Source organism: Flexibacter flexilis DSM 6793 (assembly GCF_900112255.1).
Lineage (GTDB): Bacteria > Bacteroidota > Bacteroidia > Cytophagales > Flexibacteraceae > Flexibacter > Flexibacter flexilis.
In genome coordinates, this window is the sequence record NZ_FOLE01000010.1 from 1 (window position 1) to 114,000 (window position 114,000).

Sequence of the window (114,000 nt, forward strand, 5' to 3'; positions counted from 1 at the left end):
GATAGTCCAAGTCCTGCTTTTTACGATTTGTATTTTATGAAAGTGGGCGGTATTGGCTTGCCGTATTTGCCCGAGACGGATAGTAGTTGGTTGGTAACGAGCAGTAAGCCAGTTTTGAGCAGTGGCGCGAAGGTTAGTATCTACCCGAACCCCGCGCGAGATAAAGTGATGATAGAGAGCAAGGCGGGTAGCGTCATAGAACTGATGAGTGTTACGGGTCAGTTGTTGCAACGTGAGGTATCGCAGAGTGAGCAAACAGAAATGTCTTTGACCTCGCTTCACACAGGCATTTATGTACTCAAAGTAGATGGGGTAAGTCATCCATTATCCGTGATTCATTAACCAAGCCAAATGGGGCAAGGGACGTTTAGTTTCTTGCCCCATTTATTCAATTAAAAGACTAAGATTATGCGAAGAAATCTACTATTGTTATTACTGCTGTTTTTAAGCAAAGTTGTTTATAGTCAATCGGTATTGTGGGAGAAGAAGTATGATATATATGATATGGATTATGCTGATGCGATAGTCCCGATGCCTCAATCCTCAAATTATTTGTTTACAGGTTCATTGTGCAAATTCGGCATAGACTGTAGTTATCGAGGCTTGTATGTAGGGAAGTTGTTGTCGAATGGGGATACGGCATGGGTCAAGAATTTGAATATAATCACCTCGGAAGCAGCCTCAATTACGCAGGATAGAGATGGTGTTCATTATTGGATAGTAGCGCAGGAAGGTGCATTTGATTACCAGCAGCATTTGTTGAAGTTGGATAGTAACGGGGTAGTATTGGCGCATTATACACACATGTATATGGTGGGGAATAATGGGAATGTTGTTTCCAATTGCAGGGGGAAGAGTATGAACAATGGGGACTTGTTAGTGGTGGGTCAGACGACGTTTAGCAGCACCCCTAACATGGCATGGGATGCGTATGTAGGTCGTTATAGGGGCAATGGGGATTTGGTATGGGCCAAGTCATTTAATTTGGGTTATTACACGGAGGGCTATTATGTGGAGGGTATGGCCAATGGCCATTATTGGGTATCAGGCAGTGTGAATAGTTCGATATGGGGTATGGAGTTGGATACGAGTGGGAATGTGGTACGGCAGCATATTTTTTATACGCGCCCGACGTATGCGAAGATATATGCAGGCTATGTCCAACAATTTGTCAATCAGCAATATATTGTAACGATGGGCAATATAGGCTCCCCAACCAAAAAATTTTATGTAGGTCTGTATGATAAAAACTATGTAAAAAAATGGGGACATGAGGAATTAGGTGGTATTCAATTGCCTCATATTACTTCAGATTCTTCGGTGGTGATAGCGGGAGCGCAGGTACCGCCCAATGGTACAGTATCCAAGGCCTTGTTGCGCAAAATATCTATAGATAGTAGTATAGTCTGGAATAATTATTATACGAGTGTATATAATAATACGGCAGTGGTATCCAATATCACCTTCACAGGCGACGGTGATGCTGTTTTTGCAGGTTATATAGATAGTCCCAGTCCTGCTTTTTACGATTTGTATTTTATGAAAGTGGGTGGTATCGGCTTGCCGTATTTGCCAGAGACGGATAGTAGTTGGTTGGTAACGAGTAGCAAGCCAATCATTGGTAATTCATCCAAAGTTAGTATCTACCCGAACCCAGCGCGAGAGGTGCTTAATATTTCCTTTGCCGACTATGTGAAGACGGGGAGTTTGGAGTTATGCAATAGTGTAGGCCAACGACTCAAATCTGTTACTTTGTCAGAAACGAATTTACTAATGCTATCGGTGGCAGACTTACCTGAAGGTATCTATCACTTGCGGCTAGTACAGGACGGCAAAGCTCCCCAATACCAACAAATTCGGCTTATAAAATAATAGTAAATGAATTGATATTCTTGTACATACGCACTGCTGTGCGTATCATTCATGATATTATAATTTACCCATAGAGACGCATTTTAATGCGTCTTTTTTTGATGTGGTAATAAAAAAGGAGCTATTTATTAGCTCCTTTCTCGTTTAATATACGGCTGCGTAATTGATTTCGAAGACGATGTCGGAGGCCAAACCCTCTGTTACTTTCACAGGAAACACTTTCCCATCTCCATCAAAAGAATTAGCATAATACTTTCCTTTTTCCTTCACAAACACGGAGTATTCACCTTCGGGCAGATGCACGGCAAAACAACCGCTTTTCTTTGTCCAAACCGACGCAACCAATTTGGTTTTCGGTTTTTCGTAGAAATTATCATCTGTTTTAGAAATAAGGTCATTCATTTTCGTAACCTTAAAAATAAACACTTCGCGGGCTACGCTTTCGGTCTTTCCTGTGGGTTTTTGGTCAATAGTGGGCATCATATTTCCCGACTTGAACACCACTTTACCCGTAACGCCTTGTTTCACCAACGGGCAGGGAAGCACGGTGCTTTTACTTGTTTTTTTAGTGGTCTTTTTGTTGGTTTGGGCGTTACTCCCCAACGCCAACAACAGTCCCACCATCACCCAAACCAACGAAATTTGAGAGCTACGTTTCATGTTTTTCTATTTTTTGAAAAGAGAATCTACAAATTCATATTTGTTAAATAACTGTAAATCATCTATTTTCTCCCCAACCCCAATGTATTTTACAGGTATTTTGAACTGGTCAGAAATGCCAATCACTACGCCACCTTTGGCCGTGCCGTCAAGTTTGGTAACCGCCAAAGCCGTTACGTCGGTGGCTTTGGTAAACTCCTGCGCCTGCATAATGGCATTTTGACCTGTGCTGCCATCAAGTACCAACAACACTTCGTGCGGTGCATCTGCAATCACTTTTTGCATCACGCGCTTAATTTTACTTAGCTCGTTCATCAAGTTTACTTTGTTGTGCAAACGGCCTGCCGTATCGATAATCACCACGTCGGCATTTAGTTCTACGGCTTGTTTCACGGCATCAAACGCCACCGAAGCGGGGTCGGTGTTCATGCCATGCGAAATTACAGGCACGCCTGTACGCTCGCCCCAAAGTTTAAGTTGGTCAACGGCTGCCGCGCGGAACGTATCAGCTGCGCCAAGCACCACTTTTTTGCCTGCTTTATGGAATTGCGAGGCCAGTTTGCCAATGGTAGTGGTTTTGCCCACGCCATTTACGCCTACCACCATCATTACATAAGGTTTCTTTTCGGGTAAAGAAAAGGTGTAGTTGGGTTGCGGTTCTGCGGCCAACAACTTCACGATTTCTTCTCTCAAAATTCTGTCCAGTTCGCTGGTATTCAAGTATTTGTTTTGTGCCACGCGCTCTTCTATGGACTGTATAATTTTCAATGTCGTCTCAATACCCACATCAGAACTAACCAAAACCCCTTCCAACTCGTCCAGCACTTCGGCATCTACAGTAGATTTGCCCATGATGGCCTTGCCCAACTTGGAAAAGAAACTTTCTTTGGTTTTTTCCAAACCTTTGTCCAAAGACTCTTTTTTGTCTTTGCTAAAAAAATCAAATAAACCCATAATTTTTACGGAAACGCCGCGATTTTATGTGTGTTCGCTTGGCGATTGCTTAAATGTTCAAACAAACCCCGTGCCGTTGCACGTAGGCCAACCAGTATTTTGTAAACTCCTTACAGAAGTGCAAATATTTGTTTTAAATTTTGTATTTCTAAAGCAAGAGTACAATTCACTGCGAAGTTAATTTAAAATCCACAAGAAGCAACACAAAAAAGTCCCTTTCTTGCAAAAGGGACTTTTCGGATTAGCCACTGAGGGCAAAATCTTTGATTACTTGTTAGAAGCCAAGAATTCTTGAACTTGGTCAGCAGGTACGATTTCCTCACGGAAAGTGTAAGCACCTGTTTTCGGTGACTTCACAGACTTGATAATTTTTGTGTAAGCCTTGCCTGCATCAGCTTTTTTCAGGGTTGCAACTACTTTCTTTGCCATGATTATTTAATCTCTTTGTGGATTGTATATTTCTTTAACACTGGGTTGTACTTTTTCAGTTCCAAACGCTCAGTAGTGTTTTTGCGGTTTTTTGTCGTGATATAGCGAGATGTACCCGACATACCGCTGTTTTTATGCTCAGTGCATTCGAGAATCACTTGGATTCGATTACCTTTTTTTGCCATCGCAACAGTCTTGTTTTAAAATTTTGGAGCGCAAATATAGCTTTTATCTCAAACGAATCAAATTTCTACGACAATTTATTGCAGAAATTTTTTGTTTTTTTTATGTTATGAAAGCCAATGCGCTGTTATTCAGTTTTTTATTAAATTAATTTTTTGTCTTTTTAGACCAAAGTTTTTTGTTTGGCAATGGTTTGCCCCACACCGTCCCACAAATGTTTGCGCATTTGCAATGATTTTTCGACGGCTTCTTGTGCCTGCGCCCAGTGTTCGGCTTTCTCGCCGCAAAGATTTTGGGTCATTTCCAACGACAAATGGCTGTGGTGGTCGCCATCTACCTCGATGTGGCGTTCCAGATAATATTGGAAAATGCTAATATTTACCTCGAAATTAACGCATAAATCCTTGATAATGTGGTGAAACATACTCGGAATCAAGTCTTCGCGCCCAAACGTAAACACAGCGGCTTGTACGTGTGCTTTGCCGCTTTGGATTACCTCAAACGTATAGCGCACAAAATCGCGGGCGTGTGTAGGCACTTGCGCCGTTTCAAAGGCTTGTTCTAAAGATTGTCCATTTTGCAATGCTGCCAAAAACTGCATAATCGGCTCGGTATCAGCACCACATTCTTGCATGGCTTCCAGATATAATTCAAAATGACTTTTGCGGTTTCCGTGTGCGTCCACGTCGGATTCTTCACCCGCCACGATTTCGTTAATCAAATAACGCACTTGCGCATCACCTTTCGGAAACCAAGGCACTGCCGTACAGGTCAGCGCATTTTGGAGGGTTTTGAGCAAAGACATAAAATCCCACACCGCAAAAATGTGATGCTGCATAAAGAGGCGCAACTCTTCGGGTGTCTGGATTTGGGCATAAACGGGGTGCGTAATGATTTGCTGGCGCAATGGCTCTATGTCGGTTTGGAGCTTGCCGATGGCTTCGTTATTCATGGGTAATATGCTGGTATTTAATATTTTATGATATAGTTTAAAGTCTTGCTTTAAGCCCTGCAAAGCTATCACAAAATCCGATAGAATGTATGTTTATTTTCCAAAACGATGGCCGCGCGTTGGTGTGGGAATCTATGCGAGATGCCACGCCTGTGGCGTTTTTCATATTACCAAACCGATTTACTACAAAAACACCAAGCCTAAAGGCTTTTTGTGATACGATTCTATAAATCCGTTAGGATTGAAGTATTGGTAGCGGAAATGCGATAATATTCCGTTTTTAAATGTTGTAGCTATGAAATCTTTGAAATTTGTTTTAATACAAAAATGTTAAGCCTAAAGGCTTTTTGTGATACGATTTTATAAAATCCGTTAGGATTGAAATATTGGTAGTGAAAATACGGCATTTTCTGTTTTTAACGCCGTAGGCGTGAAATCTGTAATTACCATATATTTAAAAACGATAGTGACTATTTAAAACGGCTTCGGAATCCTCGAAGCTTTTATTTTCCTTCTTTTTTTGTCTGTTACGGCTAAATAATTAAATTTTTATAATCTCGATTAAAGAAGTATTAAAATTGGGAAATCCTTTGTAAATATCTGACTATCAGATATTATACAGATATTTTCTTTTTTGTGTTTTGATTGTCAGGGAGTTAATTAGGTTTTTCGGGATTTTTACTAAAATTTGTGTGCAAAATGGAGGAAAGTGGTAAAAAGTGGTTTGATTTGTTACTTATGATTTCTAATTTTGTATTTGTGCTTTTTCGTATAGGTAAAATATTATAAGAGCGATAATGCTTTGTTTCTCAGGAGAATATGACTGCAAATTGGATGCAAAAGGCCGCTTGGTCTTGCCTGCACGCCTCAAAGCCAAGTTGCCAGAAGCACCCGCGCAAGTGTTGGTGGCTCTGCGTGGTTTTGAACCGTGTGTAGTGTTGTATCCGTTGCCCTCTTGGGAAAAAATAGCAGAAAAAGTATTGGCTCTCAACGAGTTTGAAGAAGAATATCGTTTGTTTCAGCGCAGTTTTTTGCGAGGCAGCACCGAAATAGAACTTGACGGACAATCTCGTTTACTTTTACCCAAAACATTGCTCAATTATGCTCAACTGGAAGCCGACATCGTGGCCGTCGGGGTGGGAAATAGAATAGAGCTTTGGAATTTGAAAAATTATGAGCAAAATCTGCTGCAAGACGCGAAGGTTTTTTCTCAAAAAGCACAAGAAATTTTAGGAAATGAAGCGGCTAAATCTCTATAAACAAGCCAATAGGGGAGAGGCACTTCAAGTAAGAGTTTAATTGTTACGAAAAATACGAAAATGAATACAGAAATGGCGTATCACGTGCCTGTGATGTTGGAGGAATGTATTAATGGACTGAATATCAGGCCAGACGGCGTGTACGTGGACGTTACTTTTGGCGGTGGCGGCCATTCGGCGGCTATCGTGGCCAAGCTCACGACGGGCAAACTTTATGCCTTCGACCAAGACGAAGATGCCCTCGAAAATACCAAAGGTTTTGATTCTAAGCGTTTTACGCTCATTGAGGCTAATTTTAGATACCTAAAGCGTTACTTGAAGCTGCACGGCGTTACCAAAATAGATGGTTTGTTGGCGGATTTGGGCATTTCCTCGCACCAAATAGACGCGCCCGAACGCGGTTTTTCTACCCGTTTTGATGGCAATTTGGATATGCGCATGAACCAAAACGACACACTGACGGCGGCCAAAATCATTAACACTTATTCGGAAGACAAACTGCACAAACTTTTCGGGATTTATGGCGAAGTGAAAAATGCCAAGACGTTGGCGGCTTTGGTCTATAAATCGCGCCTCAAGCAGCCTATCGAGACGATACAGCAGTTCAAACAAGTGATTTCGGCGGTTGCGCCACGCGGCAAAGAACATAAATATTATGCACAAGTGTTTCAGGCTCTGCGTATTGAGGTAAATCAGGAACTCGAAGCCCTACAAGAAATGCTTGAACAAGCCGCCGAGATTCTAAAGCCCGATGGCCGCTTGGTGGTGATGTCTTATCATTCGTTGGAAGATAGATTAGTGAAAAATTACATTGCAAAAGGTAAATTTTTCGGAGAAGTTGAAAAAGATTTGTTTGGCAACGAACAAAAACCCTTGCAAAGCGTAACCCGCAAGCCCATCGAGGCGACGGAAGAAGAGTTGGCGCGAAATAATCGCGCACGTAGCGCAAAACTTCGTATTGCCGAAAAAATAGGATAACACGATGAAAAATACCCCTAAAAATATGCCCGCTAATCAATCTAAAGCTTCGTCGAAACCGTCGGGTGGTGGCGGTGTCAAACGCGAAAAAAGCGAAGGCAACAAAAGTATTTTTGGTTTTATTGATGGGTTGCTTCAGTTAGACGAGATTTTTGCCAACGGCATTCCTCCCAAATATTTGCCGCGTATCTTGTTTTTGGCTGCGTTGGGCATTGTTTATATCGGAAACAGCCATTTTGCGAATAAAACCATTGTGCAACTCACCAAAGTAAAAGCCGAAACGGAGGATTTGCGCGTGGATTATACGTCCCTGAAAGCGGATTATATGTTGCGAAGCAAGCAATCGGAAGTAGCCAAAAGAGTGGCACCGATGGGCTTGGAGGAAAGTTCTGTTCCGCCTCAAAAAATAGAGTTAGAGGAATAGTAGTTTTTGATTAAGTATCTGAAAATGAGCATTAAAAAAGATATTACGATTCGTGCAAGGATTGCATTTTTGGCCGTATTGGTTTTGGCCGTAGGCATTGTATATCGAATTTTTCATGTGCAATGGATTACGGGCGACAAATGGCGGGAAATGGGTCGTGCGCACGTGTTGCGTAACCGCGAAGTGCCTGCTACGCGCGGAAATATTTATTCGGACAATGGTAGTTTGTTGGCTACTTCTTTGCCTTATTATCGCTTGGCTTTCGACCCGACAGCCTGCGACAAGCAGATTTTTAATGAAAAAATAGATTCTTTGTCTTTGGTGCTTTCGCAGTTTTTTAGAGATAAAAGTCCTGCCGAATATCGCCGCAAACTCGTAGATGCTCGCGCCCGAAAAGTACGTTATTTGTACCTGAACAGAGGCTTTAAACTTGATTATCAGCAAAAAAAGAAAATGATGAACTGGCCAATTTTCCGTTTGGGAAAAATAAAAGGCGGTGCGATTTTCGAGAAAGTATATAACCGCAAACGTCCGTTTGAGGAACTGGCCATGCGTACCATTGGCTACGTGAACGAAGACCATCAGGGCGCAGGGTTGGAATTTAGTTTTGATAAATTTTTGGCAGGCGTAAACGGACAAGCCTTGTACAGAAGATTGGCAGGCGGCCACTGGAAACCCGTAAACGATGGCAACGAAATTGAGCCACTCGACGGCAACGACATCAAAACCACGATTGACATTAATCTACAAGACGTTTCGGAGACGGCACTCAAAAAAGCCTTGCAATATCACCGCGCTGACTTTGGTTGCGTGGCATTGATGGAGGTGGAAACAGGACATTTGAAAGCGGTAGTCAATTTGGGTAGCGACGGAAAAGGCAATTATGTAGAAAAAGAAAATTATGCGGTGGCAGGGCGTTTTGACCCAGGATCTACGTTTAAATTGGCTTCCTACATGGCTCTTTTGGAGGAAAATAAGATACAGTCCACCGACACGATTCAGACAGGAAATGGCCGTTATCGTTTTTATGACCGCGACATGACCGACTCAAAACCAGGTGGTTATGGTGTTATTACGGTGCAAGATGCCTTTGAACGCTCTTCCAATGTGGCGGTTTCTAAACTGGTGGTGCGGCATTTTGGCGCAACGCCCCAACGTTTTTTGGAATATTTGAGCAAATTTGGTTTGGCCGAGCCGCTGGGTTTTCAGATGAAAGGCGAAGGAAAGCCGTACATCAAAAAAACGTCTGACCCGACATGGAGCGGTACTTCTTTGCCTTGGCTTTCAGTGGGTTACGAAATGTTGCTTTCCCCGTTGCATATCCTGACGTTTTATAATGCAGTGGCCAATAATGGCAAAATGATTCAGCCGATTATCGTAACGGAGGTGTCCAGAGCCGATGACGTGATAGAAACTTTTGAACCGATTGTCTTGCGCGATGAAATTTGTTCGGAAAAAACAATCGAAACGCTGCGCAGTATGTTGGAAGGTGTGGTAGAACGCGGCACGGCAAGCAATATTCGCAATGCGGATTATAAAATTGCAGGCAAAACGGGCACGGCGCAAAAACTCATAAACGGGCATTATACCCAAAATTACTATACTTCGTTTGCGGGTTATTTTCCTGCCCACAAACCAAAATATAGTTGTATTGTGGTGATTGACAATCCGCAAGGGTTCAATTATTCGGGTAGTGATGTGGCCGCGCCAGTGTTTAAGGAAATTGCCGACAAAGTGTATGCGCGTGATATGCAAATGCACAAAATTCGTCCGCTCGAAAAAGGCAAAGACGATGGCTCGTTCCCGCTCATTCAGGTTGGTAATTTCTCTGATTTGCATGAATTATGCGATAAAATGGGCATTTCCAATTACATGAACAAAACCATTGTCGAAGACGATAACAGCAAGGAATATTGGGTGCGCGCTGAGGCTTCTAACAAATCGGTGATGTGGCGTTTACGCAAAGTGGAGGATAATATAGTACCCGACACGCGCGGCATGACGCTTAAAGATGCCTTGTTTGTCTTAGAAAATAAAGGTTTGTTGGTGGAATTTACGGGGCGCGGACGAGTCTATACGCAATCTATTTCGCCAAATGCGCGAGTTTATCGCGGAAATACGATTTATTTACATTTAAAATAAAGTTAAGCTAACCTCGAATCTGTTAAATTTTTGATAGTGAAAACGTTACAAGAATTATTATATAAAGTTCAGCTTTTAGCCACCGACGGCCACACCGACAAACCCGTTTCGGGGATTGCTTTCGACTCTCGCAGCGTAACAGAAGGCAATGTGTTTGTGGCAACCGTCGGCACACAAGTAGATGGACATCAGTATATTAGCAAAGCCATTGAAAAAGGAGCTACGGCCATTGTCTGCCAAACACTTCCCGAAACCCGCACCGAAGGCATTACGTACGTGCAGGTGCGCGATTCGGAAAAGGCTTTGGGTTTGATGGCTTCGCGTTTTTATGATAATCCGTCTGCCAAAATGAAAGTAGTGGGCATTACGGGAACAAACGGCAAAACAACAACCGTAACATTACTTTACCGCCTGTTCAGGGCATTGGGTTATAATGTGGGTTTGCTTTCTACGGTTCAAAATGAAATTAATGGCGAAGTGATTCCGTCCACGCATACCACGCCCGACGCTGTGCAACTCAATGCACTGATGGCCGAAATGGTGCGTAGAGGTTGCACGTATTGTTTCATGGAAGCCAGTTCGCACGCTATTGTACAACATCGTATTGCGGGTATTCAATTTGCGGGAGCGGCTTTTAGTAACATTACGCACGACCATCTGGACTATCACCAAACTTTTGACAATTATATCAAAGCCAAAAAGCAACTTTTTGATGAGTTGCCCGTGCAGGCTTTCGCGTTGGTGAACATCGATGACAAACGCGGTCGCGTAATGGTTCAAAACACAAAGGCCAATATCAAAACCTATTCGTTACAAACAATGGCCGATTTTCGTGCGCGACTTATCAGCAATAGTTTGCACGGTTTGCATCTGGAAATCAACCAACAAGAAGTGTGGTTTCAGTTGATTGGCAATTTTAACGCTTACAATTTGTTGGCCGTGTATGGCGTGGCCGTTTCGTTGGGCGAAGACTCGGACGAGGTGTTGCGCGTGCTTTCGTCGTTGCCGTCGGCGGTGGGTCGTTTTGACCGCATCGTGTCGGCCAATGGCATTACGGCGATTGTAGATTATGCCCATACGCCCGATGCTTTGCAAAATGTACTGGAAACAATAGCCGAATTACGCACTGGAAATGAGAAAGTTATAACGATTGTGGGCTGTGGCGGCAACCGCGATAAAACCAAACGCCCCATTATGGCGGGTGTGGCTTGCCAGTTTAGCGACCACGTTATTTTGACTTCCGACAATCCGCGCGACGAAGAACCCGAAGATATTTTGGCGCAAATGCAGGCTGGCGTTACGCCTTCCAACTTCCGCAAAACCCAAACCATCATAGACCGCGAAGAGGCCATTCGCAAGGCTTGCGCGATGGCGGCACCGCACGATATTGTGTTGGTGGCGGGCAAAGGGCACGAAACGTATCAGGAAATTAAGGGCGTGAAATACCCATTTGACGACAAAAAAATAATAGAAGCGATTTTTTCAACACTATAAAACAAAAACAAGAAAACGTCATGTTATATCACTTATTTGGTTATTTGGACGAAAAATTCGACTTCTTCGGAGCGGGTGTTTTCAAATATATTTCGTTTCGGGCGGTGGCGGCCATTATCGTGTCTTTGCTCATTACGTCGGTGTACGGCAAACGCCTGATCAATTATTTGCGCTACAAGCAGGTAGGCGAGACGGTGCGCGATTTGGGTCTGGATGGCCAAGTTCAAAAACAAGGAACTCCCACGATGGGCGGCCTCATTATTTTGGCGGGTATTTTAGTGCCTACGTTGCTTTTTGCGCGTATCGAAAATATCTATATTATTTTGCTAATTGTATCTACTATTTGGCTGGGAATGATTGGTTTTTTGGACGATTATATCAAAGTTTTTAAGAAAAATAAAGAAGGTTTGCACGGCAGATTTAAAATTGTTGGGCAAGTTGGTTTGGGTTTAATTGTAGGTACTACTTTATATTTTCATAATGACGTACGTGTACGTGAATATACGTCTCAAAAAGTATCAGTTTCAGTAAAAGAAAATCAATCTTTTGCCCAAAAATTAGACCAAACAGCGGCCAAATCTTTTAAATATCAAGATAAAAAATCGTTGATTACAACGATTCCTTTCTTCAAAAATAATGAATTAGATTATAAAAAAATATTCAGCTTTTTGGGTGATTGGACGTGGGTTGGCTACGTGGTTTTGGTGATTTTTATTATCACTGCCGTTTCCAATGGCGCAAATATCACGGACGGTATAGACGGCCTTGCCGCAGGCGTTTCGGCTATTATTGGCCTTACGTTAGCGATTTTGGCTTACGTGTCAGGCAATATCGTATTCGCTGAGTATCTGGGGATTATGTACATTCCTAACTCTGGCGAAATGGTGATTTTCTGTGCGGCTTTTGTGGGCGCGTGTGTAGGCTTTTTGTGGTATAACTCGTATCCCGCACAAGTTTTTATGGGCGATACGGGCAGTTTGGCACTGGGTGGCGTAATTGCTGTCATTGCGTTGAGTATTCGCAAAGAATTGCTAATTCCGGTACTTTGTGGCGTATTTTTGGTAGAAAATTTATCAGTAATGATTCAAGTTTCTTATTTTAAATATACCAAAAAGAAATACGGTGAAGGACGCAGAATTTTTAAAATGTCGCCGTTGCATCATCATTACCAAAAACTTAATTATCACGAAGCAAAAATTGTTACAAGATTTTGGATTGTGGCGATAGTTTTAGCGGCCATTACGTTAGGAACATTAAAATTACGATAAAAAATAAATTTCGCTTTTTTTAAGTGAATTTGTTTAGTTAATTTTAACTAAAATAAAAGAAGAAAATGAGTAAAATTGTTGTATTAGGAGCAGCAGAAAGCGGCGTTGGAGCGGCACTTTTGGCCAAAGCCAAAGGTTTTGAAGTATTCGTATCCGATGCGGCGCACATTAGCGACCGCTACAAACAAGATTTGATAGATGCGCGTATTGCTTTCGAGGAAGGCGGCCACGATTTTGACGCGATTTTGTCGGCAGACGAAGTGGTGAAAAGTCCAGGTATTCCCGAAAAAGCTCCGATTATCAAGGCTTTACACGAAAAAAATATACCTGTCATTTCCGAATTGGAGTTTGGCGCACGCTTTACCAAAGCCAAATTTGTAGCCATTACGGGCAGCAATGGCAAAACGACAACCACTTTGCTCACGTATCATTTGTTGCGCATGGCTGGCCTGAATGTGGGCTTGGCTGGCAACGTGGGGCAGAGCTTGGCGCGTCAAGTAATCGAAGACAAATTTGAGTATTATGTGCTGGAAGTGAGCAGTTTCCAACTCGACGGCATGTATCAATTTAAGGCTGATATTGCGATTTTGACCAACATCACGCCCGACCACCTCGACCGCTACGAATACAAATTCCAAAATTATATCAATTCGAAGTTCAGGGTGTTGCAAAACATGGACAAGAGCGGCTACTTTATCACGTATCAGCAAGACGAAGTAGTACAAAATGAATTGGCTAACAGGACTTTACAAACGAATTTGTTGCCGATTTCGCTTGCCGAAAAGGTAGAAACAGGCGCATATTCCGACCACGACCAATTACATTTTATGTTGCCAAACGGTCAGCGTTTTTATGTGGCGCATACAAGCCTGACTATCAACGGAAAACACAATTATCTGAACGCGATGGGCGCGACTTTGGTGGCGGCTTTGTGGGGCGTTTCTCCCGAAAAAATAGAAGAAGGACTTAAAACTTTTCAAAATGCGCCGCACCGCTTGGAAGAAGTGGCCACTATTAACGGTGTGCGTTTTGTGAATGACTCTAAGGCCACGAACGTGGATTCGGTGAAATATGCCTTGGATAGTTTCAAACAACCTGTGGTGCTTATCGCGGGCGGTGTGGACAAAGGCAACGATTATTCTTTGATAGAAAATTTGGTCTTGGAAAAAGTGAAAGCGTTGGTGTGTATGGGCAAAGACAATGAGCCATTGCACAAGGCTTTTGACGGAAAAGTAACCAAAATCGTGGACACGTACAGCATCGCTGATGCCGTGCGGGAAGCAGCACATTTGGCCGAAAATGGCGATGTGGTTTTGCTTTCGCCTGCGTGTGCCAGCTTCGATTTGTTCCGCAACTACGAAGACAGAGGCGACCAATTTAAGTTGCAAGTCAAGCATTTAGACGACGAGTCGTTGCATTCGCTGTAAACAATGCGGCTTATTGGTGAGCCTGATTTTAATAAAAAGTATCTGAAAATTTACGACAATGTTTGTTGAGTATAAAAAAGTAAAAGCATGGACAGACCGACACGCGAAAGGCGACCCAATGATTTGGATGGTCGTGATATTGCTTTCGTTGTTGGGGATTTTGGTCGTATATAGTGCTATCAGTTCCTTGGCCTACAAGCGCATGATAAAAGGCAACGGAGGCGATAGCAGCACGGAGTATTATCTCGTAAAGCACTCATTATTAGTGACTGGCGGGCTTGTGCTGATGTGGTTTGCACACAAAATAGACTATCGTTATTATGCCAAACTTGCGCGTTTGGCTCTTATTGTTTCTGTGCCTTTGCTGATTTATACCTATTTTTTTGGTTCGAGTGCCAACAATGCGAGCCGTTGGATAGTTATCCCTGTCATTAATCAAGGATTCCAGCCTTCGGATTTGGCCAAATTGGCTTTGATTTCGAGTGTGGCGGGAATGCTTGCCAAACGCCAACATAACATTGACGACCTCAAAGACGGCGTAATTCCTGTACTGGGTTGGTGTGGTGTGATTTGTGGCTGCATTGCCCTGACCAACTTTTCGACGGCCATCATGTTGTTTATGACGTGTATGTTGTTGCTGTTCATTGGTCGCGTGCCAATGCGCTATTTGGCGGGTTTGGTGATTATCGGCATGTTGGTCGGGACGGTGGCATTTTTTGTGGGGCAACGTGGTCGCACGTTGGTGGCACGTATCGAACGCTATCTTGACCCAAGCGAAGTAGAGCCGCAAGCCGAACAAGGATTTATTGCCATTGCCAACGGCGGAACTTTTGGACTCGGGCCGGGCAATAGTATGCAGAAAGATTTTTTGCCCGAAGCTTTTTCGGATATGATTTACGCGGTCATTATCGAAGAATATGGTATGGTGGGCGGTGTTTTTGTTTTGGGGCTGTATCTGCTTTTGCTCTATCGGGGCATGGTGGCCGCCCAAAACAGCAAAAATGCGTTTGGGGGGCTGCTGTCGGCGGGCTTGAGTTTTAGTTTGGCTATTCAGGCCATGGTCAATATGGCCGTAGCCGTGGGGCTTTTCCCGATTACGGGACAGACTTTGCCGCTGTTGAGTATGGGCGGAACCTCGTTGCTCTTCACGGGACTTTCTTTTGGTATCATTTTAAGTGTAAGCAGGGGAGAAATTGACGAGAGTATTAATTTACCCGAAAAACCTCGCTTTGCTAATCAGAAAAAATAAAACAAAATGCGTGTAATTATTAGCGGCGGAGGCACAGGCGGACATATTTATCCCGCTATCGCTATCGCCAATGCTTTAAAGGCCAAAAATCCTGCTACCGAAATTCTTTTCGTGGGAGCGCAAGGCCGTATGGAAATGCAAAAAGTACCTGCCGCAGGTTACGAAATTATTGGGCTGGATATTGCGGGTTTTCAACGCGAACTCACGCTCAAAAACTTGTCTTTCCCGATAAAAGTCGTAAAGAGTTTGTGGGCGGCTCGCCAAATCGTGAAAGATTTTCGGCCAGATGTAGCCGTTGGCGTGGGCGGTTATGCCAGTGGGCCTTTGTTGTGGGCGGCTTCGGGTTTGGGTGTGCCTACGCTCATTCAGGAGCAAAACTCGTATGCAGGTGTTACTAACAAGTTACTTTCCTCGAAGGCTGCCAAAATTTGTGTGGCTTATGAGGGCATGGATAAATTTTTTCCGAAAAATAAAATCATGTTTACAGGCAATCCTGTGCGCAGCGACATTGTGAGCGTAACGGATAAAAATCCTGAAGCGTTGTCGTTTTTTGGATTAAATGCGTCTGCTCCAGTGCTTTTGGTGATTGGCGGTAGCTTGGGCGCACGCACGCTCAACGAAAGCATGGAACAAGGTTTGGCAAAATTACAAGCGGCGGGCTGTCAGGTGATTTGGCAAACAGGAAAGCATTTTTCCGAACGAGCAAAAGCTGCTGCGCAGGCCTACGAGTCGGTGAAAGTGTTTGATTTTATTAATAGAATGGACTTGGCGTATTCGGCGGCAGACGTAGTGGTTTCGCGTGCGGGTGCGTTGTCGGTGTCGGAGTTGTGCTTGGTGCGCAAACCCGCGATTTTGGTGCCTTCGCCTAACGTGGCAGAAGACCACCAGACCAAAAATGCGATGGCTTTGGTGTCCAGAAAGGCGGCTTTGATGGTAACTGATGCGGCGGCTCGTCAGGAGTTGGTGGGGAAGGTCTTGGATTTGTTACAAAACACTGCTTTGCAACAAGAATTAAAACAAAACATTGCTACACTTGGCCGACCAGATGCTGCAAGCCAAATTGCAGACGAAGTTATTAACATTTCCAAATAACAAATTTTTAGTTTATATTTTTTATAAATAACAGAACAAAATGTTGTCAGTAGAACTTAAAAACCTTCAGAATATATATTTTATCGGAATTGGGGGGATCGGCATGAGTGCTTTGGCACGCTGGTTTCAGCGTAATGGCTTTTTGGTTTCGGGTTACGACAAAACGCCAACGCCACTGACCGACCAGTTACAAAGCGAAGGAATTAAAGTGCATTTTGAAGACAATATTAAATTGATAGACCAAGCCATTTTGGGCAATCCGTTGCAAACTTTGGTGGTTTATACGCCAGCGATTCCCCCGACGCATACGGAACTGACTTATTTCAAGACCAATGCTTTTACGCTAATGAAGCGTTCGCAAGTGTTGGGCTTGATTACGAAAGGTAATTTTACGGTGGGCGTGGCTGGAACGCACGGCAAAACGACTACGTCGTCGATGGTGGCGCATATTTTGCAGTACGCCGAGCGTGGTTGTACAGCGTTTTTGGGTGGAATTACGCAGAACTACGGCACAAATTTATTATTGAGCGAAAAACCTGCCGAAGATTCGGTGGTAGTGGTGGAAGCCGATGAGTTTGACCGTTCGTTCTTGACGCTTTTCCCGACGATAGCCATTGTTACTTCTGCCGACCCAGACCATTTGGATATTTACGGCGACAAGCAGGCTTTGCAAAAATCGTTTGCCGATTATATTGGCCAAATCAAAAAGAATGGTTCTTTGATTATCAAAAAAGGACTTGAGTTGTCGTATCGCGTGCAAGATGGTGTGAAAATCAGTCATTTTGGACAGGAAGAAGGCGCAGAATATCGTGCTGTAAATTTGCGTGTGGAAAAACACAGATCAGTATTTGACCTTGTTGCGCCTGAAGGTGTACAGATAGATGGGATTCGTTTGCAAATGCCAGGGTTTCATAACATAGATAATGCGACGGCTGCGGCGGCTTCAGCTTTGCAGATGGGTGTGCCTGCGGAAGTGATAAAGGCGGCTTTGGAGTGTTATAAAGGGGTGAAACGCCGCTTTGAGTATGTGGTGGAAAATGATAAAGTAGTTTATATTGATGATTATGCACACCACCCGACAGAGATTGAAGCATTTATTCGGTCTGTAAAAACATTATATCAGGGTAAAAAACTTACAGTGATATTTCAGCCGCATTTATACACACGGACGCGCGATTTTGCGGAAGGTTTTGCACAGACATTGAGCATGGCCGACGAGCTTATCTTGTTGGATATTTATCCCGCGCGTGAATTACCGATAGAAGGGGTTAATTCTGATATGATTTTTGCTCAAATAAATTGTCCTAAAAAGGTGAGATGTACTCTTTCTGAAGTTTTAGGACTTTTGAAAGATTGGCCAATAGAAGTATTGGCAACTGTTGGGGCAGGGGACATAGATACTTTGGTAAAACCAATTGGAGACTTATTCACAAAGGAATGTTAGAGTTATCCACGAAAGGAAATTTTCCTTGTGCAAAAATAAAATTCCCCTTTATTGAAAATCATTGATAAAATTACACCATTTTTGTAAAAGAAATGAACATAGGATTTGCTCAATCTAAAGTTAAACCAAGTGTTAAGGCCTTCTTTCTTCTAGTTGTTTTTTTTGTGTTGGTTGGTTTTGCAGGGAAACGCCAAACAAGCCGAGTGTGCAGGAATATAGAAGTAAGGATTGCTAATCAGTTGGAAAATCATTTTGTTGGAGAAAACGATGTTTTGGCCTTATTGTCGGCAGGACAAAATGATATGCTAACAGGTAAACGCTATAGTGAGATAAATCTGAAACGTTTAGAAAAAGAGGTAAAAAAGAATAAATTTGTAAACAGTGTACAAATCTCACACGACTATGCAGGGAACATGCTGGTGGAAGTCTCTCAGGCAAAGCCAGTAGCAAGGGTGTTGCGCAGTAAAGGCCGCGATTCGTATTTGGGTAGTATGGGCGAAATATTGCCTGTATCTCCTCGTTATACGGCGCGTGTTTTGTTGTTGGAAGGAGCGGGGGCACGCCGACTCACTACTGTTAGTCTCAAAGAGGATGAGCAAGGAGGGAAGATTTTTGATTTGGTTAATTTTATTAACGACGACCCTTTTTGGCAAAAAATGATAGTGCATCTGTACATAGATGAGTATGGCGACATTGTGATGTATCCGCAAATGGGCAAACAAATCATTGATTTTGGAAAACCCGATGATATAGAATTGAAATTTAGTAAACTGAGTACATTTTATAAGCAAATCGTTCCTGCCAAAGGTTGGAATTATTATAGCAAAGTGATACTTAAGTATAACAACCAAATTATTTGTGAATAACTCTTATAACAAACAACCAGCCATGCTATGCAAAACGATAAAATTGTAGTCGGCCTTGATATTGGCACAACCAAAGTATGCGCGATCGTCGGCAAACTTAATACAAATGGCCAACTGGAAATTTTAGGTGTCGGCAAATCCGAATCTAAAGGAGTTGTAAATGGCAACGTTTTTAACATTGATAGAACCACTGATGCTATTATTGCAGCAGTGAAGGAGGCTGAGCAACAGTCTAATATCAATATTAAGGTGGTTAATGTGGGGATTGCGGGGCAACACGTCCGTAGTTTGCAACAACATGGTGTATATGTGCGTCCGCACAACGACGATGTTATTTCGGTTACTGATATAGAGAACCTGAACAGCAATATGTATCGGACTCTTGTACCTGCTGGCCGTAAAATTATTCACGTAATACCGCAAGATTATTTGGTGGACTCTTTTATGCGCGTTCCTGACCCTGTGGGCTCGAACGGAAGTAAAATAGAAGCTGATTTTCAGGTAGTAATGGCAGAAGTAGGGGCAATCAAAAACATAGAGTTGAGTGTAAAACGCGCTGGACTTATAATTGATGATAATGGTTTGATGTTAGAACCTATCGCCTCTTCAATGTCGGCACTGACAGAAGAAGAAAAAGAAACGGGTGTTGTTTTGGTGGACATCGGTGGAGGAACAACAGACGTTGCTGTTTTTTATAAAGATATTTTACGCCATGTGGCTGTTATTCCATTTGGTGGCAATGTGATTACTGCTGATATTAAGACGGGTTGCATGGTGCTTGAATCGCAAGCCGAATTGCTCAAAACCCGTTTTGGCCATGCGTTGGAAGTAGAAGTGCATGAAAATAGCATTATTTCTATTCCTGGTTCTCAAAACCGCCAACCGAAGGAGGTATCAATGCGTAATTTAGCAAGCATTATTGAAGCACGTGTTGTGGAAATTATAGAATTAGTTCATCGCGAAATAATTTATTCGGGTTATGAGCGTTCGTTAATTGGCGGTATTGTTATTACAGGCGGTGGGGCGCAACTCAAAAATATGGTACAGTTGGTGGAACTGGTAACAGGTTTGCCGACGCGTATCGGAGAACCAACCCATCAGATTTGGTTTAAAGATGTGCACAAGATTAAAGACCCCATGTATGCTACGGCTGTTGGGCTTACTTTGGCAGGTTTTCAATCCTTTGATTCGCGTGTGAACAACTATCAGGCTCGTTATGGCCAAGAAGTAAAAAATCAGAATGTACCAGCACCTGCCGATGAAACTGCCTCCAAATCAGAAAAAAAACCTTCATTCTGGGATAAATTAAAAGAAAAATCGCTTAAAATTATCCTAGATGACGATATTAATAAAACAGATAATACTGATTATTAATAAAAACGCTACACTATTATATCTGCCTCTCTAATTATTCAATCAAAAAAAATCAGATTGCGATTATGAAAGAAAAAGTACACAGCTTCGAATTACCCGACCGCCATAAATCAATTATTAAAGTTGTTGGCGTTGGTGGAGGTGGCAGCAATGCAGTTAATTTTATGTATGGACAAGGCATCAAAGACGTAGAGTTTGTTGTCTGTAATACAGATTCTCAGGCCTTGGAGAAAAGCCCAGTGCCTACACGTTTGCAAATTGGTAAAGCACTTACCGAAGGACTTGGTGCGGGAGCGAATCCAACCAAAGGGCGCGACGCTGCCGTGGAAAGCGAAGACGATATTCGTGCAACTATTGCTATAGATAATACCAAAATGGTTTTCATCACGGCTGGAATGGGTGGCGGTACAGGTACTGGTGCTGCACCTGTTATTGCTCGGGTGGCTAAAGAGCAGGGTTTGCTTACGGTTGGAATTGTAACCTCTCCGTTTGCTTTTGAAGGACCTCGCAAGCGTAAGCAAGCCGAAGTCGGAATTTCGGAAATGAAAGAATACTGTGATACGGTATTGGTCATTTTGAATGATAAAATTCGTGAAATGTTTGGCAATATGTCTATTAAAGAGGCTTATGCTCAGGCAGATATGGTATTGACGACGGCTGCACGCAGTATTGCCGAAGTGATTACGCGTCATGCCGAAGTAAACGTGGATTTTGAAGACGTGAAAACCGTTATGCAAAATTCGGGTACAGCTGTGTTGGGTTCGGCAGAAGTGTCGGGCGAAGATCGCGCTATTCGTGCGGCTCAACAGGCATTAGCTTCTCCTTTGCTGGATAACAGAGAAATTAGAGGAGCGCAAAAAATATTGCTTTCTATTATATCTGGCGATTCTCCATCGATGACGATGGACGAGTTTGCTGCTATTTCTGAATATATACAAGAGCAAGCAGGCGAAAACGCGGATATTATTTATGGTAACTCTATTGATCCTAGCCTTGGGGATAAGATCAGTGTTACTGTTATCGCGACAGGTTTTGAAGACGAGCATAGCAAAAAGGTAGAATTGGCAAAGGTGAAAGATTTGGATACGGGTCATATTGTGCTCCCAGTACATCGTACTCCGCCACCTACTCCGCCATCAGCAATGGAAGAAGGCAATAAAGTGCCTACGCCGTTGCCCGTAGCTCCTCTTGCTCAGGAGTTGCCAGTGTCAGAGCCTGTTCCTTTGGCTAATACCGTATTGCCGCCTGTGGTGGTAGAGGATAATTTGCCTAAAAATGAACCAGTTGCTCCCAAAAATGAGCCTGTGGTAAGACCAGAAACTCCAAGAGAAGTACTTCCCTTGGACGATAACATAAATATTCAGCCTGCCTCTCGTAACCCTTACGATCAGGGTCTTGTACAAAGTGAAAGAGAAAGAGAGTTGCAAAGACAACTTTTTGAACTGAAAGCTCAACAGAGAAGAAAAGAGGTACTTGGTAATGCGGGGCATGGTCAGGAAATGCCAAGAGCTTGGGACAATGAAATGAAACAGAGTTTGGATCAGCCTGCCTATATGCGCCAGGAACGTAAATTAAACAATGTTCCTAATTCAAATCAAAGTAATGTTTCGCGCTATACACTTGGTGAAAACAATGACTTGAGTAGCAATAACAAATACTTGAGTGATAACGTAGATTAGTTTAGTAAATTTTCTACATAAAAAAGCCTCTTTTACTTCATTGTAAAGGAGGCTTTTTTATGGTATTTGCTAGAATATTAAGAATTGTACGCGACGGTTTTTGTGGCGATTGACTTCGCTAGTGTTAGGAACAAGCGGCATACTTTCGCCGTAAGGCATAATGGAAACGTGATTGTCGTCGATGCCTACGTGTATGAGCATTGTTCGGATTTCGTTGATGCGTTTCATCGAAAGTCGGAGATTGGATTCTGCCGTTCCGACGTCATCAGTATGGCCTTCGATTAGAATATGGTAGCCTAATAAACCGTACTCCAAAGCTTCCTGAAATTGTAAACTAGCCCCTACATCTACATCTGCTTTGCCCGAATCAAAATGGACAGGAGCCAGTACTAATTTAGGTTTTGTTCCATTTGTTCTATAATTTTTTACTTTATCGGGCGTTAGCGTAGCATCTGGTGGGGGTAAATCTTTACGAATTTTGACAGGCGAGGGGCTTGGCTCTGTACTGATAATCATCGGAATCCCGTTTTCCATAATAGTTTTAGTACTGGCCACAGGCTGAGGAGGAGGAGGATTGGTGGCCAAACTTCTAGAGCCTCCAGGTGGGGTATAGCCTTTATTTTTCTTTTTTCTTTTCTGATTCGCACCATAAGCGGGCATCTTTTTGCAATGCTTTACGTTTTTTACGAATGGATGAAAGTGGTATATAAATGAAGAACCCCGAGTTTTCGCCCCATAGTCGTATAGCTGGCAGCCACTCATCAACAAGAGTAAGATTAATAATACATAATGCTTGTTTTTGGATGAGTAGTAATGGTCGTAGTTCATTGCAACAAATAAGATTAGGTAGATAAAGATAATAATTGTCGTTGGATATTATGCTTTTTGTGCAACAGCAGACCCAAAAATACCCTTTAGTTTTTATTAAATCAACTGTCATTCAGTGTTTTATGCCGATTCTGGATATTTTCGATTAAAACATGTGTAGTGTTTTTGATAAAAATTGACTTTTTTTAATAAAAAGCTCCGTCCTCAATAGAAGGCAGAGCTTTGCTCTTGTCATATGATAAATTATTCTGGTTGGTTCACGAGTTTAAGATTAAGGTCTTCAATTTTAAAAATAGGAACAAACTGATTATCAGTTCCGCCTCTATAATCGAATCCCGACAATAAAATTCCTTTCCTGTAAGATTCTGTGCGTAATTTGCTACGAAAGTCTTTGCCATAATCCGCAAATAATCCGCCAAAATACATCATCAAGTCATAACCCTGAAATGCACGTATAGAAGGCATGATTTTTATTTTTTCTATGTACTTTTTCTTGAAACGTTTAACTTCTTCGTTGTCATCGTCGATGTAAGTAGGATAGATAAAATGCGTATTTCGGCGTTGCCATTCCTCAAACGTAAAATCAGTGGATTGTAACCATGTATCATAGGTTATAATTGGAACTTTAAGGTGAAGTAGCCCCATTGCTCCCATTAACTGAATTTTAACCAAAGGTTCGTCGTTGGGTACAAAAATATGGCTTGTGGTACTGTCTATACCTGCCTGAAATAGGAACTTTACCAAATTAGCAGCGCTGTTTTTACCTACTTGTCGGTAAAGAGCTATGTTACGGCCTTCCGCTTCCATGAGTTTTTTGTATAAGTTGGCCATCATGGTATCTTTACTAGTTACCCCATAAATAATAGCTACTTTGTTGCCTTTCAGGTTTTTAGCAGAAAATTCCGCCACACGTTTGGTTTGTGTTTCGGCGGTAGCTTCGCTCATATAAGCCCATTGATTAGTAGAATCCCATTGGCGTTGGCTGGTAAGCGGATTGAGCAACATGATTTGTTTTTCTTGGGCAAAAGCGGCGATTTCGGCTGCTCCTTGCGGATAAATAGGACCCAATATCATGTCGGCTTTGCTCACCTCTGGCAAGGCCAAAAGGCTCTGGATTTTGCTTGCATTCTTTTCCGTATCGTAAGCCATCAGATTGATGTTAATGTTTCGGCTGCTAGCCAACTCATCTATGGCCATTTTTATCCCAATATAAAAATCCAAAATTGGCTGATTGCTTCGATTCGCTGCTTTGTAATTCGTATTTTGGTGAGCGAATGGCAATAATGCTGCAATATTAAATGTTTGATTATTAGTGTTTTCTTGCGCGACAGTGGTTTTAAATTCACTGAAATTGAAGCCGTGTTGTAGTTTGTCTAACAATAATTTGTCAGCATCGCGGCTTGAAGAAGAAAGCCGATTGGCCAGCATAAAGGCCAATGTCGCATCGGCGGCATATTTTTCTTGTAAAAAACGCAAGGTATCGGTCGGGGAGGGCGCGAGCAAACGCAATTTAGCATTGTTAAGGTCGGTTTTTAGCTCATCGGTATAAGCAAATTGCCAAAACTGCAAGGCTTTGCTCCATTGTTGGCGTTCGGCGGCAATTACACCCGCCAAATAATAGGCTTCGGTAATTTGTGGCCATTGCGGAAATTTCTGCAATAAATTTTCCACAGCTCCTTGCGCTTGCTTTAGTTCGTGTTGTTTGTAAAGCGTAAGAGAATACAAGTAGTTGGCTTGCGGAGCAAAGGTGTTGTTGGCCGAAATGGCAGTGAGTGGGCGCAGTGTTTCGAGTGTCTGGGCGTATGCTCCTTGCTCAAACAATGCCTGTGCTTGCTGCCAGCGTGTTTCTGGCGTAATTGAACTGGGGCTTTGTGCCAATAATACAACGGGGCTTGTAAGCCAACATATAAATAGCCAAAAGTATAGTTTATTCATTTCCTATCGGATAATAGATAAGTGAAAATAGTGTTATGCAAATGAGCCTGCAAAAATAGGCACAAATATCGTTGGTTTGCTGTATTTTTTTTAAGAAGGTTTTAAATAAATGGGGTATTTTTTAAATAAATTCAATAAATTACAGTATGTGTCTGATTGTCAGCAACAGAAAATAGTATTAGTAAAGTAAATGATTTGAATATCAGAATCTTATAATTTACTCACTAATTTTACTCACTAAAATAGTATTATTGTGTTTGTTCAATTATTTAAACAAACAATACTATGTTGATGATCTCTAAAAAAAATGACCATCTACACGTTTCATCGGTTGGAACAAAAAAACAAAAAAGGCGAAGCACCTATCTACGCGTACGTGATTCTGGACGGTGAAAAATCAGGTAATTTTGCCCTTGGGCTTGTCGCCAAACCCGAACTACTCGGCCAAATGCAATCACAAATCAATCTGGCCAAGCAAGCCATCACCGACATACACACATTTTTGTCTATGTCTCAAAAATCGGTTGCAGCCAACGACATTAAAGACGAATACATACGTCGCAAACGAGGCAACACAATCAAAATCGTAGAAGTAAACAAGCCTGCGGCCGCTTCGCAAACGCCGTCGGAGGACATTTGTTTTTTTGACGTGGCAAGAAGGATGGGAAAGCCGCATTTTTACATTCAATGGTTTGAAAAATACGCCAAGCAACACCCCGAGTTTTCTACTAAAATCTCGGAAATTAGGCCACTGATAGACAATTATTTGTCTGTATTTCAGCAAAAAAATACGGGCACGGCCAAAGTCTATTTTGGGCGAATCAAACAAGTAATTTTATTTGCAATCGACGAGGGATTAATCGTAAAAAATCCGTTACGCGGCATTGTGGTAAAGGCGAAAAAACGCGAAAAACTCACCTACCTAACACAAGAGGATTTGGAAAAAATCGAAAATTACGCCTTTGCCCCAAAAATCAAACCGTATGCAGAAATATTCTTGTTTGCTTGCCAAACTGGTTTGTCGCTCTCTGATTGTGCAACAATTACGCAGGCTAATGTTGTAGCCTATGGGGAACGCCTGTACATCGTGGCTCGTAGAAAAAAAAGCAGTAGCGTGATTCGCACGCATTTGTCAGCCAAAGCGCATGGGCTTTGGCAAAAATATCAATATAATTTCAGTCAGTATTTTGATGCTTTTGATGCAAAATTGTATAAAAAACAGCATAATCTTAGAATACAAGTTTTAATGAAAATAATTAGAGAAATTACAGGTGTAAAAAAAGTTACGTTTCACAAGGCACGCGCTACAAAAGCATTTGAGCTATTGAATCGGGGCGCAACCATAGACACGGTTTCGGCCACACTTGGCCACGCCAACACCGTAATTACACAGCAGTATTACGCTGAATTATCACTGCAAACGCTTGATAATGCACTGGATAAGTTGGATAATTAGCAAAAAAACCGCGAGAATTAGTACAGTTCTCGCGGTTTTTGTTTACCCTTGTAATCATACATTTTTTTTTGTGAAATTAGTTGCAAATTGCAGATAGACAGAAATCTAATGTATTTATTGGTAGGTTGTAATGATACAATAAAATGACTATATTTGTTTCAGTAATAACAGCAGATAAACGATGAAAACACAAGATAAAGGTGATAATTCCCAAAAACTCAAAAATAAAAAATTGAGTGTATTGGAGCTTGCGGAAAAACATATCCCAAAAGGTAGATATACGGGGTTAGGTGCTATGGTACTCAAGCCTTATGAAAGAGCTAAGACTGGAAAACGCAAATGAAATATCTTATTGATACAAATATTTTTATTTATATTTTTGAAAAAAAATATGATAAATTAAGCAGTAAACAGCGTAGCATTCTTAATAATGCAAAAAATGAATTCTACTTATCCGAAGCAAGCTACTTTGAAATAGCCATAAAGCGACGTATGGGTAAACCTGACTTTTCTCATATATCTGTTGCTCTCTTAGAAAGTGATAGGAAAGTATTAGGTATCAAACTTTTAAAACCAAAAACAGAACATTATTTGAATGTTGTTAATGTGGAAAAAGTTTTGACGAGTAATGGGAAGCCGCACGCCGACCCATTCGATTTACTCATTATCTCACAGGCTATAGTAGAGCAGTTCCCTGTTTTATCAACTGACAATTATTTTCCTGATTACAAGCAAATTAAGGCTATTAGCTAACCCAAATAAAAACCCCCTCCAGCTTTTGCGTTTGGAGGGGGTTGTTTTACTACAATTCAATTGCGCTGGCTTGAAATTATTCCAGTGTACCATAAAATATGGCTGATAAACCATCTTCTAATAAAATTGCAATGCAAGGGAATTGTACAACTTCATGATACTTAAAATCATCACCAACATTTAATAACTCAGATATAAAATGAGCTTTTGTGCCTTTGGGATAAACCTTAAATTGTTTTATATCATTAGACGATATTTGCTTTGCCTCATTTTGTATTCTGTATTTATCCTCATTTTGATTCAATCCCACTTGCAATGGAATAGATACAGTATAAAATCTTTTCGCCATATCAGATATTTTTATTTGAATTTCACGGCATCGCCTGTATCCGAACCGCCAGCGTTGAACTTGATAACAAGCCCTTCGGCGTTTGGATATTCTTTTTTTGCCTTTTTGAGCAACTTATCGCGACACTTTGTGTATTGCGCACTTCCAAGCGAAAATGAAGTTTTTACTGTGCCTAAATAATCTGTTGCAGCCGTTGGCTCACAATCTACGAATGTATAAACACCTTGAAATTGAGTAACACGTGCTTTAGATTTTTCGGCGTTCGGTACCGATTCTTTGAATTTAATAATAATGGCTTTGTCAGTACCACCGTTTACCAATTGAAACATAAGGCCGTCGGCTGTATAGTTTACTTTGCGTGCCTCACGAATAATGTAGTCGCGCACCGCCTGGTACTGTGCGCCAGAATTTTTGATGTCGCGGTCGTTGTGGCCTGTGGTGGCAATCTCCCCAACGGCCTCATATTCGGCCAATGGTTGCGAATCTGTGAAGATGAAGAAACCATTGATTTTGTTTGCGACGGCTTCCGCTTTAGGATTTTGCGCGTGTACTTGCCCAATGAAACCAACAGCCAATAGAATGGCTAATAAGACTTTTTTCATAATAAAAGAGTAAATTTTAAAGTTAAAACTGCTCAAATATAAAACAATTTTTATGCCAAAATTAAATTTCCCAAAATTTTTGAATATGTCTATGTATAGCGTTTTTTACAATTACAATCTTGGCGGCCTTGCAAAGACCCTATATATTCATTGACAAAAAACCAGCCTTTACCATTGCACTTTGGGCATGGTTTTTCTGATTGGCGTTGAGCAGCCAAAAACGCATTAAGTGTTTCGGGCGTTTCTTTGTCCAGAGCCTCGTCAAGTTGTTTCGCAAGTTGTTTCAAATCTATCATAACAAAGCTAAAACAGTAATTACAATTGTGGTAGCGACAGCACCCACACCCAATCCACGCCAAAAGCCTTTGTTTTGTGCTTTGCGTTCGGCCTTTTCCCGTTCGCGGCTTTCTTGCGCAACCTGTTCGGCTGTTTTGTAAGTGATATTCACCGCACCCGTATCGTTCACGGCAATAGCCGCAACCATGCCCGTAGGAATATTCTCGTAGCTGTCGGCTAAGACTGTGCCACGCGGTGTAATGGTTTCGATGTCGGCACGGCCAGCGCGTAAGTCAATGCGTGTAGTTCTCACAATTTTCTTTTTTTCTGCACGCTTTCGCAAAGCAGTATCAGGCAAGGCTTGTACGAGCACTTTGTTTGGCTTTTCGATTTTGGCCGTATCAAATGGTACGGCCTTGATTTTGTCCACCAAAGCCGTATCGGTGCGCACAGGTTGCGGGCGTGTGCTTATGATTGCCTTTGTAGGATATTTATCTCTTTCCCAAACAAATACGCAAAAAAGCAACACACCACAAATTATAAATACAATATCTTGTTTGTTTAGCTTCATTACTTATTGATGGTTTTTTTCTTAAATTCAGCAAGAAACTTTTTGAAAAGCGGAGCAATTTTTTTCATTTCTGCCTCATTCAAATACACACTTGATGGATATGCGATCTTGCTTTTTACCAACAAAAAATTTTCAATTTCTTGTTTTTTCAACTCCCAAAAAACAAATACTTCAAAAGCACGCGCCCAAATTTCTGCTCGGCGCAAATAGTAGTCGCTTGTACTATTGTTCTTTTTCAAAAACACAAGCAATCGCTCATAATACTTAGAATGAACCTCATTAGGCTTTGACCAGATTATTTTTTCGAGAATGTCGTCGGCCAATGTTCGCATTTTACCGCTTACTTCAAGCCTATCTTTTCTCGTGCTAATTCCACCTGTGATGCTATACTCCTTTATGTTTTTTTCTAAAAACTTCCCCGCAAAAAAATCTAAAAAGTGCCCGTATTCGTGCGCTAACGAACCAATACCACCCGACTGAATCATTTTATCAAACTTTGAGCCGTCGGCATCTCTGTGATACCTTGCAAGATTGATTAGCTCATTGGTAGGCTCGTAGTGCGCGTTAGCCTTTGGAATACCCCGCGCACCAAACGTAACAGTCAGGTTATTGCCAATACCAATGTTGTTGTTGAATTTCAGCACTTTGTTCAAGTCCTCTAAGGCAATATGCAACGCGGCCAAATAGTTTTGACGGTCTTCGAGCGTTACCCAATTACCCCAACCAAACTGTTTAATGCCAAATGATTTTTGTAATGAATCGGGCGAAACGATTTCAAGTTTTCCAAGCTCTTTTTCATTTAGGCGCGGTTCACGCAGCTTGTGCCAATAATGAGCATAATCAGTGGCACGCCAGTGGGTGTCCGCGCGGCTGCCCGCCACGATGTCAGCACTTATCCGAGCAGCCGAAAAGCCGTCCATTGTATTTTTTTTCTTTAACAGTTCTTTTGCTTCCTTATAGCGATTTTTTGCAAAAAAATCAGGGTGGGCAATTTTGCCCTCACGTGTTTTTAACCGCGCGGAAGTTGGTCTAAATTTCAGTGTTTTCATCTTTCTTTTCCTCCAGATTACGTTTTCCGAACAAACCCGCGACGCCCGAAAATGCCAAAGCTGCCATGTACTGCTCAAATGTAATTTTGTTTTTTAGGAATATGTAGGTTGAAAATAAGGCAAATAGCACCCCAAATAACGTACTTCCTTTTTGCGAAAAAACATTTGATAACGCAATCCTGTACGGCTGTTTAAGATACCATTCAGCCAGCTTTCCATTGAGAATTAGCGGAACGAAAAACGAAATCAAACACGTTACAAGTGCAGTCAATGACGAGTCTATCAGATTGACATTAAGTAAGATGCTTCGTATAGATACGATTATGCCAAAAAGAGACGAAAGTCCAGATTCAAAATTATAGTTCTGATGATTCATAATAAAAAGTTTAGCCAGCACCAGTGTTAGTAGTGCTGGCACTGGTTACATTAAATTGTCAGGCTGCGCAACAGATGCTGTTGGAAGGCCCGTTGTCCAATCAAGCCAAGTGTTATACTGAGCTTCCGTAAGTGTGATTAGTTCGGATCTATCTTGCTCATCAAACATTGTTTTGTCTTCATTCCACAATACCGTCATATCAACATAATATATTTTTGGCGTGGTGTTATATTTTTCACACACTGGCGCATATCCGAACTGGTATGGACAACCTACACGATTAGCAAAAATCAATTCTTTTGCACAGGCATCGGCATAAGCAGCCGATTCACTCGTATAATTTACCGAATCAAATACGAATAATTTTTTATCTGAATTTGTAGTCATTTTATAAAAATTTAGTTATTAATTCATTTTCTATCGAAATCTTGCGGTCGTTCATTCCGCCATTCATTAGCACAACGTAAGCAATGTACCCATTGAATGTTAAATTTAGGTTAGCCAGCATGTTACCTATACAGTTTATAAATGCTTTTGGCATAATGTCTGCATTAATTCTAATCACCTCAATGCCATTAATTCTTATCGCTGTGTTAGTAATTGTAATGACGCACTTGTTAGTGCCTATTACTTCATTTGCCGCAGAGGTTAAGCTCACACCATTCTTATCGACCATACCTACTGTCGCTGTAATTATTGGTGCGTCGGAAAAAAATCCTCCGAGTTCCATTCCAGCCATATAGCTCACAAGCTGGGAGCCAAAACTATGTTGCTGAATCACAAACATTGCGGTAAAGTCGCCGATCACTGAATTCCATGTGGCGGAAGTCAAATAACTAATTGACGCACTAATCGCAGTTCCAGAGCCAATACATTTGTGCGTAGGCCAATGTGAGGTGATTAGTTTGGGTCGATAGGCAAAAGAGCTTTGCGTAAAAACATTGCCAACCCTATCCGTATAGCTTGCGATTCGGCTACCGTCTGTGCCAACAATGTCATCTGGGACAACCCAAACAACAGGCGACTGGCTGGCAATCAACTCATCAAGCGATATAGCACCACCAAGCAAGCTATTATAATATCTTCTCATGCTAATACGTCCAGTAGCCAATATCTTCATCGTCAATCAAACAACCAAGCACTTTCACTTTTCCCGCAGCAATGGCAATGGTTTTGTTACCCGACAAATCTTCATCGGTTGCGGGTAGCAATACATTTCGCGAAATGCTATCATTATTTTTTATGATAACCGTCATAGTTTTTCCGTTATAACGCTCATTGATAGCAAGTTGAATATTGCCAGTGCTTGTATTGTTAATAGTTATCTTTTGCGAAAGATAGGCTATGTTTGTTGTGCCATTGGATGCCACTCCAGACACAAATCCTGTTGGAATTACGGCTTGCCAATGCGTGTTTTCAATGCCTCCGAACAGGGCGTAATATTGCATATGGTCAGCAACATAACACAGCGTAGCAGCTTCTTTTCGGCAATCCTCAGGAATTGCATCGCGTTCTTCGATTGTAGCTACAAACCAAGCCCCGCCCCGCACGCGGTCGCTGTCCACGCCTACTTTTTTAGGGTTGCCCTTGATTTGCAATTCGCTCAATAAATATGTTCCGCCGTCAATTTCGTTTGCCATTATTCTTCGTCTTTGATTGGTTTGCAACGATTAAATATATCCCATTCGCCGTGTTGCCCGTATCGGTTTTTATTGCCAACAGTTGAGGCAACGCCGTTGTCCATTGTGATATGGCAATCCAGCTCGTGCGGCCATTCCTGAGAGCCTCGAAAATTACCTTGCTTAGTCGCTTGTGAAATAATCACAAAACTTGTTTCGGGGTATTTTCTTTTAATTTCGCGCCAATAATCTATTTTTAATCCTATATTGTCTTTGCTATCTATAAAGATACATTTGTAATTATTTGGATTAATGGCCGCTAAAGACACAGCAAAATCTAAGTTTGGAGATTTTATTTTTAAATCATTGATTTTTTGCGCTAACGTCCCTGTATCAAATTCCTCTGATGTAACATATACTGTTTTGCCATAATTTGCGGCGAGGAAATCAGCCAATGGCAACATATATGTTGTTTTGCCGCAACCCTGCTTGCCGTGCGCTAAAATCGAAAATGCACGCTTTGTGGGCTTACCAATCACAGAAGCATACTTCTCAGGCAATGTAATTGTTTCGTGGTTCACGCTCTTTGCCTCCGCCAATGACATCACTTCTTTTTCAGGCTTTTTTTCCTTAACACGCACGCCTTCCATTGTGCTATTTTTGAGCTTTTGCAAGGCTTTTTTTACATTGTCAGAAAGCTCAATTTCGATGAACGCGCTGCTTTCTTTTTGCAATTTTTGCGAAATTTTTCTAAGAACTTCGTGCGGACTTTTGGCGAGCATATTAGCTACTTCCTTATATTTTTTATAAGGCATAGTAGTTTTATTCAAGGCTAATATATCATCGATTTGCATATTTTTTCAGTTTATTACTGACGTATTGGCGGCCTGTTTTGGCAGCTTTTTTTACAACTTTCTTTCCTGCAATGTAGCCTTTTTTTGCTACCTTTTCGCCAATTTCATAGCTTTTTTTTGCTGCTTTTTTCGCCAATTTAACCAGCCTTTCATCGAACAAATCAGTGAACTTCGTGGCGCGGTGAGAGGCTTTTTTTGTCAATTTACGTTTGCGTTTTGGCTTTTTCTTCAAACCGAACAAAGCCTGTTGGGTAGATTCTGAAATGTGAATATTTCGCTCAATTTGTTCGCGCTCTTTTTCCAGCCGTTTTGCGTAATCAAGTCGTAATTTTCGCTCCGCATCCGTAACAATTTTTTTAGTATTAGATTTCGCAGCCAACTGCTCACGCAACTCTTGCAATTCTTTGTCAATTTGCGCAATTCGTTGCATTTCGTCCGAAAATTTACCATCTGATAAGCTAACAGATTTTCCGCAACCATTTTGCCCACATTCGGGAAATAGTTTACCACCGCGTGCCAGTCGCGCACGGACAAGTGCTAAAAACTCATCTTTATTCGTGTCGCGGTTCGAAGTATCGCCGTATAAATAATAAAAGCATTCATCTTCTTGGGCATTGGTCATTTGGGGCTTTTCTCGGCGAAGCAACCCAACCCATTGGGCTTTCGTTTCGAGATATGGGTACTGGTTCACAGACTCACCACTCAAAGCCATGATAAACAAGCCTTTTGGGTTTAAAAATGAATAGGCTTCAAGTTTGGCGTGTTTGCCTTTGAAAGCGCGTTCAATTTCTGCTTTACTTGCTTTCTCAATACCAAGTTTCCCCGAACCATCGCGCATAAGTATGTAAGCATCAATATCTTCTACGATACTTTCCTGATTCGCGCTTCGGTTTGCATCAACACGCGCAAACTGTATGGCTTGTGCCTCTGTGCCGTTGAAGTAGCGTGCAGGAATTACTTTTTCGCCGCGTCGCTTCATTCCCTCCAAGCGGCTATGTCCAGAAATTACATAGGTTTTAGCAGCTTTAGAATCTTTCCAAACTACAATTGGGTCAAACCGATTTGGGTCATAATTTTCAGCCACGCTTCGCGCCGAAAGTTCGGAAAACGCATCTTTTCGATTTTGAAATCGCTCTGTATCTGTACGAATTTCTTTAACTGGCAAAAATGCAGCCGCACAATTCAAATCATTGTACTCAATTTTGGCATCAGAACCAGCCTTTGCAACCGTGATTTTTTTCACCAAATTGACTGTGCTTTGAGGCTTTCCGTAGCTTCTAAATTTTGGTTCTTTTGGCTTTGGTGTTGGTGCGTTTTTTGGCGTTAGAGCTACTTTTTTTTTTGAAACAGTAGCCACTACTTTTTTAGTTTTTTCAGGCTTTGCGGATTTAGTTTTTTTCTTCACAAATTCCGAAACATAACTTTTAGCAGATAATTTTCCCGAAGACAATTTAGCAATTTGATTTTTGACAAAATTTTTAGCTAAATCGTACTTTTTAGGGCGCGAAACCCACGTTTGGTCACACACAAGCCAAGTAAACACATGGTTAAAGTCTTTCTTTAAGTCGCCTGTTATCTTCGACTTATGAAATTCTTTACTAATTTTTAATTTGAAAGTTTTCCCATCGTCGGTAAACGTTACATTTTCTGGATAAACCTTATTAACAATTTTGGCGATTTCGGCAAAAGCGGCATTGTCAGCACGTTTACTCGCACGCACTTTGGCCAATTTTGAAGCACCAGCTTTAATATTGGCTTTATTGTTTTCGGTTTTTTGCTCCAACTTGCGCAATAGTTCTCGCATTGGTTGAATCATATTGGCAGGCGTGGCAGGGCTTTTAATGCCAAGCTTTAAGGCTTCTATTTCAGATTGTAAGCTCATTTTGATTGAATTATTTCAGGTTGTGGTTGTCCTTTTTTTGCCAATACTTTAGAAACATCAATAAGTTTGTCGCCATCTTGTCTTCGAAGGTTCAGATACATACCATCATCAACAGATTGTACAATAAGAATATACTGATTATCATTACTATTCATACTGGTGCTGTTGCCCCACTCAATAGTTGCGCCTTTCTGATTATTTAATTCTCCATTTGGCATCCTTTGAACCAGAGAAAAGCCAAATAATTTACGATTTGTATCCCAAGCCCAATTGACAAAGAAATTATCCGAAACATACATTCCCCCAGATGAATTACTTGTAATTTCATCGTATTGGTTGCTATTTTTAGCAGCAGCAGAAGCAGTCAATGCAGCCGCAATACCCAATAATACAATTCCACCTATTAGTATTTTTTTCATAGTATTACCTTATTTTAGTACCCGTTCCATCAAAATCTCCAGTATCAGAATTAAAATAAAAATGCCGATTACCCACACTGATACGTGTGTACTGCGCTGAAAAAGAAACAGAAAAATTCCCTACAATTGGGTCATCTTTAATTTCAATTTCGGTAATTTTTCTAAATTTACTTTTTCCTCTTTTTGCCATTGAATGTCTTAGTTACAAATGCGTTAATCTCTTTTCGCTTCCAATAGGCGAGGCCGCCAATGGCCGCAATAGCAATCGTAATAGCTATTGCGGCTGCGGCTTTTTTCCGTCGGGGGAATAGACAAAATCATTGAGTCGGTTGAGCCAACCATCCAAAAACCCAGCTTTTGAAGCCGAAGCCTGCGCAATGGCGCGAAAATGTTCTTCACGCGCTTTGTGAAGTACGACAAACGTATTAGCAGAATCTTTGGCGTTGAGCGCGGCCAAAGTTTTTTGGCCAATAACGCCGTCAGCCGTCAGCCCTAATGCTTGTTGTGCTTTGCGGACGGCCGTAACAGGTCCAGAACCCCACGCCCAATCTGCCAATAGTTCGGCCACTGACTGATTCTTGATTTGGTCGCCTTTCACTTTGTCCCAATAATTTTTTTTGAAAATATTGGCAGCCGTTTCTTGCGATATAGCTTTGATTTCGGCAACTGTTGGGCAACGCCCAAAGTATTGCTTGTAGCCTATAGCAGAAACGCCCATGTTCGTACCAATTAGCTTGCCATCGCAATAATTAGCAGTGTCGTTTGGTAGGTTTTGAAAACCGCCTTCCCATTTCAGGGTTTTTTGAAAAGCAAGAACATGATTAGCCATCGATAATATCCCAGAAAATTACGTTAGCTAATTCAGTGGAGGTCTTGATACCATTGTCAGCCACAGCCAAAACAGTGCCTGTATTGTCATCTACTGATAACAATTTTCCGATTGCAGTATTGGAGGGCAGCAATTCCGAAGCATTGTGGGCTTCGTTCCAAACGTAAGCTGTTCGGTCAAGCACTACCATTTTTTCGGGCAAACCTGACATACCCACGTAAGCGGCTTGCGCACCACTTGGTCGGGGCGAAGAGCCGAATGCAGCTTGTAGTAAATCTTCACGGTCTATCGAATTGATTGCCCCCGAAAATACCCAACCCGTGCGGTTGTCGGATAAGCGAATTTTTGCCCAACGAGTAGAAGAATCCCCTGGCTTAATGTCGGTGGATATACCTAACAAATTGCCAATTTTTTGGCCTGTGGAAAAGCTGGCCAACGTAGTAGATTCAGCGTATGGCTTCATTTTGACAGATGTAGCGGTTTTGGCAACAGCGTACTTGTTTGCAAAAAAGAAGTTGTCCACTTCGTCCACGTATCGGGAATCAGCCATATTGCTGGTGCTTGCAGTAGTCGAAGCAGGCAAGGCCGCTTGTGTTTGCGGCGCAACTGCTCCAGCCAATATCCGTGTAAAATCAGCTTGTGCCACTGTATTGCCCATGCCCAATAATTTCAAGGCGTTATAAGTACCATCGCCGAAAACACCGTCAGCACCACCACTTGCACTAATGAGTGCGGCGGGCGAGCCACCAAGTGCCAATATTGCTTTTTGCATCTCTTTCACTTTCAGGTTTTTGTCGCCATACTTAACTGGCCAAGTGCCTGCGGGCAAGCTACTGCCACCCGATGAACTACCCGAAGTGCTCGGTTTAGTGGGATTGCTTGTAGTGGTAGGTGTGGCAGGAGCAGCAGTATTGCCATTGACACCAGACTTTACCGCTTTATACAGTAAAATCCCACCACCGCCAACGACAGCAAGGTAAGCCGCAATTCCAAGACCTCTTGAAATCCATACTTCTGGAGTTGCTCTATTATTATTCTTAGCCATAGCTATTTTATTTCTTTTGGTTCAAAATCATAATCCATTGGTCGTAATACTCATTTCCCCAAATACTGCTTAGTTCGTCACGTGCCACTTCATTCAGGTTTTGGCCTTTGGTAAGGCGTGAAAATGCGGCCATTACTTCCTTATAAGTTTTAGCATCAGGGATTTCACGAGCGACCTGCAAAACGCCTTCCTCGTCTGTACCATCTGGTACATAGTCTTGCCCAGACGGTTGAAATGCTATCATCAGGCGAGCAGCGTAATTGGCTGGCGTAGCGTATTCCGATGTTTGATTTTCAGTGTTTTCTTGCCGAATTTCCGCCACCGTGTTACGAGTAAGTCTGTACACGCCATAGCCTGCACCTGTAAAAACGAGGCCTAAAGCCGTCCACCCAGCAGCTACTTTTAAAGCAGCAAACGGGTCTTCGCGGCCTGTACGATTTTTTTTATCTTTGGCCATACTGCTATTTTATTTAGCGGCCATCTGTACAGCCGTCTTTGTTACTGCGCTTGTTTCGTACTTGGACAGCAGTTTTTTGATGCCGTCACTGCCCAAATCGTCGTGAAGTGCTTGCAATTGTTTTTGCAATTTCATCGCTTCAACTGTTGGGAGATTCGTCTGTATCGTGATTGGTGTTTTCATCTTTTTGACTGTTTATCATTGAGTTGTAAAATACATCTATGGTTTCAGCACCACGCGGCGTAGAAGCCCAAACATTGATTACTTGTAAGACTTTTTCGCGCGTCAATTCTTCGGGATACATGATACACAGACATTCGCCTAAGTCTATATATTTTTGTTGTTCGGGAGTTATAGCAGGAGCAGCAGGGAGCGCACCCATTGTTTGCGGTTTCATAAACCCATCAAGCATGTTGGATATTTTTGGCGTAAGATTTTCCACCAACTTTCCACCCGCATCAGAAAGCATTCCAGCCATTATTTTCCGAGACGAAACTGATTCTTTTTCAGCTTCATAGTCAGCGACTTGCTCTTCCAGTTCTTCAATTTCCTTATTTAGCTCTTTGATTTTGGCCAAATGCTCTAATTGTTGTGATTCAAAGCGTTTTACCGAATCTTCCAAAGCAGCTACACGCTGTTTCTCTTGAAAAGCGCGAATGCCTGCCTGTATTTGCTCTTGAATGTATTGCGGACTTACTTGTGCAACTGTCTGAATACCAGACATTGTACTTCCAGCAGTATTTATTTTTTCAAACAAGGCTGTTTTAGCAGCCGCACCAATACTTTCTTCACCAATAGCAGCTTCTATTTCTTCAAATTCTTTGTCAGTTATCCGAAATGAGTATGTACCTTTATTTTCCTTTTGCATATCTGTTTACAATTGTTTACATTTACAGTGTTTTTGTAAACATCTTGGTTTACAGCAAATTACAATGATTTTACCGATTCTATAATCAGTCGCACGGCCCGAACTGTTGCGACTGATTCCCCGTTGTTTACAATTGTTAGCGAACCTGTGTGTTCGCATTGCTGCACATTCGTAGAATCTACGGTTTTATAAACACCAGAACTTGACGTAACAATTACATTTTCAGGAACTTGTGTCAAGAAAAAATAATCATTGCTACCTTCCACGACAAAAGATTCTCCAGCCGCAACCTGCACGCAAACAAACTGATAATTGAATTTATCGGCTTTTTTGCGTTTGATGATTTCGGGTGCTGCACCATTAAAAATATAGGATAAATCGTCTATCATTGTTCTTCGGTCAAATGGTGATACAGTACAATGTCAAGCTGATAAGCGCACGCGCCAAAATTGCCGTTGTCTGTGTAGTCAATCGAATAGCTTTTCCCTGGAAAAAAGACCGATTCGGGCAATGCCACGACAAATTCGTCCATCAAATCGTCGGGCGTGCCGTTTAGTTGATGTTCAGAAAAATTGGTGTTCGGGTTGAGTTTGCTTTCCGCAAAAGCATCTGGATACAAGTCCGTCATTCTGACATCTTGCTGATACACAACGCCAAAGCCTATTTCTATCACTGAAAGTTTTCCGACTATCATAGTTGAGACACGTTTACGGCAATGTTGCCAAGATTAGGATTCAACGACTTGTAGAGGTTATAATCTTGTGCATAACCCGTCAAAGCATCGGTAACAGTTTCAGTACCAACTAACAAAAATCCACCAGTTAGGCCGTTGTACACAAATTGAGGCGTTCCGAACGAAGCAGGTTGTGCATAATAACAATGCTGACCAGCACCCGCAGAAAACAAGACTTTATTTTTAAACGACTCAACACGCTGATTTGCAAGTGTTAAAATAAAACTTTCGCCTGACTCACCATCTGGCGCAACACCATAGTAGATGCGATTCACTTGCATTATTTCACCCAAACCACGCGCAACAACAGCCATTTGTTCAACTTTATCTACATTACGCGGAACTTGATAAACGGTGTTACTGTGCTGACCAGATTTGTTCACAACTATACTAACTACTCGAACTTTTGTCATGACCTGTTGCGGAGAACTTTAAAAACAAAATACAATTCTGTGGCTTCGTAAGTCACTAAAGCATTAGCTTTATCGGTGTACTCAATATCAATTGATGACATTGAAGTAATTGTATATATTTCTGGTGAACCTGCTTTTGAACCAAAAATTGTTTTATGACGTGCATCTGGCGCAACCGTAGGGGAAGCCACTAATAATGATGCAGGATATTCGCGAGGTAAAAATTCTTTCCCTCCAATTTTTAGACTAACACTGCCGCGTGCGTATGGTTGTGTTGCATTTTTCGCAGCTAAAGCCACGCTGTACACACCACTAACATCAGAAGGTAGCGTATTAGAAATACGCACTGTGTCGTTTTCTAACGTGGTCAATGGAATAACGTATTCTTCAAGATTTAGCATAGTATATAGTAATTCAAGTGCTTACTCGTTTGAAAAAAAAGGCTGTTTTTTTGTGATAAAACAGCCTTTTCTTGTTTTATCTATTCTATGCTTTTTTATCCTAAGAAAAGGATACCCAAATCAACACGGCCAACCAAATGGGCAGGAATTGACGATGAAACGATGCGCAACGTAACGCCAAGGTCAGTGCCTGCTTTGGCAAGCATTGGGCTTGTGAAATAGTGCGTACCAGCAGGATTTGGCGAATTTGGAACTGTGTGGAACAAACGAGCTGACAAATCCTTGACAGCTTTAGAATCACCTGCTGTCAAATCAACTAAACCATTCAACACAGAAGCATCGGCCACATTATAATCACCAATGGCCACATTATCAGCAGCTTGTTCGGCTGTGAGCAAGCTCATTGAATAAATAATACATGGCTCTGTTGAAGAAATTTTATTTCCTTGAACGTTGGTAATACCTGGGCGAATAATGTCGCCGCTCTCAAAGAAGTTGATTGTAGCATTTTGAATAGCTGCACCAGATGGGTTGATTTGTTTGGCCGAAAACAATTTGTTATCACGCACTTTTTTCAAACCAGCAGCCACTTCTTTTAAGAGAGTGTACAAAGTAGTATCAACAATTTGCGAAGGGTCGCAATGAACCGTGAAGTTTGCCGTGCCCTCAATTGGTCTGATGTCAAATTCTCCAGAAATGGCCGAACCCCCAATTGTTTCAAGGGCTAATTGCTTTAATTGACTTGGATTATACATTTTTTGATGATGATTTAAAATACAAATTAGTAATGATTTAATTACACAATATTAGGTTTTGAGATTACCCAATATTTTTGAATTTTCTCTTGGGACTACCCATTGTTACTGGCATACCACCCATTGTTGTTGGAAGTTTACCCATTGTTACAGGCATGCCATTCATTGGCTTACTGTCGTAATTGTTGGCGGCCAACCATTGTTGCGCCTGTTCGGGCGTGGTTGGAATGGTCGTCGGAACTACGGTCGGGGTGCTTGGCAGATACGTGTTGTACGGTAATCGGCCCAAGCCATTCACGGAAGCCGCCGCAGCCGCACGAGCCGCCGCACCTGAACCAATCCCCAATTTTTCTGCTGCACTTGGGGCATATTTGTCAATGAATACACTTTGACCTGCTCCGCTGGTAAGCTGTTTCAAATTGGCTTTGGCTTCTTCTTTGAACGAACCATCGGTAACGGGCTTGTCGTTAGCTCCTGCGGCCATCACGCCGCTACCAATAGCACCTACGCCAGCAGTGGCAAGCATTGGCTCATTGAAATACCACGCAGCAACCGACGCAACTAAACCCAGCCCCAAAGCATAGCGGCCAACGGCTGCGCCAACAAGCACGCCCGCAGCTCCTGCGCCAACATGATAAGCGGTATCTGTAGCTTTCATGCGCTTAGTGGCTGTACCGCCACTTTTTCCTTTTTTGTTATCTTTTGGCATTGTTATAATTGATTAAATTCTTAATTTTTTACTTTTTTGAGAGGTTGGTTTTTTGTTTTTTGCAGACTTTTTTTTGCTGCCAGCCGCACGGCTTAAAGCAGAAGTCCAGTCTTCACCATCTTTGCGAATGGATTTCGCTTTTTTGGCAATTTTACCAATATCGGCTTGCCCCAAACCATTCATTGTGCCGCTTGACTTTCGTTGTGACTTACCTTTGTCTTTGCTGCTGCTGATAATAGCCACTGTAATTGCGGCTAACGCAGCCCCACCGACTACATACAGAACTGTATTTCCTGTTTTTTCAACATCTCCAGCGTTATTTGTTTTGCCGTCAGAGCCTGCGGGTGGCAAGGCTTGCGGTGTTGTCGCAGGCAATGTACTTGCTGCTGGTGCAGTGCTTGCAGGTGGTGCTTGAGCCGTTTGCGTTGCTTGTGCAGTGCTTGCAGGTTGCGCCGTTGGTACTGCTGTACTTGCCACCGTTGAAGCAACGTTAGCAACAGCACTTTGAGCCGCACAAATGGATAGTTGTGTATTGTAAAAAGACATTGCCGCACTGTCTATGTCAGCATTTCCCGTCGGAATTGGTTTTTGTGGCGGAACGCATTGCCCAGATGCAGATAGGGGCTTTTTGAATGTAGTCAGCATTGTGCAGGCAGTGCCAATAAGACCAGATGCCGCAGCAATGACAACGGTTGCCGAAACAGGTTCGCCCATTGTTTGGCTGCCAGCAATCGGATTGCCGTTTTTGTCTGTAATTGCGGGCAATGCGCCTGGCGCATGAATCCCCATAGCCTGTAATGGTAGAATGTAGCGTCTTTCATCAACACCCAAATTTCCTCCTGTGTGTAAATATGGCTTTGCCAAGTAACCGTATTCATACAAAAACTGATTACGGCGTGCCTCATCCCAACCTGGTTTCAACCCAACAGATTCTATGTACTTGAATGGCACTTTATTGCCATTAATGTCTTTGGTATAATACACTGAGTTCCAAGCAGGAGTAGCAGCATCAGTGTACGAGCCATATATGTGAACTAACAGGTTTTCATATACTTTTCCCCAATCATACGCAGGGTTAGCTTTCCATTGTCCATTGACTTGGACAATTGGCTGGAAACCTGCTTCTTTGCCCGCACCCCAAATTTTGTCGTCGAGCGCACCGCACAGTAACGCTAATTCCGCAGGCGTAAGAATTATTGCCTTATCCAAGGCATATTCTTGTTCGTCCTCAAACTCATTGTTATTCAGCGTGCTTGCATCCATTGGAACAACATACGAACCGCCCCAACCTTTATTACCTTTGCCGTTTAGAATAGCCTTTTTCAAATTGTGGCGTTTGCCGCCCATTTGCCAGAATTTTTCTTCGAGAAAATCCAAAGCATTTTTGGCTTTGTCCCAAGAATCAGCAGACAAGCCTTTCGACATTGCTTGTTCTTTGGTCAAATACCCCCATTTGGCGCGTTCGGCAAAATTGAATAAATCAACCTTCATCGCGGCAAGAACACCGTTGCGGACAGTGATTGTAGCAGGGTTTGTGTAGCGATTCACCAAGCGAATCACTTTTCCAGCACCGTCCGTAAATTCTTTGATGGTAAATTTAATGCCGTCTCGAACTTCGTCGCGCACGTTGCGGAAAAGCTGACCAGCAGCCGTATTACCAATTTGATTCACGACTTGCGTTACACCGCTCCCGACTGCATTGGCAGCATTGCTAATGCCACTACCTACTGCATTGGCAGCATCACTAATCCAACCATTCATTTGCTGAGGTTGATTGCAACCACAATCAGGATTGCCTGGACAACCAAGTGTATTTGTATTAGGCAAACCGCCAAGCTCTTGTAATTCTGCCATATAGGTATCGTCTATATCGTAATAATCATATTCTTTGTTAAACTCATGACAAACAGGGTCGATTATTATCGTTTTCCTGCCGTCAGGAACTACCACGTAGATGTGTTGGTAGTCATTCTTTTTGTCAATTTGTACGGCATTCAAATTATTTGAACGACGTATGTAGTGAGGTATTCTCAGATTTGTTAATACACTGGAAATGAAGGTAGTGTAGCAATCACAATCAACACCCGTTATTCTGTCGCGCCACATTGCGTAAGGCCGCCGCACCTGCTCAACTCCTTTTTTATCTTCCTGATACTGAACGTAATGGAATAAAAAAGTCCATATATTTTGACAAGTTTCGTATAGGTTTTTTCCTTGCAAAACAGGCGCAATGCGCTCGGTTTGGTATAGTGTCCGATAGATTATATCTTTCATATAATCTACTGTTTTGCTGGTGGTTAAGCCCTCTTTTACATGAGTAATTACCACATCTTCGGCAGGGCCAAAAAATTGGTCGAACCGCTCACCGCCAGCCGCTAATACACGTTTGCCTACCCTCATAGCCGTTACACTTTTACGGAGAGTTCCTCGTATTGCGTAGGAACTTCCACCGCAACACCGCCTACAATTGCCCGAAAACTTGTCGCAATGACAAGCACAGTTCCGCTTTTTATCGCGTTCCAAATTGCTGTTCCAGATGCTAGTAGTGTTGTCAATGGCATTTTTATTTCAAACGTCGGAAAGTCGTTTGGAGACTGGATTTGCGCAGAAGCTGGTATAGTAATTAGTGTCGGATTAGCGTTGGACGTGCCAAGTTCTGCACCATCTTTTTTTGCAGTCAGCACGCGCACAAATGGATAGGAAATTTGAATGGATTTAAGGGTGGGATTTTTGATAATAACATTGGTCTTAATCGTAAGCCCGCCGAATAAAGTGCCTGAAAACGAACTTGACGTTTCCACTACAATTTCATTACCCAAATTAAGGTAGCCGCCAGCTTTAACGGCCAAAAAGCCAAGCCCTAATATACTACCAATCCATAACCACGTTTTTTTCATTTCCGACCGCTTAATTACTATTTAATTGAGGGTGGAAAGTTGAGAATAAAAAAAATATACCGTCAGGCATTTGCCGCAAAAACAGGCATTTGCGGAATTTTAATTAAAAACAATAAAAAACCTGTAAACGCAGGTTGTTTACAGGTTTTTTGTTGTTCAAATCATGTTTTTTTCTCGCAAAATCGTGACACATTGGTTGTAATCCAACAAATGATAATTGCAAAAATCAGACAAAAATACTGGCGGTTTCGCCTTCGGGTTCATCAATTCTGAATTAGATTGATTAAGTTTTTTGATTCGTGCATAAATCAATTGTTCGCGTACTTCTCGTATCTTTTGGCCTGCTTTTTCATTTTTACAATTTAATAATTGACAGACAATTTTTAAAGTCACGGGAATATTTTCCATAATTATAATGATAATGATAATGATTCAAGATAATCCATCAGTTGTTTGACAATTGGATGTAATGACCCGTTATTTAAGTCAGTAACATAAGCAATTATCTCGTCTTTAGCCTCAATTACCTCTGGCTTTTTCATATTAGAAAGAACAGTATTCCTTAATGCAGAAATCTGTTTTTCGGCTTCCAATCGCAAAACTTGATGGTGGGAAAACATAGCGATATAGGCCAAATTTCCACACGAAGTAGCGTTTAATTTCTGTAAAATTTCCAAATCGGTTAAATCAATATCATCAATAAGAGTGCCAAGCCTAATCCCGCCATCAATAAGAATGCCAAAATTCATCCCGTCATCAATAAGGCTTTTCGTTGCAACATCAACGTATTGAGCCGCTATTTCCAATGGAAAAAATAAGACCATAGGCCCTAACTCTTGGAGATAATATAAGGGGAATTTTAATCCAAACTCATTAAAGTTTTCAAAAGGTTCTAAAAAACCATTTTTTTTGTCGTAAAAGCGATAAAATTTTGCTTTTTGGTCTTCCGACATTTCAGATAATCGTAACATACACTTTTGTTTTAAATTGAATGTTTTCTAAGCCTATGAAATAAGAGTGAACGGAGTCATTTCAACCGTAACAGTATCCTTACACGATTCTACGCAGTGACCACTGTGAGCGTCTTTTTTCACTCTTAAAATAAATTCCAATATCAGTGAGATATTTGTTATTTTAACGTTATGTTACCACCGACAATCGTTGCAGGTGGACGGCTGACCTAATTCACGTCCCTCAAACGTAAAATAAAAATCATCTTCTGACCTTCCCCAAAACTTTTTAAGTTCTTGGCTTAGTTGCAAAGCCCTTAAATAATTATCTGGGTAAAATTCTGCTACTGCTGCAAAGTCTTTAGGATTCATATTTTTGCAAGGCAAACAGTTATTGTGGCTAAATATTCTTTTGCCATTTTCGTCTTTTATATCGTAAATTTTGGGATACCAACCTATGTGTTTTTTTACAATATCAAAGCACCATTCATCTGTAAAGCTACCAATAGTGTAATGTTTTTCAGGAGTAAACATATCAACCTGCATTACTTTTTGTTGCCTTTCGCCACGCCTTTTTAATTCGTGTTTGACATACCCAACTAAATCGTATTTTATACCATTTTCAAAACAGTAAACAGCCATTGGTATTATTTTCAAATTCTTACTGCAAGGGCTATTTATTGGGTGTGGTATAAGGTTTTGCTCTTTAAAGTATCGAAGTATTGAATTGCTTGTAATCTTCACTTTTACATTATCAAAATGCTTTCTTGCATACCTAATACCATCAGCAACAAATTGAAAAGTATCTGGTGAGTGTTCGGCAAAATGTGCATAAAATAAATGTAATTCAGCAGGTTTTGCTTTGGATTCAATTAAATCACAAAGCACAGCCATTGAGTTAATCCCACCAGAAAGACCAACCATTATTTTTTGACCAAAGTACGGCACACAACAAGGAGTTTGATGCAAGGTATTGCTGACAAAAATGCTATCAACTTTCTTCATTTTTACAAAATATTATCAATCATAATCCCTTGAACGGGAAAAATTTCTATCAATCCAAATTCCTAATTTATCAGGGCATGGGATACAAACGCACCATCGAAAATATGGTAATAAACCAATTACACCTATACCCCAGTGCGTACTTGCTACTATTGCAATTTCAAATTCCAAACTATCAATTGTCCACACAGTGAAAAATAACCAGCGAAAACAAAAATTACTGGTACTTTGTTCGTCTGCTTTTATGTACTCAAACACAGGCACTAATGAAAAAATATCCATACTGTACCATTTTTGTTTTTTGTTAATTCCTAATAAGTATTTACTCATGTCTCTATTAGTTTTAATTTTTCAGAAAATTGCTGTAATTCTTTGCAAAAATTGTTTACTTCGTCAATAGGGATAGTAATAGATGACTCACTTCCTGTATTGCCGAATATTTGAACTACAGTTACTCCTAATGATGTTTTTCTATCACTTTTATACATAGTAGCCCTGTCAAATATGCCTCCTTTTTTTAACTCAAAAGTGATGTCACTTCTATATTCTGTTGGTGCTTGAAATGAATGTGTTAATTCCATAATTATTTTAAAATAAATTCCAACCCTTATTCCATTTTTCCCAATAATCTTGGTACGTGGACATTGCCGCATAATATTCTTCAACAGAAATGCAATTACCTAATTCGGTAATTAAAGAAAATTCCCCGTGCTTTTCAATATACGTTCCTGGTGCAAAGGATTTATGACGAATATTCAAACCCAATTCAAAGTATTGATAAGCCTGGTCCATTGTCATATTTTCCACTACGCGCCCCGTACTTATCCACCATTTATGTTGCTTATCAAGACTTTCAATGATTAATACTCGTGCATACAGATGACTTGTTACAACACCTACAAAACTCCCTTCTATTAAATATTTTGGTTGAAAAACGACCGTTTTTCCAATTGGGATTTCGTCGGTATGCGTATGTTTGCTATAAAATTGATGTGGATAAAATTTCATAATTATCTTATAATAAAATCAGAACCGTTATCATCCATTTCGTAAGGGATATTTAAGTTTTTTAAAACCCCGTCAATATCCATATTACATAAGCAACAATCAAAAAATGGAGAATCATTATCTACATCTTCGTCAATCTTAAAACCAAAATGCTCAAAAAATTGACGTTGTGTTTCTATTTCAATTTCACCATTGTTTGCAACAATTGTTACGCACATAGCTAATTAAATTTGTTAAAATTCTTATAAAAAAACTCGGCATCATTTTTATTAAATGGAGCTTTTTTTGTGGCATTTATATCTTTTTTAATATTATAATTGTCCACAATCATAACAATAAATACGATTACACAAAATATAATAAGTGGCATATAAATTACGATTTAATGTAGGGTTTAATTTTCGTCTTCATATTCATAACTAATTATTGGGTTTATGCGTTGTAATTCATCCAAAATTTCTTCGGCGGTAAACTCTTCTCCAAATTCATTAATCATTGGTAAAATTGAGTTTCGGGGAGACAAGCAAGATTGCTCTATCCACTTACCTGTATTGCATCGCCAATAGCTTTCAAACGAATTTAAAGAAATGTTGCTTTTATGCGGATTATTCGGGTTATTGGCTTGGTCTCCAATGACTCTATCCCAAAATCCTTCTTTACAATAAAATCGGGTAAAAACAACCCAACCTTCTTGCAATTTCTCTGTTTTTATAGCCATACATTAAGAGTTTAATAGATGATACTCCGAATACTTTATTTTTTTGCAATAGACCACAATTTCAATGCAATCAGGGCAATTTACTTTTTCGTTTGTGGTTTGACTTGCCTCATATCCTAACAAATTATCTCCAGCCAAATCTTGGCCGCACAAGGCATAATCTTTTTGTCCAAATCCTAAAAAATGAACAAGTTGTTTACCGTCTTGTGTTATTTTTTCGCGTGTTGCCATACGTTATTCATTCAATAAGTGTACAAGGCTTTAATTACGTTTTCGTCAAGGTCGTTCATGCTAATCTTTTACCTCTGACATACACGTTGTTTTTTACAATTTTTAAACACATAAATTTACATTATTTTTTCTGTTTATACCTATATTTTACGATTTTTTTTAATAAAAAAAAACCGCGTGTGAGTGCGGTTTTTTGGGGTGTTGGATATATTTTCGAGAGTTAAAAATTATCACTTCTGTAGTTGTAATATTCGCTTCTTTTTCCACAAACATCGCACGAATAAACACCTTCGCTATCGCAAGTAAAATTGCAACTGTGAGCATCAATAGCATAATCCTCGTTCTCCATTACAGGAATTTTATATAAAATTTCCTCAGACCAGCCAATAATTTGACCTTGAAACGGTTTATCAAACCATGCCAAAAAATCGTCAAGCGAAAGCCCGTCATTATTGGCCAATGTTTCAATGGAATATCCTGTAATTATTTCCCCGTTTTGCGAAACAATAAACTCTTTATGGTCGCCTCGTATTACTAATTCTATATCATAGATTTGAGTGATAGTAATATCTGGAGCAATGGTAATCTGCTTACTCCGATATGGTTTCCCTGACCAAACATGCGGGCTAAATTTGTCGCCTTCGCGCCATCGTTGTCCCTTGCGAATAGTAGTATTTTTAACATCGCAAATTGTGGTATCTAAATCTACAACGTAATCAGTAGTTGTTCCCAGCGCATCACTCCAATCACCTGTTTTTTTTTCGGTAAATGGCATTGTAAATTTTTTCAACAAAAAAAGTTGGTTGTCCTGCTTTTGGGTGGTTTGCAGGATATTGTCTTGAAAATGAAATTACTCTACTCATAATTTTTTCGGGGGTTTAGCCCGCACTTTTGCACGGGCTTGGGGGTTTAATTAATTTTGTCAAGAGTTGTGTACTTTCAATATTTCAACAGCTTTTTCCTTTGCTACCAAAAGAGCTTCGGCAATACAATACCATTTTGCAGCAGCGTTTAAATCATTCTCTTTATGTTGAAACGTACTGCCGAAATTGTTTGCCTTTACAATTTCGGCATCTAAGTAATCAAGGAATAAATTAACATTGCCCAATCTTTGCTCAATTTCAGCCATCAGAATATTTCTTGACCATTTAGCCCCTTTTTCATAAGCTAACCCACATTGGATTTCCATCAGAGTATCGGGGTAGCACATATTGGGAAATGTGGTCATTTTTTGAGCCTGTACTTTTATGGCTTCGTCAGACAATTTGTCTAAAGATTGATTGATTGAAGGGCTGTAACTTGCAAGAAATTCGTCTATGTCTGAGTCTTTATGCGAAATATAGCCTTGTTGCTTATGCCACTCCATGTAAGCATGAAGCATTTTACGTTGTTCTTCCATGAGCATATTGGATTGATTGAAATATTCTGTAAGCAACTTGTGGCACTATGGCATTACCAAGTCCTTTAAGTTGATGTCTGTGTAGCCCGTCGGGTATCCCATCATGATTTCTACAAAGGCTGGGTTTAACGGGCCAGGTTCTCCAATGATTACGCCATAACAATTCAGATTGATTGTCTCGCGTTTCAGTTGTGAGGGTGAACCTTGGTTGTAAGAATCGTTCACCGTGGGCGTTGGTAGTATTGCCCTCGACAAAATCACTTCTAAATTGCGATGTTTGTCGTTCTTGCGCCGTTCTGAAATGGCTGCCGTCATTTGCGCCCGCGGCGTGGGCAACGAACCATATTCGCTTACGCTCGTGGGGTGCGCCTGCCCCCGAAGCTGGAATTTCCAATATGAGGGTGTGATAGCCGAGACTTTCCAAGTCAGCAAGTATTTGTTTGATGACCAATCCGTTTTCAGCAGTAAGGATTCCAGAAACGTTTTCTGCCACGACGTATAACGGTTTGATTTCATCGATAACTCGTAACATTTCTGGCCACAAGTGGCGGTCGTCGTTTCGGGCATTTCGTTTTCCCGCGACTGAAAAAGGTTGGCAGGGGAAGCCTCCAGATAATACCGTGATTTTGTTTTCATAAATTTTTGCGTCAAAATCAAAAATGTTAAAATGCTTTCGGGTATTGGGGTAGCGAAGACTTAATAAGTCTTGGCAATAAGTATCGATTTCGCACTGAAATACATTGTGCCAACCCATCATTGCGGCCGGGTAATCAAATCCGCCAATGCCTGAGAATAGTGAGCCGTGTGTAATCATGCTAATCTGAGTTGTGCAAAATGCTGTTTGTACCACTTAATCGAGTCGTTCAAAAAGGTCAAATCCTTTTTGATACCAAGCCACCGCAATCCCATTTCTCTGGCGGCAATTGCCGATGCACCGCTGCCACTGTTCGGGTCAATTACCCGTTCCCCTGGTTTTGCAAAATCGTTGAAAACCAATTTGTAAAGCTGGACGGGTTTTTGATGTGGGTGAATTTTTGGGTAATTCTCGTGTCGGACGCAGCCATTCCAAAGCACTTCATATTTGATGAGCGGATACTTCGTAATGCTGGTGTAAGCCAATTCGCCCGCCGAACCGTGTTGGGTTTTTGGGTTAATGCCTTTGTCCCAAAAAATCAAATTGTTGGTAGGTGGCAGCAAGTCGCAATAATAATTCCAGCCCCAAAATATTTGATTAGTGGAAATGCGCGTAGCCAAATCAATATATTCCGAATCAGGCCGCGAATCATTAAACTTATGATTCAATTTATTGTGCTTGTGATGCTTGTCCTTTTTCCAATTTTGGCCAATGCCATAGGGCGGGTCGCAACACGCCAAATCGAATACCTTTTCTCCAAACTGAGACATTACTTTTTTGTTGTCGCCCAACACAAATGAAACGTATTTATCTTCAAACAAAATATCCATATCATTTGTGAGTTTTTAGCGTTTTATTCGACAAAATGTAAACTGATGTGTCAGTGCTTTGTATCACAAGTTTTGTGGAATTTTTGCCAAATTTTAGCTGTTTTGCAACTATTTTATTGACCGTATCCAGTGCGCAAGTAATGCCATCGTTTACGCCTTTTTTGTAGGCTTGTTGTGAAAGTTGTTCTGACCGAAAAACAAAACCAATAAGCAGTGATAATAAAGCTATCACAATCAATAATAGGGTAGAAGTTTTTGGTAAAATTAACATTGGAATAAAGATTTATTGCCGTAAGGCGATTGTAAATTATTTTCAAAATTATCATCAAGTACCCATTCGATAATTTCTTGAAATGCAATGGTTTTAGCCCATTCAGGCGAAAATTCAGATGAATATTTTCGATACAAACAATGATAATAATTTTGCGCAGCATAATGCTCTTGTTCAAAAAAATCATCGTCATCTATTTCTTTTTTAGCAAAAAATTCAGCTAAAAATTGAATTTTATTTTCTTGTGTCATAAATCAAAAAGGGGGTTTATCATTTTCAAATGAACTGATAGAATTAGAATTATCAGGGATTTTTGGCAAGGCTTCGGGCGGGCGTTCTGACGGCCACGCCGTCGCTGTCTCAAATGGTTTCGGCCACGCTGCAAAAACGTCGTCGCTCAAATCACTGAATTTTGAGTGTTTACCCGAAAATCGGGTGTTCACGGTGTCCAAATCGCCGTTACGATGCTTGGCAATAATCACTTCGGCTGTGCCTATGGTGCTGGTGCCGTTTTCGTCCACTGTTATTCCGTAGTATTCGGGGCGATACAAGAAAACTACCATGTCGGCATCTTGCTCAATCGAACCCGATTCACGCAAATCCGAAAGCATAGGGCGTTTTTCGGTGCGGCTCTCCACGGCGCGGCTCAACTGCGAAAGGGCAATGACGGGCACGTCCAAGTCTTTGGCCAACATTTTCAAGCCCCGACTGATTGACCCTATATCTTGCTCTCTGTTGGATTGACGGCCTTTGCTCTCTGGGACAGATACAAGTTGCATATAATCAATTATGATTTCGTGCAAGCCGTAAGTCTCTTTGATTCGTCGCGCTTTAGCCGCAATTTGCAATACGGTTAGACCTGCTGAATCGTCGATGTATATCGGCAATTCAGAAATGCGGCCAGCTTCACGATAGACTTTTGCCCATTCGGGTTCGGTCAATTCGCCTTTGCGAAAACAAGCTGAATCAAGCTCCAACTCGTTAGCATAAATCCTTGAAACCAGTTGAAGTGCTGACATTTCCAATGAAAACAAAGCAATTTTTTTGCCCATCTTGGCTGCGTTGATAGCCATGGTTACAATCATGGCCGTTTTGCCCATGCCTGGGCGAGCCGCCAAAACAATCAAATCGGTATTCTGCCAACCCGACGTAATGCGATCGAGTGAGGTCAGGCCTGAGGGTACACCTGTGAGGCCGTCGGGGATCTGTGATTTGGATTTCAGGTCTTCTATGAAAAGATTAGAAAGCGTAACCATTGTTTGTACTTTTTTCGCCAAAAAGCCATTGAGCACTTCAAACAATTGCTTTTCTGCGCGGTCAAGCTGCACGAATACATCTTCTGTCTCGTCAAATGCCGCGTCTTTCATACTATCAGCCACCCGAATCATGTTGCGGCGTAAGGATTTTTCCGCCAAAATGCGGGCATGCGCTTCAATGTTCGCAGCCGAATGCACATTGCTCGTACAAGCAAGTATGTATGACAACCCACCAGCCTCATTAAACAAGCCAAGTGCTTTTAACTTTTCGCTAACAGTCAGTATGTCAATCTTTTGCCTATCAACAGCCAGCGCAAAAATGGCCGCAAAAATCGCACGGTTACGCTTGTCGTGAAAGCAATCATCGTTCAGAAAGTCGGCCACGACCAGCCACGCATCAGATTCGACGAGCAGCGCACCAATTACGGCGGCTTCGAGGTCTTGCGCTTCGGGATAGCGAGGAGCAGGTTCATTTTTTTTGGCCATCAGAACTTAATTTTCTTTTCGTTTTTCTGGATAAAAGTCATGTACCAGTGGTTGGCCTGTTCGCTTGTAAATCCTGATTTTTGGGCATCTTCCACGTACTTTAATATTTCGGGAAGGGTGCGGAAAGGCTGGTCGTATCGGTCTAAGCTAATGAGCTTGGCTGCGGGGCCTGTTGGGAGAGGCACAGCCGAAGCCGTGCCAATAGGTCTTGTTGTCGCGGTCGGGAGCAAAAACACGCCAGAACTTGCATCTACGGCCACCGTTTCGGGTGGCTTATACGCAGAATCTACGATTTCCTGCCAACACGCATAAGGTGTGCGGCCAGCTTCATCTACATACTTCACTTGCTTGTCATACGCGGCCGTATATTCTACACGCAATGGTTTCATTATGAACAACAATGTATCTTTAGACTTATCTGCTGGGTCGGGTGTTAGATAAAATTCAATAGAATGCAAGTTAGCTGGAGAATACCTTTGGCCGTAGGCGAATAATCGCCTAAAAATGTCTCGCATCAACTCGTTTTTATCGGCTTTTTCTTGGCCGCCCTTTGGCTTTGAATAGCCAGTTTCTTCTTTCAGAACATTATTTCGCCAAACTTTATATATCCACATATATGTTCCGCGCTCAAATTTTCCACGATAGGTTATAAAACTGCTCATAAGCCATTGATTGTAATGTAGTTCGACAATTCACAATAGGCGGCTTCTCGCTTGGCCGCCGTGGCCGCAAAGGCCGTGGCTGTATCGGTATCCCGCATGATTTCGTATTGCGCCTGACCGTAGCGTGCTGCCACGATTTCAGAAGCATACATTTCTGATTCATCAGCTTTGCTCGAGAACGTACGCAAAAGCTTTACGACCTTCTGGCGCGAGTCAATACTTGAAGTGATGTTGCAGCGTTCGGTGTCAAACTCAATCGTGATTGTTTGGCGTTTGGCGGGGTCTATGGGCAGCAAAAACGTAGAAGGAATGAATTTTTCGCGGGCACAATCTTTCTGTTTACGACCTGTAAACAGGCCTGTAAACATTTGTCTTATCGTTGAAAACATGATTTTTAGGGGGATAAGGCGTACTTGTGTACGCCTTGTGAATGATTAAATGTTGAGATTGATAGGGGATTGGGCATCTACTTTCTCCTTTTTATAAGGAAGAAGCCCATTCTTTTCTTGATACCAAGAAGCAATTTCAAATGCAATGGAATCAATGTCGGTTTGACAAATTTGCTTTTTGTCCAATACCCTTTCACTGCAATTATTATATTGTTCGTCGTAAAACACTGTGATATCCAAATCAAAAGTATCTTTTCTAACAGTAAATTTTATGTCAGTGAACATGATTGTAATACGAGGGTCGCATTCACGTATTGCCAATTCAATCAATTGATTAAGCCCAAAAATGTCTGTGTTGAGCGGCGGGGCAGTTGTTTTCTTAGCCATTGTGCACCTCCTCCGCAGGCATTTCTTCCGTTGATTCGGTCAGTGCGATAAATCCTTCGTAATTGGATAAGGTGATACTTGCAATTTTTGCAGTTGAATCTTTAAATTCTTCCGCATAATCGTAGGCTTCGGCAAACGTGTCGGAAAAAAACACTTCTTGCGTATAAGACTTACGCACTTTTGAACCGTCCAGTGTCATGTTTTCATACAAATACTTGATAATATAAGCGTGCTTACCTATGCCCGAAACCGAAAAATACTTGACGGGTTTAGCCGACTTCACGGAGAAATTGTGCACCAGCTTTTTTTGGACCTGCTCCTGAAAATGAAAAACTACGGCCGCTTCCGAATCGGTTACAGAAATTGCCTCTACGAGCATTGTCTTGCTGAATTTTGTGTTCGCTCTATAAAAATAGACGACGCTATAATATTTTTTCATGGTGAGATGTGTGTTAAAAATTAATGTCTGTGACAATAAAATCTTCATTACAATCTGGACAAGTAACTTGTTTGTCGCAATTTTCTGCGCGGTGGTCATCGCCAAGTATTTCACTAACTTGTGGCAATATATCCACGTAACTATCGCATATTGGGCAATTGCACATAACCTCTACAGAGGTATTTGCTGTTGTTGATTTCATGGTGAGAATTGAAGAAAAATTGTGTGATTGTGAATGTGTTGCAGCCAACGGGCGTTGGGCGGTCAAAAAACTTGTTTCGCGCTTTTTGTACAAGAACATAGTACATAGAACATCAGTACAGAAACATATTGAACATTTGAACATTTTTGATTGATTTGAGATAAAGCCTAAAGGCCGTTTACAGTACAGTACCGTTTTCAAAAAAAAATCAAGAAAAGACGTAGTTCTCCCCCCAGTGCTAAGAATCGTATTTTTTTGCGATTTTAGACCGTATTAATTTGCCTTAACATTGCGCACTGCTTCGGCACTGGGTGATATGTTACTTTAATCTGTCAATTGATAAAGACCTGTGTAGCCTCTCCAAATGACGTTGTTCATGCACTATTCTCCGTTGTTGTGCAGGACTTGCGTCTTGCATCTGTTCGTACTTTTCGGCAATTTTTTCGGCGATTAAAGCCATTAAGCCGTAATGAGCTTGGTTTAGCCTAATTTCCAACTCGAATAGCATAACCTTTGCCTCTCATAATTGCAAGAAAATCAAATAACTTTCGATTTTCTTGCTCGGTAACGAAAAAAGTCTTACCTTGGCTTCTCATAAGAATTATTACCCTCTGAGCCGAATACGTTCCAGCGTATAGGCTCTTTTTTTTTGTAAATAATCGGCCAAAAAGAACGTTTCGCGGCATGGCCACAAGTGCCGCATTGCATACGTTGTTAGCATTGCCGACAACGTATAAGGTCTGTTAAAACCAAAATTAATCTATGAATAAAATCTGCTCACTATGGCAGTGTGCCAGCTCTTGGCGGAAAGTAATCGTCGTCGTCTTTTGGCCTGAGATACTCCAAACCAATAAACACAACTACAATTATTCCCACTACAATTAAAATCCCCATTGTCTAATAACGATTTAGTAAAATATTTGTGGTTAGGTGGGACTTGAACCCACGACAAGGCATCTTAATTATTCCTAAAAAAATGCGCCGTCCACCGTGCTAACCTCCAGCCTATAATGCGGCCAACCATTGAAAGTATTTCTACCTTACCTCTGTTGCGGGGACAGGACTCGAACCTGTGACCTCTGGGTTATGAGCCCAACAAGCTACCAACTGCTCTACCCCGCAATAATTGTGGGTCTTTCCCCACCGTCAGGCTTTTCTACAACACACATACGTCCGAATGATAAGTGCAATTGCCAGCTACACTTATACTGATATTCGGCTCTCTCCAAATATGGGCCGTAAATTGGGATTGAACCAATGCCCCCATACCTTTCCCGCGTACTTTGGCATAACCCAGCCATTTAAGCAAGTCAGAGGAAGCCACACCAGCACTACGGCCTATCACAAACTAAAGAACTTATTGCGGACTTTTCCGCCTTGTATTAGCCAACACGACAACGCGCTGACCAATAAATACAAACAACACACACTAAAAAAAAACCACTAAATACACTTTAACCAAACAATTCAGGTACTTATACTTCAACTACTTTTTTCAAAGCCTTTACTAATTTCTTCGTTTGTGCCACGCTCATTTTTTTGTGACCAATTATAAAAATGGCATAATCTCTACTCAGTTTTGTTTCTTTACAAAAAGCGTCAATCACAGCAGTTTTGTCTGAGCGTCGTTTTATGCGATTGTACCGCTCAAACACACTGTTATTATCAATGGCACGATTTTCGCTACTCATAATTCAATTGTATTTCACTTGTTTTTTAATTAGCTTTGACCGTGTTTTTACCGTGTCATTTAACTTGTACAAATATCAAGTATAAAAAAGTAAAAAACAAGTAATCACTTTAAAAAAAAGCAAAAAAATATGAATAAAAAAACTATTGGTTTGATAATCAAGGATTTGAGAACTAAAAATAAGATGAAGCAAAAGGATGTTGCGCAAGCAATCGGCGTTACATCTGCTGCAATATCTGATTACGAGGTAGGTAAATCCAATCCGAGTGATGAAAAAATAGAGCTGTTGGCCACACTTTTTAAAGTGCCAATAGATTTTTTTTATGAAAAACAAAAAACAAGTAAACTAAACTTGAATCAAGTGCCTGAAATGGGAGACTGGAAGGAGGAGATAAAAGAGGAAATCAGGGCTATGCGTGAGAAAATGCAAGATGAAATTGATTTTTACCGAAACGAGTTGAGCTATTTTAAAGACGCATTGAAAGAAGCACATGAGCAACTTCGTGCCAAAGACCGATTCATTGAAAACTTGTTTGAAAAGTCGGGAAAGCCTAAAGTAAGTAAAGAGCCTCGTAGAGAGTATTTTTTGGATTTGGGTGCGCAAGTTGCTGTTGCTCAAAGAGCCTAAAAAAATTTACTCACTAACTTTACTTACTATATTTTGCACAAGCTGCAAAATGAGGCTGATAATCAGTGTATTGTATTTGTTGTGAATTTTTTAAATAAATTCTGTTTGTTTTGGTTAAATGAATGCAAGCCCGCAAATTTGGCCAATATTTTTACCTGAAATTTATCCAAAACTATGATAGTACGCATCGTTCGTATGACTTTCCGCCCCGAAGAGGTGGCTTCTTTCCTGAATATTTTTGAGGAATCAAAACGTTATATTCGCTCTTTTGAGGGCTGCCGACATCTGGAATTGCACCGCGACCCGCAAAATGATGCCGTTTTTTATACATACAGCCACTGGGATTCGGAAAATGATTTGAATACTTACCGCGATTCTGAGCTTTTTGGCCGCACTTGGAAGGCTACCAAAGTCCTTTTTGCAGACAAACCGATGGCGTTTTCGCTTTCGCACCAACAAACCGTAGAACCGTTATCTTAATTCATTTTTTATGAGAGAATTTGATGCTCCTGCTACTTACTGGACTTGGCTCAGGCCACTGATTTTTTTCTGTGTAACCTTGATTACTACCACATTAGCGGGGGCAGAATCGGTGTCTGGACGTTTTTTTGACCTCGAACAGGGCATCGACTGGGCGCATTTCCAAATGGGGTTTGAATATTCCATTCCGTTTTTGGCTATCCTGACGGCGCACGAGTTCGGGCATTATTTCTTTGCCAAACACTATAAAGCCGACGTAACATTGCCGTTTTATATTCCTTTGTGGTTTGGTTCGGGTTCGTTTTCTATCGGCACGATGGGCGCGTTTATTCGCATTCGGTCGGCTTTGCGTTCGCGTCAAGAGTATTTTGATGTGGGCATTGCTGGACCCTTGGCGGGTTTTGTGGTGGCGTTGGGCGTTATTGCCTATGGCTTTTTGTATTTGCCGCCGCCCGAATATATTTTTACCATTCATCCCGAATACAAACAGTTTGGTTTGGATTATGCCAGTGTCGTGTATCAAAATATGCCTGAAGGTCAGTTGCTTTTGGGTGATAATCTTATTTTTTGGTTTTTTAAAACGTATGTTGCCGATCCCAGCCGCCTGCCCAATCCTTACGAAATGTTGCATTATCCGTACTTGTTGGCGGGGTATATTGCTTTGTTTTTTACGGCCATGAACCTCATTCCGATTGGCCAACTCGATGGCGGACATATTTTGTACGGGCTGATTGGTCGCCACAAGCATTTCCAAATTGCGCGTGTGCTGTTTGTGTTGTTTGTTTTTTATGCGGGGCTGAACGTGCCACGTATTTTGTTTTATAGCTTTCAGGAAGATTCTTGGTGGATGCAATTGGTGGCAGAAGTGGCGTATTTGGGCTATTTGATTATGGCTTTTGAAAAAATGTTTGGTGAAGAAATTCGGCCAACGGTTTATTTGGGCTTGGCCGTTATGGCTTTGCAAGTGGCTGTAACACAATTTTTTCCGTATATTGAAGGTTATGCGGGTTGGTTGTTGTTTGGCTTGTTGATTGGTCGCATGATTGGCGTGGCGCATCCGCCAGCTCCCGACGAGAGCCCACTGGATTTCAAACGCAAGGTTTTGGGGTGGATTACGCTCATTATCTTTGTGTTATGCTTTAGTCCCAAGCCTTTTATTTTGTAGAGAAGTAAGAGTGTGTTGGTTTTGAAATATTTTGCTTCCTAATGTGGAAAATAAATATTTGTTGCCCTTTTTATGAAAATGAAAATATTGCCTTTGGGTATTTTTTATACTTTTGAACCAACAAATTTCAATTCAGAGAAGCTGTGAAAATTCTTATCAAATCTGCACTTATTGCCGATAAGCTATCGCCGCATTATGGCGAACATCGGTGCGTACTCATCGAAAACGGAACAATTGTTTCCATTACCGAACAAGCCGTAGCCGCTGACAAAGTAATAGATGGCTCAGAGGCTGTACTTTCTGTGGGTTGGTGCGATATGCGCAGCCGTAGCGGCGAACCTGGACACGAGAGCCGTGAAGACATTGCTAGCCTTTGTGCGGCAGCGGCTATTGGTGGTTTTACGGATGTGGCCGTGTTACCAGACACCCAACCCGTCGTACAGCACAAAGAGCAAATCAGTTATTTAAAGTATCTTTCTGCTGCCCACCTGACTCAATTACACCCGATTGCAGCCATTACGCAGGATTGCAAAGGTGAAAAATTAACTGAAATGTATGATCTGCATCAGGCGGGAGCCGTGGCATTTTCGGACGCAAGGTCGGTGAGCAGTTCGGACATTGTCCTGAAAACATTGCAGTATTTGCAAAAAATTGATGGGCTATTAGTCAACAAACCAGAAGACCGCAATTTGTCGCGCTTCACGAATATGCACGAAGGCACGTACAGCACGATGCTTGGCCTGAAAGGTGTACCTGTTTTATCCGAAACATTGCACATCGCCCGCGATTTGCATTTGCTTGAATATACAGGCGGAAAGCTGCATTTCTCTCTGATTTCTAGTGCAGAAAGTGTAAAACTCATTCGCGAAGCCAAGCAAAAAGGTTTGTCCGTAACTTGCGATGTGGCCGCGCACCAACTAGCTTTTACGGATGCTGATTTGACCGATTTTAATACCAATCTGAAAGTAAATCCTCCGTTCCGCACGGCGCAAGACGTAGCCGCATTGGTAGAAGGTCTGGCTGATGGTACGATAGACGTAGTGGTTTCTGATCACACGCCATTAGACCCAGAAAGCAAAGAACTAGAATTTGATATGGCCGAATTTGGCATTTCGAGCATGGAAACGACGGCAGCGACGCTGTTGAGCTACGGGCACTTGACCATAGAACAATTTATTGATAAAATCGCCATCAATCCGCGTGCGCTATTGGGGTTACCGCAAGTACACATCGCTAAAGGTTGGCCTGCTTGTCTTACACTTTTTGCTCCAGATCAAGAATGGACATTTAGTTTGGATAAAAGTGTGAGCAAATCCCGTAACAATCCTTTCGACCAAAAAGTATTGAAAGGGAAAGTGTTAGCTACCTTCAATAAAGGTCAATTTGTGATACAAGGCTAAGGCTTTTAATATTTTACATAAACAAAAAACAGACTGACCAAATTAGACCAGTCTGTTTTTTGTTATTTATACCTGTTTATAATTATTTCATTGCTTCTTCCAAAGCGTCAATAGAAGCAACATTCAGTGCTAATACATGAGACAGAATGTCTATGGTATAACCGCCGCTGCCGTGTGAGCGTTGCGCTTCTTGCGGCGGCTGGCTTTGGCCTGCATGCTGGCTTTTGTAAGATTCTTCCGCTATTTTTTTATGTGGCATACGGAAGCTTTTGAGCATATTACACACACCCAATAGCATTTTAGCAGAATTTTTGGCACACAAATACTCTTGCGAATCTCTATTGTCTTTGGTTGTTTCTAATGCACTAATTGTTTTTTGAAGCAAAGATGGTTTTCCTTCAAACCTATCATATAATTCTCGTACAAATGGCTGATTAAAAGCAAGATATGCTTTTTTGAATTCTACATACTTTGAGTCTGTTATTTCTGAGCTCCACAACAAATGGTCGAATAAAAACATAGGCATTTCCACGGCACCTGGCCCGTAATAAGAATCACCTTTCCAAATAATTGGGTCGTAGTATAAGCGTAATTCTTGGGCAAAATAATGAGGAGAAACATAGCGTTTGGCTTGCACAATCCCACTAATAACACCCGTAAAGGCTTCTGAAGCAGCTTGTCCAATTTCAGCAAATTGAGCATCTAAGGGGTCTGACTCATGCATTTCTTCCAAATGGTGGATACTTTCAATAAGCGGGCGCATGGCCATTTGTACGCTTTGAATGAGGGCTATTTCGTCAGGTGTGCCTGTATAGGTACGCAATCTGTCGCCCGAAGGATTCCAAATAGTATAATGAAAAAGTGTATCACGTGGGGGCATGTTTGTTTTTTCGCCCAAAATCCCTAATACGGGTTCTAATTCTGGGACTTTCTCCACGGGCTCTACGCCATGCCGTTTAAGCGACCCCAAAAACAAGCCAATATCCCGCATACAAGCTAACATTTCGGGAAAATCGAAAAAATTAACCAAATCGGGTGTAGGCAAGTATCGCCGCAAGAGGGCTACGATCCCTTCCACGTCTTTATTTTTGTTAAGCGTGGGCAACTCTTTGATGGCTTGATCTATCCCCAAAGGGTCTAAGGTACTTACATACCAACATTCTTGATGCCAGCATTCAGCTTGTCGCCAGCCGTATTCTACTATTTGAGTAGTAATTGTGCTTGTTTTTGGAGTCATGAAACGGATTAAGATTGAAATTAGCTTAATTGAGCAGCCAATTTAAACAATCTTCTTCATTTCCAAATGTTGTAATTGATAAAAATCCGACTTTCGCCTCATTATTTACTTTTTCTACGGTTGCCTTTGCAAATACGTCAGGAGAAACCAACGCTGCAACTTTCACCATACCAATGCTTTCTACTTCTGGAAACCATTCAAGTACCAAATAGTCTTGTACGTCTTTCGACAAAACTTTTAAATCGCGGTGATCACTCAAATGCACTTTGTAGCTTTTTTCTTTAATCAAATCTGTCATAAATGCACAACCCGCGCGTACTTCGTCAGGTTTTAAAAAGCCCATCCATTTAGCGTAGAGAACTCCATTTTCGCGTTCTACTATTTCGCAATAAGGCTGCTTGAATACGGTAACATCTGCCATAAAAAATGATTTTAAATTTTGTTCGCTAATTTTTGTGCAAGATAATACCCTCAAAAACCTTCTTACAAATCGTATTTGGTCTTATATTGCTCAAGTAAGATTATATATTATAAAGTGCTAATGCAATACCAAGATAATACTAATCTGCATTATACTTATTTAGTTTTCAGGGTTAAAGACAAAAGTTTCTCTTTCGTAAGAGACGTTTAGGCAGGTAATATTCTGTCTATTTATTCTTTAACTTCTTGTATTTTTGCGCTTTTCTGCTTAACATAACTGTTATAACATTCAATCTTATGCCTATTTATTCGATAAGCTAATATAATAATACCGCATTGTAGGCGATCTTCTACCACAAGAATTACAAAAATTGAGTACATTTGAGCTATAATTTATTCCCAAAATTTTAAAGCCTTTTTGTAACGCAATGCTTACTCATTTGCTCATCAAAAATTACGCGCTTATCAGAGAGTTGGAGCTTATGCCCAACCGCGAACTCAATGTCATTACGGGCGAAACAGGCGCAGGTAAATCCATTATGTTGGGAGCTATCGGCTTGCTGCTCGGCAACCGCGCCGACACCAAAGCCCTTTTTGACCAAACTGAAAAATGTATTATAGAAGGCACTTTCGAAGTAGCGGGCTACGATATGGCCGAACTTTTCGAAGAGGCCGAAATAGATTACGATGATACTTGCCTGATTCGCAGGGAAATATCACCGTCGGGCAAGTCGCGCACCTTTATCAATGACACCCCCGTAAACCTCGACGTGCTGCGCCGCGTGGGGGCGCAACTCATGGACATTCACTCCCAGCACGACACTTTGCAACTCGGTTCGGCGGCTTTCCAAATCGGAATTGTGGACAATTACGCCCAAAACAAAGCACACCGACAAGCTTACACCCAGACTTTTACGGCATGGAAACAAGCAGAAACACGTCTGAAATCGCTGCGCGACCAAGCCGCGCAAGCCCAAAAAGAATCTGATTACAATCAATTTTTGTTGGATGAACTACTGGCCGCCAAACTTGCGCCCAACGAGCAGACGGAGCTGGAGCAAGAACAAAATTTGCTGGAAAACGCCGAAGACATCAAGCTCAAATTACAGCAAGCCATCGCCTATCTCACTGAAGGTGAGGATGCTCCTGTAGTGCCGCGCCTAAAAATAGTGCAGCAGCTTCTGGACAAACTCGGCCATTTTTCGGAGAATTATCGCACACTCGCCCAACGCCTACAAGCCTGTTTTGCAGAAGCCCGCGACATTGCCGACGAAATAGAAGGCGAAGAACAAAGCATTGAGGTTGATAACGAACGTATCGCTTTCGTGCAGGAGCGTTTGGATTTGATTTATCATTTGCAGAAGAAACACGGCGCGAACAGCACCAAAGAACTGCTGGACATTCAGGCCGAATTAGAACAAAAAGTAGGGCTGCTGTTGAGCTTAGACGAAGATATTTCCGAAGCCGAAAAGCAAACACAAACACTTCAGAAACAAGCCATTAACATCGCTCAAACGCTCACCGAAACGCGCACAGCAGCCATAGAACCCATCGAAACAGAACTTAAAAATTTGTTTAGGGAAGTGGGAATGCCCAACGCGACTATCAAAATAAAATTGGAAGTGGCCGCCAGCCTCACGCCCAACGGCGCGGACATGGTTACGTTCTTGTTTTCAGCTAATAAAGGCGTTGCGCCACAGGAATTAAAAAATGTGGCGTCGGGCGGTGAATTTTCCCGTTTGATGCTGCTTATCAAATATATTTTGGCAGGAAAAACCGCACTACCAACCATTATTTTTGATGAAATTGATACGGGAATTTCGGGCGAAATTGCCATTAAAGTGGGCGGAATTATGCAGCAAATGGGCAAAAAACATCAGATAATTGCCATTACCCATTTGCCACAAATTGCGGCACGCGGCAAAGCACATTATTATGTGTATAAAGATAATTCGGGCGAAAAAACGGTAAGTAAAATCCGACAATTAAAACCAAGTGAACAAATCGTCGAAATTGCACAAATGATTAGCGGTGAGCCGCCTTCGCCAGCGAGTTTAGACCACGCGCGCGAACTATTGGAAATGAGTCATTGATTAAGTAACTAACTGTTTATCATGAAATTATAGCAAATAAAACTTTGGAAAATTTCTTTCGTTTCATTTTCAAGATTCCAGTTTTTGTCTTCCGTACCCACCCAAATCAGGCGCAAAGTTTTGGTATCAGCAGCCACAAAATATTCTCTATGAGCGTATTTTGTGGCTGTTTTTTTGTCCAAAATAATATACGAAATACTGTAAATGGTTTGGCCTGTGGTATTATAAACAATGCTATCTTGCGTTAGGTTTGTTAGCTGCAAATCTTTATCAGAAAGCAATTCATTTTTTAACTTTTTCATTTGCAAAGGTTTAGCGTACAAAATGCCCATGCAATGAAAAAATGGTTCGACAAATGTATTAGCTCGTAAAGCGGCTTTTCCTTTATTTTTTTGCAAATCTTTTTTCAAAAAAGCGCGATAATCGGCGGCAGTTGGCAAGTCTTTTAGTGTAAATTTATTGAATTGATAATCACCGTAAAAGTCCATTTTGAAGGCGGGTTTGTGGTGCTTATATTCGATTTTACCGCTCTCAGTTGGCTGTTGGGAGCTATTGGACAGCACGCCACACGATACTGACATTACAACCAAACATAACAATACAAATATTTTTTGCATAAAATAAAGATAAATTGTTTTTGGGCGAAAATATGAACAAATTTCGGATTAGTTGGGAAGAAAATCGAAGACTTTTTAGGTAAGCCCAACCTTATTTTTAGGATATAATTTTCAGTAAAATTTTGCCGTCGGCTATGGCTTCACAGCATTTTTTTGATACAAAAATAGAATTTTTGAAAGGCGTTGGGGCGCAGCGTGCGGCGTTGCTCAACACCGAATTAGGCGTGTTTACGTTCGGGGATTTGTTACAAAAATATCCGTTTCGGCACGAAGACCGCACGGTTTTTCATCAAATCGGGCGCATAAACGAGGAAATGCCCGCCGTACAACTCAAAGGTATTTTGCGCAATATCAGCAAGTTAGGCGAAGGAAAAAGTGCCCGACTGACCGCCACACTCCACGACCATACGGGCATGGTGGAACTGGTTTGGTTTAAGGGTATTAGTTGGATAGAAAAAATATTGCACGAGGAACAACAATACATCGTGTACGGGAAACCGTCGCTTTACGGGACAAAATTTAACATTCCGCACCCAGATATTGAGCCTTGGAACGAGCAACAAAACCGCCCCACGTACCTCCACCCTGTTTATAACACGACCGAAAAAATGAAAAAACGCGGCTTGGATAGCAAAATGCTTACGCGCATTATGCAAAATCTGCTCAAAGCCTGCTACCAACATATTCCCGAAACGTTGCCGCAATATGTCATGGAAAAACAACGGCTTTGCAGCAAGATGAAGGCCATGATTGCAATTCATTTTCCTAAAAATAATACAGAACTTGAACAGGCCAAAGCACGTCTAAAATTTGAGGAATTATTTTATATTCAACTCAAAATTTTAAAACAAAAAACCACACAAAAAACAGTAAGCCAAGGATTTGTGTTTGGGAAATTGGCTTCGTTGCATGAGTTTTACAAATCGCATTTGCCCTTTGATTTGACGGGTGCGCAAAAGCGCGTTATCCGCGAAATACACAAAGACATGACCAGCGGCAAGCAAATGAACCGACTGCTACAAGGCGACGTGGGAAGCGGCAAAACCATCGTGGCGTTTGTGTGTATGCTCATGGCCATCGACAACCAAACACAGGCTGGCCTGATGGCTCCGACCGAGATTTTGGCCGAGCAGCATTACAACGGTCTCAAACCTTTTGCCGATGCGCTGGGCTTGCCAATGGCCAAACTTACAGGCTCGACCAAGAAAAAAGAACGCACGCAAATATTAGAGCAATTGGCTGCGGGCGAACTAAAAATTTTGGTGGGAACGCACGCACTCATCGAAGACAGCGTACAATTTGAAACGTTGGGGCTGTGCGTGATAGACGAACAACACCGTTTTGGCGTGGCGCAACGTGCCAAACTTTGGCAAAAAAATACGCATACGCCACCGCATATTTTGGTAATGACGGCCACGCCGATTCCGCGCACGCTGGCCATGACCTTGTACGGGGATTTGGATGTGTCGGTGATTGATGAGTTGCCGCCTGGCCGCAAGCCCATCAAAACCGTGCATCGCTACGACACTGATCGCCTGCGCGTGTTTGGTTTTATGAAAGAAGAAATAGCCAAAGGCCACCAAGTTTATGTCGTTTATCCGTTGATTGATGAGTCAGAAAAGCTTGATTACAAAGATCTTACAGACGGATACGAAAGTATTGCGCGGGCATTTCCTGCACCCGACTACCAAGTAAGCATCGTGCATGGCCGCATGAAAGCACCCGAACGAGATTTTGAAATGCAGCGTTTTATCAATAAAGAAACGCAAATAATGGTGGCCACGACCGTGATTGAAGTGGGGGTAAACGTGCCGAACGCCTCGGTGATGGTGATAGAAAGTGCCGAACGCTTTGGGCTTTCGCAGTTGCACCAGTTGCGCGGACGCGTGGGGCGCGGCGCGGAGCAATCTTTTTGTATTTTGATGACGGGTTATAAGTTGAGTCAAGATAGCAAAATCCGTATCCGAACGATGGAGCAGACCAACAACGGTTTTGAGATTGCGGACGTGGATTTGCAGCTACGCGGGCCGGGCGATTTGATGGGAACGCAGCAAAGCGGCGTGCTGGATTTGCTTATTGCCGACCTCTCGAAAGATGCCATTGTGTTACAAAATGCGCGTGTGTGTGCCGAAGAGATTTTGGAGACAGATGCAGCACTGGAGCAGCCCGAACACGAATCTATTTTGCATCATATCAACTCTTTAAGTAAAAATACAACGCTGTGGAGCAGAATCAGTTGATATAAAATATATAGTAAAAAACTTTGATTTTTAGAAAAAAAATAGCAGTTTTACGATAGTATCAGGTTGCAAAATAAAAAACATGTGTTGTTTGCTTTTTTTAGTATTATTTACTGTAAAAAACAGATGATGCAAAATAAAACACAACAAAACAAACACAGTATAGACTACGAAAAATACTTTGCACGATGGTAAAAGAGCATACTGATCACCTAGAAAGGTGGCAAAAACAATTAACCCTTGTAGAGAATAAGGCCTTTATTTTTCCTCAGAAGGAGGAGGAGGCCATCATTTCGTTAGATGCGACAAACGTAACGAGCCACATAAATCCCAAATCATCTTTTGGGCGAGCATTCTATTGGTCTGATACCAATAATAATGAGGCGTTTCGTCATAACCCTTACAAATTTAAAAATACTGTTAGGCGAAAAAAACGGCTTCGTATTTTGTTGAATACAAAAGAAGTGCAAAATAATTTCAATTTTTCGAAAACCAAATATTCAGAAATAACCAATACGTACAAGAGCATTTTTGATAATACAGCGCAGGGGCAAATTATTATTAAACCCGATATGAGCATTGAAGCCATTAATGATATGGCTTTAGAAACAATCGATAAATATTTTAATTTAAAACTAAAAAAGAAGGATGATTTAGGTGCTTTTAGGCATCACAAGGGGTACAATATATTGGCTACATGGTTTGACGATGCACTGAATGGGAATATCACTCAGAAGGAATTACGCTTGGATTTGTCTCAATCTAAAAGAGTTTGGATTAAATTACGCGTTGCGCCTGTCTATAATCGGGTTAAGCAAATATGTGCGATTCATCTAATCGGCAGCGACATTACAACCCGTAAGGAATCGGAAAGGCGTTTGGAAGAAAATGAAGCGAAATTAAAGGCAATTTTTGAAAGTTCTTCGGACGCACTTATCATCGTAGGAGACGGATTGAAAATGATATTAGACTGCAATCAGCGAGCCACCAAAATGTTTGAAAAAAACATAAAAGGAATGTCTATTAGCGTTTTGTCGTCAGAATTTTGTTTGAAAAAAAACCAAAAAGAAATAGAAAAGGTACTGAATGAGTCGGATGTTTTTTTGCAGGAATTAGAATACGAAACAGCGTCAGGGCGAAAGTTTTGGGGAAGTACGGCGGTGAGTACCATCTCTATAGGCCACAACAAATTTAAACTGGTTCGTATTATAGATATTACGGAGCGCAAACAAATGGAAGCTGACTTGTTGGCGGCTAAAGAAAAAGCGTTGGCTTTGAGCCAAATTAAAGACCAGTTTTTGGCATCGGTAAGCCACGAGATCCGTACGCCGCTCAATGGTGTAGTTGGTGCCATCAATTTATTGGATAGTAATCATGCACTTAATCCAGAACAATATACCCGAACGGTCAAAACTTTACGCTTTTCAGCGCAACATTTGCTTACGCTGATCAATGATATATTAGATTTTAATAAGATAGAATCCAATAAAGTTACATTAGACACACACAATTTTAATTTTAATTCACTTGTAAGAGAAATTGCCCAAACATTTACATTTAGAGCACAAGAAAAAAACATTGTTTTATTTACGTCCTTTGATACGAATATTCCTAAAAATTTGCTAGGAGATAGCCTTCGTATTGTTCAGATAATCAGTAATTTACTGAATAATGCGATAAAATTCACGCCGCATGGAAATGTGCGTATTTGTACGCGAATGCAGGCTGAGACAAAAGAAAATGTTTGTATAAAAGTAGAAGTTGCCGATACGGGCATTGGGATTGCCTCTCAGAATTTAGACAAAATTTTTGATGTGTTTACGCAAGCCGAAAATAATACTTCGAGGCGGTTTGGTGGTACAGGGCTGGGGCTGGCTATCGTAAAAAGACTCTTAAATTTGATGGGGAGCGACATCTCTGTAACGAGCAAAGAAGGGGAAGGCTCTGTTTTTTCTTTTGATATAATATTACCTAAAAGTAATAGTAATTCAATTAGTGATAACAATATTTTTCACAATAATAAAACGAGTTTTGCGCCTTTGTCCGAAGTACGCTTGCTGGTAGCTGAAGACAATGAGATAAATCGTTATGTGATTTGTAATTTCCTCAATGAATGGTCTGTACAATATGATATTGCTATCAATGGAGAGGAGGTTCTGGATTGGCTGGATAAAGGAACGTATGATATGGTGCTGATGGATTTGCAAATGCCTGTCATGGATGGAATAGAAACGACTAAACGTATCAGGGATAATTCGGCAATATCATCTACATTGCCAATTATAGCCCTAACCGCCGCCACTTTACCAAACACTACTGATTATTTGCACGAAAATGGAATAGATGATTATTTAGCAAAACCATTTGATGCTCATCAACTCTATAATCTTATTTATAAATGGATTAAGAGAAAAACTACTACAACTACGAACACTACTACAACTATGCCATCAGAAATTAAAGACATTAAAATTGACTTCAATAAAATGCTCTTTGCCTGCAAAGGTAATTTGGAGGAAGAATCAAAATGTTTGGATATGTATTTGCATTATTTTGAGGAGCTGTCCAGTAATTTTGAACGAGCAGTAAGAGCAAACGACACCTCAAAGCTGAGCAATTGGACGCATAACATCAGACCTATTATGGCTATTGCGGGTATTGATGATGCAAATATTTGCGTTGATTTATTAAAGAAATCGAGGGGTTTGGCTGCAGAGCCTACATTTAACGAAGCGGAATTTTCACAGCTACATCTGCAGTTTAAGCAGCTATGCGGCATTTTGTTAGAGCAACTTTATAAGCGAAAGCAACAGACTGAGTAGAATTATATTGTTGGAATCATTTGCTTGATGGAGGTTATTTCCTCACCGCACAAAGCATACTGGTACGGCCTTTTTTGCCCCACTGATAGCCCAGCGTAAAGGGGAGGGGCGAAGGCGTTTGGTTGCGGTACGCGCTGTCCAAATCTTGCTCAAAAAGGTTGGTAAACGGCGGAATTGGGATACCATAGCCGCCGTACAAGTGGATGTCCCACATGTTTTTGTCAAAAAAGCGGTAGGCAATGCCCGTATCGTCTTGCAAAATCAGCGCAGATTTATCAAAAACCGTTTGGCGAATATTGCTAAAACCGTTTTGGTGCATCAGGTAAGAGGCTGATTTTAAGTAAGTAACAGTTTCCTGTGTGTTTAAATTATTCTTCAAATAAACATAAAGGCCGTTTGCCTCTTTGTACTTCCAGTTGGCCATGTCTTGCGAAAAATACACCAATTTGGATAGTTTCTTGCTGGCTTTATTCCAAAATTCAATTTCTACACCATAAGTTTTAACGCCTTCTTGCGCGTTGCCGTCGGGTAGCGTAATATATTGGCCATCAGCTTGTATTCCCACGAAATTAACGGATTGAATACGCTGACCTGTTCGCGCCAAGAAAATATAGAGCAAAGGCAACACGCCGTTGAGTTTTTCGGGCTTGAAATGTTCGCGCATATCGAAAGTAATGAAATAGCCGCCGCGAATAATCGTACTCAGAGCCTGAGAAGTCTGTTGCAAATAATGGTAGTTGCTGTCGGCTTCGAGTTGCGTAAGGCTTGGTTTTTGGCCAACAGGCTCAAGACCAATGAGTAAGTAGCGGTCAGCTTCAGGGAAAAACGTAAAAGCGTGCAAAAAATCGGGGCCACTGAACGGATAAAAAACCGTTTCGGGTTGCTGGCTTTGTAGCGGTTGAATGGTTTTTTCGCGCCAAACATTCACCGAGTCGAGGCGACTGGCGTGCATTTTTTGCCAAGCCGTATTGCTGCGTTGTGCGTAATTGAGCCATGCTTCGTGCTGCGAAAGGTGCGCCAACGGGCTGCTTAATGTGTCCCGTAACATTCCCGAAAGAAATTCGGCGATATAGTCATATTCCGTGAAAGCTGGAGCGGCTATCGTATCCGATTCGGGTGTCGCCTCTGGCGCAATGGTGTCGGCCAAAGTTACATGCGCCGTGTCGGTTGGGAGAGAATCGGTTTGTTGAGTAGATTCGTTTTCTGCCGAACCACAAGCATATAAAGTACCAATAAAGGCAAGACTTAAAGCAAAAAAATATTTCTTCATACAAAAAAAATCGCAAGAAAAAGGGCTTTTCCGTTGTCGAAAAAGCCCCCAAAAGTAGCGTTTATAATTTGAATTGTAATGAAACTTTTACACCAAATTTGCGTACATCTGGATTGTTCAGATAAGCGATTCTGTGAATAAAGTCCACACGTAGCAATTTGAAAATATTTTCTACCCCATAACCAAACTCTGCATAAGGTTTATGCGGCGACAAGGCTCTGAAAGACTGTATCGCCTCGCCGTTGGCCGAATCGGGGATAATGTTTTGGTTGCGTTTGCTCACACCGCCATACAATACGCTGGCATGTCCTACAAAACGCCATTTCAGCTTACGAATCAGAGGGATACTGTTCAGGAACAAGCCTTCAAACGTATGTTGGTAATTCAATGTCACGTATTTGTCGCTGGCAAACTCAAAGTAATTCATTAAGTTAAACGACGAAGCATTGAAAAACGGCGTTTGGTTGCCTAAGTGCGCACGTAAAAACGGATATGGCACAGTAGAAGGAATATAACCTGCATCGATGGCATAGCGTCCGCGCCCCAAAAGTCCTAATTTGAGGTACTGAATCACCGTAGCCGAGAATTTATGATACTCAAAATCGCTGTTCATCACACCTTTAAGCCCCAATGTATAGCGGAATGTAAAAATCGGCCATTTGTCTGCACCTAAGCTAATGCGCTCATTTTCATTTTGTAAGAAAATTTCATCGCGGGCGTAGCGCGTTTCCCAAGTGATTTCGGAAGATGTAAACGAACGATGAATCGGAGAGTCTTTGTCGTTGGGATTTTCGTAATACGCAAATTTATACAAACGGTCTATAGGGTCGAAAGTACGATTACGGAACGTGAGTTTTTGAGAAAGTCCTTTGCGTATTTCAGTTTGGATGTACGCACTGGTTTGGCGTTGCATGAACGGGCGGCTGCGCGTCAGGTCACCAAAACGCGTGAATGCAAAAAACAAACTGTTGGTTGCCAAGCTGTTGTCTATCAAGGCCAATTGTTCCAGTTCGTAGAAATGCTCGATGCCCGTCGTTGCCCAGCGTTTGCGCGAAAGAATGTAATCCGCCGAACCGTTGTATTTGAAACGTCCGTCGCGCGTGCCGTAGGCCAAATAACCTTTCAAAATCCATTTGCGACTAAAATCTATGTTGGTTTTCAGGCCTGCGCGGAAACGGTGACCTTCTACATTGTTGAATGCGTAAGTGTAAAGATATGGCCCAATATCGACTTTGCCCACACGTTTATAACCGTTTACGGCGATGTTGGCAATTTCGATATAGGTTTTTACGACTGGAATGTTACGGATAGTATCTATCATTTTATAAACATTCTTTTCCTGTTGGGTCAGGGTATCGTGGCGATTGGTTTCCCAATAATTATTGTCGGTTATGCGTGCATCTTCGGCCACTTCGATGGGTTTTTCGTAGAAAAGCGGCGGTTTAGGATTATTAACTACTATTTTTTTGTTGGAAGTATAAAACTTCACGAGCATACCCGCCCAACTGTCCGAAATTTCGGCAATGTCAATCATCACGCGGTTTTTGATCGGCAACCAAGGCCCTGCGGCAGTTCTGCCCAATTCCTGATGTATCGTGATGCGTTCAATGTAGTTGATGTTGGCACTTTTGCTAATGGCCAAGTTTACTTGCTTGAGAGCGAAGTCTTTAGCCGTAATCCAGATAGTGCCATTAAAGGCCAAATCCTGCGGACGTTTTGGCGTAACTTCAATACGATAACACCAATCTTCACCTACAAAAGAACTGTCTTTTAGGTCGTATTCGTAATAAAATTTCCAGCCGTCGGCAATCGGTGACACGAAGTCTTTTTCTAGAATCGTGAGCCAATTTTTATAAAAATTATATTCTTGGAAAGAAGAGCCCACGATTTGCGCCACCAACGAACCGTCATCTAGACCCACGCCAGTCACTTTTGTTTTCAGGATTTCCTCGCGGTTTACGCTTGGGTTGTTGCGGTGATAAAAATTAGAAATGGATTCGGAAATAAAAAATGGTAAAACGGGTTTGCCGTCTTCGCCTGCAATTTGTTCGAGGCTGTCGAGTACGGTCAAAATTTTACGCATTACTCTTTTTTTACGGAATTTTTCCGAAATATTGTCAATATCAACTTCTGTTTTGTTGTAGCTTTCGTATTCGTAGGCCGTCAGGTTGCGCTTGTCGTTGGCATCTTTGTGGGCGATTACTTGACGCATAATTGGCCAAGCGGGGTTTTCGCCAGGTCTTACCACCACTTCTTGCAAGCTAATGGCTGCCGTCATCAACTGAAAGTTAATGGTTTGTGTAATGCCTTTCTGGATTTTCTTTGCACGTGGATTATAACCAATATACGAAACGTGCAGCGAGTCCAGTGGCTTTTCGGTGCTAATACTGTAATAGCCTTCAAAATCCGTATTCACCCCGACGGTCGTTCCTTTAAAATAGACACTCACAAACGGAAGCGGGTCTCCTGAGGTGGCATCGGTTACGCGGCCATTGATAACGGTTTTTTGTGCCCAGCTCGGCAAAGCAGCCACCAGCAGGAACAGCCCAAGACCAAATAAAAATTTAATAAGTAAGATTTTTCTTTGCATTGACGATGTAAATTTATAATTCTTGGGGTTTTTGTTGCAAAAATCAGGCCGAGAATTATGTTTGTATAGTTAGAGTTAATTTTTATTAAATAGAAAATAAACGCCAACATAAGCAGAACTGTATTTATATACAATATTTTTTTGCTGAATTGCAAAAAAATACCTCTTAAATGTGAGATTTTGATATACAAACATCCGAAAAAATAAAAAAGCCTCCGTGTTTTGGAGGCTTGGGGCTTATCAGAAGGTTTTTTCTATCACTTTGCCTAAAGTTTGGCACTTTAGTTCCGTTTCTTGCCATTCGCGCTCTGGGTCGGAGTCGGCTGTAACGCCGCCACCTGCGTACAAAACGGCTTTTTGTTCAAATAATTGCATACATCGCAAATGCACAAAAATTTCACTTTGACCTTCAAAATTTACAGGTCCTAAAAAGCCGCTATAAAAGCCGCGATTGTAGCCTTCGTTTTCCAAAATAAAAGCTGTGGCGGGGATTTTGGGCATTCCGCAAACCGCTGAAGTCGGGTGCAGCAGTTCGAGCATGGTAGTACCTAATGTCGGGAAATTCGTGTCGAGCATATCTACCTCAAAATCACTGCGCAAATGCAGCAAATTGCCCGCAGGAACCGTGCGAGGCCCTGTTTCGGTGTATTCGCGCAGGCGTATTTTTTTGAAACAACCCACAATATACCGACAAACCAAAGCCTGTTCTTCTATTTCTTTTTGTGTCCAAGAAGTTTGGCTCAAGGGTTTGTCGTGGCGCGCTTGCGTGCCTGCTAAGGCTACCGTGCGGAACGTATGCGTGTTTTCGTTGGTGCTAATGAGTGTTTCTGGCGTTGCACTGAGCCAAACACCCACCGACGGCAGCGAAAATAACGAAATAAACGCGTTCGGGTAGGCTTGCGAAAGTTCCTCGAACAAGGTCAACACATCATAGTTTTCGGGTAAATCAATGAATTTTTGCCGCGATAAAACCACTTTTTCAAATGCGCCTGCTTGTATGGCTTGCACGCCTTTGGTTACCAAATCAAGATGTTTTTGTCGGCAATTCTTGTTGCTAAAATCTTGATTTTCTGTGAATTGTGGAAGAAGTGCACCACTGGTGTCGGTGCTGTTTATTTCCGAAATCCAAGCCTCTAACAGTGCCTCACCCTGCAAGCAACCGCGCAACGAGGAAAGATGTATTTGCGATTCAATAAAATAAGTCTGTTGTAGCTCAGGATTATGAAACGGACTCACCACAAAGCCGCTTTTCAGTTCGGCCAAATTCGGATAACATTGCTTGGTTGCTCCCGTTCGTTGGGCAATAAAATGTTTTTCGGTGCTGTTGGGCAAACGCCACAGTGCCACAGGAATTTGCATATAAAGGCTTGATTGCCAAAGCGATTGCCAATCGCGCGTCAGATGTTGGGGTAGGTTGGAAGGGGGCGAAGATTTCATGTAATGCCAAACAATGTGTTGAGTAAAAACGGAACAATTTCGCTGCAAAGTTAATACTGATGCGTAGAAAGCAATACAAGTGTACAGGCTTCTGCCGCCTCAATGCCTTGTGCTTCTAATTTTTGTTCAAAATCTGGGTTTTCGGTGCCAGGGTTAAAAATCACGCGTTTGGGCTTGAGTGCCGCGATAGCATCGTAATATTCGGGTTGGCGTTTTGGCGAAATGTAAAGCGTAACCGTGTCTATTTCAGTATCTGTTGGAATTGCATTTTGGATAGGCTCGCCCAGTAACTCGCCCGTGTCTCTGCCCACCAAAGTAAGCGCATGGCCATGTGAATGAAGCATTTGGGCGGCTTTGTAGGCGTATTTGTCGGGGCTGGTGCTTGCGCCAATGATAAGTGTCGTTTTCATATAGCTATTTAATTTTTGGTGATGGCTTTATAACATTTTATATATAAAAAAATTCAAAATAGCGATTATTTGTTGTATTTTCTTCTTCTATTTATAAAAAATGTTTGATTTTTTAATTAAAACTTTCTTTTTCTTTATAAATTGCGCTATAATATAGGCTCTTATCTATTTTTCTCGCATATAAAAAAGAACAATATATAAGATTTTGATTGTTTTAAGCGTAATATTTATGTTCAAAAGAATTTTACTACTAATTGGTTGGGGTGTATTGACACAAGTGGCGGTGGCACAAGTAGGGATAGGTACTACAACGCCTAATGATAAAGCGATTCTGGAGCTTGTTTCCAATAATAAAGGTTTGCTCATGCCACGCTTGACCACTGCCCAACGCGATGCGATGGGGCTTGGTGCGGCAGAAGAAGGGATGGTTATCTATAATAGTACACTGGCTAAAATGCAGTATTGGAACGGGGCTAATTGGTCGGATGTTGGCGCGGGAGGTGCTGGTATCCAGAATCAATTTGCTTCGGCACAATCGGCTGATTTCTGGATTTCGGGCAATGGTCGTGTGGGCAACAATTTGGCCGTTGATGGTATTATGATTAATAACTATGGCCTTTTAGAGATGGGAGGTAGCTTTTCTAATCGCATTATGTATAATGATAATGGTATAGCTCCACCTACGTTCAATACAAGAAGTGCAGGTACAAAAATTGTATTTTTTGATGCTTTAAGTGCTACTGCTACCGATATTGCGCTAGGGGTTGGTTCTGGTGAATTTTGGCTGACTATTCCAGACAACTCTAAACAGTTTCGTTTTTACGCAGGTACAAGTCCATTGTTTACACTAAAAGGCAATGGTAGTGTGGAATTAGATAATGCTATTATTAACCGAAAATTAGTATTGTATAATTATAATACTAATGACCATGAATACTCTGGTTTTGGTATTAATTCGGGCGTGTTGCGCTATCAAGTGCCAGCCATGAGCAACAGCCATGTATTTTATGCGGCACAAGATGCGACTTCTAGTTTTGAGCTAATGCGCATACGTGGCGATGGCCGCGTGGGGATTGGGTCGTCTTCGCCCGCCTCTATGTTGTCGGTTGGTTTTAATGGCTTTCAGGTCGATGATGCAGGCAATATCTTGGCTATCAGAGGCGTAACGACAAGTTTTCCGAACGTGCAAGGCGGAGCAGGAACATTTTTGCAAAATGATGGCAGCGGCAATTTGTCGTGGGCAACGGCTGGAACTGGTAGCGGTTGGAGCCTGACTGGTAATGCAGGTACGACGGCGTCTGATTTTTTGGGTACAACAGACAATGTTGCTTTGAGATTTAAAATAGGCGGGAAACAAGCTGGGTATATTGCAGATTCTTTAAGTAATAATAATGTATTTTGGGGGATTGATGCGGGTAAGTCACAAACGACAGGTTTTAATAACACGGGTATTGGCTTTCATACTTTAAAAAACACAACGTCTGGTATAAATAATACCGCACAAGGTTTTGAAGCAATGTATGGGAATCAAAACGGTACGAGCAATACGGCGGTTGGTACGGTGGCTTTGTATTCAAATATATCGGGTAATTCAAACACTGCGGTTGGGGCATTCTCTCTATATAGTAATGATTACGGCGAATCAAATACAGCCAGTGGTTATTATGCCCTTTATTCCAATACAAATGGTACAAACAATAGTGCATACGGTGCCGATGCGTTGGAGTACAATACTTTTGGTATTAATAATACCGCTATGGGTAGTATGGCTTTATTTCAAAATACCAGTAATTATAATACGGCGATAGGTACTCAGGCCATGTTTAATAATACAACAGGTACAAACTCTGTGGCTATTGGTAATCAAGCATTACTTAATAATACAACAGGCCGCCAAAATGTAGTAGTAGGGGCATCGTCGATGACCAATGGGAATCATAATAGAGTTACAGCGATTGGCACTGAAATAGATATTAGCACCAATAGGTCAAATATTATTGCCATTGGTTATGGGATTAATGATGGTCATATTACCTCAGATAATATGACGCGAATTGGTAATAGCAGTATCTCTCAAACAGATATAGCGGGCAGACTTACTTATAATGCTCAAAGTGCTGTGTCTAATACTTTTCCCGCGGATAGAGGTTCTAATGGTCAAGTACTTGCCACTGATGGAGATGGTTTGTTGTATTGGACAAATGCGGGAGCTGGTAGCGGCTGGGGACTTTCGGGTAATGCGGGGACTACGGCTTCCGATTTTATTGGTACAACGGATGATGTTTCTCTGACGTTTAAAATTAATGGTAACCAGTCAGGTTTTATCGCCAACTCTTCTACAAACAATAGTGTATTTTTGGGCTATAGAGCAGGAAAAGCTCAAACTACAGGCTTAAATAATACGGGGATTGGGCATCAGACCTTAGAAAATACAACGTCTGGTAACAATAATACGGCGTATGGTTTTAATACAATGTATGGAAATGATGGCGGTAATCATAACACTGCTGTTGGTTCTGTTGCTTTATTTGGAAATACATCTGGTAGCAGCAATACGTCTTTGGGTGCTAATACATTATATAATAATACAACGGGTTCGTCCAATACGGTAGCAGGTGAATCTGCGATGTACTTGAATACTACTGGTAAAAATAATACGGCTTATGGCTACCAAACGCTGATGTATAATACTGGTACATCTTATAATACGGCAGTGGGTAACCGAGCATTATATCAAAGCACTGCGAGTTATAATACGGCTGTCGGTAATCAAGCATTGTTTAATAATACTACGGGTACCTATAACACCGCTCTAGGTAATCAAGCCTTGATGACGAATTCTACGGGTACATATAATACTGTTGTGGGTAGCTCCGCTTTATTTGCTAACACGACAGGTTCTCAAAATGTAGTGGTGGGCGAGTCTGCTCTGATAAATGGAAATCATAGTAGGGTGGTTGCGCTTGGTAGTCAAATCACTATTAGTACGGATAGGTCTAATGTTATTGCCATTGGTTATGGAATTGGTGATGCCAATATTACTTCCAACGACATGACACGAATTGGTAACAATGCTACAATCAAAACTGATATAGCAGGTACACTTAGCTATAATGTGCAAGACGGCTCAGCTTCTAATACTTTTCCTGCGAATAGGGGCACAAACGGCCAATTTTTAAAAACAGATGGTACAGGTACACTTTCTTGGGCTAATATTTCGGGTGATAATTTGGGTAACCATTTAATGACCAGCAATTTGATTACCGATAATCATTGGATTACGGGAGATAATGACCCCGAAGGTATCTTTGTGAATTATAGCGGCAAAGTAGGGATTGGAATTTCTACCCCTACGGCCTTTTTGCATATCAATGATCCTGGTAGCTCGCAAGGAGATTTGCGGCTAACAGCGGGTACGGTTACTGGCACTTCTGGTGCTGATGGTTTGGCCATTAGTATCAATGGTGCAGCTGCCAATATTATATCATATGAAAATTTACCAATGTATTTTGGAACAAATGGTGCGAATAGAGTAACTATTTCTGGCGCAGGGAATTTGGGTGTTGGTACAACTAGCCCTATTTGTCCATTAGATGTGAGCGGCACCACTGCTTTTGGACCATTATCTGCACTTTATTTTAATTCGAGTACAAGTAATACTTCTACATTAACAGGAGCCTCTTCTGTTTCGGCTGCTGTTTCAGTACGTGCGACAGGTGCATTTCTTTCTTTGGGTGCGGGTTCTAATGGTGGATTTTATACAACTTCAGATCGCCGCATCAAAGATGTGGTAGGGCTAAGTAATACGGCACAAGATTTGGCAACGCTTCGTAACATTCGCATTACGGATTATCGCTTCAAAGACTCGCTGAATGCTGGAAACATGGCTGTTAAAGGTGTGATTGCCCAAGAGTTAGAAGCTGTTTATCCGCAAGCTGTTTCTAAGCAAACCAACACTATTCCAAATGTTTATGCTTTGTCTAAAACCGTGCAATACGACCCACAGACACGCCGCCTAACAGTTACTTTGGCCAAAACACCAGAACTTAACGCAGGCGATAAAGTAAAACTTATCACGCAAGAAGGTGGCGAGCAAATGGCAACGGTGGCAGAAGTAAACGGCAATTCGTTTGTGGTGAAAGATTGGGAAAAAGCTGTAAATCAGATTTTTGTGTACGGAAAAGAAGTGAACGATTTTCGTATCGTGGATTACGACCGTTTGTCGGTGCTGAATGTGGCCGCCGTGCAGGAGTTGGCCAAAGTGAAAGACCAACAGGCCGCCAAAATACAGGAACTGGAAATGCGTTTGCAAGAAAGTCAGCAAACGATTCAGTCGCTCCGCAATGATTTTGAAGTGCGTTTACGCAACGTAGAAGCCAAGTTGCAACCAAAAGTAGCGGCTATCGGCAAATAAAAACAATGCTTTATTGGGCTGCCGTGTGGGAAACTGCACGGCAGTTTTATTTTACTCAAAATTTGTTGTATAAACATTTTAATTATGTAAAATAAAATCGTTTCTTCATGCAAAATAAAACAGCAACCAAGCGGCAGGAGCGAGGCGCATTGCTTGCGGCGGCGCGGATTTTCTCCGTAATGTTTTTTTCTATAAGTTAGCAGAAATTTTACTACCATTTTTTTAACCTCATTTTTCAAAAGAATGTCTTCGAATAGCGTTTCCGCCCCCAACAAAAACTACTTATTGCCGCTGGCGATGATTTGTGTTTTGTTCTTCATTTTTGGTTTTGTTACGTGGGCGAATAGCACATGGATTCAGTTTTTCCAGCTAAGTTTTAGCCTCTCGGACACACAGGCCTATTTGGTGGCGACGGCCTCGTACATTGCATATTTCTTTTTAGCAATTCCCTCGTCTTATATTCTCAAAAAAACAGGCTTCAAAAATGGCTTGGTCGTGGGTTTGTTCGTGTTGGCTTTGGGTTCGTTGGTGTTTATTCCTGCGGCTACTTCCCAATCGTACAGCATCTTTTTGTTAGGAATTTTTATACAAGGTTCGGCTTTGGCCTTGTTGCAAACTGCTGCCAATCCGTATTTGGCGATTATTGGACCTATCGAAAGTGCCGCGCAACGCATCAGTATTGCGGGCATTTGCAACAAGTTTGCGGGCATACTCGTCCCGATTGTCATGGGCGGAATTTTTCTTAAAAATGCCAAAGAAATAGAAACGAGCATTGGCCAAAGTGAAGGCGCAGCCAAACAAGCCCTAATTGCGGATTTGTTGGGGCGCGTGGTAACGCCTTCGGTGGTGTTGGCGGTGCTATTTTCGTTGTTGGCGGTGGTGTTTATGCTCGTGAAATTGCCGCAAGTAGAAGAAGATGACGAAACGCCAGAAGCTGACAATCAGGCAACTAACAAGACCAGTATTTGGCAATTTCCGCATTTGTTTTTGGGTGCGTTTTGTATTTTCGTGTACGTGGCGGCCGAAGTAATGGCCGCCGATACGATTGCGGGCTATGGCAAACAAATCGGCTTGGACGCGGACGCGAGTAAATATTTGGCTTCTGTTACGTTGGGTTGTATGTTGGTGGGCTATTTGGTGGGCATCGTGGCCATTCCGCGTTTTTTCTCCCAACAAAAAGCCTTGAAAGTTTGCGCCATTTTGGGTATTGTGTTTAGTGCGGTGGCATTGGTAACCAGTGGCTTTACGTCGGTGTTGTTTATTGCGTTGTTGGGCTTGGCTAACTCGCTGATGTGGCCAGCTATTTTCCCGTTGGGGATTCAGGGCTTAGGCAAATTTACCAAAATAGGCTCGGCCATTATGATTATGGGCATTGTGGGCGGCGCGATTTGGCCTTTGTTTTTCGGGTTGTTGCGCGATAGCGGCGTGAATATCCAGTTGTCGTATTTTATTGCGGTGTTGCCATGTTATTTGTATATTCTGTATTTCGCGATGGCTGGCCACAAGGTCGGTTTGGGAAAATAGTTTTGAAAATGGAAAAAGATTTTGTTGACATAATTCACCTAATCAAGCAGTCAAGAGCTAATGCCATAAAGACGGTTAATGCGGAATTAATCAACCTTTATTGGAATATCGGCGCATATATTGCTCGTAAATTAGAGCAGTCGGAGTGGGGGAATGCGGTTGTGTTTGAGTTAGCCCAATATATTCAGCAAAAAGAACCAGAAATAAAAGGTTTTTCTGATAAAAACTTATGGAGAATGAAACAGTTTTATGAAACCTATAAAGATTTTCCAAAACTCTCAACAGCGTTGAGAGAAATTAGTTGGTCTCATAATCTGACAATTTTTTCAAGATGTAAAACCATTGAGGAGCAAACTTTTTACATAAAACTATCAAAACAAGAAAATTATAGTTGCCGAGAACTTGACAGGCAAATTTCTGCCAGCTTATTTGAACGTACTATGATTGGAAATGCTCATTCTTCGCCGATATTGAAAAATAATACTGCAAAAGATTTGGTAGGAGCATTTAAAGACAGTTATATTTTTGAGTTTCTTAATTTACCAGAATTTTATAGCGAAAGTGAACTGCAACGAGGGTTAATAAAGGAAATGAAAGCCTTTATTTTAGAACTTGGACGGGATTTTTTGTTTATTGGTGAGGAATATAAACTACAAGTTGGCAATAGTGACTTTTATATTGATTTGTTGTTTTATCATAGAGGCTTACAGTGTTTAGTTGCTTTTGAACTCAAGACGGATAAATTTAGGCCTGATCATTTGGGGCAGCTAAATTTTTATTTAGAGGCATTAGACCGTGATGTTAAGAAGCCAAATGAAAATCCGAGTATTGGGATTTTGTTATGTAAGGATAAAGATAGCGAAGTGGTTGAATATGCTTTGAGCAGGAGTTTATCGCCCACAATGGTTGCTGAGTATAAAACACAACTGCCTGATAAACAGTTGTTACAGCAGAAGTTGCATGAACTGTTTGATAGTCAATCGTAATAATCATAAAGCTTATTAAACAAAAAAACCTCTCGTAACTACTTAATTACGAGAGGTTTTTTCCTTTATAAATATTGGTTGTTTCGCTTAAACGATGGCTAGCCACGAAATGCAATAACCTTCTGGATGAACGGGGCCTTCGAATAGTTCACAGCCGCCGCAATCGCCTTTTTTCGCAGGTTTTTTGTAAATTTTGCAGTTGGCGCAGTTTTTGCCAGCTTCAGGCGACTTGCCTACATATTGCAGGCCTTTGCGTTTGCCTTGTTCTTCTTCCGACAAATTTTGCGGGGTGCAAGCGTCTGCCGCAGGGTTTTTGCTGCCGCAGCTTTCTAATAGTACAGGACTAACCACGGCCAAGCCCATTACGCCTGCCGCTTTGAGGAGGAAATCTTTACGTGAAATCATTGCTTAGAATTGTTTAAACCTATAAAATGAAAATGCAGGTTTCTGATTGCTCTAATAAAGTCTTTCTACGTTCTGATAATGATTGCTTTAACTATATATCATTGCTAATACTAGCAAACTAATTCCTGTCAGAAAGCCAATGCCAATGGCCGCAGCTATACGAATCAGGATTTTGTTGTCTTCTTGAAAATCTTCCATTTGCGCCAACTAATAAACATTCCGATGAGGCAAATGTAACACTCCAACAATAATTTCCTAATGAGATTCATGCTTTTGCGCTAATCAAGAAAGAATCTGAATAATGGCTGCAATTCCTACGAGTATTTTCTGCTGCATTTTGCTTGCCATTATATCCGACAAGTAAGAAATTTTCTGCTGTAAATTATTTAAAACCAGTTGATTGTGTTTTTATTGTAAAAATTTTTGCCGAAAAACTTTTTTGTAAAATATACTTTTTAGTATATTTGTATCGTAGTTAATCAAACGCCATGACAACTAAAGCCGAACGTACCAAACAGTTTATACTGGATACTGCCGCACCGATATACAACGAAAAAGGAATATCGGGCGTGAGTGTGGACGATGTGCTGGCTGCTACCAAACTGACTAAAGGTTGTCTGTACAGTCATTTTGAAAACAAAGATGACCTCACCGAGCAAGTGGTTGATATTTTGTTGCAAAAAATTACGGAAAAAATAAAACAGGAGGTTGCCAAAGGCAAGACCGTCAAATCTAAATTATTTCATTTCCTTGATTTTTACAAAGACCCCATTCAGACATTTATTCCAGGTGGCTGTCCTATTTTCAACACGGCAGTTGATGCCGACGACAATTATCCGCACATCAAAGAAAAAGTAGCGGCGGTGTTTCGGGCAGGGCAGGAAGATTTGGCCAATTTGTTCCGACAAGGCATCGAAAATGGCGAGTTTACACAGGCGTTAGACCCTACGGTTATGGCTTTCAAGATAGTGGCTTGCGTGGAAGGCGGGTTGGTGATGTGCCGCGCAATGAATTCTGCCAAACCCATGTCCCTGCTCATCAAAAGCCTTAAAGCCGAATTGGAGCAATATTGTGTATAATTTTTTTCTCCAAAAATAGACCAAAAGGTATATTTTTGGAGTGGAATTTATCAAATGCAGATAAAATGTATTGCTGCGTATTTTTTTAAATAAAAATATACCAAAAAGTATAATAATGTTATTCAACTTTTTGATTATGAGTTGAATGATTTTTATAGATAAGTTTAATTACATTGATTTTTAACATTTAATTAAAATGAAAACAACAGGAAATACCGTGTTTGTGAGCGGCGGAAGCGCAGGAATTGGTTTGGCGATTGCCAAAAAATTGAGTGCCGCAGGAAATAAAGTAATTATCAATGGCCGTAGCCAAGAGCGTTTGCAGAAGGCTTTGCGTATTTTGGACAATGCAGTGGCCATTCAGGGCGATTTGTCGGTGGAAGCCGACAGAGTGCGTATCGCCGACGAACTGAAACGCAATTACCCTAATCTAAATATTGTGGTGAACAATGCGGGGGCTGCTTTCGCGTATTTGTTGAGCGACACAACCAACGCACACGAAAAAGCCATTGCCGAAATGAATACCAATTATTTTGCTATTATTCATTTTACGGAATTGCTTTTGCCGCATTTGTTGCAACAACAGGAAGCGGCAGTGGCGAATGTTTCGTCTATTGCAGTCTTTGGCAGTCATAAATTTTTGCCGACTTACGGAGCGTCCAAAGCGGCATTGCATAGCTACACGACGGCTTTGCGAATGACTTACGAAGGCGCGAAAAATCTGCAAATTTATGAAATATACCCGCCCTTGGTGAATACGGAATTTTCGGCAGAGATAGGCGGTGCGAATGGAATTGCCCCTGAAGAAGTAGCCGATGATTTTCTGGAAGCATTAAAAATCAATCAGTTAGAAGTGCCTGTTGGCGAAACTAAAAAATACGCGGCTGCCGTGCACGAAGCCATGTCCAAGCTAAAAGCATAAAATAACTGCGCCTTGATTCCGTAAGTAGTTACACCCATTGGTTTGGCTGCTTACGGAATCAAGGCCGTTTTTTGATATAAAAAATACCATGAAAGCATATACCATTTCTCGATATAGCAAAACAGCCAAACTTCAATGCTCCGAATTGCCGCAACCTACTGTAGGTGAGCATGATGTATTGATAGAAGTACACGCCGCTGCCGTTAATTTGCTGGATGCTAAAATAAAAAGCGGTGAGTTCAAACTACTTTTGCCCTACAAATTTCCACTTGTTTTGGGGCATGATGTGGCGGGAGTAATTGTGAAAATTGGGGCAAGCGTGAAAAATTTTAAAATTGGCGACGCTGTTTATGCGCGTCCTGCGGATTTTCGTATCGGAACATTTGCCGAATTTATTGTGGTAAATGAGGCAGATGTTGCACCCAAGCCACATAATATTTCGATGGAAGAAGCTGCTTCCTTACCTTTGGTCGCACTGACGGCTTGGCAGGCTTTGGTGGAGTTGGCCAATGTGCAACAAGGCCAAAAGGTCTTTATTCAGGCAGGTTCAGGCGGCGTTGGTACTATTGCCATTCAGTTGGCAAAATATTTGGGGGCAACGGTAGCCACTACGGCCAGCACCCAAAATTTTGAGTGGTTGCGAAAGCTCGGCGCAGATGTACTTATTGATTACAGAACCCAAGATTTTGTCCAAATTCTAAAGGATTATGATGTGGCATTGAATAGCCAAGACTCCGAAACATTGCAAAAATCGTTGAGTGTATTAAAAAAAGGTGGCAAGTTGGTTTCTATTTCGGGGCCTCCTACACCCGCATTTGCAAGGCAGCGTGGCGCAACGTGGATTGTAAAAATGATTATTTGGTTGATTAGTAGAAGCGTTTGCCAAAAAGCTAAAGCAGGAAATATTGATTATCAATTTTTGTTTATGAAAGCCAGCGGCAGCCAGTTGCGCGAGATTAAGGCACTTATAGAAGCGGGTGTAATTCGGCCTGTGATAGATAAAGTTTTTTCGTTTGAGCAAACCAACGAGGCGTTAAGTTATGTGGAAAGCGGTAGATCAAAAGGAAAAGTAGTAATTAAACTGAAATAACCAGAAGCGAAGTGTTTTTAGTGTGGATTTTTGCGTAAAAAAGCTTTGAAATGAAGCATAGCTTATTTTGAAAGTGTTTTTTAGAAATTAAATTCTACAAGTTAAATTTATTGTTTTTTCCTTTAAATTTGGCTCTTTGGATACAAACATCAAACACTAAAAAATTATAGTATGGCTGGTATTTTTTTTACACTATTCTATGGTATTATGGCCGTTATTTTGGGCGTGCTCATTAGCGGTTCTTTTAAGAAATTCTCTCAAAATCAGGGTTTTGCAAAGAGCTTTGCTCCTGTATTAGTGGCGTTGCCTGTGCTGGCTATTATCGGTTCGGTGGGTTGGTTTATTCGTTCCGAGCACCTGAAAGAGGCCAAGCGTTCGTTTGAGGCAAAAAATACGCGTTGGGGCTTGATGGACAAAACGGGCAAATATACCATTGCGCCTACTTATTTGTGGCCTTTGGAGGAAGTAAACGCGCAGGGTATAACTTTTGCTACTGTTTACGAACAAACAGAAAGCAGTTATGATACGCTTGTTTTTGAGGCAACGGGCAAGTCGTTACCCAAGCAGAAATTTGAAAAAATACCAGCCGTTTGGGAAGCCAAAGTGTCAGAACGAGCCATGAGTTTTTTTAAAAACGTGTACAACGAAATCGGTACTATTCGCGTAGAGCGTTACGCAGGCGAAGGGTTTGTGGAATGTTGGTACACGGCCAGAGGCAAAAAAAATGATAGCCGTTATAAGTATTATTTTTATGTGGATACGCTTGGTATTCAGGTGATTGACAATAAAAGTAAAGGGGTGCGTGGAGGCTGGCGCATCGGCTCGCCGTTTAGCAATGGGTTTGCGTTGGTCTATGACACCGACACGAACTTTGCTTTTATAGACACTAATGGAAAATATCGCGCCAATTACGACAAAGCTACGCCGTTTGGGAGTGGTTATGCTTCGGTTTTTACTTACAAAAATGGCTGGCAAATCATTGATACGACATTTAAGGTAGTGGCCATTTTGGGCGAAAAATATTCGGAAGTGGAGCAAGTGGCCGAAGGCAAAGCTGCATTTGTGTTGGGAGAAAAACCATTATTTTTTGGAGAAGACAATACGCTGATGGGTGTGCTGGATGCGGCCACAGGCAAAGAAATCATTGCCCCCAAATTCAAACAAATTAAGCCTTTTTCAGAAGGTTTGGCGGCGGCGCAAGATGCCCAAACGCTGCTTTGGGGCTATATAGACGCTTCAGGAAATTGGGTTTTACATGCCAAATGGGTACAAGCCGAGTCGTTCAAAAATGGCTATGCTACTACGGCCATTGCGCTACCAGATGAGCGTTCGGGTTTAAGCAAAACACTGGGTATTTATTAGTTTTTTAAGATATTCAAAAAGGGCGGGGGTCAGCCACCAATTTGGTGGCTGACCCCCGCCCTTGTGATGAAATAATATATTTTGCTTAGTCCTTGTAAATCAAGGCCACTGCTTCGGCTACTACGCCTTCTTTGCGTCCCACAAATCCCATTTTTTCGGTGGTGGTGGCTTTGATGGAAACATCTTCTACGCCTATGCCCATTACGCCCGCCAAGCAGCTTTTCATCTCGTCGATGTATGGCGCGATTTTAGGAGCTTGGAGCAGCAATGTTGTATCCACATTACCGATTTTGTAGCCCGCTTCCGTAATTTTGGATACCACGTCTTTGAGCAAAATCTTGCTGTCAATGCCCTTAAACTTCGCGTCTTGGTCAGAATAATGATACCCGATGTCGCGCATATTGGCCGCACCGAGCAGCGAATCACAAATCGCGTGAATGAGTACGTCTGCGTCCGAATGGCCTACAGCTCCGTGCGTGTGTGGAATTTTGATGCCGCCGAGCCAAAAATCGCGGCCTTCTTGTAGTTGATGTACGTCGTACCCTTGTCCGACTCTAATTTTTATCATGATTATTTGTTATAAATTGTAAATCAGTTGCTTATAAAGCTGATTTGTGTTGTTTTTGTTCGTAAATTCTTTCTATAATTTCCACCACTTTCAGGCCTTCTAAGGCGTTGGTAGTGGCTACGTTGCGGCCTTGCAGTGTGTCTATCACATTTTCTATAATGAAATGATGATTGGCCGCACTGCCTTTATAATTGCCGTAGTCGTTGGGCGGACTGGCGGGAGGCAGTTCGGGCATTTGATAGTCCTTGATGTGGCAATATTCCACTTCGTTCATGTACTGGCCGCCAATTTTTACGCTGCCGTTTTCGGCGATAATCGTAATGCTACTTTCGAGATTTTTATCCCAAACGGAGGTAGAATAATGAATACAGCCCGCGCCACCTTTTTTAAAGTCAAAAGTTACCGTTCCTGAGTCTTCAAATTCTGTAAGATGCTGGTGGTTAAAGTCATAGAAACGCGCTTGAATGTTTTTGATGTCGCCGAAAAGCCAAAACATAATATCCACGAAATGGCTAAACTGCGTAAAAAGTGTGCCGCCGTCCGAGACTTGCAAACCTTTCCAATTGCCTTGTCCGTGTTTGTAATAGCGGCCATCTCTGTTCCAGTAGCAATTGATTTGCACCATAAAAATTTTACCCAAAATACCTTTGCTCACCAATTCTTTAAGCCACACCGATGGCGGACTGTAGCGGTTTTGCATCACACAAAACACGAGTTTGGACATTTGCAGCGATTTGTAAATCACATCTTCGCAATCGGCTTTGGTCAGCGCCATCGGTTTTTCGCAAACCACATGACAGCCAGCCTCTAAAGCCAACAGCGATTGGGGCGCGTGCAAGTGATTTGGCGTACAAATATTGATGACATCTGGGCGAAGGCCAGAGGCTAAGAGCGATTCCAAAGAATCAAAAAATGGGGTATTGTGCTCATTTTCAATATTCTGCTGCAACGTTGTATTCGTGTCGGCCATGCCCACTAATTGCGCTTCGGGATTTTGCTGTATAAGAAAGGCGTGCCGCTTGCCTATGTGTCCGCAGCCTACCACCGCAAAAGTGATCTTTTTTTGTGGCATGAAAAATCTAAAATTAGTTATTTATTTATTATTCATTTTTTGGGCTTTAATCGGTAGTTCGCCCACCGTAAAAGCTTGATTATAAAATACATAATTTCTTTGCAATTCTACTTCCTCACCTTTTACAAAAAAACCATACACGACCCCGATACCCGTTACGGCACAAAGCAAGGCCGATATGCCACAGGCATTTGCATAATCGTTTTGGCCAGTTCTCATGTACGAACCTGTGAGCGGAATGATTTGATTATCAACACTTCGTGTATTGATAAAACTCAACATTAGTTTGCCAGGCCTGCCCCAGATTCCAGCTTTGCGGCGCAAGGTGGTTACTTGGACGGGTGTGCCACCTTTAATTATTACGAGGCTGTCGTCCACGATTACGTCCGAATCCACGACGGCCAGCACCGTATCGCGCGTGTTGGAAACGGCCTCTGTTACCAATCGCACAGGAATAATAGTGCCTGTTGGGAGTAATTTTTGAGCTTGTGTGTTGAGTGTTAAAATTTCCAACAGCAAGGCAAAGAATACGAATTTTAGGTTTTTCATAATTATTGGGATTGAGAATTTACAAATGTAAAGCATATCGCTGTACAGAAAAAATGATGCCAACTATTTTACAAAACGCTTGCTGCCTCTTTTCAGTGTCTTATTTTTGATGATTTTAAGAATATTTTTTGTTTTAAATGTATGGATATTATTGTCAGATTGTCCAATGTGTGTAACATTGCATCTAAAAGCAATGCAATATTTTGATTTTTCAGCAATCATTTTCTAAAACTATTTTTATTAAAATGCAATAATTCATATTCAAATGAATGTCTATGTCTAGTATGTTTGTGCTAGAATACAACTGTAATAATTGTCTGATTGATTAGGGAAACTCCATGAAAATTAGGATCACAATTTTTTATATTTTTCGAAAGAATCATTATTTATAAATATTTTCTAATCAGATATTTATAAGTGAATGGTCTGTTATTTTTTTATGATTTTTTTAAAAATACTTGACTGTTGTTATAGTTTTTATACTTTTGTTACAAGTAAATCTTTTTTCACATTATAAACACATTTGTTTTATGAAAAAACTATTGTTTTTAGCGATTGCCTTCATTTTGTCTTTCGCCGTAACTCCAAACACTGCAAAAGCTTCTAATGCTTACACTGTAAACGACGAAGCAGTTGAAACATTATTCCAAAGTGGCGTGCAGGTATTGTCTTTGGCTGATGAAAGTGCTACAATGCTTGATATTGCTGGCGTGAGCAATGCCGAAACAGTAAAAGCAAGCGGCAAAAACCCATTGGTAGCGTTCTTACTTTCTTGGTTTTTGGGTTATTTGGGTATTCACCGTGCGTACTTGGGTACTGCAACAGGCGTAGTTATTGGCTATATCCTTACTTGTGGTGGCTTGGGGATTGTGGCTACTATTGACTGGATTGTATTGCTTATCGGCGTGATAGACGACGACATTAGCAAGTACGAAAACAACAAAAAATTCTTTATGTGGTAATTCACCCTAGAGTTATAAAAAAGAGTGGGGCGATGTTGAGAATCAACATCGCCCCACTCTTTTTTATTTCCGTTGTTCGGTTTGGATAATGGTTTGTTTGATGGGGTCGTTGTAGCGGCGTGTCAGTTGTTTGTTTTTTTCTTGGGCTAAATAATGAGCATATCTGCCGCCTCCCTGATAAAACATATTGAAAAGTCCCGCACCCGTAAAAAAACCTGAAAAGTAATATTTGTGCCAAAAACTATATACGCCAAATCCTAAACTAAGTGTCTGAATGGCCAGCGACGTGATTCCTTTGTTCGGATAACCAGCGTACCATTGCCCAGCCCCTGGAAAAATCATTGAAAGTAAATGCGCTTTGTCAGGATTGCGTAACTTGGGGTTTCGGATAAAATGGTACAAACTATCAGTTTTGCTGGCCGCAATACCGTTTTGGGTGGCGTATTGCTCGAACTTGGCTTTTCCTTCGTCCCAACGCCTGAGTTCATTGAGCGACAAAATTTCTAAAGGAAATAAGTTGGTTGTCAGTGTACTATCTTTTATAAAATGCCTGCCCTGTAATACAAAATGCAAACTTTCGTTGTAATGCTCGGCCAAATACGCGCATAGAGCCAACTCATAGTAAATAGCCGCTTGCGCCGTGTCGGTAGCAAGTGTTTGCAAGGCCATGCGCTCGGCGGTTTTCTGGGCTTTGTCAAATTGCTTTAAGGCTTTATAGCACCACGTTTTTTTCAAAAGTGCCTCGTTGCGTTTGAGGTCTGTGTTTGCTGTAAAATACTGATATTCAAAAGATAAAGCAGCATTTTGGTAGTCTTTAGCCAACCATAAACTATCTGCATAGCTGCGTGTTTGGGCTTTAGTAATTAAACACATTCCGCAAAGGAATGCGCATATCAAAAAGCAGTTGGTTGTCAATTTTGTCATACATTTCTTGTTGTTTTATCTGTACGCTCAGGCTGCTGCCCCAAATATTGCCAATGTAAACGGCAGTAAATAAGCTGCCGTAAATGATAAATCTGGCACTTTTTACGCCAGCTTTCCGATAACTCTCATAGGTCGGCAACCCCAACGCCACGCATTGTAGCAGCGATGAAATTCCTTGCCCGCGTTTGCCCGCGTATATTTTGCCGCTACCAGGTATAATTGCCGACATCAGCCCCGCCACCAACGGCGAACGTTTTTTAACTTTTTGTAAGGCTAATTTACTCTTTTCCAGCGATTCGTGCGGCTCTGAAGTGGCATAAAATTGCCCAGCCCACGAATTTTGTTGCAACGAATCATATTTTTTGAAATCACGTTGAAGCAGCGCAACTCCTGATTTTTCGACTTGTGCCAGTGCCAAAACCAAACTGTCTGTACTGTGTTTTTCCACTTCCCTAATCGTGGCGGTGGCTTGGGTGTGTTGGTTTTGATAGGCAAAATCCACGCCAGCCAGTAAGTGAGCTTGTGCATATAGCGGGTTTTCGGGTTGTATTTTTTGTAAATAAAAGGCCGAAGAATCCAGTATTTTTTGATTGAAAAAAGCCAAACCCAAACCCCAAAAAAGGCTGTCTTGTTGCGCTTCAGAATATCCTTTTTGCTTGGTAAGGTGCTGATAATGAAGGATAAGTTCTTCGTACTGCGCCGTATTTTGCAAATGCTCAGCAAATTGGAGTTGTTCCCGAAAGCTGCTCGGCTGCCCGTATTGCGCATGGCTCAGGTGCGCCACCAAAATCAAAATTAATGCAGTGAAATATCGTATCATTTTTTGAGGCGGTACATATAGGGTTCGTCTTCTACTAAACCGTCCGCCCCAATGCGCACGGGCCGAATGTCGGTGGCTGCAATGCGATTGCAACGCCCTAAACGGTCGGTGGTCAGGGCAATGCCCTTCAAGATGCCAAATTCTTGCAGTGCCTTGCGGCTAAAACGCGAACAAGACGTATGGTACAAACAGCTCGCCGAGATTTGACGTGAAATAACATTTTGATAAAATGACAAACTGCCATGCAATGCCCATTTGAGTGGATTGTATCCTTTGTAGTGGGTGGTGGCAACAGGTTTGGTTAGTGTGTCGGCGTGGGAGAGGAGCTGTAAATCTTGTAGGCGGTTTTGGCTTATGCCTTTCTGGGGGAATAATACCAAAAATACAACCCCAAGCAGCCACTTATTTTTTAGCAGATTTGATAACTTTGGCATTGCGCGGAACAGTAAAATCAAAAAGACCTGAAGTAGCTTGTGCGTTGATTTTTAAATCACTATAAGCATTTTTGCTTACAATTGAGTCTCCTGCAAACGGATAATCTATTTGCGTGATGGCTTGCGGAAAATCTACGCCCGAAATGTTGGTATAATTATAAAAGTACATTTTTTTTACAATGCGACTTTTTGCATCTGTATAGCTCATATAAATTGGCAAATAACCCTGATGCACTAATTCTACTTCTTTCAGTACGTTGCTGGCCTGTATGGGCGGTTGCCATTGCGTAATCACCAAATCTTTGTCGTAGCGCGTGTTTTTGAGCGTAAAGCCCATATTTTTTAGCCCCAAATCATTTTTTTTGTTTTGAAGGAAAAAATATAATTGGCTGTTTTCGGTGCTGTATTGTGTATTTTGGAGAGTATAGACTTCTTTCGTTTTGGGCGTGTAAATGCTTACTTCGCCTTTGGCCGTGTTGATGGTGTATCCCTCTTGTGGTGAACGTAAATGCGTAATCATTTTGCCCGCACCCGTGTAAGCGACTTCGCCCGTAGAAGTCAAGGTTTTTCCGTTATGGAAGTTTTTGGTAACTAATTGCGCCTGAAATTTTTGGAAAGATTGAGATACCGCCAGTTGTGAGGTAATGGCCAATACCATTACCGTCAGAAATGATTTATGTAAGGTCATAAAAATTACAAAGTGTGTCGTGTGTGGTTTGTTTAGATTTTTAGGGTTCGATGCGGTAGGTTTTGAACAAACTACTAATTTTCATTTGCAAAACCCCAAAAACCGCTTCTTTGAAAATGCCTTTAGACATTTTGGACTGGCCTTTGGTGCGGTCGGTGAAAATAATCGGCACTTCTTTTATCTTAAACCCAAACTTCCAAGCCGTGAATTTCATTTCTATTTGGAAGGCGTAACCAATGAATTTTACTTTATCTAAATTGATGGTTTCCAGAACTTTGCGGCGATAACATTTGAAGCCCGCCGTCGTGTCCTGAATGTCCATGCCCGTAACGAAACGCACATAATAACTGGCAAAATACGACATCAGCACGCGACTCATTGGCCAGTTTACGACATTGACCCCCACCACATAGCGCGAGCCAATAGCCATGTCATAGCCTTCATCGGCGCAGGCGGCGCGTAGGCGCACGAGGTCTTCGGGGTTGTGCGAAAAATCTGCGTCCATTTCAAAAATATATTCGTAACCGTGACGCAACGCGTATTTGAAGCCGTGTATGTAGGCTGTGCCAAGTCCAAGTTTGCCTTTGCGTTGTTCCAAATGCAATCTTCCTACAAACTCAAATTGCAGTTTTCGGACTATTTCGGCGGTGCCGTCGGGCGAGCCGTCATCAATGATGAGTACGTCGAAAGGCTGCGCTAAGGAAAATACCTTCCGTATAATGGCCTCTACGTTTTCGCATTCGTTGTAGGTCGGTATAATCACTATCGAATCTTTCAAACTTCTATCCAAGGGAGCTTATTGTTTAGTAAAATAAATTATTGACTGTCAGTTATTTGTAGCTTTTCGAGTGCTTCCGTAGGCAAGGCCGCCACTTTGCGAATTTGGTAATCAAAACACACAATGCCTGTTTTGGCTTCGGCTACGGTTTTGCCTGTTGCCTTGTTGCTGAGTTTGTAGTAAAGGTCAAAGCCATATTTACTAAACTCGGCGGCGGCCACTTCTATGCGCAACGTATCCCCATGAAACGATTCGCTTTTATATACTATTGCGCTGTCGGCCATAATGACACCCACTCCCGCCAAAGAGAGTTCCGTATAACCCAATGAGTTGAAGTATTGCACCCGTGCTTCATGCACAATAGACAAAATCGTGTCGTTGCCTACGTGTCCGCCATAGTTAAGGTCGGTTACCCGAATGGGAACTTCGGTACTAAAACTAAAAACACTGGGCAAGTCAAGTTTGATACGCGCCATAAAATAAAATAACATTAGAATTGAACTGCCAAAAATAATGATTTTTGGCAGAATCGGCGCATTTTGACCAAACTTAATGCGGTGTTTTTGACGCGTTTTGTTTGAGTGTTTGGCTTAAATAAATGAGTCCCAACACGCCCGACATCACCGAGCCAATCAGGATAGCAATTTTGGAAATGTCTTGCCGATGCGCATCGCTAAAGGCCAGAAACGAAACGAACAAGGACATCGTAAAGCCAATCCCCGCCAAAATAGCTGTTCCGAACAAAAGTTTCCAACTCACTTGGTTGGGCAATTCTGTGAGTTTTATTTTGGTAGAAATAAAAGCTATAAGCATGATACCCAGCGGTTTGCCGACGATAAGCCCCGCCATAATGCCCAAACTAATCCCCGATAATAATTCGCCCATTACGCCCGCATTCAGTACAATGGCCGTATTAGCGATGGCAAAAAGTGGTACAATAAATTTGTTTACGGGTTGGTGTAGCAAATGAGCCAACTCTTCCAAAGGTTCAGAATTTTTGTTGCGAATCGGCGTAACTGCCGCAATCAGTACCCCCGCAATAGTGGCATGAATGCCCGAATAATGCAGCAAATACCACACCACCGCGCCCACGACAGCCCACAGGCTTATGTGGTAAAATTTGGTGTAGCGTTCCAGTAGCCACAAGCCCAGCGGTAATAAAATGGCACCCATAACATAATAAAAATCAATGCTTTGGCTGTAAAATAAGGCAATGACTACGACCGCGCCCAAATCGTCGATGATGGCCAAAGCCGTCAGAAAAACTTTGAGGCTGCGCGGAATACTGCTTCCGAGTAGTGCCAAAATCCCAATAGAAAAAGCAATGTCGGTGGCCGTCGGGATAGCCCAACCCGTTATGTTTTCAGTTTGGTAGTTGAGTGCCGCGTAAATAAGTGCAGGGGCAATAATGCCGCCAATGGCGCAAAGGAATGGCAATAGGGCTTTTCTGAAATTGGAAAGTTCGCCCACCACCATTTCTTTTTTTATTTCCAAGCCCACCACCGCAAAAAAAATGGTCATGAGGCCATCATTCACCAAATGCAAGACTGTAAACTCACCCGTTACGGTTTTATTCCAAAAATTAACATACACACTGCTCCACGCTGAGTTTGCCAAAGCCAAAGACCCCATGACGCACAAAATCAAAATCAGTCCGCTTTTTGCATCGCCTTCGGGCAGATTTTTGAACAAATTATTAGGAGAAAGTTTTCGTAATCTACGCTTTATTATAATGCTTCTGCTCATAATTAGACTGTTATGGAGTTTTAATAATAAAAAAAATAACTTTGTCTCTGCAAAGTTAAAGGCGTTTGGGAAAAGTATATGCTTTTGGACGTTTAAATTTACCCTAAAACAAAAAGCGAGCAGCTTCTTGTACAGAAAACTACTCGCTTTATTATAAACACAGATTTCCTTTTTTTAAGGACAGAATAATTAAACAATGCCGTAGCTGTTCGATTCTCCACCGTCGATGGCGATCGTTTGGCCGCTCACATAGCTACAATCTTCGCTCAATAAGAATGCGACAACTTTAGCCACTTCCGAAGGTTGTCCCAGACGCTTGGTAGGGTTAGCTTGTGCATAACCGTCTTCGGCTGCTTTCGGGTCGGCTGGGTTCACTTGGCGGAATGCTTCGGCCACCATTGGCGTAAGGATAGCCCCTGGCGCAATGGCGTTGGTCGTAATACCGTCGCGGCCATATTCGAGGGCGGCGTTTTTGGTCATACCTGATACGGCGTGCTTGCTGGCCACATAAGGCGTTTGGTTCATTACGCCTCTGATACCGCCCACTGATGCCACGTTTACGATACGTCCGTATTTTTGTTTTTGCATCACAGGAATTACATGGCGCATACCAAAATAAACACCTGTCAAGTTAATGTCTATTACTTTTTTGAAAACATCTACATCGTAGCTTGTAAGAGGGGCTTGGCGACCTTCGATACCTGCATTGTTATAAAACCCGTCGATCCGTCCGAATACTTTTACAGTTTCGGCTACATAGTTTGCGGCAGCTTCTTCTTTAGAAACGTCTGCTACGATGGTCAAAACGTTGGCTTTTGGAAATTTGGTTGCTAAATCGGCTTTTGCTTCTGCCAATGCCTTTTCGTTGAAATCTACTAAAGTAAGATTCGCGCCTTGTGCGGCACATTCTTGCGCTGTGGCAAGTCCTAGTCCCATCGCTGCACCAGTGATGATGATTGTTTTTCCTTGTAAGGTACTCATAATTGAAAGATTGGTTAATTGAATATTGGCCTCTCTTAAGGCCTTGCGTTTGCGAAAGGTTGGAAGAATTATACTGATTGTCAAGTGTTTTTTTGTGTAATACAATAAATGTATTTTGTTGTATTTATATTCTTCTTATTGTAAGTTGCTGATTTGCATATAAATAAAGTGTTTTTAAAGTGTTAAAATAAAGCAATGAAAAATCAGTTACTACAAAAAAATAAAAAAGCGAGTAGTTTTCTGTAATGAAAACTACTCGCTTTTAGGCTTTGCGACTGCCCGATTTTGTTAGAAAATAGAACCAAAGGTTTTACCCGCCTTGATGATGCCTGAACCCGCGTTATAGATACTCTGGCCAGCTTTTACCCCGCGTTTGATGGCGTTAATGTTGTTGCCGATTTTAACAACTTTTCGGGCGGCTTTGTCCGCGCCGCTTGGTACGTGGTAGAGCAATGTTCCCAAATTCAAGATGTCTTCTATGTTTTGGAGTCGCATTGGAGTCGCTGCGTTGCCCATCACATAATATTGGCCGTTGGCTTGAGCGACAGCCTGCATTTTCTCGACGATGTCGGCGTGTTGCTGCGGCGTAAAAAACAGGTGATTGTCTTGGCTGCACGTAATCAGCAGTTTTTCGGCTTGCGCTACGTTCTTTTTGCCGCCTTTTTTGAGTAAAGCGTTTACGTTGGTCAAAATGGCTTCCGTTTCTTGGCGTTTTTGCCTGCGCAACTCCGCGAGCATATTTTGTACGGCACTTTGGTATTTGTTGGAAAGTAGATTTGGATAATTGCCCTGCAATTTCGTCCAGTTTTTGTATATCCACGCCGCCACGTTTAGGGTGTCCGTCTCCATAAATAAAAAACTACTCGTGTCTTTTAAGGCTACAAGCAACTCTTTTGTGTGATTGTTTTGGTATAAAAGCAGTAAATTTTCGGCTTTTTTATCATTCTGTTGGGCGATATTTTGCAGATATAAATAAAGACTTTTGTAGTAAATATTTTTGTCTTTTTTGTAAATATCCCAAGCCAAATATTTGTTACGTTTGTGGTACTCAATCGCCTTAAAATATTTTGCATTGGTAGCCGAATCAAGTGTATTTCTGTTTTTATAAAAATAAGCAATAAGGCTCATGCTTTCGCTTATTTTTTCGTGCGCCTCTGCCGTATCTTTTGCGTAAAAATAATAACTCTTTATTGTTTCGTAATACGCATTACTTTCATTCAGATTTAAACGCAAAAATGCCTTATATTCTTTCCTTGTTTTGGAGCTATCCAGACTAATTTTAGCGAAATTGACTGCTTTTTTATTTTCTTCAAAAATTGCTTTTTTGGCGGGAAGTGTTGTATCCAAATAGGCAAGTTTTTTAGCTAATTTTGAAGATAAATTATCTCGATTCAGTTGCTCATAAAAATCATAATTAAATAAAGCATCTTCGTACTGCTGATGCTTCATTTTTTTGTACAATAATTTGATAGCTTTTTTGCTTTGCGTCTCCGAAAGTTGTGTTTGAGCATAACTATACGAGGAAATGAAGCAGGCAAGCAAAAACGAAAATAGAATAATTATTTTTTTCATATCCGTAGATTGTTAGCGAAACCAAGACATAGGAATTTGTACTGCCCAGCCCGTTTTGAACGGATTGGTTTTGATAGCCGATTTGCTTGGCGCAAACTGCGCGATAGGTTCCCAACTGGCATAAATACTCACAAATTCGCCCAAAGAAAAGCCCGTTTGTAGGTTGATGCGTAGCTTATTCATGTATTTAGAAATATCTTTTCTTTCTTCCGTACTAATGCTGCCAGCTTTGTATTTGTTTTTGTAAATGGTTTGAAAATTCCAGCCAACAGACACTATATTTTCCCAAAAAAAGTTGTCAGAACCGATTCTTCTATTGATTTGTAGCGGTATTTCCAAATAACGATGCGATATTCTATTCTGAACATAATCTTTATTAATTGTGTCCATTTCATACACTAATTCATTATCACTTTTTTTAATAAAATTTACTTGATTTCGGAAATTATATTTCGTAAAACCAACGCCTAAACCTACTAAAATATGCCAAGATTGGTCTTTACCAAGCGGATTACCAAAATAAAATTGTAGGTCTATAGCTGGAAAATTGGAAGCAAAATCTTTGTCCGTATTTTTAGTAAAAATTTTCTTGGTTTTGATGGCTGTCGGCGCATTTCCCCAAAAACAATAATTGTATTGGAATCTGATTGTTTGTAGCTTGAAATTATGCCAATAATCGGATACTTTTTCTTTGTTATTTCTTAAATCCAAACGTTCTTTCGTTGGTTCGGTTTGTCCATAACAAAGTTGTGCGGGTAATAATACGCTCCAGCCAATGAATAGCCCCAATAATACGCGGTAAATCTGTTGTAGTTGTATATTCATTTACAAAAATATTAGGAAACAAAGTTAAAATTGATGCGCTGCTTAAACAATAGTATAAATGTACTAATATAAATTAAATTTATTGGATTTAACTTTGTAATACACTTTTAAAATGTTAATCCAGTCTATGAAAAAAATTATATTGTACTTATTGGTGTCGGCCTGTCTGCCAGCCTACGCTCAGAAAAAGAAGACCAAAGCCGCCAAGCCCGTTACGGTGCTGGATTATTTTATTCGCAAAGACAAAACCCATTCGGAATACATGACCGAAGGCAATGTGGCATACTATATAATTGAGGCTAATGCCGCAAAGCGTACCTTTACCGAAAAGGTTCAATGGAGTGATTGCTGCGAAGGCGGTGAGTATGAGAATGGTAACAATCATTTTCGCTATGACAAGGCTGCCAATAAATTGATTCTTTTTCAGGAAGATATTGGTATTAAAGTGCTGCGTGTTCCCAAAATGAAATCCAGAAAGAAAAAGACCGCAAGCACTTCGCCTACTACTCAAGAGCAAACACCGTCCCCGATAGTTGCTATTCATGGTTCGGAGTTAATCAGAAAGTATGTTTATACGGATAAAAATGTAGCGTTGCTGCTGCCGCCTCCCGACCAAAAAATTACTATCCAGACCTACCAACAACAATACGATATGGTTTTTCGTCAGTGGCTCAATGGTAAAGTAAAAGACGTGGATACAAGCGGGGGTGCTGTACAGGAAGATGGCTATTATTTTATCAATAAAAACACCAATAGCCTTGAGTATTTGTGTATGGACGGGCAAATTTCTGAGGCCGAGTGCGAACGTAGAAAACAGGAATTAGCCGAAAAAAATAAACAAGATTCTATCTCCATTCAGTATTTCATTAGAAAAATACCTATCCGCCGCACGTTTTCTTTGCAGCAAATCTACATAGACTCGTTGGATAACAGAGTTTTGCGCGATTGTATTCTTGTGGAAGACCAATCAGATACGGAGGTGGTGAAAAAATATTATGCCTATCAGCTCGGCTTGGTGCGCATAACCCACATGAATCCACAATATGAAAGCGAGGACAGCGAAAGTTTTTCAATGAGCTTTACGCAAGAAGTCAAAATTGATGAAGAATGATTGCTCGAAAACAAAAAGCGCATTAAGTGTTGATAATAAATCACTTAACGCGCTTTTTGTTTGTGGTTATAAAACCGATGTAGGTTGTTTGTTTTCATCCAGAGCCACAAAGGTAAACAGGCCTTGAATGGCTTTTTCGCGGTTGTCGGTGTTGTACATTTCTTCTTTGTAAATCTCCACCTCAATTTCCAAACTCGTATGCCCAATTTTGCTTACGCGCCCGATTACTTCTACAATCGTATCGGCGGGAATGGGCTTTTTAAAATCTATTTTGCTTGTCGAGACGGTTACCATGCGTTTGCGCGAAAAACGTGTAGCCGTAATAAAGGCCACTTCGTCCATAAATTGCATGGCCGTACCGCCAAAAAGGGTGTCGTAATGGTTGGTGGTGTTGGGAAACACTACCTTAAAAATGCGTGTTTCAGCATTTTTAACTCGTTGTTCGTATTCGCTCATTCTTATAAGTTGGTTTTTGATTTCTAGTAAACACGCGTTACACAGACAATCTGCATAACGTTCTGAAATATAAGCTCTTTCGGCGGCATCAAGCGGCACAGCGTAGCAATGACAAAGCGTAATACTTCCTGCTTTGCACTCAAAAGCATTGCGGCAAGCCGTACAATATTTTGTTTCGTGTGAGGCCATTTTTTTAGCGCGTAAAAGTAAACGAACTCGGAATTTTCCCGACCCTAAACGAATCTAATTTCGCGCCTTCGGGCGAATAGCGGAACACATAGCCTTGTTGCTGATAATCGATGGCATCCGACACATAAATTTTTCCGTCGGTGGGGCTTACGCCTAAGCCATAAAAAAGGTATTTTTTTTGTGAGATAAAATCCTGAACAGCAATATTTTGTGTATTGGTTTTGTACACACCATTTTTACCCAAAAAATACAGCGAATTGTCTTTGATGGTCAGCACCGTCGGGGCGGCATCGCTGGCCAAACTTGTTTGCGAAAGCAGTTGCAACGGCTGTGTTTTCAGGCAGAGCAGGGCAGGGGCTGTATTTCCGTTTTTTAGCGAAAAAGTCCAAAGCCTGTTTTGTGCATCAGCCACCAACTCGCCCGACCCTTTGCCAATGCTCAGGCTGTCGGTTACTGTGTCGGTGTTGGGGTTTATTTCCAAAATCAGGTTGCCGCCCGTGCGCGTGTCGAAGTCCGTGCGGCGCGAAGCAACATATACTTTCCCGTTCACAAGGGCGAGTTTTTCCGTCCAACCGCTTACGGGTATGTTTTTGATTATCTGTAAGTTATCTAGATTTACTACCCAAATTTTATCGGCATACAAATCCGAAACATAAGCCTTTTGCCCAACCGTAACCATGTAGCGCGGCGAAGCAAAACCCTGTATCACGCCTTCAGACACGCCCGTTAGCGCATTGATTACCTCTATTTTCTTGGAATTATTTACCACAATATAGCCTTTGCCCGCGTCCGTGAGGGTCATGGATTGCACCACATCGCCCAAATGTCGCCCATTTACGGCGTTAAATACTTCATTTTCAATGCGATTGCTGTCCGTATGAAAAAATGAAACGCTGCCATCGCCCGACAAAAAATTTCCTTCGTTGGTAATCCAAACGCCTGTTTGGTAGCGACCACTTGCTTTCGGGCTGCTGGGCGTGCTTTCTTCGCAGCTCCAAAATGAAGCGGCTAATATTGAAAAAATATAAATCCAAGACGATTTTTGCATAACAAAAAAAGATTAATGCCATTGATAACATACACTTACCTGCCCGTTGCGCAAAGGCATTGGGTAATAGGCCACCGACTGATAAGTTTCGTTTAGTATGTTGTTGATTTTCAGTGTAAAAAATAAATTATTGCGTCCGTGCGCCAGTTCATAACCTACCGAAACATTGGTGAGTTGGTAAGGTGTCAGGAAATTTTGGTTGTCGGTATCGGTATAGCGGCGGCTATTATAACAATTTTCAACCGAAAGACTAAAATCTTTGTAAAATACATTTATGCTCCATTGTGCGCTGTGGCGCGGCATATAAATCATTTGTTTGCCAACAGAAGCATCTAAGCCGCTGTACGCCTGCAAATTGCGCGATAAAACCAAGTTGTAAGCCGCTCGCGCCGCCACGCGCCAAGCCCGTAGGCGGTATTGCTGAAATGTACTTACTTCCACGCCGCGCACCTGTACTTTTTTGAGATTTTCGGGACGGCTCAACCCGCTGCGTCCTTGCCTTTGCCAAACTATCCAATCGTTTGTAACTGACTCATAAGCAGTAATTTCTGCGTTTTGTTCGGCTTTGTTGGTGGCTCTACTCCAATGTGCGCCAACTTCCGCGATTTGGTGTTTTTCGGGCAAAAGTGCCGTTTGGCCTTGCACCCTAAAACGTTCGTTAAGGGTGGGTTGTCGGTAGTTGCGTGCAATATTTCCTTTGAATAAAAATTGCTGATGCGCATTGCTCCAAACGCGCCATTGCGCCCCCAACGATGGCAAAAAAGGCGAAAAAATATGGTCGGTTAGTTCTTGCCGTGCCGTGAGGCTGGTTTTGATATTTTGGTTGAAATTGAAAATAAAATCGGTGTAAATTCCTGTACGCCATTGGGTTACGGCCTCTTTTTGCGAAGCATAAAAGCCTTTTTCGTATTGCGTATTGCCGCCGATTTTCAGTTGCCAACGCGTATTTTGCCATTGTTGCGCGGCATTGGCCAGCCAAATATGGCTTTGGCTGTGGTCGGTGAGTGTAATCGGGCTTTGGGTAATGTGGCGGCTGTAATCATAATTTTCCCGAAAATAACCTACCCGAACCTGACTTTCTTGGCTTTCGGACGTGTTGCGCCATTCCACTAATCCTCTGACCGACAGGTCTTTTTGTAGTTGCTCGTCGCCGTCGGCAAGCATCGGAGAGCCTAACTCGCGCCGCGCCCACTGATACCAGCCATGCGCCGAAAGGCTTTGTTTTGGGCTGATTTGATAAAAAATATCCTGCATCATGCCGTGCTGCCGTTGGCCTGCATTGCTAAATTTTTCGGTTGGGCTGCCGTATTTTTCGGTATTGGTAAAACTAAAATCGTTGTCGGCGCGGCTGATTTGGCTTTTGTTGGACAAATAAAAACGCCCGACCCTTGCGCCGATGCGTTGCCTGTAGCCCAACTGCCCATAACTTCCTGCGTACAAGGTGTTTTGCAGAGAAAAAGTATCTGGCCAATACGCTATGTTATTGAGTAAAACCGCGCCACCCAAACCGCCGCTACTTTGCGAAAGCGTAGAACCGCCGCCGAAAGCCACCCCGATTTCTTCCACAAAATCCACTGGCAACAGCGACAAATCCACTGAGCCGAGCAAAGGCGAGTTGATGGGCAACCCGTTCCAGAGTAGTTGTGTGTGATGCGAGGCCGTCCCGCGAAACGAAGGCGATGCGAGGCCGCCAATCCCGTAATTTTTGATAAAAACGGGTGTTTTGTAGGTGAGCAAATCCGCTAAAGTTTGGGTGCGATATTGCGCCAAATCGGCACTATCAATATTTTGCACCTTAAAGCCAACGGGTTTGAGTAATTTAGAAGTTTCTACTTGCACCGACGGAAGCACACGCTCGTTTTGGGCGGCGGCTTGTATGTGCCACGCCAACGCCCAAAATAGCAGAGTCGAGTGTTTCCTGTATTTCATTTTTATTTGATAATCAATGTTTTAGAAGATTGCTTTTGCCCGATTTGCAGTCGCAACAAATAAGTACCTGCGGCCAAATTTTCTAACCCAAAACCTTGTTGCAGTTGCTCAATATTTAAGTTTTTATCCCAAATTTTTTGCCCGTTGGCTTGCCACAGAGCCAAAGAAACGGATTTTGTATTTGCTTGTAATGCGCTGGTTTCTAATGTAATGCGTACATTTTGGGTGCTGCTGGCGGGGATTGGAGAAACCGAAAGCTCAAAATCATTATTCAGGCTGGGGCGCGAACTTGCAGGACTGATGGTAATTTGCATTTCTGCGGCGGCGTATCCGTCGCCCAAGCCGCCTTTGTACGCGCCTTGTGCTTGTGCTTTTTGCGCTGACAAACAGATGATTAACCCCAAAAATAAAAATGCGTAAGGTAGTTTTTGCATGGCTTAAAAGGTTCTGACTCCGCGTCCGCCCGAAGTGTTGCGGCGTGCGCTGGGTGCTGTGTTGGCGTAAAATCTATCCGAAACGGCAAGGTCACGGAACTGATAAGTTAAAGTGTTGTAAACGAGGCTATTCCAGCCACCACCTCTATTGATAGCACCGTTTGGTGTTGGCCAAGTGTTGGCGTTGGCTTCGCCCGCTTCCGAGAGTGCGCCGTCGCCGTGCGTGCCTTCAAACAAAAGTCCTTCGGTTTTGCTCACGCTCACGCAGGTTTCCCAAACATTGCCGCTCAACTCCATTAGGCCGTATTGCGAAGCTCCCGCGCTAAGTCGGTTGCTGGCGGCCGTAGCCCCAAAACCCACGCGCAAAACGCCCCAAAGATAGGTTTGCCCGAAAGCTAAAGCGTGATTGCTCAAGCCATAATCGCCTGTTACTGTTTCGGTTACGGATTCGGCGGCGGTGCCGTCTTGTGCGGTGGTATTGGCATCGGTTACTAAATTTGTTCCCCAAGCCATGTCGCGCGGCGCGGGATAGGTGGTGCCGCGTGCGGCTTTTTCAAATTCTAATTCGGTCATGGGGCGCAGGGCTGCCCAGTCCAAATATGCGGCCAAATCGTTCCAATTCAGCCAATTGCAAGCGCGGTTTTGTCCGTCGTCTGCTTCGTTGTAAACAGTGTTATTGTTCGCATTGCAAGCATAAATGGCGGCCTGTGTGCTGGTGGCAGGTGTGGCGATTATAAGCCCATTTCGAGCCATATTGCCTGAGCCTAAAGCGTTTGTTCCTGCTGAAAGTGAAGGGCTTACGGCAGTGCGTGCGGTTTGTTGCATGCTGGTCAGGCTGTTGAGAAAATCGGCGTATTGTTCTTGTGTGATTTCGTATTTCATGGCATAAAATCCCGCAAAACCTTTGGGGAAGGTGGCGGCAATGGCCTCGCCTTGCGGTTGGTTGTCTGTGTTGCCGTAGAGTGATTGGGCGGTGCTGCCGATGCTAATCGCGTTTTCGGAACTGATTTGAAAAGGCGTGTTTTTTGCGCCACTTCGTAACGTATTGTTGCTGAGCGTGTCGCCGACCCAAAAGGCCGATTGCGGCACGTAGGCCATTTCTATCCCAAATATTTTGAGTTGGTAATTGCCTGCGGTGAGTTGATTATCAGCTATTTGCAAAGAAATTGAGCCTTGCGAAAGTCCTTCGCCTGCTGCGTTGCGGCGCACGAAAATGCCTTTGTGGTCGCTTACGTTTTGGATTTGCAAATTGCCTGTAACCAAATGATTTTGAGCAAGGTCAAGATGTCGCCAAATGCCGTCCGTGCCTTTTACTTTCACAAAAACCCAAACTGCGTCGTGATTGTCAGGCGTTTGCCCGACAGCCGACAGCCAGCTATTTTCCCAACTAATTTGGCACTGAACCAATTGGTTTTGTGTGAAAGATAAATTGCTTATAGATAGATTGTTAGCCCAAATATTTTGATTGAAACCCAAACAAAATACAAGGCTTGCGGCACAGCGAAATAAACAAGTAAAATACTTCATTTGGCGGCTGTTCATTTGGTTTTGAAAGAAAAAAGCCCAACCTACAAAAAGCGTAGGTCAGGCCAACTAGAGAGATATGTATTATTGTTTAATAAATTTAGTACGGAAAATAGTGTTATTGTGTTCTATTTCCATAATGTACATTCCTTGCGGCAATTGCTCAATGCTTACTGGCGTGTTGGCGGCAACCGTTTCGGTGCGTAACACGCGGCCTGTCATGTCCGAAATGCTTACTTGCAACCCTTCAAAATCAACTTGGCCATCTATCCAAATAGCTTTGCTGCTTGGGTTCGGGTAAACCGTTAAGTTTTTGTTTTTTAGATTGTTGCGAACTGAAACGCTTGTTCTGTAATCTATGCCAATGGCTTCTGGCGATTTGCCCACAGGAAGTGTTGCTACTTTCGCGCCTGTAAGGTTATAAACGCCTCCTGTTACAAAGCTGAAAAAATCGGTTTGTGTAACATAGAAACGGCTGCCGTTTACATCAAAAGTAGAGGCTACAATTTCCAACGTATCTACAATAACAGTATCCGTAATGGTTTGATTAGCAATATTATAGCTACCAATTCCTCTGCTAAAGTTAGCGTAAAGCGTGTTGCCGACTAAAGCCGTACCGCCACTTAACACGCCAATAGAATCGGAAGTAAGGCTGCCGTTGGCTGTCGAATATTGGTGCAAAAAGTGGCTTTTGCCTGCAATGCCAATTACTTTTTTGCCATACACAAACAAGCGGCTCAAACCTGCGCCGTGTGCGCCTAAGTCAATGTTTTGGATAAATTCGCCTGTTGAGATTTTAACTACACCGATATAACCCACAGAATCTGCGTAAGCTGAACTTACAAGGTTGTGCGCCACGTAAGCCGTATCGCCCACTACGGCGATGTCGCGTACTTCGTTGGTGATTTGGCTGATTGTATCTAATGGCTGCAAAGTTGCTTTGTCATAAATGAAGAAAAAAGCACCGCCACCATAGTACTTGCCTACCAAAAGGCGGTCGCCAGCCACACGAAGTTTGCGCACGGGACTGAACGCTGCTTTGCCTGTAACTTGGTAGTTGTCAAGGTTATAACGAACAATAGAATCTTGCGCTGCTACGAACAATTCGCCGTTATTGATTTCTACGTCTTGTACCGATTGCGTCTGGATAGTGGCAAATGTGTTACTTTGTCCGTTGGCTGGGTTGTAAGAGGTAAGGGTTAAATAATCCTCGAAAGGTGGCATGTATTCGTATTTGCCGCCGTTGGCGATGATGATTTGTTTGGTAGTAGTTTGTGCAAAAACGCTGCTGCTCAAAGTAACGAAAGCTGCACAAGCTAATGTTTTGATTTTGTTGAAGTTACTCATAGAATTTTGTTAGAAAGAAAACAAACACTATGAGCCAAACGAGCAAGGAAGAAATAAAAAGCAACTCTCAAGGCTCGTGCGCACCAAGCCCCAGACCGTCAATTTATCCTATACCTTTCTACCCGAAGGCTCGGAAAATATGTGTGCGCTGGCAGGTCTCCTGACTTCTCTACTGTCGTTGCCTTCCCAGAAAATTCCAGTGGCTCAAACGAACGACAGCTTTTTGTAGATTTACAGTTGCGGGGACAGCTTTCGATTTGCACGAAATTCCCTTTTAAGTCACTAAGCTCTGAACTAAAGATAGTGACACCAAACACGCCGCGAAATAACAGTATTATCCGAAATAGTCCAAACAAAATGTGAATTTTAGCTTGTAATAAAGCTCTTTAATTGTATTTTTAGGTATAATATTGTTTTTATTTTGTATAAAATTTATTTAATACTTGTATTTGAGAAAATATTATACGTTCTTCGCTGCCTCAAAATGCGTAGAGAATGAAGGTTGCGATAGTAGAATATAATGCGGGCAATGTGCAGTCTGTGAAATATGCCCTCGAAAGATTGGGCGTTGAGCCTGTGCTTACCAGCGACGTGACGGAGTTGCGAAGTGCGGATAAAGTCATTTTCCCTGGAGTGGGAGAAGCGTCATCGGCCATGCGATTTCTGAAAAATAAGAATTTGGATAAAATCATCCCGACGCTCACGCAGCCTGTTTTGGGAATTTGTTTGGGTTTGCAATTGCTTTGTCGTCATTCGCAGGAAGGCGATGCGGATTGTTTGGGGGTGTTTGATGTGGAGGTTTGCCGTTTTCCGCAAGCCACTGAAAAAGTGCCGCATGTGGGTTGGAATACTTTGCAGCTCACAGATAATGTGTTGCTCAAAGATTTGCCGCCGCTGCCACACGTATATTATGTGCATAGTTATTATGCGCAACTGAGTCCTTACACGATTGCTACTACGGATTATATCGTGCCGTTTAGTGCCATGCTGCACCGCGATAATTTTTATGCAGCGCAGTTTCACCCCGAAAAAAGCAGCGAAGTAGGAGAGAAGATTATTGCTAATTTTTTGAATTTATAAAATAAAGGAAATAGAATGACAGACCGCCCATTTAACTTTGAAGAAGGCGAAATATTGCTGATAGACAAACCGTTGCGTTGGACATCTTTTGACATCGTCAAGAAAGTACGCAATACCATTCGCATCAAAAAAGTAGGCCATGCGGGAACGCTCGACCCATTGGCGACGGGTTTGCTCATTGTTTGCACGGGCAAAAAAACCAAGCAAATCGACGCGGTTCAGGCCGAAGAAAAGGAATATACAGGTACGTTTACGCTTGGCGCGACTACGCCTTCTTATGACTTGGAAACTGAACCCGAAAATCAAAAAGATATTTCAGGCCTTACGCCCGAACAAATACGCGCAGCTACGGTGGCGTTCGTGGGCGATATTGAGCAGTTGCCGCCGATGTATTCGGCTGTTAGTGTGGGTGGCGAACGATTGTACCAAAAAGCCCGCAGAGGCGAGGAAATCGAACGTGCGCCGCGCCCTGTTACGATTATGACTTTTGAGGTTACGGATATCGCATTGCCTGTGGTTTCGTTTCGGGTAGTTTGTTCCAAAGGCACATACATTCGTAGTTTAGCACATGATTTTGGGCAAGCTTTGGGTGTGGGAGCGTATTTGTCGGAATTGCGCCGCACACGTAGCGGAGCTTTTCGGGTAGAAGATGCTTGGCAAATCACGGATTTGATAGAGGTCGTAAAGCTGCAGAGAGCGCAAGAGGAACAAAGCGACTCTAATTAATGTTTAGTATTCAATTATTTCCAAATAATATTTTTTACAAATGAAAACCGCAGAAATCCACACCGCTAAAGGTGTAATGAAGGTAGAATTTTTTGAGCAAGACGCTCCAAACACCGTCAAAAACTTTGTTGATTTGGCTAATCAAGGCTTTTATGATGGTCTTGCCTTTCACCGTGTAATCCCTAATTTCGTAATTCAAGGCGGCTGTCCAAACTCACGCGAAGGCGCGAAAGGTATGCCAGGTACTGGCGGCCCAGGCTATAAAATCAAGTGTGAATTGACGGGTGGCAACCAATTCCACGACCGCGGCGTTCTTTCGATGGCGCATGCTGGCCGCGATACAGGCGGTTCACAATTCTTTATTTGCCACACGCGCGACACCACAAAGCACCTCGACCGCAACCATACGGTATTCGGTAAGGTGGTAGATGGTTTGGACATAATCGACCAAATCAAAGCTGGCGACCGCATCGAAAAAATAGTAGTAAGCGAAGCTTAATTGTAGGCAAAAAACTAATTTTAAAGACATTTTCTGTAAAAAGAAAATGTCTTTTTTTATATTTACTTTTAATAACACTAAATATCAGAGAAAATGCAAAAAACTTCAGGTGCTTTTGTGGCTGCTTCGTGGGCTGCCTTGTTGATTGGAATGGTCGGTTATTTGGCTGGCCTTTGGCGTTCGGATATGCTGCTCAATGAGAAAGGTTATTATTTTACGCTCATCATGTTTGGCCTTTTTGCGGTGGTTTCGCTTCAGAAAAGCGTTCGCGACAAACTCGAAGGCGTGGCCGTAACCGATATATATTACGGCATTTGTTGGGTAGCAACAGTGCTTTCTATTTTGTTGTTGGCTATCGGACTTTGGAATGCTACGATGCTACCAAGTGAAAAAGGTTTTTATGCGTTTTCGTTTTTGCTGGCACTTTTTGGCGCGATAGCTGTGCAAAAAAATACTCGCGATAATGCACCCACAAACAACAACTAAAACGTAAATAAAAAGGTGTTTTCTATGCAAAGAAAATGCCTTTTTTGTTTTAATAAAACACTAAATTATTTCGAATTTATGCAAGAATCTTTGCAAAATATTCGTACGCTTATTGCCTCACTTATTGACATAAACGACGAAGAATGGGCGTATTATTCGGCCATGTTTGAGCTGAAAAAGTTTAAGAAAAAAGAAATTATTCTTCAGGTAGGAGAGGTGGCCAAATCTGTTTTTTTTGTAAATAGAGGGCTTTTGAGGATTTATTTTTTAGATAAAAATCAAAAAGAATGCACCTTTCATTTTGCCCAAGAACTGAGCTTTGCTACTGATTATGAGAGTTTTTTGCGCAAAACGCCTTCTAAATATTCGATTCAGGCAATGGAAGATACGGAAGTGGTCATTATGTCGCATTTTATGGTACACGACGGCTACAAAGGCTTGCGTTATGGTGAAAAATTAGGGCGCGTATTAGCCGAAACGCATTTCTTTTTATTTAGTAATAAATTATTGGAACTTTATACACAAACGCCGCTGGAACGTTACGAACAAATGAATAAATTATTTCCGAAAATTTTGCAACGCGTTCCGCAACATTATATCGCTTCTTATTTGAATATTTCGTCGGTACATTTGAGCCGTATCATCAACGAACAGCCCCGAAACTAATAACAAATGTTATTGCTTACGCCGCCGCCAATTTTTATTTTTGTTGCACACTGAAATTAACTAAAACGATTGATTATGAGTACGATAAAAGGCCAAAAAGTGCTGATTACGGGCGGTGGGTCGGGTATCGGCAAGCTAATGGGAGAGTTGGTGTTGCGTAAAGGTGCTACGCAATTGGTGATTTGGGACATTAGCCCCGCTAATATCGAAACGACACTAAAAGAATTGCAGCCGTTTGGCAATGTTACAGCGTATCAAGTTGATATTTCTGACCTTACACAAATTCAAAATGCAGCCGAAAAAGTAAAAAAAGAAATTGGAAAAATTGATATTTTGATTAATAATGCGGGCATTATTGTAGGAAAACTTTTTCACGAACATAGTACCGAAGAAATTACGCGTACTATGAATATTAATGCCAATGCACCAATGTACATTACACAACAATTTTTGAGTGATATGTTGGCGCAAAATCGCGGTCATATCTGCAATATTGCGTCATCAGCAGGCTTAATTTCTAATCCAAAAATGTCGGTGTATGTGTCGAGCAAATGGGCAATTTTGGGTTGGTCTGATAGCTTGCGTATTGAGATGCAGCAACAGAAATTAAATGTGCATGTTACCACCGTAACGCCGTATTATATTAGCACAGGAATGTTTGATGGAGTTCGCTCTATCGTCCCGATTCTGAAACCCGAAAAAGTTGCCAAAAAGGTAATAGAAGGCATCGAGAAAAATAAAATATTTGTGAGTATGCCTTGGAGTGTTCGTTTTGTTCGTTTTGGCCAAGCACTGATGCCTATTTGGTTGTTTGATTGGTTTATAGGAGATGTCATGGGAATTTATAAAACCATGCAACATTTTAAAGGAAGAAAATAATTGATTTACTACTGTTTTCATTCAAAAAATAAAGCCTATGACACCCGAAAATATTGTAAATATTATCGCGGCGCAACGCCATTTTTTTGCCTCACATCAGACAAAAAGCACAGATTTTAGAATAAAAAACCTGCAAAAACTCAAAGCTGCTGTTTTGCGCAATGAAGCCAAAATTGCGGCAGCTTTGTGGCAAGATTTGCATAAATCTGCCGAGGAAGCCTATCTCACGGAGACTAGTATTGTATTGCAAGAGATTGATAATCATATTAAAAATTTAAAAAAATGGACAAAACCCAAGCGAGTACCTACGCCGCTGCACGTGCTGCCATCGCGGAGTTATTTGTATGCCGAACCGCTGGGCGTGGCTCTAATTATTGCGCCTTGGAATTATCCATTTCAATTGTTAATAAATCCGTTGATTGGCGCAATTTCGGCGGGTTGTTGCGTTATCTTGAAACCTTCGCCATTTGCGCCACATATTGCGGAAGTAATGGAGCAAATTATTCACGAAATTTTTAGCGCAGAATATGTTGAAATATTGCTGGGTGGAAAAGAAATAAATGATATTTTATTGCAAAATAAATTTGACATAATTTTCTTTACAGGAAGCCCCACTACAGGCAAAATTATAGCCAAAGCAGCCGCCGAATTTATGACTCCTGTGGTACTGGAATTAGGGGGAAAAAGTCCGTGTATTGTGGCCGAAGATGCTAATTTGGACGTAGCAGCAAAGCGCATTGCTTGGGGAAAAATTATTAATGCAGGACAGACTTGTATTGCACCAGATTATTTATTTGTGCACCATACAGTTAAAGAAAAATTATTGCAAAAAATCGTCGATAATTTCAAAGAAATGTTGGGCGAAAATATCAAACAAAGCCAGTATTTCGGACGAATTATTCATGCCACTGCTTTTGAACGATTAAATAAATATTTACAAGGACAAAATATTGTATTTGGTGGTGAAACTGATGCGCAAGAACGATACATTTCTCCTACATTATTGGATAATATTTTACCCGAAAATCCGATTATGCAAGAAGAAATATTTGGCCCTATTTTGCCAATTATGACTTACACGCAACTCTCGGAAGTCATTGATTTTGTGAATAAAAATGAAAAACCATTGGCACTGTATTTCTTTTCGGAGGACGATGCCAAAATCAATGAAATATTGACCAAAACCAGCAGCGGCGGCGCGTGTGTGAATGATACGCTCATGCACATTGCCAACCATCATTTGCCGTTTGGTGGCGTGGGCAATAGCGGCATGGGCGCGTATCATGGGCATTTTAGTTTTGAGATTTTTAGCCACAAAAAAGCCGTAGTACGTACGCCTACGTGGGTGGATTTGCCCCTGAAATATACGCCATTCAAGTATTTTGATTGGATTAAGAAAATTTTGTAGTCGGTGTTAAACTACAAAAAATACCACTAATAACATTGCCAAAAACAACAAAATCCAGCGGGTGAGGTTGGCGGGAATCGTGTCGTGTGTGTTGTGTTCGGTGGTTTGATGCTCGGCACGGAAATACATAAAAAACGGCACGCGCAAGTAAAAAAACAGCGAAATAGCGGTTCCCGCCACTGCCACCAGCAAGCCGTAAAGCAGCCAAACATGGTTGTTTTGCTCGTAGCTGCGCCACACATCCAGAAACAAATTGAGCTTGGCCGTAAACCCAGCCGTTGGCGGAAGTCCCGTGAGGCTCACGAACGCCAGCACCAACGCCAGTGGGCTTACGGCATCGTGTTGCGCAAAACCGCTTAGTTGCTTGATGTGCAGGTGGCCGTGTTCGCCTTCTGTGTTTTGGATAAAAATAAATACTAAGGCACTGGCTAACAGATAAATAAAAAGATAAAAAGCCAAGTTTTCGCCCGAAGCGTTGGCCGCGACTGCCAACAACAAAACGCCAGTGTGCGCCACCGACGAATAACCCATTAGGCGGCGAATATTGCTTTGCCACAGCGCAGAAAAATTACCGACCAAAATAGAGGCAATGGCTGCGATACTTAGGAAATCCGTCCAAGCAAAAAGCGATTCGTAACGGCCTATAATATTGATAACCGCCTGTAAAGCCGCTACTTTTGGCGCAATAGAAAGGAAAAAAGCCACCGAACTCGGCGCAGCGTCGTAAGTATCAGCTACCCACCAATGCAGCGGCGCACCCGCTAATTTAAAAAGCATTCCGCCCATTACCATGCCCAGTGCGGCGGTCAGAATGGCGTAATTATAACCACCACTGGCCAAATTTGCATTTTGCCAAGCAAGCCCATAGAGCCACGAAATTCCGTAGAGCATCATGGCGGAAATGGCCGCACCAAAAAGCAAATATTTTAATCCTGCTTCTGCACTATTTTTATTGAACCGAAAACCTACGAGCAAATAAGATGCAATTGAGATTAATTCGACCGAAACAAAGAATAGTAGCCAGTCTTGGGCCGAGATAAGCAGGTTACAGCCCAGCGCGAGGCCTATTACAATAGTACAAAATTCGGTATAATGATTTTTGTCTGGGTTGTTTTGTTCCGTATGCCATTGCATAGCCAATGCGGCGGCAGCACTTATTAGTACTATAGCCTTGAAATACAGTGAATCGCCCGAAACAGTATTGCTATTGGCTAGCAGCATTCCTGCAATAAATAAACTGCTCAAACTGGCCAAAAGTAGCCAAATAGGTAAATTTTTTAAGCGAAACAATCCCAGAATAATGACAACTGGCACGGCGGCGGCCAAAGC

The 114,000-nt window shown here is 41.8% G+C and carries 123 protein-coding genes, 1 tRNA gene, 1 pseudogene and 1 riboswitch (1 of these 126 only partly in view); of the genes and pseudogenes, 41 read left to right on the plus strand and 84 right to left on the minus strand.

Annotated elements, in window-relative coordinates:
• Both BM090_RS14505 and BM090_RS14510 read left to right on the plus strand, forming a co-directional pair.
• Window positions 1–342, plus strand: a 342-nt coding sequence (locus BM090_RS14505; protein WP_143083993.1) for a T9SS type A sorting domain-containing protein, incomplete at its 5' end; no start/stop codon positions are given.
• A gap of 66 nt (window positions 343–408) precedes the next feature.
• Complete coding sequence (locus BM090_RS14510; RefSeq protein WP_091514848.1) at window positions 409–1,872, plus strand: T9SS type A sorting domain-containing protein; 1,464 nt, start codon at window positions 409–411, stop codon at window positions 1,870–1,872.
• Window positions 1,873–2,016: 144 nt separating this feature from the next.
• Here the strand turns inward: BM090_RS14510 and BM090_RS14515 are convergent, their stop codons facing one another.
• From BM090_RS14515 to BM090_RS14535, 5 genes are all read right to left on the minus strand, one after another.
• Window positions 2,017–2,532: a hypothetical protein gene (locus tag BM090_RS14515; protein ID WP_091514853.1), complete on the minus strand. Its 516-nt coding sequence runs from the start codon at window positions 2,530–2,532 to the stop codon at window positions 2,017–2,019.
• A 6-nt stretch (window positions 2,533–2,538) separates the two neighbouring features.
• The gene (gene ftsY / locus BM090_RS14520; protein ID WP_091514857.1) at window positions 2,539–3,486 is read right to left on the minus strand and encodes a signal recognition particle-docking protein FtsY; all 948 of its coding nucleotides are present in this window, start codon (window positions 3,484–3,486) and stop codon (window positions 2,539–2,541) included.
• A gap of 267 nt (window positions 3,487–3,753) precedes the next feature.
• Window positions 3,754–3,915 (minus strand): DUF4295 domain-containing protein, encoded by a 162-nt coding sequence (locus BM090_RS14525; protein ID WP_091514860.1) that lies wholly within the window; start codon window positions 3,913–3,915, stop codon window positions 3,754–3,756.
• Window positions 3,916–3,917: 2 nt separating this feature from the next.
• Window positions 3,918–4,100 (minus strand): 50S ribosomal protein L33, encoded by a 183-nt coding sequence (gene rpmG, locus BM090_RS14530; RefSeq protein WP_091514864.1) that lies wholly within the window; start codon window positions 4,098–4,100, stop codon window positions 3,918–3,920.
• A gap of 161 nt (window positions 4,101–4,261) precedes the next feature.
• A complete protein-coding gene (locus tag BM090_RS14535; protein WP_091514868.1) occupies window positions 4,262–5,050 on the minus strand; it encodes a DUF3050 domain-containing protein in 789 nt (262 codons plus the stop codon).
• A 797-nt stretch (window positions 5,051–5,847) separates the two neighbouring features.
• Here BM090_RS14535 and mraZ point away from each other — a divergent pair.
• The 13 genes from mraZ (at window position 5,848) to ftsZ (ending at window position 21,746) form a co-directional block, all read left to right on the plus strand.
• Window positions 5,848–6,309, plus strand: a complete 462-nt coding sequence (gene mraZ / locus BM090_RS14540) for a division/cell wall cluster transcriptional repressor MraZ (protein WP_091514871.1) — start codon at window positions 5,848–5,850, stop codon at window positions 6,307–6,309.
• A gap of 60 nt (window positions 6,310–6,369) precedes the next feature.
• Entirely contained in the window at window positions 6,370–7,287 is a 918-nt protein-coding gene (gene rsmH, locus BM090_RS14545) for a 16S rRNA (cytosine(1402)-N(4))-methyltransferase RsmH (protein ID WP_245756741.1), read from the plus strand.
• 4 nt (window positions 7,288–7,291) lie between these two features.
• Window positions 7,292–7,711 (plus strand): FtsL-like putative cell division protein, encoded by a 420-nt coding sequence (locus BM090_RS14550; RefSeq protein WP_245756742.1) that lies wholly within the window; start codon window positions 7,292–7,294, stop codon window positions 7,709–7,711.
• Window positions 7,712–7,735: 24 nt separating this feature from the next.
• Window positions 7,736–9,853, plus strand: a complete 2,118-nt coding sequence (locus BM090_RS14555) for a penicillin-binding protein (protein WP_091514875.1) — start codon at window positions 7,736–7,738, stop codon at window positions 9,851–9,853.
• Between the two features lie 36 nt (window positions 9,854–9,889).
• Window positions 9,890–11,347, plus strand: a complete 1,458-nt coding sequence (locus tag BM090_RS14560; protein ID WP_091514878.1) for a UDP-N-acetylmuramoyl-L-alanyl-D-glutamate--2,6-diaminopimelate ligase — start codon at window positions 9,890–9,892, stop codon at window positions 11,345–11,347.
• Between the two features lie 20 nt (window positions 11,348–11,367).
• On the plus strand, window positions 11,368–12,615 hold the full coding sequence (gene mraY / locus BM090_RS14565) for a phospho-N-acetylmuramoyl-pentapeptide-transferase (protein WP_091514881.1): 1,248 nt from the start codon (window positions 11,368–11,370) through the stop codon (window positions 12,613–12,615).
• 65 nt (window positions 12,616–12,680) lie between these two features.
• A complete protein-coding gene (gene murD / locus BM090_RS14570; RefSeq protein WP_091514886.1) occupies window positions 12,681–14,042 on the plus strand; it encodes a UDP-N-acetylmuramoyl-L-alanine--D-glutamate ligase in 1,362 nt (453 codons plus the stop codon).
• Between the two features lie 58 nt (window positions 14,043–14,100).
• Window positions 14,101–15,291 carry an FtsW/RodA/SpoVE family cell cycle protein gene (locus BM090_RS14575; protein ID WP_091514890.1) on the plus strand — a complete coding sequence of 397 codons (1,191 nt, stop codon included), beginning with the start codon at window positions 14,101–14,103 and terminating at the stop codon, window positions 15,289–15,291.
• A gap of 6 nt (window positions 15,292–15,297) precedes the next feature.
• Window positions 15,298–16,383: an undecaprenyldiphospho-muramoylpentapeptide beta-N-acetylglucosaminyltransferase gene (murG, locus tag BM090_RS14580; RefSeq protein WP_091514893.1), complete on the plus strand. Its 1,086-nt coding sequence runs from the start codon at window positions 15,298–15,300 to the stop codon at window positions 16,381–16,383.
• Window positions 16,384–16,423: 40 nt separating this feature from the next.
• Window positions 16,424–17,827 carry a UDP-N-acetylmuramate--L-alanine ligase gene (murC, locus tag BM090_RS14585; RefSeq protein WP_091514896.1) on the plus strand — a complete coding sequence of 468 codons (1,404 nt, stop codon included), beginning with the start codon at window positions 16,424–16,426 and terminating at the stop codon, window positions 17,825–17,827.
• Window positions 17,828–18,030: 203 nt separating this feature from the next.
• Window positions 18,031–18,693: a cell division protein FtsQ/DivIB gene (locus tag BM090_RS14590; protein WP_177199954.1), complete on the plus strand. Its 663-nt coding sequence runs from the start codon at window positions 18,031–18,033 to the stop codon at window positions 18,691–18,693.
• Window positions 18,694–18,720: 27 nt separating this feature from the next.
• Window positions 18,721–20,067, plus strand: coding sequence for a cell division protein FtsA (ftsA, locus tag BM090_RS14595; protein WP_091514903.1), 1,347 nt, complete (start codon window positions 18,721–18,723; stop codon window positions 20,065–20,067).
• 65 nt (window positions 20,068–20,132) lie between these two features.
• Window positions 20,133–21,746 carry a cell division protein FtsZ gene (gene ftsZ / locus BM090_RS14600; protein ID WP_091514907.1) on the plus strand — a complete coding sequence of 538 codons (1,614 nt, stop codon included), beginning with the start codon at window positions 20,133–20,135 and terminating at the stop codon, window positions 21,744–21,746.
• A gap of 69 nt (window positions 21,747–21,815) precedes the next feature.
• On the opposite strand, the gene BM090_RS14605 is transcribed toward ftsZ, so the two are convergent.
• Window positions 21,816–22,406: an OmpA family protein gene (locus tag BM090_RS14605; protein WP_177199955.1), complete on the minus strand. Its 591-nt coding sequence runs from the start codon at window positions 22,404–22,406 to the stop codon at window positions 21,816–21,818.
• A 411-nt stretch (window positions 22,407–22,817) separates the two neighbouring features.
• Window positions 22,818–24,509, minus strand: coding sequence for an ABC transporter substrate-binding protein (locus tag BM090_RS14610; RefSeq protein ID WP_091514916.1), 1,692 nt, complete (start codon window positions 24,507–24,509; stop codon window positions 22,818–22,820).
• Between the two features lie 307 nt (window positions 24,510–24,816).
• Here BM090_RS14610 and BM090_RS14615 point away from each other — a divergent pair, with 307 nt between their 5' ends.
• The 3 genes from BM090_RS14615 to BM090_RS14620 all read left to right on the plus strand — a co-directional run bounded on the left by BM090_RS14615 (window position 24,817) and on the right by BM090_RS14620 (window position 26,718).
• A complete protein-coding gene (locus BM090_RS14615) occupies window positions 24,817–25,965 on the plus strand; it encodes a tyrosine-type recombinase/integrase (RefSeq protein ID WP_091514920.1) in 1,149 nt (382 codons plus the stop codon).
• 181 nt (window positions 25,966–26,146) lie between these two features.
• A complete protein-coding gene (locus BM090_RS18460) occupies window positions 26,147–26,308 on the plus strand; it encodes a hypothetical protein (RefSeq protein WP_177199956.1) in 162 nt (53 codons plus the stop codon).
• Entirely contained in the window at window positions 26,305–26,718 is a 414-nt protein-coding gene (locus tag BM090_RS14620) for a type II toxin-antitoxin system VapC family toxin (RefSeq protein ID WP_091514923.1), read from the plus strand. The genes BM090_RS18460 and BM090_RS14620 overlap by 4 nt, the downstream gene beginning before the upstream one ends.
• 76 nt (window positions 26,719–26,794) lie before the next feature.
• Here the strand turns inward: BM090_RS14620 and BM090_RS14625 are convergent, their stop codons facing one another.
• The 48 genes from BM090_RS14625 to BM090_RS14875 all read right to left on the minus strand — a co-directional run bounded on the left by BM090_RS14625 (window position 26,795) and on the right by BM090_RS14875 (window position 56,380).
• Window positions 26,795–27,067 (minus strand): hypothetical protein, encoded by a 273-nt coding sequence (locus BM090_RS14625; RefSeq protein ID WP_091514927.1) that lies wholly within the window; start codon window positions 27,065–27,067, stop codon window positions 26,795–26,797.
• A gap of 11 nt (window positions 27,068–27,078) precedes the next feature.
• Window positions 27,079–27,669, minus strand: a complete 591-nt coding sequence (locus BM090_RS14630) for a hypothetical protein (protein ID WP_091514930.1) — start codon at window positions 27,667–27,669, stop codon at window positions 27,079–27,081.
• Window positions 27,670–27,758: 89 nt separating this feature from the next.
• A complete protein-coding gene (locus tag BM090_RS14635; RefSeq protein ID WP_091514934.1) occupies window positions 27,759–27,965 on the minus strand; it encodes a hypothetical protein in 207 nt (68 codons plus the stop codon).
• Complete coding sequence (locus BM090_RS14640) at window positions 27,962–28,516, minus strand: hypothetical protein (RefSeq protein ID WP_091514937.1); 555 nt, start codon at window positions 28,514–28,516, stop codon at window positions 27,962–27,964. The genes BM090_RS14635 and BM090_RS14640 overlap by 4 nt, the downstream gene beginning before the upstream one ends.
• A complete protein-coding gene (locus tag BM090_RS14645) occupies window positions 28,516–29,565 on the minus strand; it encodes an LPD1 domain-containing protein (protein ID WP_091514940.1) in 1,050 nt (349 codons plus the stop codon). The genes BM090_RS14640 and BM090_RS14645 overlap by 1 nt, the downstream gene beginning before the upstream one ends.
• Complete coding sequence (locus BM090_RS14650) at window positions 29,546–29,941, minus strand: hypothetical protein (RefSeq protein WP_091514944.1); 396 nt, start codon at window positions 29,939–29,941, stop codon at window positions 29,546–29,548. The genes BM090_RS14645 and BM090_RS14650 overlap by 20 nt, the downstream gene beginning before the upstream one ends.
• Window positions 29,942–29,986: 45 nt before the next feature.
• On the minus strand, window positions 29,987–30,328 hold the full coding sequence (locus BM090_RS14655) for a hypothetical protein (protein WP_091514947.1): 342 nt from the start codon (window positions 30,326–30,328) through the stop codon (window positions 29,987–29,989).
• Window position 30,329: 1 nt separating this feature from the next.
• The gene (locus BM090_RS14660) at window positions 30,330–31,031 is read right to left on the minus strand and encodes a hypothetical protein (RefSeq protein ID WP_091514950.1); all 702 of its coding nucleotides are present in this window, start codon (window positions 31,029–31,031) and stop codon (window positions 30,330–30,332) included.
• A 1-nt stretch (window position 31,032) separates the two neighbouring features.
• On the minus strand, window positions 31,033–31,581 hold the full coding sequence (locus BM090_RS14665; RefSeq protein ID WP_091514953.1) for a hypothetical protein: 549 nt from the start codon (window positions 31,579–31,581) through the stop codon (window positions 31,033–31,035).
• Window positions 31,581–32,414, minus strand: coding sequence for a P-loop NTPase family protein (locus BM090_RS14670; protein ID WP_143083995.1), 834 nt, complete (start codon window positions 32,412–32,414; stop codon window positions 31,581–31,583). Before BM090_RS14670 ends, BM090_RS14665 begins: the two co-directional genes overlap by 1 nt.
• Window positions 32,401–34,296: a ParB N-terminal domain-containing protein gene (locus BM090_RS14675; RefSeq protein ID WP_091514960.1), complete on the minus strand. Its 1,896-nt coding sequence runs from the start codon at window positions 34,294–34,296 to the stop codon at window positions 32,401–32,403. The genes BM090_RS14670 and BM090_RS14675 overlap by 14 nt, the downstream gene beginning before the upstream one ends.
• Entirely contained in the window at window positions 34,293–34,715 is a 423-nt protein-coding gene (locus BM090_RS14680) for a hypothetical protein (protein ID WP_091514963.1), read from the minus strand. Before BM090_RS14680 ends, BM090_RS14675 begins: the two co-directional genes overlap by 4 nt.
• A 4-nt stretch (window positions 34,716–34,719) precedes the next feature.
• Entirely contained in the window at window positions 34,720–34,905 is a 186-nt protein-coding gene (locus BM090_RS14685) for a hypothetical protein (RefSeq protein WP_091514966.1), read from the minus strand.
• 84 nt (window positions 34,906–34,989) lie between these two features.
• Window positions 34,990–35,544, minus strand: coding sequence for a glycoside hydrolase family 108 protein (locus BM090_RS14690; protein ID WP_091514969.1), 555 nt, complete (start codon window positions 35,542–35,544; stop codon window positions 34,990–34,992).
• Window positions 35,537–36,589 (minus strand): peptidoglycan-binding domain-containing protein, encoded by a 1,053-nt coding sequence (locus BM090_RS14695; protein ID WP_091514973.1) that lies wholly within the window; start codon window positions 36,587–36,589, stop codon window positions 35,537–35,539. The genes BM090_RS14690 and BM090_RS14695 overlap by 8 nt, the downstream gene beginning before the upstream one ends.
• Window positions 36,590–36,596: 7 nt before the next feature.
• A complete protein-coding gene (locus BM090_RS14700) occupies window positions 36,597–37,046 on the minus strand; it encodes a hypothetical protein (protein WP_091514976.1) in 450 nt (149 codons plus the stop codon).
• A gap of 9 nt (window positions 37,047–37,055) precedes the next feature.
• Window positions 37,056–37,181 (minus strand): hypothetical protein, encoded by a 126-nt coding sequence (locus tag BM090_RS18855; protein WP_262487673.1) that lies wholly within the window; start codon window positions 37,179–37,181, stop codon window positions 37,056–37,058.
• A gap of 4 nt (window positions 37,182–37,185) precedes the next feature.
• A complete protein-coding gene (locus tag BM090_RS14705) occupies window positions 37,186–37,914 on the minus strand; it encodes a hypothetical protein (RefSeq protein ID WP_091514980.1) in 729 nt (242 codons plus the stop codon).
• A gap of 59 nt (window positions 37,915–37,973) precedes the next feature.
• Window positions 37,974–38,303 (minus strand): hypothetical protein, encoded by a 330-nt coding sequence (locus BM090_RS14710; protein WP_091514983.1) that lies wholly within the window; start codon window positions 38,301–38,303, stop codon window positions 37,974–37,976.
• The gene (locus tag BM090_RS14715; protein WP_091514986.1) at window positions 38,300–38,608 is read right to left on the minus strand and encodes a hypothetical protein; all 309 of its coding nucleotides are present in this window, start codon (window positions 38,606–38,608) and stop codon (window positions 38,300–38,302) included. Before BM090_RS14715 ends, BM090_RS14710 begins: the two co-directional genes overlap by 4 nt.
• Complete coding sequence (locus tag BM090_RS14720; RefSeq protein WP_091514989.1) at window positions 38,605–39,060, minus strand: hypothetical protein; 456 nt, start codon at window positions 39,058–39,060, stop codon at window positions 38,605–38,607. Before BM090_RS14720 ends, BM090_RS14715 begins: the two co-directional genes overlap by 4 nt.
• Entirely contained in the window at window positions 39,057–39,461 is a 405-nt protein-coding gene (locus BM090_RS14725; protein WP_091514993.1) for a hypothetical protein, read from the minus strand. Before BM090_RS14725 ends, BM090_RS14720 begins: the two co-directional genes overlap by 4 nt.
• A 95-nt stretch (window positions 39,462–39,556) precedes the next feature.
• Window positions 39,557–40,216: a hypothetical protein gene (locus BM090_RS14730; protein WP_091514996.1), complete on the minus strand. Its 660-nt coding sequence runs from the start codon at window positions 40,214–40,216 to the stop codon at window positions 39,557–39,559.
• A gap of 64 nt (window positions 40,217–40,280) precedes the next feature.
• Window positions 40,281–40,925, minus strand: coding sequence for a hypothetical protein (locus tag BM090_RS14735; protein WP_091514999.1), 645 nt, complete (start codon window positions 40,923–40,925; stop codon window positions 40,281–40,283).
• A gap of 12 nt (window positions 40,926–40,937) precedes the next feature.
• Window positions 40,938–43,325: a hypothetical protein gene (locus tag BM090_RS14740; protein WP_091515003.1), complete on the minus strand. Its 2,388-nt coding sequence runs from the start codon at window positions 43,323–43,325 to the stop codon at window positions 40,938–40,940.
• A gap of 5 nt (window positions 43,326–43,330) precedes the next feature.
• Window positions 43,331–43,822 (minus strand): hypothetical protein, encoded by a 492-nt coding sequence (locus BM090_RS14745; protein ID WP_091515006.1) that lies wholly within the window; start codon window positions 43,820–43,822, stop codon window positions 43,331–43,333.
• 410 nt (window positions 43,823–44,232) lie between these two features.
• Window positions 44,233–44,793, minus strand: coding sequence for a hypothetical protein (locus BM090_RS14755; protein WP_143083996.1), 561 nt, complete (start codon window positions 44,791–44,793; stop codon window positions 44,233–44,235).
• A gap of 174 nt (window positions 44,794–44,967) precedes the next feature.
• The gene (locus BM090_RS14760) at window positions 44,968–45,777 is read right to left on the minus strand and encodes a tRNA lysidine(34) synthetase (RefSeq protein WP_091515020.1); all 810 of its coding nucleotides are present in this window, start codon (window positions 45,775–45,777) and stop codon (window positions 44,968–44,970) included.
• A gap of 15 nt (window positions 45,778–45,792) precedes the next feature.
• The gene (locus tag BM090_RS14765; protein ID WP_091515023.1) at window positions 45,793–46,107 is read right to left on the minus strand and encodes a hypothetical protein; all 315 of its coding nucleotides are present in this window, start codon (window positions 46,105–46,107) and stop codon (window positions 45,793–45,795) included.
• Window positions 46,104–46,358, minus strand: coding sequence for a hypothetical protein (locus BM090_RS14770; RefSeq protein WP_091515025.1), 255 nt, complete (start codon window positions 46,356–46,358; stop codon window positions 46,104–46,106). Before BM090_RS14770 ends, BM090_RS14765 begins: the two co-directional genes overlap by 4 nt.
• Window positions 46,359–46,365: 7 nt before the next feature.
• Window positions 46,366–46,785 carry a hypothetical protein gene (locus BM090_RS14775; protein WP_091515028.1) on the minus strand — a complete coding sequence of 140 codons (420 nt, stop codon included), beginning with the start codon at window positions 46,783–46,785 and terminating at the stop codon, window positions 46,366–46,368.
• 2 nt (window positions 46,786–46,787) lie between these two features.
• Window positions 46,788–47,003 (minus strand): hypothetical protein, encoded by a 216-nt coding sequence (locus BM090_RS14780; protein ID WP_091515031.1) that lies wholly within the window; start codon window positions 47,001–47,003, stop codon window positions 46,788–46,790.
• Between the two features lie 176 nt (window positions 47,004–47,179).
• Entirely contained in the window at window positions 47,180–47,503 is a 324-nt protein-coding gene (locus tag BM090_RS14785; RefSeq protein ID WP_091515032.1) for a hypothetical protein, read from the minus strand.
• A gap of 3 nt (window positions 47,504–47,506) precedes the next feature.
• A complete protein-coding gene (locus tag BM090_RS14790) occupies window positions 47,507–47,734 on the minus strand; it encodes a hypothetical protein (protein WP_091515035.1) in 228 nt (75 codons plus the stop codon).
• Window positions 47,735–47,954: 220 nt separating this feature from the next.
• Window positions 47,955–48,524 (minus strand): hypothetical protein, encoded by a 570-nt coding sequence (locus tag BM090_RS14795; RefSeq protein ID WP_143083997.1) that lies wholly within the window; start codon window positions 48,522–48,524, stop codon window positions 47,955–47,957.
• 132 nt (window positions 48,525–48,656) lie between these two features.
• The gene (locus BM090_RS14800) at window positions 48,657–49,133 is read right to left on the minus strand and encodes a hypothetical protein (protein ID WP_091515043.1); all 477 of its coding nucleotides are present in this window, start codon (window positions 49,131–49,133) and stop codon (window positions 48,657–48,659) included.
• Complete coding sequence (locus BM090_RS14805; RefSeq protein ID WP_091515047.1) at window positions 49,117–49,947, minus strand: DNA cytosine methyltransferase; 831 nt, start codon at window positions 49,945–49,947, stop codon at window positions 49,117–49,119. The genes BM090_RS14800 and BM090_RS14805 overlap by 17 nt, the downstream gene beginning before the upstream one ends.
• Window positions 49,944–50,597 carry a DNA methyltransferase gene (locus BM090_RS14810; protein ID WP_091515051.1) on the minus strand — a complete coding sequence of 218 codons (654 nt, stop codon included), beginning with the start codon at window positions 50,595–50,597 and terminating at the stop codon, window positions 49,944–49,946. The genes BM090_RS14805 and BM090_RS14810 overlap by 4 nt, the downstream gene beginning before the upstream one ends.
• Window position 50,598: 1 nt before the next feature.
• Window positions 50,599–50,868 (minus strand): hypothetical protein, encoded by a 270-nt coding sequence (locus BM090_RS14815; protein ID WP_091515055.1) that lies wholly within the window; start codon window positions 50,866–50,868, stop codon window positions 50,599–50,601.
• The gene (locus tag BM090_RS14820) at window positions 50,862–51,119 is read right to left on the minus strand and encodes a hypothetical protein (RefSeq protein WP_091515059.1); all 258 of its coding nucleotides are present in this window, start codon (window positions 51,117–51,119) and stop codon (window positions 50,862–50,864) included. The genes BM090_RS14815 and BM090_RS14820 overlap by 7 nt, the downstream gene beginning before the upstream one ends.
• 3 nt (window positions 51,120–51,122) lie before the next feature.
• Window positions 51,123–52,610 carry a replicative DNA helicase gene (dnaB, locus tag BM090_RS14825; protein WP_091515062.1) on the minus strand — a complete coding sequence of 496 codons (1,488 nt, stop codon included), beginning with the start codon at window positions 52,608–52,610 and terminating at the stop codon, window positions 51,123–51,125.
• A complete protein-coding gene (locus BM090_RS14830; RefSeq protein ID WP_091515065.1) occupies window positions 52,610–53,272 on the minus strand; it encodes a hypothetical protein in 663 nt (220 codons plus the stop codon). The genes dnaB and BM090_RS14830 overlap by 1 nt, the downstream gene beginning before the upstream one ends.
• On the minus strand, window positions 53,269–53,661 hold the full coding sequence (locus BM090_RS14835) for a hypothetical protein (protein WP_143083998.1): 393 nt from the start codon (window positions 53,659–53,661) through the stop codon (window positions 53,269–53,271). Before BM090_RS14835 ends, BM090_RS14830 begins: the two co-directional genes overlap by 4 nt.
• A 45-nt stretch (window positions 53,662–53,706) precedes the next feature.
• Entirely contained in the window at window positions 53,707–54,048 is a 342-nt protein-coding gene (locus BM090_RS14840) for a hypothetical protein (protein WP_091515071.1), read from the minus strand.
• On the minus strand, window positions 54,041–54,427 hold the full coding sequence (locus BM090_RS14845; protein ID WP_091515075.1) for a hypothetical protein: 387 nt from the start codon (window positions 54,425–54,427) through the stop codon (window positions 54,041–54,043). Before BM090_RS14845 ends, BM090_RS14840 begins: the two co-directional genes overlap by 8 nt.
• A 1,311-nt stretch (window positions 54,428–55,738) precedes the next feature.
• A tRNA-Met gene (locus BM090_RS14865) sits at window positions 55,739–55,811 on the minus strand.
• Window positions 55,812–55,845: 34 nt separating this feature from the next.
• A complete protein-coding gene (locus BM090_RS14870; RefSeq protein ID WP_091515088.1) occupies window positions 55,846–56,034 on the minus strand; it encodes a hypothetical protein in 189 nt (62 codons plus the stop codon).
• 130 nt (window positions 56,035–56,164) lie between these two features.
• Complete coding sequence (locus tag BM090_RS14875; RefSeq protein WP_091515092.1) at window positions 56,165–56,380, minus strand: hypothetical protein; 216 nt, start codon at window positions 56,378–56,380, stop codon at window positions 56,165–56,167.
• 129 nt (window positions 56,381–56,509) lie between these two features.
• On the opposite strand from BM090_RS14875, the gene BM090_RS14880 reads away from it, so the two are divergent.
• The 4 genes from BM090_RS14880 (at window position 56,510) to BM090_RS14895 (ending at window position 60,052) form a co-directional block, all read left to right on the plus strand.
• Window positions 56,510–57,007: a helix-turn-helix domain-containing protein gene (locus BM090_RS14880; RefSeq protein ID WP_091515097.1), complete on the plus strand. Its 498-nt coding sequence runs from the start codon at window positions 56,510–56,512 to the stop codon at window positions 57,005–57,007.
• A gap of 174 nt (window positions 57,008–57,181) precedes the next feature.
• Window positions 57,182–57,487: a putative quinol monooxygenase gene (locus tag BM090_RS14885; protein WP_091515100.1), complete on the plus strand. Its 306-nt coding sequence runs from the start codon at window positions 57,182–57,184 to the stop codon at window positions 57,485–57,487.
• Between the two features lie 10 nt (window positions 57,488–57,497).
• Window positions 57,498–58,652, plus strand: a complete 1,155-nt coding sequence (locus BM090_RS14890; protein ID WP_091515104.1) for a site-2 protease family protein — start codon at window positions 57,498–57,500, stop codon at window positions 58,650–58,652.
• Between the two features lie 143 nt (window positions 58,653–58,795).
• The gene (locus BM090_RS14895; protein WP_091515108.1) at window positions 58,796–60,052 is read left to right on the plus strand and encodes a dihydroorotase; all 1,257 of its coding nucleotides are present in this window, start codon (window positions 58,796–58,798) and stop codon (window positions 60,050–60,052) included.
• 82 nt (window positions 60,053–60,134) lie between these two features.
• Here the strand turns inward: BM090_RS14895 and BM090_RS14900 are convergent, their stop codons facing one another.
• Window positions 60,135–61,289 carry a monodechloroaminopyrrolnitrin synthase PrnB family protein gene (locus BM090_RS14900; RefSeq protein WP_091515112.1) on the minus strand — a complete coding sequence of 385 codons (1,155 nt, stop codon included), beginning with the start codon at window positions 61,287–61,289 and terminating at the stop codon, window positions 60,135–60,137.
• A gap of 25 nt (window positions 61,290–61,314) precedes the next feature.
• Window positions 61,315–61,710, minus strand: a complete 396-nt coding sequence (locus BM090_RS14905; protein WP_091515115.1) for a hypothetical protein — start codon at window positions 61,708–61,710, stop codon at window positions 61,315–61,317.
• Window positions 61,711–62,137: 427 nt separating this feature from the next.
• On the opposite strand from BM090_RS14905, the gene recN reads away from it, so the two are divergent.
• Complete coding sequence (recN, locus tag BM090_RS14910) at window positions 62,138–63,802, plus strand: DNA repair protein RecN (protein WP_091515119.1); 1,665 nt, start codon at window positions 62,138–62,140, stop codon at window positions 63,800–63,802.
• A gap of 8 nt (window positions 63,803–63,810) precedes the next feature.
• On the opposite strand, the gene BM090_RS14915 is transcribed toward recN, so the two are convergent.
• Entirely contained in the window at window positions 63,811–64,419 is a 609-nt protein-coding gene (locus tag BM090_RS14915; protein WP_091515122.1) for a hypothetical protein, read from the minus strand.
• Between the two features lie 134 nt (window positions 64,420–64,553).
• Here BM090_RS14915 and recG point away from each other — a divergent pair, with 134 nt between their 5' ends.
• Both recG and BM090_RS14925 read left to right on the plus strand, forming a co-directional pair.
• Window positions 64,554–66,659: an ATP-dependent DNA helicase RecG gene (recG, locus tag BM090_RS14920; protein WP_091515125.1), complete on the plus strand. Its 2,106-nt coding sequence runs from the start codon at window positions 64,554–64,556 to the stop codon at window positions 66,657–66,659.
• Between the two features lie 188 nt (window positions 66,660–66,847).
• Entirely contained in the window at window positions 66,848–69,481 is a 2,634-nt protein-coding gene (locus tag BM090_RS14925) for an ATP-binding protein (protein ID WP_091515129.1), read from the plus strand.
• A 34-nt stretch (window positions 69,482–69,515) separates the two neighbouring features.
• On the opposite strand, the gene BM090_RS14930 is transcribed toward BM090_RS14925, so the two are convergent.
• The 4 genes from BM090_RS14930 to BM090_RS14945 all read right to left on the minus strand — a co-directional run bounded on the left by BM090_RS14930 (window position 69,516) and on the right by BM090_RS14945 (window position 75,188).
• Window positions 69,516–70,751: a hypothetical protein gene (locus tag BM090_RS14930; RefSeq protein ID WP_091515132.1), complete on the minus strand. Its 1,236-nt coding sequence runs from the start codon at window positions 70,749–70,751 to the stop codon at window positions 69,516–69,518.
• 61 nt (window positions 70,752–70,812) lie between these two features.
• A complete protein-coding gene (locus BM090_RS14935; protein ID WP_091515134.1) occupies window positions 70,813–73,341 on the minus strand; it encodes a DUF5686 and carboxypeptidase-like regulatory domain-containing protein in 2,529 nt (842 codons plus the stop codon).
• Window positions 73,342–73,581: 240 nt separating this feature from the next.
• A complete protein-coding gene (locus tag BM090_RS14940; protein ID WP_091515137.1) occupies window positions 73,582–74,778 on the minus strand; it encodes a chorismate-binding protein in 1,197 nt (398 codons plus the stop codon).
• A gap of 50 nt (window positions 74,779–74,828) precedes the next feature.
• Entirely contained in the window at window positions 74,829–75,188 is a 360-nt protein-coding gene (locus tag BM090_RS14945) for a CoA-binding protein (protein WP_091515140.1), read from the minus strand.
• A gap of 229 nt (window positions 75,189–75,417) precedes the next feature.
• On the opposite strand from BM090_RS14945, the gene BM090_RS14950 reads away from it, so the two are divergent.
• The 3 genes from BM090_RS14950 (at window position 75,418) to BM090_RS14960 (ending at window position 82,112) form a co-directional block, all read left to right on the plus strand.
• Entirely contained in the window at window positions 75,418–79,602 is a 4,185-nt protein-coding gene (locus BM090_RS14950; protein ID WP_091515143.1) for a tail fiber domain-containing protein, read from the plus strand.
• A gap of 243 nt (window positions 79,603–79,845) precedes the next feature.
• Window positions 79,846–81,126, plus strand: a complete 1,281-nt coding sequence (locus tag BM090_RS14955; RefSeq protein WP_091515147.1) for a sugar MFS transporter — start codon at window positions 79,846–79,848, stop codon at window positions 81,124–81,126.
• Window positions 81,127–81,134: 8 nt separating this feature from the next.
• Window positions 81,135–82,112, plus strand: coding sequence for a PDDEXK nuclease domain-containing protein (locus tag BM090_RS14960; RefSeq protein WP_091515150.1), 978 nt, complete (start codon window positions 81,135–81,137; stop codon window positions 82,110–82,112).
• An 87-nt stretch (window positions 82,113–82,199) separates the two neighbouring features.
• Here the strand turns inward: BM090_RS14960 and BM090_RS14965 are convergent, their stop codons facing one another.
• Complete coding sequence (locus BM090_RS14965; protein ID WP_091515153.1) at window positions 82,200–82,517, minus strand: high-potential iron-sulfur protein; 318 nt, start codon at window positions 82,515–82,517, stop codon at window positions 82,200–82,202.
• A gap of 488 nt (window positions 82,518–83,005) precedes the next feature.
• Between BM090_RS14965 and BM090_RS14970 the strand changes: the two genes are divergently transcribed.
• The 4 genes from BM090_RS14970 to BM090_RS14985 all read left to right on the plus strand — a co-directional run bounded on the left by BM090_RS14970 (window position 83,006) and on the right by BM090_RS14985 (window position 86,970).
• Entirely contained in the window at window positions 83,006–83,596 is a 591-nt protein-coding gene (locus BM090_RS14970) for a TetR/AcrR family transcriptional regulator (RefSeq protein ID WP_091515157.1), read from the plus strand.
• 196 nt (window positions 83,597–83,792) lie between these two features.
• Window positions 83,793–84,518, plus strand: coding sequence for an SDR family NAD(P)-dependent oxidoreductase (locus BM090_RS14975; protein WP_091515161.1), 726 nt, complete (start codon window positions 83,793–83,795; stop codon window positions 84,516–84,518).
• An 88-nt stretch (window positions 84,519–84,606) separates the two neighbouring features.
• Window positions 84,607–85,608, plus strand: a complete 1,002-nt coding sequence (locus BM090_RS14980) for an NADP-dependent oxidoreductase (RefSeq protein ID WP_091515164.1) — start codon at window positions 84,607–84,609, stop codon at window positions 85,606–85,608.
• A gap of 171 nt (window positions 85,609–85,779) precedes the next feature.
• Window positions 85,780–86,970: a WG repeat-containing protein gene (locus BM090_RS14985; protein ID WP_091515167.1), complete on the plus strand. Its 1,191-nt coding sequence runs from the start codon at window positions 85,780–85,782 to the stop codon at window positions 86,968–86,970.
• Window positions 86,971–87,055: 85 nt separating this feature from the next.
• On the opposite strand, the gene ispF is transcribed toward BM090_RS14985, so the two are convergent.
• The 3 genes from ispF to BM090_RS15000 are packed head-to-tail and all read right to left on the minus strand — an operon-like array spanning window position 87,056 to window position 89,159.
• Complete coding sequence (gene ispF / locus BM090_RS14990; RefSeq protein ID WP_091515169.1) at window positions 87,056–87,538, minus strand: 2-C-methyl-D-erythritol 2,4-cyclodiphosphate synthase; 483 nt, start codon at window positions 87,536–87,538, stop codon at window positions 87,056–87,058.
• A 31-nt stretch (window positions 87,539–87,569) separates the two neighbouring features.
• Complete coding sequence (locus BM090_RS14995; protein ID WP_091515172.1) at window positions 87,570–88,610, minus strand: Gfo/Idh/MocA family protein; 1,041 nt, start codon at window positions 88,608–88,610, stop codon at window positions 87,570–87,572.
• A gap of 21 nt (window positions 88,611–88,631) precedes the next feature.
• Window positions 88,632–89,159, minus strand: coding sequence for a hypothetical protein (locus tag BM090_RS15000; RefSeq protein WP_091515175.1), 528 nt, complete (start codon window positions 89,157–89,159; stop codon window positions 88,632–88,634).
• 530 nt (window positions 89,160–89,689) lie between these two features.
• Between BM090_RS15000 and BM090_RS15005 the strand changes: the two genes are divergently transcribed.
• On the plus strand, window positions 89,690–90,121 hold the full coding sequence (locus BM090_RS15005) for a TM2 domain-containing protein (RefSeq protein WP_091515179.1): 432 nt from the start codon (window positions 89,690–89,692) through the stop codon (window positions 90,119–90,121).
• Between the two features lie 63 nt (window positions 90,122–90,184).
• Here the strand turns inward: BM090_RS15005 and BM090_RS15010 are convergent, their stop codons facing one another.
• The 10 genes from BM090_RS15010 to BM090_RS15055 form a co-directional block, all read right to left on the minus strand.
• Window positions 90,185–90,994 (minus strand): tetratricopeptide repeat protein, encoded by an 810-nt coding sequence (locus BM090_RS15010; protein ID WP_091515183.1) that lies wholly within the window; start codon window positions 90,992–90,994, stop codon window positions 90,185–90,187.
• On the minus strand, window positions 90,978–91,865 hold the full coding sequence (locus tag BM090_RS15015) for a tetratricopeptide repeat protein (protein ID WP_091515187.1): 888 nt from the start codon (window positions 91,863–91,865) through the stop codon (window positions 90,978–90,980). The genes BM090_RS15010 and BM090_RS15015 overlap by 17 nt, the downstream gene beginning before the upstream one ends.
• Window positions 91,862–92,299 (minus strand): membrane protein insertion efficiency factor YidD, encoded by a 438-nt coding sequence (yidD, locus tag BM090_RS15020; RefSeq protein WP_091515190.1) that lies wholly within the window; start codon window positions 92,297–92,299, stop codon window positions 91,862–91,864. The genes BM090_RS15015 and yidD overlap by 4 nt, the downstream gene beginning before the upstream one ends.
• Complete coding sequence (locus BM090_RS15025; RefSeq protein ID WP_143083999.1) at window positions 92,268–92,987, minus strand: LolA family protein; 720 nt, start codon at window positions 92,985–92,987, stop codon at window positions 92,268–92,270. The genes yidD and BM090_RS15025 overlap by 32 nt, the downstream gene beginning before the upstream one ends.
• A gap of 40 nt (window positions 92,988–93,027) precedes the next feature.
• Entirely contained in the window at window positions 93,028–93,765 is a 738-nt protein-coding gene (locus BM090_RS15030; protein ID WP_091515197.1) for a polyprenol monophosphomannose synthase, read from the minus strand.
• A gap of 38 nt (window positions 93,766–93,803) precedes the next feature.
• Window positions 93,804–94,256 carry an acyl-CoA thioesterase gene (locus tag BM090_RS15035; RefSeq protein ID WP_245756744.1) on the minus strand — a complete coding sequence of 151 codons (453 nt, stop codon included), beginning with the start codon at window positions 94,254–94,256 and terminating at the stop codon, window positions 93,804–93,806.
• A gap of 58 nt (window positions 94,257–94,314) precedes the next feature.
• Window positions 94,315–95,511, minus strand: coding sequence for a Na+/H+ antiporter NhaA (nhaA, locus tag BM090_RS15040; protein WP_091515201.1), 1,197 nt, complete (start codon window positions 95,509–95,511; stop codon window positions 94,315–94,317).
• A 189-nt stretch (window positions 95,512–95,700) separates the two neighbouring features.
• Complete coding sequence (locus BM090_RS15045; RefSeq protein WP_091515203.1) at window positions 95,701–96,492, minus strand: glucose 1-dehydrogenase; 792 nt, start codon at window positions 96,490–96,492, stop codon at window positions 95,701–95,703.
• Window positions 96,493–96,780: 288 nt separating this feature from the next.
• A complete protein-coding gene (locus BM090_RS15050; RefSeq protein WP_091515207.1) occupies window positions 96,781–98,064 on the minus strand; it encodes a hypothetical protein in 1,284 nt (427 codons plus the stop codon).
• A gap of 12 nt (window positions 98,065–98,076) precedes the next feature.
• Window positions 98,077–98,889 (minus strand): outer membrane beta-barrel protein, encoded by an 813-nt coding sequence (locus BM090_RS15055; RefSeq protein WP_091515211.1) that lies wholly within the window; start codon window positions 98,887–98,889, stop codon window positions 98,077–98,079.
• Window positions 98,890–99,016: 127 nt separating this feature from the next.
• On the opposite strand from BM090_RS15055, the gene BM090_RS15060 reads away from it, so the two are divergent.
• Complete coding sequence (locus BM090_RS15060) at window positions 99,017–100,000, plus strand: hypothetical protein (protein ID WP_091515215.1); 984 nt, start codon at window positions 99,017–99,019, stop codon at window positions 99,998–100,000.
• A 66-nt stretch (window positions 100,001–100,066) separates the two neighbouring features.
• Here BM090_RS15060 and BM090_RS15065 read toward each other — a convergent pair whose 3' ends face one another.
• The 7 genes and pseudogenes from BM090_RS15065 to BM090_RS15090 form a co-directional block, all read right to left on the minus strand.
• Window positions 100,067–100,456, minus strand: coding sequence for an acyl-CoA thioesterase (locus BM090_RS15065; RefSeq protein ID WP_245756745.1), 390 nt, complete (start codon window positions 100,454–100,456; stop codon window positions 100,067–100,069).
• A gap of 39 nt (window positions 100,457–100,495) precedes the next feature.
• Window positions 100,496–100,645: pseudogene (locus BM090_RS18795) on the minus strand (cysteine-rich CWC family protein); the annotation flags it as partial.
• Window positions 100,646–100,649: 4 nt separating this feature from the next.
• Complete coding sequence (locus BM090_RS15070; RefSeq protein ID WP_091515222.1) at window positions 100,650–101,693, minus strand: YncE family protein; 1,044 nt, start codon at window positions 101,691–101,693, stop codon at window positions 100,650–100,652.
• 12 nt (window positions 101,694–101,705) lie between these two features.
• Complete coding sequence (locus BM090_RS15075; protein ID WP_091515225.1) at window positions 101,706–103,622, minus strand: TonB-dependent receptor; 1,917 nt, start codon at window positions 103,620–103,622, stop codon at window positions 101,706–101,708.
• Window positions 103,623–103,624: 2 nt separating this feature from the next.
• Window positions 103,625–104,056, minus strand: a complete 432-nt coding sequence (locus tag BM090_RS15080; protein WP_091515229.1) for a T9SS type A sorting domain-containing protein — start codon at window positions 104,054–104,056, stop codon at window positions 103,625–103,627.
• Window positions 104,057–104,059: 3 nt separating this feature from the next.
• Window positions 104,060–105,463 (minus strand): SUMF1/EgtB/PvdO family nonheme iron enzyme, encoded by a 1,404-nt coding sequence (locus BM090_RS15085; protein ID WP_177199959.1) that lies wholly within the window; start codon window positions 105,461–105,463, stop codon window positions 104,060–104,062.
• 201 nt (window positions 105,464–105,664) lie between these two features.
• Entirely contained in the window at window positions 105,665–106,927 is a 1,263-nt protein-coding gene (locus BM090_RS15090) for a T9SS type A sorting domain-containing protein (RefSeq protein ID WP_091515234.1), read from the minus strand.
• A 133-nt stretch (window positions 106,928–107,060) separates the two neighbouring features.
• Window positions 107,061–107,257, minus strand: a riboswitch (cobalamin riboswitch).
• A gap of 165 nt (window positions 107,258–107,422) precedes the next feature.
• Here BM090_RS15090 and hisH point away from each other — a divergent pair.
• From hisH to BM090_RS15125, 7 genes are all read left to right on the plus strand, one after another.
• Window positions 107,423–108,007, plus strand: coding sequence for an imidazole glycerol phosphate synthase subunit HisH (gene hisH / locus BM090_RS15095; protein ID WP_091515237.1), 585 nt, complete (start codon window positions 107,423–107,425; stop codon window positions 108,005–108,007).
• Window positions 108,008–108,022: 15 nt separating this feature from the next.
• Entirely contained in the window at window positions 108,023–108,733 is a 711-nt protein-coding gene (truB, locus tag BM090_RS15100) for a tRNA pseudouridine(55) synthase TruB (RefSeq protein WP_091515241.1), read from the plus strand.
• Window positions 108,734–108,773: 40 nt separating this feature from the next.
• The gene (locus BM090_RS15105; protein WP_091515244.1) at window positions 108,774–109,232 is read left to right on the plus strand and encodes a peptidylprolyl isomerase; all 459 of its coding nucleotides are present in this window, start codon (window positions 108,774–108,776) and stop codon (window positions 109,230–109,232) included.
• Window positions 109,233–109,325: 93 nt separating this feature from the next.
• Window positions 109,326–109,718 (plus strand): inner membrane protein YiaA, encoded by a 393-nt coding sequence (gene yiaA, locus BM090_RS15110; RefSeq protein ID WP_091515247.1) that lies wholly within the window; start codon window positions 109,326–109,328, stop codon window positions 109,716–109,718.
• 78 nt (window positions 109,719–109,796) lie between these two features.
• Window positions 109,797–110,384, plus strand: a complete 588-nt coding sequence (locus BM090_RS15115; RefSeq protein ID WP_177199960.1) for a Crp/Fnr family transcriptional regulator — start codon at window positions 109,797–109,799, stop codon at window positions 110,382–110,384.
• Window positions 110,385–110,459: 75 nt separating this feature from the next.
• A complete protein-coding gene (locus BM090_RS15120) occupies window positions 110,460–111,263 on the plus strand; it encodes an SDR family oxidoreductase (protein ID WP_091515253.1) in 804 nt (267 codons plus the stop codon).
• A 19-nt stretch (window positions 111,264–111,282) separates the two neighbouring features.
• Window positions 111,283–112,671 carry an aldehyde dehydrogenase gene (locus tag BM090_RS15125; RefSeq protein WP_394333478.1) on the plus strand — a complete coding sequence of 463 codons (1,389 nt, stop codon included), beginning with the start codon at window positions 111,283–111,285 and terminating at the stop codon, window positions 112,669–112,671.
• Window positions 112,672–112,677: 6 nt separating this feature from the next.
• On the opposite strand, the gene BM090_RS15130 is transcribed toward BM090_RS15125, so the two are convergent.
• A protein-coding gene (locus tag BM090_RS15130) for an NADH-quinone oxidoreductase subunit N (RefSeq protein ID WP_091515260.1) crosses the window boundary here: on the minus strand, window positions 112,678–114,000 show its 3' portion. 72 nt of this gene lie beyond the right edge of the window; 1,323 of the gene's 1,395 nt are visible here — the last part of the coding sequence; the start codon falls outside the window, past its right edge; its stop codon occupies window positions 112,678–112,680.

What these genes read in the sequence shown, in the direction of transcription:
- BM090_RS14510 (WP_091514848.1), top strand. Translation starts at nt 409, where the DNA reads ATGCGAAGAAATCTACTATTGTTATTACTGCTGTTTTTAAGCAAAGTT.
- BM090_RS14515 (WP_091514853.1), bottom strand. Translation starts at nt 2,532, where the DNA reads ATGAAACGTAGCTCTCAAATTTCGTTGGTTTGGGTGATGGTGGGACTG.
- ftsY (WP_091514857.1), bottom strand. Translation starts at nt 3,486, where the DNA reads ATGGGTTTATTTGATTTTTTTAGCAAAGACAAAAAAGAGTCTTTGGAC.
- BM090_RS14525 (WP_091514860.1), bottom strand. Translation starts at nt 3,915, where the DNA reads ATGGCAAAGAAAGTAGTTGCAACCCTGAAAAAAGCTGATGCAGGCAAG.
- rpmG (WP_091514864.1), bottom strand. Translation starts at nt 4,100, where the DNA reads ATGGCAAAAAAAGGTAATCGAATCCAAGTGATTCTCGAATGCACTGAG.
- BM090_RS14535 (WP_091514868.1), bottom strand. Translation starts at nt 5,050, where the DNA reads ATGAATAACGAAGCCATCGGCAAGCTCCAAACCGACATAGAGCCATTG.
- mraZ (WP_091514871.1), top strand. Translation starts at nt 5,848, where the DNA reads ATGCTTTGTTTCTCAGGAGAATATGACTGCAAATTGGATGCAAAAGGC.
- rsmH (WP_245756741.1), top strand. Translation starts at nt 6,370, where the DNA reads ATGAATACAGAAATGGCGTATCACGTGCCTGTGATGTTGGAGGAATGT.
- BM090_RS14550 (WP_245756742.1), top strand. Translation starts at nt 7,292, where the DNA reads ATGAAAAATACCCCTAAAAATATGCCCGCTAATCAATCTAAAGCTTCG.
- BM090_RS14555 (WP_091514875.1), top strand. Translation starts at nt 7,736, where the DNA reads ATGAGCATTAAAAAAGATATTACGATTCGTGCAAGGATTGCATTTTTG.
- mraY (WP_091514881.1), top strand. Translation starts at nt 11,368, where the DNA reads ATGTTATATCACTTATTTGGTTATTTGGACGAAAAATTCGACTTCTTC.
- murD (WP_091514886.1), top strand. Translation starts at nt 12,681, where the DNA reads ATGAGTAAAATTGTTGTATTAGGAGCAGCAGAAAGCGGCGTTGGAGCG.
- BM090_RS14575 (WP_091514890.1), top strand. Translation starts at nt 14,101, where the DNA reads ATGTTTGTTGAGTATAAAAAAGTAAAAGCATGGACAGACCGACACGCG.
- murG (WP_091514893.1), top strand. Translation starts at nt 15,298, where the DNA reads ATGCGTGTAATTATTAGCGGCGGAGGCACAGGCGGACATATTTATCCC.
- murC (WP_091514896.1), top strand. Translation starts at nt 16,424, where the DNA reads ATGTTGTCAGTAGAACTTAAAAACCTTCAGAATATATATTTTATCGGA.
- ftsA (WP_091514903.1), top strand. Translation starts at nt 18,721, where the DNA reads ATGCAAAACGATAAAATTGTAGTCGGCCTTGATATTGGCACAACCAAA.
- ftsZ (WP_091514907.1), top strand. Translation starts at nt 20,133, where the DNA reads ATGAAAGAAAAAGTACACAGCTTCGAATTACCCGACCGCCATAAATCA.
- BM090_RS14605 (WP_177199955.1), bottom strand. Translation starts at nt 22,406, where the DNA reads ATGCCCGCTTATGGTGCGAATCAGAAAAGAAAAAAGAAAAATAAAGGC.
- BM090_RS14610 (WP_091514916.1), bottom strand. Translation starts at nt 24,509, where the DNA reads ATGAATAAACTATACTTTTGGCTATTTATATGTTGGCTTACAAGCCCC.
- BM090_RS14615 (WP_091514920.1), top strand. Translation starts at nt 24,817, where the DNA reads ATGACCATCTACACGTTTCATCGGTTGGAACAAAAAAACAAAAAAGGC.
- BM090_RS18460 (WP_177199956.1), top strand. Translation starts at nt 26,147, where the DNA reads ATGAAAACACAAGATAAAGGTGATAATTCCCAAAAACTCAAAAATAAA.
- BM090_RS14620 (WP_091514923.1), top strand. Translation starts at nt 26,305, where the DNA reads ATGAAATATCTTATTGATACAAATATTTTTATTTATATTTTTGAAAAA.
- BM090_RS14625 (WP_091514927.1), bottom strand. Translation starts at nt 27,067, where the DNA reads ATGGCGAAAAGATTTTATACTGTATCTATTCCATTGCAAGTGGGATTG.
- BM090_RS14630 (WP_091514930.1), bottom strand. Translation starts at nt 27,669, where the DNA reads ATGAAAAAAGTCTTATTAGCCATTCTATTGGCTGTTGGTTTCATTGGG.
- BM090_RS14635 (WP_091514934.1), bottom strand. Translation starts at nt 27,965, where the DNA reads ATGATAGATTTGAAACAACTTGCGAAACAACTTGACGAGGCTCTGGAC.
- BM090_RS14640 (WP_091514937.1), bottom strand. Translation starts at nt 28,516, where the DNA reads ATGAAGCTAAACAAACAAGATATTGTATTTATAATTTGTGGTGTGTTG.
- BM090_RS14645 (WP_091514940.1), bottom strand. Translation starts at nt 29,565, where the DNA reads ATGAAAACACTGAAATTTAGACCAACTTCCGCGCGGTTAAAAACACGT.
- BM090_RS14650 (WP_091514944.1), bottom strand. Translation starts at nt 29,941, where the DNA reads ATGAATCATCAGAACTATAATTTTGAATCTGGACTTTCGTCTCTTTTT.
- BM090_RS14655 (WP_091514947.1), bottom strand. Translation starts at nt 30,328, where the DNA reads ATGACTACAAATTCAGATAAAAAATTATTCGTATTTGATTCGGTAAAT.
- BM090_RS14660 (WP_091514950.1), bottom strand. Translation starts at nt 31,031, where the DNA reads ATGAGAAGATATTATAATAGCTTGCTTGGTGGTGCTATATCGCTTGAT.
- BM090_RS14665 (WP_091514953.1), bottom strand. Translation starts at nt 31,581, where the DNA reads ATGGCAAACGAAATTGACGGCGGAACATATTTATTGAGCGAATTGCAA.
- BM090_RS14670 (WP_143083995.1), bottom strand. Translation starts at nt 32,414, where the DNA reads ATGCAAATCGATGATATATTAGCCTTGAATAAAACTACTATGCCTTAT.
- BM090_RS14675 (WP_091514960.1), bottom strand. Translation starts at nt 34,296, where the DNA reads ATGAGCTTACAATCTGAAATAGAAGCCTTAAAGCTTGGCATTAAAAGC.
- BM090_RS14680 (WP_091514963.1), bottom strand. Translation starts at nt 34,715, where the DNA reads ATGAAAAAAATACTAATAGGTGGAATTGTATTATTGGGTATTGCGGCT.
- BM090_RS14685 (WP_091514966.1), bottom strand. Translation starts at nt 34,905, where the DNA reads ATGGCAAAAAGAGGAAAAAGTAAATTTAGAAAAATTACCGAAATTGAA.
- BM090_RS14690 (WP_091514969.1), bottom strand. Translation starts at nt 35,544, where the DNA reads ATGGCTAATCATGTTCTTGCTTTTCAAAAAACCCTGAAATGGGAAGGC.
- BM090_RS14695 (WP_091514973.1), bottom strand. Translation starts at nt 36,589, where the DNA reads ATGGCTAAGAATAATAATAGAGCAACTCCAGAAGTATGGATTTCAAGA.
- BM090_RS14700 (WP_091514976.1), bottom strand. Translation starts at nt 37,046, where the DNA reads ATGGCCAAAGATAAAAAAAATCGTACAGGCCGCGAAGACCCGTTTGCT.
- BM090_RS18855 (WP_262487673.1), bottom strand. Translation starts at nt 37,181, where the DNA reads ATGAAATTGCAAAAACAATTGCAAGCACTTCACGACGATTTGGGCAGT.
- BM090_RS14705 (WP_091514980.1), bottom strand. Translation starts at nt 37,914, where the DNA reads ATGCAAAAGGAAAATAAAGGTACATACTCATTTCGGATAACTGACAAA.
- BM090_RS14710 (WP_091514983.1), bottom strand. Translation starts at nt 38,303, where the DNA reads ATGATAGACGATTTATCCTATATTTTTAATGGTGCAGCACCCGAAATC.
- BM090_RS14715 (WP_091514986.1), bottom strand. Translation starts at nt 38,608, where the DNA reads ATGATAGTCGGAAAACTTTCAGTGATAGAAATAGGCTTTGGCGTTGTG.
- BM090_RS14720 (WP_091514989.1), bottom strand. Translation starts at nt 39,060, where the DNA reads ATGACAAAAGTTCGAGTAGTTAGTATAGTTGTGAACAAATCTGGTCAG.
- BM090_RS14725 (WP_091514993.1), bottom strand. Translation starts at nt 39,461, where the DNA reads ATGCTAAATCTTGAAGAATACGTTATTCCATTGACCACGTTAGAAAAC.
- BM090_RS14730 (WP_091514996.1), bottom strand. Translation starts at nt 40,216, where the DNA reads ATGTATAATCCAAGTCAATTAAAGCAATTAGCCCTTGAAACAATTGGG.
- BM090_RS14735 (WP_091514999.1), bottom strand. Translation starts at nt 40,925, where the DNA reads ATGCCAAAAGATAACAAAAAAGGAAAAAGTGGCGGTACAGCCACTAAG.
- BM090_RS14740 (WP_091515003.1), bottom strand. Translation starts at nt 43,325, where the DNA reads ATGAGGGTAGGCAAACGTGTATTAGCGGCTGGCGGTGAGCGGTTCGAC.
- BM090_RS14745 (WP_091515006.1), bottom strand. Translation starts at nt 43,822, where the DNA reads ATGAAAAAAACGTGGTTATGGATTGGTAGTATATTAGGGCTTGGCTTT.
- BM090_RS14755 (WP_143083996.1), bottom strand. Translation starts at nt 44,793, where the DNA reads ATGTTACGATTATCTGAAATGTCGGAAGACCAAAAAGCAAAATTTTAT.
- BM090_RS14760 (WP_091515020.1), bottom strand. Translation starts at nt 45,777, where the DNA reads ATGAAGAAAGTTGATAGCATTTTTGTCAGCAATACCTTGCATCAAACT.
- BM090_RS14765 (WP_091515023.1), bottom strand. Translation starts at nt 46,107, where the DNA reads ATGAGTAAATACTTATTAGGAATTAACAAAAAACAAAAATGGTACAGT.
- BM090_RS14770 (WP_091515025.1), bottom strand. Translation starts at nt 46,358, where the DNA reads ATGGAATTAACACATTCATTTCAAGCACCAACAGAATATAGAAGTGAC.
- BM090_RS14775 (WP_091515028.1), bottom strand. Translation starts at nt 46,785, where the DNA reads ATGAAATTTTATCCACATCAATTTTATAGCAAACATACGCATACCGAC.
- BM090_RS14780 (WP_091515031.1), bottom strand. Translation starts at nt 47,003, where the DNA reads ATGTGCGTAACAATTGTTGCAAACAATGGTGAAATTGAAATAGAAACA.
- BM090_RS14785 (WP_091515032.1), bottom strand. Translation starts at nt 47,503, where the DNA reads ATGGCTATAAAAACAGAGAAATTGCAAGAAGGTTGGGTTGTTTTTACC.
- BM090_RS14790 (WP_091515035.1), bottom strand. Translation starts at nt 47,734, where the DNA reads ATGGCAACACGCGAAAAAATAACACAAGACGGTAAACAACTTGTTCAT.
- BM090_RS14800 (WP_091515043.1), bottom strand. Translation starts at nt 49,133, where the DNA reads ATGGAAGAACAACGTAAAATGCTTCATGCTTACATGGAGTGGCATAAG.
- BM090_RS14805 (WP_091515047.1), bottom strand. Translation starts at nt 49,947, where the DNA reads ATGATTACACACGGCTCACTATTCTCAGGCATTGGCGGATTTGATTAC.
- BM090_RS14810 (WP_091515051.1), bottom strand. Translation starts at nt 50,597, where the DNA reads ATGGATATTTTGTTTGAAGATAAATACGTTTCATTTGTGTTGGGCGAC.
- BM090_RS14815 (WP_091515055.1), bottom strand. Translation starts at nt 50,868, where the DNA reads ATGTTAATTTTACCAAAAACTTCTACCCTATTATTGATTGTGATAGCT.
- BM090_RS14820 (WP_091515059.1), bottom strand. Translation starts at nt 51,119, where the DNA reads ATGACACAAGAAAATAAAATTCAATTTTTAGCTGAATTTTTTGCTAAA.
- dnaB (WP_091515062.1), bottom strand. Translation starts at nt 52,610, where the DNA reads ATGGCCAAAAAAAATGAACCTGCTCCTCGCTATCCCGAAGCGCAAGAC.
- BM090_RS14830 (WP_091515065.1), bottom strand. Translation starts at nt 53,272, where the DNA reads ATGAGCAGTTTTATAACCTATCGTGGAAAATTTGAGCGCGGAACATAT.
- BM090_RS14835 (WP_143083998.1), bottom strand. Translation starts at nt 53,661, where the DNA reads ATGTTTTCAACGATAAGACAAATGTTTACAGGCCTGTTTACAGGTCGT.
- BM090_RS14840 (WP_091515071.1), bottom strand. Translation starts at nt 54,048, where the DNA reads ATGGCTAAGAAAACAACTGCCCCGCCGCTCAACACAGACATTTTTGGG.
- BM090_RS14845 (WP_091515075.1), bottom strand. Translation starts at nt 54,427, where the DNA reads ATGCTCGTAGAGGCAATTTCTGTAACCGATTCGGAAGCGGCCGTAGTT.
- BM090_RS14875 (WP_091515092.1), bottom strand. Translation starts at nt 56,380, where the DNA reads ATGAGTAGCGAAAATCGTGCCATTGATAATAACAGTGTGTTTGAGCGG.
- BM090_RS14880 (WP_091515097.1), top strand. Translation starts at nt 56,510, where the DNA reads ATGAATAAAAAAACTATTGGTTTGATAATCAAGGATTTGAGAACTAAA.
- BM090_RS14885 (WP_091515100.1), top strand. Translation starts at nt 57,182, where the DNA reads ATGATAGTACGCATCGTTCGTATGACTTTCCGCCCCGAAGAGGTGGCT.
- BM090_RS14890 (WP_091515104.1), top strand. Translation starts at nt 57,498, where the DNA reads ATGAGAGAATTTGATGCTCCTGCTACTTACTGGACTTGGCTCAGGCCA.
- BM090_RS14900 (WP_091515112.1), bottom strand. Translation starts at nt 61,289, where the DNA reads ATGACTCCAAAAACAAGCACAATTACTACTCAAATAGTAGAATACGGC.
- BM090_RS14905 (WP_091515115.1), bottom strand. Translation starts at nt 61,710, where the DNA reads ATGGCAGATGTTACCGTATTCAAGCAGCCTTATTGCGAAATAGTAGAA.
- recN (WP_091515119.1), top strand. Translation starts at nt 62,138, where the DNA reads ATGCTTACTCATTTGCTCATCAAAAATTACGCGCTTATCAGAGAGTTG.
- BM090_RS14915 (WP_091515122.1), bottom strand. Translation starts at nt 64,419, where the DNA reads ATGCAAAAAATATTTGTATTGTTATGTTTGGTTGTAATGTCAGTATCG.
- recG (WP_091515125.1), top strand. Translation starts at nt 64,554, where the DNA reads ATGGCTTCACAGCATTTTTTTGATACAAAAATAGAATTTTTGAAAGGC.
- BM090_RS14925 (WP_091515129.1), top strand. Translation starts at nt 66,848, where the DNA reads ATGGTAAAAGAGCATACTGATCACCTAGAAAGGTGGCAAAAACAATTA.
- BM090_RS14930 (WP_091515132.1), bottom strand. Translation starts at nt 70,751, where the DNA reads ATGAAGAAATATTTTTTTGCTTTAAGTCTTGCCTTTATTGGTACTTTA.
- BM090_RS14935 (WP_091515134.1), bottom strand. Translation starts at nt 73,341, where the DNA reads ATGCAAAGAAAAATCTTACTTATTAAATTTTTATTTGGTCTTGGGCTG.
- BM090_RS14940 (WP_091515137.1), bottom strand. Translation starts at nt 74,778, where the DNA reads ATGAAATCTTCGCCCCCTTCCAACCTACCCCAACATCTGACGCGCGAT.
- BM090_RS14945 (WP_091515140.1), bottom strand. Translation starts at nt 75,188, where the DNA reads ATGAAAACGACACTTATCATTGGCGCAAGCACCAGCCCCGACAAATAC.
- BM090_RS14950 (WP_091515143.1), top strand. Translation starts at nt 75,418, where the DNA reads ATGTTCAAAAGAATTTTACTACTAATTGGTTGGGGTGTATTGACACAA.
- BM090_RS14955 (WP_091515147.1), top strand. Translation starts at nt 79,846, where the DNA reads ATGTCTTCGAATAGCGTTTCCGCCCCCAACAAAAACTACTTATTGCCG.
- BM090_RS14960 (WP_091515150.1), top strand. Translation starts at nt 81,135, where the DNA reads ATGGAAAAAGATTTTGTTGACATAATTCACCTAATCAAGCAGTCAAGA.
- BM090_RS14965 (WP_091515153.1), bottom strand. Translation starts at nt 82,517, where the DNA reads ATGATTTCACGTAAAGATTTCCTCCTCAAAGCGGCAGGCGTAATGGGC.
- BM090_RS14970 (WP_091515157.1), top strand. Translation starts at nt 83,006, where the DNA reads ATGACAACTAAAGCCGAACGTACCAAACAGTTTATACTGGATACTGCC.
- BM090_RS14975 (WP_091515161.1), top strand. Translation starts at nt 83,793, where the DNA reads ATGAAAACAACAGGAAATACCGTGTTTGTGAGCGGCGGAAGCGCAGGA.
- BM090_RS14980 (WP_091515164.1), top strand. Translation starts at nt 84,607, where the DNA reads ATGAAAGCATATACCATTTCTCGATATAGCAAAACAGCCAAACTTCAA.
- BM090_RS14985 (WP_091515167.1), top strand. Translation starts at nt 85,780, where the DNA reads ATGGCTGGTATTTTTTTTACACTATTCTATGGTATTATGGCCGTTATT.
- ispF (WP_091515169.1), bottom strand. Translation starts at nt 87,538, where the DNA reads ATGATAAAAATTAGAGTCGGACAAGGGTACGACGTACATCAACTACAA.
- BM090_RS14995 (WP_091515172.1), bottom strand. Translation starts at nt 88,610, where the DNA reads ATGCCACAAAAAAAGATCACTTTTGCGGTGGTAGGCTGCGGACACATA.
- BM090_RS15000 (WP_091515175.1), bottom strand. Translation starts at nt 89,159, where the DNA reads ATGAAAAACCTAAAATTCGTATTCTTTGCCTTGCTGTTGGAAATTTTA.
- BM090_RS15005 (WP_091515179.1), top strand. Translation starts at nt 89,690, where the DNA reads ATGAAAAAACTATTGTTTTTAGCGATTGCCTTCATTTTGTCTTTCGCC.
- BM090_RS15010 (WP_091515183.1), bottom strand. Translation starts at nt 90,994, where the DNA reads ATGTGTTTAATTACTAAAGCCCAAACACGCAGCTATGCAGATAGTTTA.
- BM090_RS15015 (WP_091515187.1), bottom strand. Translation starts at nt 91,865, where the DNA reads ATGATACGATATTTCACTGCATTAATTTTGATTTTGGTGGCGCACCTG.
- yidD (WP_091515190.1), bottom strand. Translation starts at nt 92,299, where the DNA reads ATGCCAAAGTTATCAAATCTGCTAAAAAATAAGTGGCTGCTTGGGGTT.
- BM090_RS15025 (WP_143083999.1), bottom strand. Translation starts at nt 92,987, where the DNA reads ATGACCTTACATAAATCATTTCTGACGGTAATGGTATTGGCCATTACC.
- BM090_RS15035 (WP_245756744.1), bottom strand. Translation starts at nt 94,256, where the DNA reads ATGTTATTTTATTTTATGGCGCGTATCAAACTTGACTTGCCCAGTGTT.
- nhaA (WP_091515201.1), bottom strand. Translation starts at nt 95,511, where the DNA reads ATGAGCAGAAGCATTATAATAAAGCGTAGATTACGAAAACTTTCTCCT.
- BM090_RS15045 (WP_091515203.1), bottom strand. Translation starts at nt 96,492, where the DNA reads ATGAGTACCTTACAAGGAAAAACAATCATCATCACTGGTGCAGCGATG.
- BM090_RS15050 (WP_091515207.1), bottom strand. Translation starts at nt 98,064, where the DNA reads ATGAAAAAAATAATTATTCTATTTTCGTTTTTGCTTGCCTGCTTCATT.
- BM090_RS15055 (WP_091515211.1), bottom strand. Translation starts at nt 98,889, where the DNA reads ATGAATATACAACTACAACAGATTTACCGCGTATTATTGGGGCTATTC.
- BM090_RS15060 (WP_091515215.1), top strand. Translation starts at nt 99,017, where the DNA reads ATGAAAAAAATTATATTGTACTTATTGGTGTCGGCCTGTCTGCCAGCC.
- BM090_RS15065 (WP_245756745.1), bottom strand. Translation starts at nt 100,456, where the DNA reads ATGAGCGAATACGAACAACGAGTTAAAAATGCTGAAACACGCATTTTT.
- BM090_RS15070 (WP_091515222.1), bottom strand. Translation starts at nt 101,693, where the DNA reads ATGCAAAAATCGTCTTGGATTTATATTTTTTCAATATTAGCCGCTTCA.
- BM090_RS15075 (WP_091515225.1), bottom strand. Translation starts at nt 103,622, where the DNA reads ATGAAATACAGGAAACACTCGACTCTGCTATTTTGGGCGTTGGCGTGG.
- BM090_RS15080 (WP_091515229.1), bottom strand. Translation starts at nt 104,056, where the DNA reads ATGCAAAAACTACCTTACGCATTTTTATTTTTGGGGTTAATCATCTGT.
- BM090_RS15090 (WP_091515234.1), bottom strand. Translation starts at nt 106,927, where the DNA reads ATGAGTAACTTCAACAAAATCAAAACATTAGCTTGTGCAGCTTTCGTT.
- hisH (WP_091515237.1), top strand. Translation starts at nt 107,423, where the DNA reads ATGAAGGTTGCGATAGTAGAATATAATGCGGGCAATGTGCAGTCTGTG.
- truB (WP_091515241.1), top strand. Translation starts at nt 108,023, where the DNA reads ATGACAGACCGCCCATTTAACTTTGAAGAAGGCGAAATATTGCTGATA.
- BM090_RS15105 (WP_091515244.1), top strand. Translation starts at nt 108,774, where the DNA reads ATGAAAACCGCAGAAATCCACACCGCTAAAGGTGTAATGAAGGTAGAA.
- yiaA (WP_091515247.1), top strand. Translation starts at nt 109,326, where the DNA reads ATGCAAAAAACTTCAGGTGCTTTTGTGGCTGCTTCGTGGGCTGCCTTG.
- BM090_RS15115 (WP_177199960.1), top strand. Translation starts at nt 109,797, where the DNA reads ATGCAAGAATCTTTGCAAAATATTCGTACGCTTATTGCCTCACTTATT.
- BM090_RS15120 (WP_091515253.1), top strand. Translation starts at nt 110,460, where the DNA reads ATGAGTACGATAAAAGGCCAAAAAGTGCTGATTACGGGCGGTGGGTCG.